At 58.5% G+C, this 113,585-nt stretch carries 106 protein-coding genes and 5 pseudogenes (2 of these 111 running past the window's edge); 42 read left to right on the forward strand and 69 right to left on the reverse strand.

Annotated features, from left to right (window positions below; translation table 11 throughout):
* The 3 genes and pseudogenes from IB252_RS30555 to IB252_RS09760 all read left to right on the forward strand — a co-directional run.
* Positions 1-35 (forward strand): annotated as a pseudogene (locus IB252_RS30555) (MCP four helix bundle domain-containing protein) (its annotated part extends 733 nt beyond the left edge of the window); the annotation flags it as partial.
* Entirely contained in the window at positions 30-893 is an 864-nt protein-coding gene (locus IB252_RS30560; RefSeq protein WP_371922171.1) for a methyl-accepting chemotaxis protein, read from the forward strand. The pseudogene IB252_RS30555 and the gene IB252_RS30560, both read left to right, overlap by 6 nt.
* A gap of 41 nt (positions 894-934) precedes the next feature.
* A complete protein-coding gene (locus tag IB252_RS09760; RefSeq protein WP_192408339.1) occupies positions 935-2,122 on the forward strand; it encodes a pyridoxal phosphate-dependent aminotransferase in 1,188 nt (395 codons plus the stop codon).
* A gap of 124 nt (positions 2,123-2,246) precedes the next feature.
* Here IB252_RS09760 and IB252_RS09765 read toward each other — a convergent pair whose 3' ends face one another.
* The 5 genes from IB252_RS09765 to IB252_RS09785 form a co-directional block, all read right to left on the reverse strand.
* Positions 2,247-3,224 carry a 2-hydroxyacid dehydrogenase gene (locus tag IB252_RS09765; protein ID WP_192408340.1) on the reverse strand — a complete coding sequence of 326 codons (978 nt, stop codon included), beginning with the start codon at positions 3,222-3,224 and terminating at the stop codon, positions 2,247-2,249.
* Between the two features lie 21 nt (positions 3,225-3,245).
* On the reverse strand, positions 3,246-4,544 hold the full coding sequence (locus IB252_RS09770; protein WP_192408341.1) for an MFS transporter: 1,299 nt from the start codon (positions 4,542-4,544) through the stop codon (positions 3,246-3,248).
* Positions 4,545-4,602: 58 nt separating this feature from the next.
* Entirely contained in the window at positions 4,603-5,628 is a 1,026-nt protein-coding gene (locus IB252_RS09775) for a sugar kinase (RefSeq protein WP_192408342.1), read from the reverse strand.
* Positions 5,621-6,403, reverse strand: a complete 783-nt coding sequence (locus IB252_RS09780; protein ID WP_192408343.1) for a sugar phosphate isomerase/epimerase family protein — start codon at positions 6,401-6,403, stop codon at positions 5,621-5,623. The genes IB252_RS09775 and IB252_RS09780 overlap by 8 nt, the downstream gene beginning before the upstream one ends.
* Positions 6,404-6,479: 76 nt before the next feature.
* Positions 6,480-7,505, reverse strand: a complete 1,026-nt coding sequence (locus IB252_RS09785; protein WP_192408344.1) for a LacI family DNA-binding transcriptional regulator — start codon at positions 7,503-7,505, stop codon at positions 6,480-6,482.
* A gap of 260 nt (positions 7,506-7,765) precedes the next feature.
* Between IB252_RS09785 and IB252_RS09790 the strand changes: the two genes are divergently transcribed.
* The 3 genes from IB252_RS09790 to IB252_RS09800 all read left to right on the forward strand — a co-directional run bounded on the left by IB252_RS09790 (position 7,766) and on the right by IB252_RS09800 (position 13,151).
* Positions 7,766-8,569 (forward strand): hypothetical protein, encoded by an 804-nt coding sequence (locus IB252_RS09790; protein WP_192408345.1) that lies wholly within the window; start codon positions 7,766-7,768, stop codon positions 8,567-8,569.
* A gap of 104 nt (positions 8,570-8,673) precedes the next feature.
* On the forward strand, positions 8,674-10,680 hold the full coding sequence (locus IB252_RS09795; RefSeq protein WP_192408346.1) for a hypothetical protein: 2,007 nt from the start codon (positions 8,674-8,676) through the stop codon (positions 10,678-10,680).
* A gap of 227 nt (positions 10,681-10,907) precedes the next feature.
* Entirely contained in the window at positions 10,908-13,151 is a 2,244-nt protein-coding gene (locus IB252_RS09800) for an autotransporter outer membrane beta-barrel domain-containing protein (RefSeq protein ID WP_412548167.1), read from the forward strand.
* 63 nt (positions 13,152-13,214) lie between these two features.
* Here the strand turns inward: IB252_RS09800 and IB252_RS09805 are convergent, their stop codons facing one another.
* The 6 genes from IB252_RS09805 to IB252_RS09830 form a co-directional block, all read right to left on the reverse strand.
* Positions 13,215-13,715 carry a hypothetical protein gene (locus IB252_RS09805; protein ID WP_192408348.1) on the reverse strand — a complete coding sequence of 167 codons (501 nt, stop codon included), beginning with the start codon at positions 13,713-13,715 and terminating at the stop codon, positions 13,215-13,217.
* A 168-nt stretch (positions 13,716-13,883) separates the two neighbouring features.
* A complete protein-coding gene (locus IB252_RS09810) occupies positions 13,884-14,501 on the reverse strand; it encodes a LysE family translocator (protein WP_192408349.1) in 618 nt (205 codons plus the stop codon).
* Between the two features lie 51 nt (positions 14,502-14,552).
* Positions 14,553-15,392, reverse strand: a complete 840-nt coding sequence (locus IB252_RS09815; RefSeq protein WP_192408350.1) for an AraC family transcriptional regulator — start codon at positions 15,390-15,392, stop codon at positions 14,553-14,555.
* Positions 15,393-15,468: 76 nt separating this feature from the next.
* Positions 15,469-16,110 (reverse strand): DUF1345 domain-containing protein, encoded by a 642-nt coding sequence (locus IB252_RS09820; RefSeq protein WP_192408351.1) that lies wholly within the window; start codon positions 16,108-16,110, stop codon positions 15,469-15,471.
* A 100-nt stretch (positions 16,111-16,210) separates the two neighbouring features.
* A complete protein-coding gene (locus tag IB252_RS09825) occupies positions 16,211-19,303 on the reverse strand; it encodes an efflux RND transporter permease subunit (RefSeq protein WP_192408352.1) in 3,093 nt (1,030 codons plus the stop codon).
* Positions 19,304-19,318: 15 nt separating this feature from the next.
* Positions 19,319-20,476 carry an efflux RND transporter periplasmic adaptor subunit gene (locus IB252_RS09830; RefSeq protein ID WP_192408353.1) on the reverse strand — a complete coding sequence of 386 codons (1,158 nt, stop codon included), beginning with the start codon at positions 20,474-20,476 and terminating at the stop codon, positions 19,319-19,321.
* Between the two features lie 276 nt (positions 20,477-20,752).
* Here IB252_RS09830 and IB252_RS09835 point away from each other — a divergent pair, with 276 nt between their 5' ends.
* Together IB252_RS09835 and IB252_RS09840 are read left to right on the forward strand one after the other, a co-directional pair.
* Positions 20,753-21,454 carry a response regulator transcription factor gene (locus IB252_RS09835; RefSeq protein ID WP_074876325.1) on the forward strand — a complete coding sequence of 234 codons (702 nt, stop codon included), beginning with the start codon at positions 20,753-20,755 and terminating at the stop codon, positions 21,452-21,454.
* 4 nt (positions 21,455-21,458) lie between these two features.
* Positions 21,459-22,760 (forward strand): ATP-binding protein, encoded by a 1,302-nt coding sequence (locus tag IB252_RS09840; protein ID WP_192408354.1) that lies wholly within the window; start codon positions 21,459-21,461, stop codon positions 22,758-22,760.
* A 180-nt stretch (positions 22,761-22,940) separates the two neighbouring features.
* Here the strand turns inward: IB252_RS09840 and IB252_RS09845 are convergent, their stop codons facing one another.
* From IB252_RS09845 to IB252_RS09855, 3 genes are read right to left on the reverse strand one after another with little or no spacing between them, the layout of a single operon-like run.
* The gene (locus IB252_RS09845; protein ID WP_192408355.1) at positions 22,941-23,717 is read right to left on the reverse strand and encodes an anti-sigma factor family protein; all 777 of its coding nucleotides are present in this window, start codon (positions 23,715-23,717) and stop codon (positions 22,941-22,943) included.
* Positions 23,714-24,211 carry a sigma-70 family RNA polymerase sigma factor gene (locus IB252_RS09850; protein WP_225607395.1) on the reverse strand — a complete coding sequence of 166 codons (498 nt, stop codon included), beginning with the start codon at positions 24,209-24,211 and terminating at the stop codon, positions 23,714-23,716. Before IB252_RS09850 ends, IB252_RS09845 begins: the two co-directional genes overlap by 4 nt.
* A 54-nt stretch (positions 24,212-24,265) precedes the next feature.
* Positions 24,266-24,802 (reverse strand): tetratricopeptide repeat protein, encoded by a 537-nt coding sequence (locus IB252_RS09855; protein ID WP_192408356.1) that lies wholly within the window; start codon positions 24,800-24,802, stop codon positions 24,266-24,268.
* A gap of 107 nt (positions 24,803-24,909) precedes the next feature.
* On the opposite strand from IB252_RS09855, the pseudogene IB252_RS30135 reads away from it, so the two are divergent.
* Positions 24,910-25,029, forward strand: a pseudogene (locus tag IB252_RS30135) (SAM-dependent methyltransferase); the annotation flags it as partial.
* Between the two features lie 120 nt (positions 25,030-25,149).
* On the opposite strand, the gene IB252_RS09860 reads toward IB252_RS30135, so the two are convergent.
* The 4 genes from IB252_RS09860 to IB252_RS09875 all read right to left on the reverse strand — a co-directional run bounded on the left by IB252_RS09860 (position 25,150) and on the right by IB252_RS09875 (position 28,102).
* Positions 25,150-26,103 (reverse strand): D-2-hydroxyacid dehydrogenase family protein, encoded by a 954-nt coding sequence (locus IB252_RS09860; RefSeq protein WP_192408357.1) that lies wholly within the window; start codon positions 26,101-26,103, stop codon positions 25,150-25,152.
* Positions 26,104-26,116: 13 nt separating this feature from the next.
* The gene (locus IB252_RS09865; protein WP_192408358.1) at positions 26,117-27,136 is read right to left on the reverse strand and encodes an alpha/beta fold hydrolase; all 1,020 of its coding nucleotides are present in this window, start codon (positions 27,134-27,136) and stop codon (positions 26,117-26,119) included.
* A gap of 85 nt (positions 27,137-27,221) precedes the next feature.
* Positions 27,222-27,656, reverse strand: coding sequence for a YqaA family protein (locus IB252_RS09870; RefSeq protein ID WP_192408359.1), 435 nt, complete (start codon positions 27,654-27,656; stop codon positions 27,222-27,224).
* Complete coding sequence (locus IB252_RS09875; protein WP_033055117.1) at positions 27,656-28,102, reverse strand: DUF411 domain-containing protein; 447 nt, start codon at positions 28,100-28,102, stop codon at positions 27,656-27,658. Before IB252_RS09875 ends, IB252_RS09870 begins: the two co-directional genes overlap by 1 nt.
* A gap of 502 nt (positions 28,103-28,604) precedes the next feature.
* On the opposite strand from IB252_RS09875, the gene IB252_RS09880 reads away from it, so the two are divergent.
* Positions 28,605-29,135: a hypothetical protein gene (locus tag IB252_RS09880; RefSeq protein WP_111450077.1), complete on the forward strand. Its 531-nt coding sequence runs from the start codon at positions 28,605-28,607 to the stop codon at positions 29,133-29,135.
* 49 nt (positions 29,136-29,184) lie between these two features.
* Here IB252_RS09880 and IB252_RS09885 read toward each other — a convergent pair whose 3' ends face one another.
* Positions 29,185-30,180, reverse strand: a complete 996-nt coding sequence (locus IB252_RS09885) for an aldo/keto reductase (protein ID WP_192408360.1) — start codon at positions 30,178-30,180, stop codon at positions 29,185-29,187.
* A 118-nt stretch (positions 30,181-30,298) separates the two neighbouring features.
* On the opposite strand from IB252_RS09885, the gene IB252_RS09890 reads away from it, so the two are divergent.
* Positions 30,299-31,225 carry a LysR family transcriptional regulator gene (locus tag IB252_RS09890; protein WP_192408361.1) on the forward strand — a complete coding sequence of 309 codons (927 nt, stop codon included), beginning with the start codon at positions 30,299-30,301 and terminating at the stop codon, positions 31,223-31,225.
* On the opposite strand, the gene IB252_RS09895 is transcribed toward IB252_RS09890, so the two are convergent.
* The 6 genes and pseudogenes from IB252_RS09895 to IB252_RS09920 form a co-directional block, all read right to left on the reverse strand.
* Positions 31,214-32,161, reverse strand: coding sequence for a GNAT family N-acetyltransferase (locus tag IB252_RS09895; RefSeq protein ID WP_192408613.1), 948 nt, complete (start codon positions 32,159-32,161; stop codon positions 31,214-31,216). The genes IB252_RS09890 and IB252_RS09895 overlap by 12 nt on opposite strands.
* A pseudogene (locus IB252_RS09900) lies at positions 32,161-33,449 on the reverse strand (AMP-binding protein). The gene IB252_RS09895 and the pseudogene IB252_RS09900 overlap by 1 nt, the downstream one beginning before the upstream one ends.
* 64 nt (positions 33,450-33,513) lie before the next feature.
* The gene (locus IB252_RS09905) at positions 33,514-35,916 is read right to left on the reverse strand and encodes an aldehyde dehydrogenase family protein (RefSeq protein WP_192408362.1); all 2,403 of its coding nucleotides are present in this window, start codon (positions 35,914-35,916) and stop codon (positions 33,514-33,516) included.
* A 1-nt stretch (position 35,917) separates the two neighbouring features.
* Positions 35,918-37,048 carry an acyl-protein synthase gene (locus IB252_RS09910; protein ID WP_111450072.1) on the reverse strand — a complete coding sequence of 377 codons (1,131 nt, stop codon included), beginning with the start codon at positions 37,046-37,048 and terminating at the stop codon, positions 35,918-35,920.
* Between the two features lie 21 nt (positions 37,049-37,069).
* On the reverse strand, positions 37,070-38,311 hold the full coding sequence (locus IB252_RS09915; RefSeq protein WP_192408363.1) for an MFS transporter: 1,242 nt from the start codon (positions 38,309-38,311) through the stop codon (positions 37,070-37,072).
* Positions 38,312-38,585: 274 nt separating this feature from the next.
* Positions 38,586-38,723, reverse strand: coding sequence for a hypothetical protein (locus IB252_RS09920; RefSeq protein WP_008155215.1), 138 nt, complete (start codon positions 38,721-38,723; stop codon positions 38,586-38,588).
* 157 nt (positions 38,724-38,880) lie between these two features.
* On the opposite strand from IB252_RS09920, the gene IB252_RS09925 reads away from it, so the two are divergent.
* Entirely contained in the window at positions 38,881-39,069 is a 189-nt protein-coding gene (locus IB252_RS09925; protein ID WP_008024801.1) for a hypothetical protein, read from the forward strand.
* Between the two features lie 19 nt (positions 39,070-39,088).
* Here IB252_RS09925 and IB252_RS09930 read toward each other — a convergent pair whose 3' ends face one another.
* The 3 genes from IB252_RS09930 to IB252_RS09940 all read right to left on the reverse strand — a co-directional run bounded on the left by IB252_RS09930 (position 39,089) and on the right by IB252_RS09940 (position 45,581).
* Positions 39,089-39,460 carry a fe2+ zn2+ uptake regulation protein gene (locus IB252_RS09930; protein WP_192408364.1) on the reverse strand — a complete coding sequence of 124 codons (372 nt, stop codon included), beginning with the start codon at positions 39,458-39,460 and terminating at the stop codon, positions 39,089-39,091.
* A gap of 215 nt (positions 39,461-39,675) precedes the next feature.
* A complete protein-coding gene (locus IB252_RS09935) occupies positions 39,676-40,677 on the reverse strand; it encodes a FecR family protein (protein WP_192408365.1) in 1,002 nt (333 codons plus the stop codon).
* A 98-nt stretch (positions 40,678-40,775) separates the two neighbouring features.
* The gene (locus IB252_RS09940; RefSeq protein ID WP_192408615.1) at positions 40,776-45,581 is read right to left on the reverse strand and encodes a dermonecrotic toxin domain-containing protein; all 4,806 of its coding nucleotides are present in this window, start codon (positions 45,579-45,581) and stop codon (positions 40,776-40,778) included.
* Positions 45,582-45,811: 230 nt separating this feature from the next.
* Here IB252_RS09940 and IB252_RS09945 point away from each other — a divergent pair, with 230 nt between their 5' ends.
* A complete protein-coding gene (locus tag IB252_RS09945) occupies positions 45,812-46,852 on the forward strand; it encodes an Ldh family oxidoreductase (protein WP_192408366.1) in 1,041 nt (346 codons plus the stop codon).
* A gap of 94 nt (positions 46,853-46,946) precedes the next feature.
* Here IB252_RS09945 and IB252_RS09950 read toward each other — a convergent pair whose 3' ends face one another.
* On the reverse strand, positions 46,947-47,264 hold the full coding sequence (locus IB252_RS09950) for a DUF883 family protein (RefSeq protein ID WP_111450066.1): 318 nt from the start codon (positions 47,262-47,264) through the stop codon (positions 46,947-46,949).
* 165 nt (positions 47,265-47,429) lie between these two features.
* Between IB252_RS09950 and IB252_RS09955 the strand changes: the two genes are divergently transcribed.
* Complete coding sequence (locus tag IB252_RS09955) at positions 47,430-47,681, forward strand: hypothetical protein (protein ID WP_008155229.1); 252 nt, start codon at positions 47,430-47,432, stop codon at positions 47,679-47,681.
* Here IB252_RS09955 and IB252_RS09960 read toward each other — a convergent pair.
* Positions 47,656-48,591 carry a LysR family transcriptional regulator gene (locus tag IB252_RS09960; protein ID WP_192408367.1) on the reverse strand — a complete coding sequence of 312 codons (936 nt, stop codon included), beginning with the start codon at positions 48,589-48,591 and terminating at the stop codon, positions 47,656-47,658. The two genes, IB252_RS09955 and IB252_RS09960, sit on opposite strands and share 26 nt — an antisense overlap.
* An 85-nt stretch (positions 48,592-48,676) precedes the next feature.
* Here IB252_RS09960 and IB252_RS09965 point away from each other — a divergent pair, with 85 nt between their 5' ends.
* Complete coding sequence (locus tag IB252_RS09965) at positions 48,677-49,600, forward strand: carbon-nitrogen hydrolase family protein (RefSeq protein ID WP_192408368.1); 924 nt, start codon at positions 48,677-48,679, stop codon at positions 49,598-49,600.
* A gap of 42 nt (positions 49,601-49,642) precedes the next feature.
* Here the strand turns inward: IB252_RS09965 and IB252_RS09970 are convergent, their stop codons facing one another.
* The 8 genes from IB252_RS09970 to IB252_RS10005 all read right to left on the reverse strand — a co-directional run bounded on the left by IB252_RS09970 (position 49,643) and on the right by IB252_RS10005 (position 55,868).
* Positions 49,643-50,188, reverse strand: coding sequence for a GNAT family N-acetyltransferase (locus IB252_RS09970; RefSeq protein ID WP_111450063.1), 546 nt, complete (start codon positions 50,186-50,188; stop codon positions 49,643-49,645).
* A 27-nt stretch (positions 50,189-50,215) separates the two neighbouring features.
* Positions 50,216-50,689, reverse strand: coding sequence for an LEA type 2 family protein (locus IB252_RS09975; RefSeq protein ID WP_192408369.1), 474 nt, complete (start codon positions 50,687-50,689; stop codon positions 50,216-50,218).
* A 227-nt stretch (positions 50,690-50,916) separates the two neighbouring features.
* Positions 50,917-52,227 carry an MFS transporter gene (locus tag IB252_RS09980; protein ID WP_192408370.1) on the reverse strand — a complete coding sequence of 437 codons (1,311 nt, stop codon included), beginning with the start codon at positions 52,225-52,227 and terminating at the stop codon, positions 50,917-50,919.
* A gap of 30 nt (positions 52,228-52,257) precedes the next feature.
* Entirely contained in the window at positions 52,258-52,425 is a 168-nt protein-coding gene (locus IB252_RS09985; RefSeq protein ID WP_192408371.1) for a hypothetical protein, read from the reverse strand.
* A gap of 75 nt (positions 52,426-52,500) precedes the next feature.
* On the reverse strand, positions 52,501-53,133 hold the full coding sequence (locus tag IB252_RS09990; RefSeq protein ID WP_192408372.1) for an N-carbamoylsarcosine amidohydrolase: 633 nt from the start codon (positions 53,131-53,133) through the stop codon (positions 52,501-52,503).
* 12 nt (positions 53,134-53,145) lie between these two features.
* Positions 53,146-53,898, reverse strand: a complete 753-nt coding sequence (locus IB252_RS09995; protein WP_192408373.1) for an Asp/Glu racemase — start codon at positions 53,896-53,898, stop codon at positions 53,146-53,148.
* Positions 53,899-53,916: 18 nt separating this feature from the next.
* Positions 53,917-54,723, reverse strand: a complete 807-nt coding sequence (locus IB252_RS10000; protein ID WP_192408374.1) for an alpha/beta fold hydrolase — start codon at positions 54,721-54,723, stop codon at positions 53,917-53,919.
* On the reverse strand, positions 54,720-55,868 hold the full coding sequence (locus IB252_RS10005) for an FAD-dependent monooxygenase (RefSeq protein ID WP_192408375.1): 1,149 nt from the start codon (positions 55,866-55,868) through the stop codon (positions 54,720-54,722). Before IB252_RS10005 ends, IB252_RS10000 begins: the two co-directional genes overlap by 4 nt.
* 311 nt (positions 55,869-56,179) lie before the next feature.
* On the opposite strand from IB252_RS10005, the gene IB252_RS10010 reads away from it, so the two are divergent.
* The 4 genes from IB252_RS10010 to IB252_RS10025 all read left to right on the forward strand — a co-directional run bounded on the left by IB252_RS10010 (position 56,180) and on the right by IB252_RS10025 (position 62,088).
* Entirely contained in the window at positions 56,180-57,232 is a 1,053-nt protein-coding gene (locus tag IB252_RS10010) for a 2,5-dihydroxypyridine 5,6-dioxygenase (protein ID WP_192408376.1), read from the forward strand.
* A 164-nt stretch (positions 57,233-57,396) separates the two neighbouring features.
* On the forward strand, positions 57,397-57,879 hold the full coding sequence (locus tag IB252_RS10015; protein ID WP_192408616.1) for a MarR family winged helix-turn-helix transcriptional regulator: 483 nt from the start codon (positions 57,397-57,399) through the stop codon (positions 57,877-57,879).
* 161 nt (positions 57,880-58,040) lie between these two features.
* The gene (locus tag IB252_RS10020; RefSeq protein WP_192408377.1) at positions 58,041-58,517 is read left to right on the forward strand and encodes a (2Fe-2S)-binding protein; all 477 of its coding nucleotides are present in this window, start codon (positions 58,041-58,043) and stop codon (positions 58,515-58,517) included.
* A 16-nt stretch (positions 58,518-58,533) separates the two neighbouring features.
* Positions 58,534-62,088, forward strand: coding sequence for a molybdopterin cofactor-binding domain-containing protein (locus IB252_RS10025; protein ID WP_192408378.1), 3,555 nt, complete (start codon positions 58,534-58,536; stop codon positions 62,086-62,088).
* Positions 62,089-62,184: 96 nt separating this feature from the next.
* Here IB252_RS10025 and IB252_RS10030 read toward each other — a convergent pair whose 3' ends face one another.
* From IB252_RS10030 to IB252_RS10040, 3 genes are all read right to left on the reverse strand, one after another.
* Positions 62,185-62,847, reverse strand: a complete 663-nt coding sequence (locus IB252_RS10030; protein ID WP_192408379.1) for a TetR/AcrR family transcriptional regulator — start codon at positions 62,845-62,847, stop codon at positions 62,185-62,187.
* Between the two features lie 53 nt (positions 62,848-62,900).
* Positions 62,901-64,349 (reverse strand): nucleobase:cation symporter-2 family protein, encoded by a 1,449-nt coding sequence (locus IB252_RS10035; RefSeq protein WP_192408380.1) that lies wholly within the window; start codon positions 64,347-64,349, stop codon positions 62,901-62,903.
* A gap of 196 nt (positions 64,350-64,545) precedes the next feature.
* A complete protein-coding gene (locus IB252_RS10040) occupies positions 64,546-65,439 on the reverse strand; it encodes a LysR family transcriptional regulator (RefSeq protein WP_192408381.1) in 894 nt (297 codons plus the stop codon).
* Positions 65,440-65,541: 102 nt separating this feature from the next.
* Here IB252_RS10040 and IB252_RS10045 point away from each other — a divergent pair, with 102 nt between their 5' ends.
* Both IB252_RS10045 and speB read left to right on the forward strand, forming a co-directional pair.
* Positions 65,542-66,633, forward strand: coding sequence for a polyamine ABC transporter substrate-binding protein (locus IB252_RS10045; RefSeq protein ID WP_192408382.1), 1,092 nt, complete (start codon positions 65,542-65,544; stop codon positions 66,631-66,633).
* Between the two features lie 13 nt (positions 66,634-66,646).
* Positions 66,647-67,606, forward strand: coding sequence for an agmatinase (gene speB / locus IB252_RS10050; RefSeq protein WP_192408383.1), 960 nt, complete (start codon positions 66,647-66,649; stop codon positions 67,604-67,606).
* Between the two features lie 118 nt (positions 67,607-67,724).
* Here speB and IB252_RS10055 read toward each other — a convergent pair whose 3' ends face one another.
* Positions 67,725-68,777, reverse strand: a complete 1,053-nt coding sequence (locus IB252_RS10055) for an aldo/keto reductase (RefSeq protein WP_192408384.1) — start codon at positions 68,775-68,777, stop codon at positions 67,725-67,727.
* Between the two features lie 203 nt (positions 68,778-68,980).
* On the opposite strand from IB252_RS10055, the gene IB252_RS10060 reads away from it, so the two are divergent.
* The 5 genes from IB252_RS10060 (at position 68,981) to IB252_RS10080 (ending at position 72,624) form a co-directional block, all read left to right on the forward strand.
* Positions 68,981-69,697, forward strand: a complete 717-nt coding sequence (locus IB252_RS10060; RefSeq protein ID WP_192408385.1) for a helix-turn-helix transcriptional regulator — start codon at positions 68,981-68,983, stop codon at positions 69,695-69,697.
* Positions 69,698-69,749: 52 nt separating this feature from the next.
* Positions 69,750-70,091, forward strand: a complete 342-nt coding sequence (locus IB252_RS10065; RefSeq protein ID WP_007897370.1) for a nuclear transport factor 2 family protein — start codon at positions 69,750-69,752, stop codon at positions 70,089-70,091.
* Between the two features lie 211 nt (positions 70,092-70,302).
* Positions 70,303-71,421 carry a cell division protein ZapE gene (gene zapE, locus IB252_RS10070; RefSeq protein ID WP_008149914.1) on the forward strand — a complete coding sequence of 373 codons (1,119 nt, stop codon included), beginning with the start codon at positions 70,303-70,305 and terminating at the stop codon, positions 71,419-71,421.
* Between the two features lie 16 nt (positions 71,422-71,437).
* Positions 71,438-72,019 (forward strand): DinB family protein, encoded by a 582-nt coding sequence (locus IB252_RS10075; RefSeq protein WP_192408386.1) that lies wholly within the window; start codon positions 71,438-71,440, stop codon positions 72,017-72,019.
* A gap of 113 nt (positions 72,020-72,132) precedes the next feature.
* Positions 72,133-72,624, forward strand: coding sequence for a GNAT family N-acetyltransferase (locus IB252_RS10080; RefSeq protein ID WP_111450052.1), 492 nt, complete (start codon positions 72,133-72,135; stop codon positions 72,622-72,624).
* Between the two features lie 48 nt (positions 72,625-72,672).
* Here the strand turns inward: IB252_RS10080 and IB252_RS10085 are convergent, their stop codons facing one another.
* From IB252_RS10085 to IB252_RS10100, 4 genes and pseudogenes are all read right to left on the reverse strand, one after another.
* Positions 72,673-72,876 carry a hypothetical protein gene (locus IB252_RS10085; RefSeq protein WP_111450051.1) on the reverse strand — a complete coding sequence of 68 codons (204 nt, stop codon included), beginning with the start codon at positions 72,874-72,876 and terminating at the stop codon, positions 72,673-72,675.
* 166 nt (positions 72,877-73,042) lie between these two features.
* Positions 73,043-73,277: pseudogene (locus IB252_RS10090) on the reverse strand (TonB-dependent siderophore receptor); the annotation flags it as partial.
* Between the two features lie 164 nt (positions 73,278-73,441).
* Positions 73,442-75,187, reverse strand: a complete 1,746-nt coding sequence (locus IB252_RS10095) for a phosphoethanolamine transferase CptA (RefSeq protein WP_192408387.1) — start codon at positions 75,185-75,187, stop codon at positions 73,442-73,444.
* Positions 75,188-75,360: 173 nt separating this feature from the next.
* Entirely contained in the window at positions 75,361-75,543 is a 183-nt protein-coding gene (locus IB252_RS10100) for a DUF6026 family protein (RefSeq protein WP_008149922.1), read from the reverse strand.
* A 272-nt stretch (positions 75,544-75,815) separates the two neighbouring features.
* On the opposite strand from IB252_RS10100, the gene gnd reads away from it, so the two are divergent.
* The 3 genes from gnd to IB252_RS10115 are packed head-to-tail and all read left to right on the forward strand — an operon-like array spanning position 75,816 to position 79,134.
* Positions 75,816-76,796: a phosphogluconate dehydrogenase (NAD(+)-dependent, decarboxylating) gene (gene gnd / locus IB252_RS10105; protein WP_046054127.1), complete on the forward strand. Its 981-nt coding sequence runs from the start codon at positions 75,816-75,818 to the stop codon at positions 76,794-76,796.
* The gene (gene zwf / locus IB252_RS10110) at positions 76,793-78,316 is read left to right on the forward strand and encodes a glucose-6-phosphate dehydrogenase (protein WP_192408388.1); all 1,524 of its coding nucleotides are present in this window, start codon (positions 76,793-76,795) and stop codon (positions 78,314-78,316) included. The genes gnd and zwf overlap by 4 nt, the downstream gene beginning before the upstream one ends.
* Positions 78,313-79,134 carry an HAD family hydrolase gene (locus IB252_RS10115; protein WP_111450047.1) on the forward strand — a complete coding sequence of 274 codons (822 nt, stop codon included), beginning with the start codon at positions 78,313-78,315 and terminating at the stop codon, positions 79,132-79,134. The genes zwf and IB252_RS10115 overlap by 4 nt, the downstream gene beginning before the upstream one ends.
* 115 nt (positions 79,135-79,249) lie before the next feature.
* Here IB252_RS10115 and nhaB read toward each other — a convergent pair whose 3' ends face one another.
* The 3 genes from nhaB to IB252_RS10130 all read right to left on the reverse strand — a co-directional run bounded on the left by nhaB (position 79,250) and on the right by IB252_RS10130 (position 82,629).
* On the reverse strand, positions 79,250-80,752 hold the full coding sequence (nhaB, locus tag IB252_RS10120) for a sodium/proton antiporter NhaB (protein WP_192408389.1): 1,503 nt from the start codon (positions 80,750-80,752) through the stop codon (positions 79,250-79,252).
* Between the two features lie 78 nt (positions 80,753-80,830).
* Positions 80,831-82,120: a hypothetical protein gene (locus IB252_RS10125; RefSeq protein ID WP_192408390.1), complete on the reverse strand. Its 1,290-nt coding sequence runs from the start codon at positions 82,118-82,120 to the stop codon at positions 80,831-80,833.
* Between the two features lie 239 nt (positions 82,121-82,359).
* A complete protein-coding gene (locus IB252_RS10130) occupies positions 82,360-82,629 on the reverse strand; it encodes a hypothetical protein (protein WP_008149930.1) in 270 nt (89 codons plus the stop codon).
* A 341-nt stretch (positions 82,630-82,970) separates the two neighbouring features.
* Here IB252_RS10130 and IB252_RS10135 point away from each other — a divergent pair, with 341 nt between their 5' ends.
* Positions 82,971-84,296, forward strand: coding sequence for a sigma-54 dependent transcriptional regulator (locus tag IB252_RS10135; protein ID WP_192408391.1), 1,326 nt, complete (start codon positions 82,971-82,973; stop codon positions 84,294-84,296).
* Positions 84,297-84,352: 56 nt separating this feature from the next.
* Here the strand turns inward: IB252_RS10135 and IB252_RS10140 are convergent, their stop codons facing one another.
* From IB252_RS10140 to IB252_RS10180, 9 genes are all read right to left on the reverse strand, one after another.
* On the reverse strand, positions 84,353-85,633 hold the full coding sequence (locus tag IB252_RS10140; protein ID WP_192408392.1) for a hypothetical protein: 1,281 nt from the start codon (positions 85,631-85,633) through the stop codon (positions 84,353-84,355).
* A gap of 47 nt (positions 85,634-85,680) precedes the next feature.
* Positions 85,681-86,421, reverse strand: coding sequence for a hypothetical protein (locus tag IB252_RS10145; RefSeq protein ID WP_111450042.1), 741 nt, complete (start codon positions 86,419-86,421; stop codon positions 85,681-85,683).
* A gap of 34 nt (positions 86,422-86,455) precedes the next feature.
* Positions 86,456-87,136, reverse strand: a complete 681-nt coding sequence (locus IB252_RS10150; protein WP_111450041.1) for a C39 family peptidase — start codon at positions 87,134-87,136, stop codon at positions 86,456-86,458.
* Positions 87,137-87,198: 62 nt separating this feature from the next.
* Positions 87,199-88,659, reverse strand: a complete 1,461-nt coding sequence (locus IB252_RS10155) for a heme utilization protein (RefSeq protein ID WP_192408393.1) — start codon at positions 88,657-88,659, stop codon at positions 87,199-87,201.
* A gap of 51 nt (positions 88,660-88,710) precedes the next feature.
* Positions 88,711-89,283, reverse strand: a complete 573-nt coding sequence (locus IB252_RS10160) for an adhesin (RefSeq protein WP_111450039.1) — start codon at positions 89,281-89,283, stop codon at positions 88,711-88,713.
* 1 nt (position 89,284) lies between these two features.
* Complete coding sequence (locus tag IB252_RS10165; protein WP_192408394.1) at positions 89,285-89,722, reverse strand: hypothetical protein; 438 nt, start codon at positions 89,720-89,722, stop codon at positions 89,285-89,287.
* 329 nt (positions 89,723-90,051) lie between these two features.
* Positions 90,052-90,576: an AAA family ATPase gene (locus tag IB252_RS10170; protein ID WP_192408617.1), complete on the reverse strand. Its 525-nt coding sequence runs from the start codon at positions 90,574-90,576 to the stop codon at positions 90,052-90,054.
* A complete protein-coding gene (gene pnuC / locus IB252_RS10175; protein ID WP_192408395.1) occupies positions 90,573-91,136 on the reverse strand; it encodes a nicotinamide riboside transporter PnuC in 564 nt (187 codons plus the stop codon). The genes IB252_RS10170 and pnuC overlap by 4 nt, the downstream gene beginning before the upstream one ends.
* Before the next feature lie 258 nt (positions 91,137-91,394).
* Positions 91,395-93,029, reverse strand: a complete 1,635-nt coding sequence (locus IB252_RS10180; protein ID WP_192408396.1) for a methyl-accepting chemotaxis protein — start codon at positions 93,027-93,029, stop codon at positions 91,395-91,397.
* 294 nt (positions 93,030-93,323) lie between these two features.
* On the opposite strand from IB252_RS10180, the gene IB252_RS10185 reads away from it, so the two are divergent.
* Positions 93,324-94,154, forward strand: a complete 831-nt coding sequence (locus IB252_RS10185; protein WP_111450034.1) for an undecaprenyl-diphosphate phosphatase — start codon at positions 93,324-93,326, stop codon at positions 94,152-94,154.
* Positions 94,151-94,579: a DUF1294 domain-containing protein gene (locus IB252_RS10190; RefSeq protein ID WP_192408397.1), complete on the forward strand. Its 429-nt coding sequence runs from the start codon at positions 94,151-94,153 to the stop codon at positions 94,577-94,579. Before IB252_RS10185 ends, IB252_RS10190 begins: the two co-directional genes overlap by 4 nt.
* Here IB252_RS10190 and IB252_RS10195 read toward each other — a convergent pair.
* Both IB252_RS10195 and IB252_RS10200 read right to left on the reverse strand, forming a co-directional pair.
* On the reverse strand, positions 94,576-94,935 hold the full coding sequence (locus IB252_RS10195; RefSeq protein ID WP_111450032.1) for an MmcQ/YjbR family DNA-binding protein: 360 nt from the start codon (positions 94,933-94,935) through the stop codon (positions 94,576-94,578). The genes IB252_RS10190 and IB252_RS10195 overlap by 4 nt on opposite strands.
* Positions 94,932-95,840, reverse strand: a complete 909-nt coding sequence (locus IB252_RS10200; protein WP_111450031.1) for a LysR substrate-binding domain-containing protein — start codon at positions 95,838-95,840, stop codon at positions 94,932-94,934. The genes IB252_RS10195 and IB252_RS10200 overlap by 4 nt, the downstream gene beginning before the upstream one ends.
* 129 nt (positions 95,841-95,969) lie before the next feature.
* Between IB252_RS10200 and IB252_RS10205 the strand changes: the two genes are divergently transcribed.
* Positions 95,970-96,581 carry an FMN-dependent NADH-azoreductase gene (locus tag IB252_RS10205; protein WP_192408398.1) on the forward strand — a complete coding sequence of 204 codons (612 nt, stop codon included), beginning with the start codon at positions 95,970-95,972 and terminating at the stop codon, positions 96,579-96,581.
* 180 nt (positions 96,582-96,761) lie between these two features.
* Positions 96,762-97,799: an alpha/beta hydrolase family protein gene (locus IB252_RS10210; RefSeq protein WP_192408399.1), complete on the forward strand. Its 1,038-nt coding sequence runs from the start codon at positions 96,762-96,764 to the stop codon at positions 97,797-97,799.
* Positions 97,800-97,912: 113 nt separating this feature from the next.
* Here the strand turns inward: IB252_RS10210 and IB252_RS10215 are convergent, their stop codons facing one another.
* A complete protein-coding gene (locus IB252_RS10215) occupies positions 97,913-99,100 on the reverse strand; it encodes an MFS transporter (RefSeq protein WP_192408400.1) in 1,188 nt (395 codons plus the stop codon).
* 260 nt (positions 99,101-99,360) lie between these two features.
* Positions 99,361-100,950, reverse strand: coding sequence for an ABC-F family ATPase (locus IB252_RS10220; protein WP_192408401.1), 1,590 nt, complete (start codon positions 100,948-100,950; stop codon positions 99,361-99,363).
* 496 nt (positions 100,951-101,446) lie between these two features.
* Between IB252_RS10220 and lpxO the strand changes: the two genes are divergently transcribed.
* A complete protein-coding gene (gene lpxO / locus IB252_RS10225) occupies positions 101,447-102,346 on the forward strand; it encodes a lipid A hydroxylase LpxO (protein WP_192408402.1) in 900 nt (299 codons plus the stop codon).
* Positions 102,347-102,466: 120 nt separating this feature from the next.
* Here the strand turns inward: lpxO and IB252_RS10230 are convergent, their stop codons facing one another.
* Positions 102,467-103,315, reverse strand: a complete 849-nt coding sequence (locus IB252_RS10230) for a Ku protein (RefSeq protein WP_192408403.1) — start codon at positions 103,313-103,315, stop codon at positions 102,467-102,469.
* 203 nt (positions 103,316-103,518) lie between these two features.
* Between IB252_RS10230 and IB252_RS10235 the strand changes: the two genes are divergently transcribed.
* Positions 103,519-103,875 carry a hypothetical protein gene (locus IB252_RS10235; RefSeq protein WP_192408404.1) on the forward strand — a complete coding sequence of 119 codons (357 nt, stop codon included), beginning with the start codon at positions 103,519-103,521 and terminating at the stop codon, positions 103,873-103,875.
* A 51-nt stretch (positions 103,876-103,926) separates the two neighbouring features.
* Entirely contained in the window at positions 103,927-105,078 is a 1,152-nt protein-coding gene (locus IB252_RS10240; protein WP_192408405.1) for a PQQ-dependent sugar dehydrogenase, read from the forward strand.
* Between the two features lie 190 nt (positions 105,079-105,268).
* Here the strand turns inward: IB252_RS10240 and rimI are convergent, their stop codons facing one another.
* Entirely contained in the window at positions 105,269-106,366 is a 1,098-nt protein-coding gene (gene rimI, locus IB252_RS10245) for a ribosomal protein S18-alanine N-acetyltransferase (protein ID WP_192408406.1), read from the reverse strand.
* Between the two features lie 92 nt (positions 106,367-106,458).
* On the opposite strand from rimI, the gene IB252_RS10250 reads away from it, so the two are divergent.
* Positions 106,459-108,033, forward strand: coding sequence for a RimK family protein (locus IB252_RS10250; protein WP_225607358.1), 1,575 nt, complete (start codon positions 106,459-106,461; stop codon positions 108,031-108,033).
* A gap of 7 nt (positions 108,034-108,040) precedes the next feature.
* Positions 108,041-108,964: a magnesium transporter CorA family protein gene (locus tag IB252_RS10255; RefSeq protein ID WP_192408407.1), complete on the forward strand. Its 924-nt coding sequence runs from the start codon at positions 108,041-108,043 to the stop codon at positions 108,962-108,964.
* A gap of 145 nt (positions 108,965-109,109) precedes the next feature.
* On the opposite strand, the gene IB252_RS10260 is transcribed toward IB252_RS10255, so the two are convergent.
* Entirely contained in the window at positions 109,110-109,445 is a 336-nt protein-coding gene (locus IB252_RS10260) for a DUF2834 domain-containing protein (protein WP_192408408.1), read from the reverse strand.
* Positions 109,446-109,693: 248 nt separating this feature from the next.
* On the opposite strand from IB252_RS10260, the pseudogene ilvA reads away from it, so the two are divergent.
* A pseudogene (ilvA, locus tag IB252_RS10265) lies at positions 109,694-110,689 on the forward strand (threonine ammonia-lyase, biosynthetic); the annotation flags it as partial.
* A 24-nt stretch (positions 110,690-110,713) separates the two neighbouring features.
* Here ilvA and IB252_RS10270 read toward each other — a convergent pair.
* Positions 110,714-111,019 carry an NIPSNAP family protein gene (locus tag IB252_RS10270; RefSeq protein ID WP_074876451.1) on the reverse strand — a complete coding sequence of 102 codons (306 nt, stop codon included), beginning with the start codon at positions 111,017-111,019 and terminating at the stop codon, positions 110,714-110,716.
* A 29-nt stretch (positions 111,020-111,048) separates the two neighbouring features.
* Entirely contained in the window at positions 111,049-111,531 is a 483-nt protein-coding gene (gene eco, locus IB252_RS10275; protein ID WP_192408410.1) for a serine protease inhibitor ecotin, read from the reverse strand.
* Positions 111,532-111,837: 306 nt separating this feature from the next.
* Between eco and IB252_RS10280 the strand changes: the two genes are divergently transcribed.
* The gene (locus IB252_RS10280) at positions 111,838-112,107 is read left to right on the forward strand and encodes a DUF1652 domain-containing protein (protein ID WP_111450020.1); all 270 of its coding nucleotides are present in this window, start codon (positions 111,838-111,840) and stop codon (positions 112,105-112,107) included.
* On the opposite strand, the gene IB252_RS10285 is transcribed toward IB252_RS10280, so the two are convergent.
* The gene (locus IB252_RS10285) at positions 112,104-112,499 is read right to left on the reverse strand and encodes a hypothetical protein (RefSeq protein ID WP_111450019.1); all 396 of its coding nucleotides are present in this window, start codon (positions 112,497-112,499) and stop codon (positions 112,104-112,106) included. The genes IB252_RS10280 and IB252_RS10285 overlap by 4 nt on opposite strands.
* Positions 112,500-112,591: 92 nt before the next feature.
* Positions 112,592-112,861 (reverse strand): DUF2790 domain-containing protein, encoded by a 270-nt coding sequence (locus IB252_RS10290; protein ID WP_008149978.1) that lies wholly within the window; start codon positions 112,859-112,861, stop codon positions 112,592-112,594.
* Between the two features lie 507 nt (positions 112,862-113,368).
* On the opposite strand from IB252_RS10290, the gene IB252_RS10295 reads away from it, so the two are divergent.
* Positions 113,369-113,585: the 5' portion of a hypothetical protein gene (locus tag IB252_RS10295; RefSeq protein ID WP_192408411.1), read on the forward strand. 80 nt of this gene lie beyond the right edge of the window; only the first 217 of its 297 coding nucleotides appear in the window; its start codon is at positions 113,369-113,371; its stop codon lies beyond the right edge, outside the window.

Genomic DNA, 113,585 nt, shown 5'->3' on the forward strand with positions numbered 1-113,585 from the left:
CGGCCCGCTTGCTCGGTGCCTTGTCCGCGATGCAGGCCAGCCTGCGCAAAACCATCGAACAGATCGCCGGTTCCGCCACCCAACTGGGGGCCGCTGCTGAAGAACTCAGCACGGTCACCCAGGAAGCGTCCCGCGGTCTGCAACAGCAGACCAACGAGATTGAACAGGCCGCCACCGCGGTCAACGAAATGACCGCCGCCGTGGAAGAAGTGGCACGCAACGCAGTGTCGACATCCGAAGCCTCGAACCAGTCGACCCAGGCCGCCCGCGAAGGTCGCGACCGTGTGGTGGAAACTGTCGGCGCGATCCAGACCATGACCCACGATGTGCAAAACACTTCGGTGATGATCGAAGGCCTGGCCGCTCAGGGGCGCGACATCGGCAAGGTGCTGGACGTGATCCGCGCCATCGCCGAGCAAACCAACCTGCTCGCACTGAACGCCGCCATCGAAGCCGCCCGTGCCGGTGAAGCCGGACGCGGTTTTGCGGTAGTGGCCGACGAGGTCCGGGCGCTGGCCCATCGCACCGCGCAATCGACCCAGGAAATCGAAAAAATGGTCGCCGGCATCCAGAACGGCACCGGCCAAGCGGTCTCCTCAATGCAACAAAGCAATCAACGCACCCAAAGCACCCTGGAAATGGCCCGCGCCGCTGGTGTGGCGTTGGAGCAGATCACTCAGTCGATCCAATTGATCAACGAGCGCAACCTGGTGATCGCCAGCGCGTCCGAAGAACAGGCCCAGGTGTCCCGCGAGGTCGATCGCAACCTGGTGAACATTCGCGACCTGGCCACCCAGTCTGCCGCCGGTGCCAACCAGACCAGCGCCGCGACGCACGAACTGTCGCGCCTGGCCGTGGATTTAAATGCCATGGTGGCGCGTTTCGTGATTTGAGATAGGGTTGTGGCTTGGAACCTGCGCGACTGGAGAATTACATGCGCTATTCAGCCTTGACCAAACGAATCGCCGGTGACGGCGCTGCGGCCTGGCAGATTCATGACCGAGCACTGGAATTAATTGAGCAGGGGGTTGATGTGCTGTTGCTATCGATCGGCGATCCCGACTTCGATACGCCGCAGCCCATCGTTCAGGCGTGCATCGATAGCTTGTTGGCCGGTGACACCCACTACCCGTCAGTACGTGGCAGTCGGGGGTTACGCGACAGCATTGCCAAGCGCCATCGACGTCGCAGTGGTCAAGCGGTGGAGGCCGATCATGTGATCGTGCTGCCGGGCGCGCAGTGTGCGGTGTATTCGGTCGCGCAGTGCCTGCTCGACCCGGGCGATGAAGTGATCGTCGCCGAGCCGATGTACGTGACCTATGAAGGCGTGTTCGGTGCCTGCGCGGCCAAGGTGGTGCCGGTGGCGGTGCGCCCAGAGAACGGCTTTCGGGTCGATCCGGCGGATGTCGCGGCGCTGATCACACCCAAGACCCGTGCCATTTTGCTCAACAGTCCGAACAATCCTTCCGGCGCCAGTTTGCCGCTGATGGTCTGGCAGGAACTGGCATCGCTGTGTGTTCGTCACGACCTGTGGCTGATCAGCGACGAGGTCTACAGCGATCTGTTGTACGAAGGCGTGCACATCAGCCCGGCGAGCCTGCCGGGCATGGCTGAGCGCACGGCGACCATCAATAGCCTGTCCAAATCCCACGCCATGAGCGGTTGGCGCGTGGGCTGGGTGATCGGGCCGAAACCTTTGGCCGAACACTTGGTGCACTTGTCGTTGTGCATGCTGTTTGGCATTCCGGATTTCATTCAGAACGCCGCGCAATTGGCGCTGGATGAGGACCTGCCGGAAGTGGCGCAGATGCGCGAGGAGTATCGCCAGCGTCGCGACCTGGTGTGCGCACGTCTGAGGGATTGCCCGGGCATCCGGCCGATCCGGCCTGATGGCGGGATGTTCGTGATGATCGATGTACGCCAGACGGGGTTGTGTGCCCAGGGTTTTGCCGAGCGGCTGCTGGAAGGTTATGGCGTGTCGGTGCTGGCGGGTGAAGCGTTCGGGCCGAGTGCGGCGGGGCATATTCGACTGGGGTTGGTGGTGGATCAGCTGAAGCTGGCGGATGCGTGCCGGCGGATTGCGTTGTGTGCGGCGGACTTGCTGGAAGCGCGTCGGGCCTGAAAGTCTGTATTGCCATTGCCGGCCTCTTCGCGAGCAAGCCCGCTCCCACAGGGATCTCTGGCGTTCACAAAACCCTGTGGGAGCGGGCTTGCCCGCGAAGACTGACTGACAAGCGCTGAATTTCTTAAGCCTTCCACGCCCCGACATTCACCAGATTCTTCGGCCGCTCACCGGCCAGCGCCGCCAGCAGATTGTCCACCGCACACGTGGCCATCGCCTCCCGCGTTTCATGCGTCGCCGAGCCAATGTGCGGCGTCGCCACCACGTTGTTCAGCTGCAACAGCGGCGAGTCAGTGTTCAGCGGTTCACGCTCGAATACATCCAGCCCCGCAGCGCGAATCTGCCCCTCACGCAAGGCCCGGATCAGCGCCGCCTCGTCCACCACCTTGCCCCGTGAAATGTTGATGAAGATGGTTTCGGGGCGCATCAAGGCAAACTGCTCGGCCCCGATCAGCCCTTCGGTTTCAGCGGTCAGCGGCAAAGTCAGACAAACGAAATCCGCCTGCTGCAACAGCTCCGACAGGCTGCGGTATTGCGCATTGAACCGCTGTTCCACCGCCGGTTTCGGCGAGTGGCTGTGGTAAATCACCGGCATGCCAAACCCGAAATGCCCACGCTGGGCCAGCGCCTCACCGATCCGTCCCATGCCAATGATGCCCAGGGTTTTACCGTGTACATCGGTACCGAACTGTGCGGGACCGACATTGCGCTTCCACTGACCGGCGCGAACCATGTTCGCCAGTTCCACCACGCGCCGGGCGGTCGCCAGGATCAGCGCGAAACCGGTATCGGCCGTGGTTTCGGTGAGCACGTCCGGGGTGTTGCTGAGCAGGATCCGTCGTTCGGTCAAGTAGTCGATGTCGTAGTTGTCGACCCCCACGGAGACGCTGGCGATGGCTTCCAGATCAGGTGCCAGATCCAATAATCCGGCATCCAGTTTCAGGCTCGCACCGAGCAACCCGTGGGCGCGGGGCAGGGCCTCGCGCAGCGCTGCCAAGCCGTCGGCATTGAGGTTGTCGATCAGCGTCACCTCGGCCTGCTCGTGAAGGCGAGCCATCAGCAGCGGCGAGAGTTTCTTGTACAGCACAACGTGCTTTTTCATCGTCATCATCTCAACTTCAATTCAGGAATGAGCGGCTGTGGACCGTTGCACAACGGCCTTGGCCACGACCCGGTCACTGGCGCCGGGCTTGAGGAAAATCGTCAGCACCACCGAGAGCATCAACGCGCCGCTCATCAACAGGTAAGAAGCACCCGGCGAGCCAGTGGAACTGTTCAGGTAACCGACCAGATACGAACCACCAAACGAACCGAGCGCGCCCATGCTGTTGATCAGCGCCATGGCGCCACCCGCGACGTTGGCCGGAAGGATTTCCGGAATAATCGCGAAGAACGGACCGTAAGGCGCGTACATACAGGCGCCAGCAATCACCAGCAGGGTGTAGGACCACCAGAAGTGTTCAGCGCCCAAGGCGTAGGAGCCATAGAAAGCAATCGAGGCGATCAGCAGCGGCGGCCAGACGAAGCGTTTGCGCTTCTGCATTTTGTCCGAGCCCCAGGACACCAGCAGCATGCCAATCACCGCGGCCAGGTACGGCAGCGCCGAGAGCCAGCCGGCTTCGATCATGTCCATCTGTGCGCCAGCCTTGAGGATCGACGGCAGCCACAATACGAAGCCATAGACGCCGATGCTCCAGCAGAAAAACTGCAAGGCCAGGATGATCACCTTGGGCGAGCGGAAAGCTTCGGCGTAGTTCTTCACCGCTTTGATGCCCACCTGTTCGGCGGCCAGGGCGCTTTGCAGATCCTGCTTCTCTTGATCGCTCAGCCACTTGGCTTGAGCGGGACGGTCATCGGCCAGATGCCACCAGATAAACGCCCAGAGCACCGCCGGTAAACCTTCGATGATGAACATCCAGCGCCAGCTGTAATGCTGCACCAAATACCCCGAGACCACCGACATCCAGAGCATGGTCACCGGGTTGCCGAGGATCAGGAAGGTGTTGGCGCGCGAGCGTTCGGCACGGGTGAACCAGTGGCACAGATAGATCAGCATCGCTGGCATCACTGCCGCTTCGACCACCCCGAGCATGAAGCGAATCACGATCAACCAATAGGCGTTGGAGACGATCCCGGTCAACGTGGCCAGGCCACCCCAGAAAATCAGGCTGACGAAAATCAGCTTCTTCACGCTGTGCTTCTGGGCGTAGATCGCGCCCGGCACCTGGAAGAAGAAGTAGCCAAGGAAGAACAGTGCGCCGAGCATCGACGACAGGCCCGGTGTGATCATTAGGTCGGCGGCCATCCCGGAGGCGGCGGCGAACCCGTAGTTGGCGCGGTCCAGGTACGCCAGGCTGTAGGTGATGAACACGATCGGCATGATGTACCACCAGCGGCGGGCGGCGAGTGTTGCGGTTTTCATAGTGGTGCTCCTGAGCTTGTTGTTTTTGTCGCAGCAGGTTCAATAAATCGATGGTCTGTCAGGGCCTCATCGCCAGCAGGCTGGCTCCCACAGGTTGCGTGATCGACACAGATCCAGTGTGGGAGCCAGCCTGCTGGCGATTGGCAGTTTCAAATTCAGTGCAGAGTTCAGCCCGGGTCGGCAACCCCTCCATATCCCCACGGCTTTGCACCGCGCGGCTGCCAATCCAGTTGGCACGCTTCACGGCGTCGGCAAAACTGTGGTTTTCCAGCAGGGCGCTGATCATGCCGACGGCAAAACCATCGCCGGCACCGACGGTGTCGACCACCGTTTCCACCGGCACGCCCGCCACGAAACCCTGGTCCAGATGAGTGCGGTAATACGCACCGTGCGGGCCCAGTTTGATCGCCACGGCTTCTACGCCTTGGTCGAGGTAGAACGCTGCGATGTCGGCCGGGTCTTCGAAACCGGTCAGCAATCGGCCTTCGCTCAACCCCGGCAGCACCCAATGGGCGAGGGTGGCGAGGCGGTTGATCTCGGTAATCATCTGTTGCTCGCTGGCCCACAGGCTCGGGCGCAGGTTCGGGTCGAAGGACACGCTGCGCCCGGCATTGCGCATGCGGGTCATCAATTCGAAAGACATTTCCCGGGCCGTTTCGGACAGCGCCGGGGGAATGCCGGTGGCGTGCAAGTGCCGGGCGTTCAGTAATTCAGGCGCGATCGACTGCCGCGACAGATGACTCGCCGCCGACCCACGGCGGAAGTACTCGACCACCGGATCGCTGCCGTCGTCGGTGCGCGACTTGAGCTGAAAACCGGTGGGGTGCGCGGTGTCGATGTCGACGTTGCTGCAATCCAGACCTTCCTTTTCCAGCGTGTCGATCACGAACCGTCCCAGCGAATCAGCGCCCACCCGGCTCAACCAGGCCACGTTAAAACCCAACCGCGACAAGCCAATCGCGACATTGCTGTCGGCGCCGGCAATGCGTTTGTGGAAACGGTCGACGTCGGCCAAATCACCGTTCTGCTCGGCGACGAACATCGCCATGGTTTCGCCGAACGACAGAATATCGATCTCAGACATGAGCGCTCTCCAACCGGGTTTGACCGAGGCGGGCGAGGGTGGCGACGTGCTCGGTGGTCAACTGCACCAGGTCGTCGCCTTGCAGCGGATATTCCGCCGCCCGCATCACGCCTTGGGCCATGTGCCGCAGCAGTTGTTCCCACAGATGCAGGTCACTGGCGGCCGGCGGCATGGCGACCAGTTTGCCGTCGGCCCGGCGCGTCACGGCTTTGCAATGCACATAGCCGACGTGGCGACCGAGCAACCGTGCGGCGCTGGCGGCGGACTGGTCTTGCCAATGCCAGTTACCGATGTCGAAGGTCATTTTGACCGGCAGCTTATGTTGCTCTATTTCAGTGAAAAAGCGCTGGAACGGTTCGATGCGGCCGCCGTGCAAGGTTTGATCGTTCTCCACCAGCAACTGCACCGCACTTTTGCCCAGTACGCGGGACAAGGCCTGGAGGTCGCTGTTGTCGGTGAAATACCCCAAGGACACTTTCAGCCATTTGGCACCGAATGCCTGGGCGCGCTGGAGCGCAGAGATCAGTTCGGGATTGGGTTTTGACTGGCCGGCCAGCCACAACTCCATCGGCGAGGAATACACGCTTTCGAGGCCTTGGGCCTGCGTGGCATCGGCCAGTTGCGCGGGGTCTTCGACGGTCAGCAGTTCTTCGCGCCATTCGATGCGCGTGGCGCCCGCGGCGGCCAATACATCGATGAAGCTGCCTTGGCCGCGTTGGCGAACAAGGTCGGCGCCGTAGCTCGACAGGCTGATGGAAACGGGTGGTTTATTCATTGTTATATACCTCTGAAACCGGTTTCATTTTGGTTCAAAAAAATATTGATGATGTTTTGTGGTGAATTTACCGGCCTCATCGAGAATGTCCATCGGTCGACCCCCGCACAATCAACCGCGCCGAAAAATCCAGGGTCCGCACCGGCCCGTCATCACCACGCAAGCGCTTGAGCAAACACTCAAACGCACTGGCGCCAATTTCAGCCGTCGGCTGGGCGAGGGCAGTGATCCCGCTACCCACCAGCGGATACCAATCCAGATCATCGAGGGCGATCAGGCCGACATCCTCGAAAAGATTGCACTTCAGTTCACGCAACGAATGGGTGGTGGCCAGCGCGGCGATTCCGTTGGCGCAGAACAGCGCTTTCGGGCCGGGGCCGGGCGTGTCGAGGAAGGTTTTCAAACGTGTGCTCAGATCGCTTCCGGTCTCGGCGATGGTCCCTTGAAGCGTCGGACGTTGCTCGATCTGCGCCTTGAAACTGCTGACCCGCTCGATCCGCGAACTGGTGCCGTCAAACGGCTCGGTCACCAACAGCACATCGCGATAACCGCGTTCTTGTAAATGGGCGAGGGCCATTTCAACGGCGGCCGGATTGTCCAGGCCGACCAGATCACTCTCCAGCTGCTCGACCTTGCGATCCACCAGCACCAGCGGCATTTCCCGGTGCAGTTCACGTAACTCGTCGCGGTGATGGCCGAGGGTGTTCACGATCAAGCCTTCGATGTTGTACGAGCGCAACAACGCCAGGTGCTGACGCTCTTGCTCGTCATCGCGATCGGTGTTGCACACCACCAGGCTATAGCCGTGCTGACGGCAGGCGGTTTCCACCCCGTGCATCACGGCAATCGAATAAGGGTTACGGATATCGGCCACCAGCATGCCGATCAGGCGGGTTCGTCCGCGCTTCAGGCCGCGGGCCATCTGGTTCGGGCGATAGCCCAGTTCGGCAATCGCCTGCTCGATGCGCAGGGCAATGGCATCGGAGAGCAGGGCACGGTCATCACCGATGAAGCGCGAGACGCTGGCCTTGGAGACCTTGGCGTGTTCGGCGACGTCGAGCATGGTCACGCGGCTGCGTTGGGCGGCGGAGAAGTCGTTCACGGTGGTGGACCTTGTTATTGGAGTTGTCAGGAGTTCAGCGGTGAAAGACTGAAACCGGTTTCATAAGGCATCAAATGCAAGGCCTGCGTCAAGTCGTCGCGGGCAGATGTATGCCTGAAATACTGCGGAAAACAGACGAACGGTCGCTTTACCTGTCAAATGTGACAGTAGCCAGCCTTCCAAACCTGGCGCTTAATTCATGTAAGCGGCAGCTTTCGGTACTAAAGAATAATCCTACGATCGCGAGAAGGATTTCCGATATGGCAGTTAATAAACCTCCGATATACGATCCACCGAAAGTCATCGGCGTACTCGATTCAAATATTGACCCGGAGGGCCATATTCCACTTCCATTGCTGCTGGCCGGTATTGAAGTAGTTGTTCCTTTATGGCCTGAACCGGCGAAGGAGCCGGAAGAGAGCGATACGCTGACGGTCTTTTTTGAACAGATTGGGCAACCCCCAGCAATAATATCTAACACCTATAAACCAGAGGATATGAGGCCCGAATTTATTATCCGAATCGGCCCGGAGCATCTGAATAATAATGGGGCGGGTGAGTTGTGGTATGAGCTTGTCAACAGCGCAGGAAATCCATCTGAATCATTTAAGCGGCGACTGACTATTGATCACACACCTGCCCCAATAGATCTTAAAGAAGCCAGGTTTCCCAATGTCAACTCGGACGGGTATCTGAATTGCTCAACGATACCTCCAATGTGGGAGGGGGTAAAAGTCGAAATCCCAGCGCTTCAGGGGTTCAGGGTCGGTGATCGTTGCGAAGTACTCTGGCGGGGTTATTCATCACTGAATGGAAGTGGCCCGGAAATCAGCAGCGCTCGGAAGAGCGTCATCCGGCCATCGTTAAGTGATCAAGACATACGTGAAGGATATTCCCTGGTCATTGAACCTTACGAAACTCATATAAAACCGATGGTGAATGATGACTCTGCCACTGTCGTTTATCTCATATATCGAGGTGCGAAACTTGTAGGTACTTCAGAGTTGGCAGTGGTGAAAATTGACAGGATTATAAGTGGAAACGAACTTCCGTGCGGGCCTTGAGTTTGGCATGGATATCAAGAGTGGCGAACAAAAGCGTACGAAGAGGCTGATTGCTTCTTGGGGTCGTGTCGCAATTAATTGTGAAGGCAATGGAGATGGCGAACATGAATGCTAAAGTTGAACAGGCGAAATTGTCCAGAATGGCAGTGCTTCAAGAAAAACTCGGTAAGGGTGGAAGTGTTCTTTCTGAAGCTCTGCCTCCTACCCTCTTGGCACAAACGTTACCCGGTGGCGACCTTCGTATCCCCATCGACAAATTACTATCGCCCTTACAGTACACCATACCCAAACCAGCCGAGGAATATGACGACGATCTACTACAGCCGCAGGCTCGAAGAAAAGGAGCCCCTGACTGGACGAATATTGTTCCCGACCCACATTTTATTGAGTTGGGTCCAGTGGCTGGCAGGGACTGGAGTGTGCCTTTCGAGATTCCATTAAGCTTCATGAAGGAGGAGGACACTCCAGAAACTCCGACCGAATATGAATTTAGGTACATCCTGTGGGCGGGCGCAACGAATGAGTCGATTTCGCCGCCTATCTCGTACGCGATTGACAGCACAGCTCCCTACAAAACAAAGAACCCCGCTTCAGACCTCACGCCAAAGGCCCCTACATGGCCAGCAGATCTGGGCCCGAACGACCCGATTGATGAGGCGTATCTCGAAGGCAAGCTTGGGATTCCAGTCAAGCCTGCCGTCTCCCCGACCTATCACCCAAGTGACATTTACCGATTCTATTGGGGGCCTGCACCTGATCCGGACCGCGACACACCGGTGTTTGAGGGTACGTTGACGGCTGGGGAAGCTTTGATCCCGGTTGACGTGTTTAAAAAGGATGAGGGTACAAACCGGCTTATATATGTCGCGACAGACCTGCCGGGTAACCGGGGGAAAAGATCAAATCCCAGTCAGCGAACGGTCGTTATACTGCCTGATCCTAACGTTATCTTGCCGCCAGTGATCCCATTGGCGAACGGTCAAAATGGCGATGGTTTGATCGACTTGGCTGACACTCAACTTGATTCCAGGGGCGTCGAAATAAAGGTAACTGTACCAACACCCAACGCAGACTCCGACACCGTTGTTGTTTATTGGGGCGGAAAGCAAATTACTCCGGAACAAAGGGTAGGGACGAATACCGAACTATCGTTCTTTGCCAGTTATGATCTTGTAAAAGAGGTGTACGGCAATACCGATGGCAGCGTGGTTACGGAAGTCAGCTATAAAATGTTCCGCTCGACTCGTGAGATAGCTACGGATAAAGCGAACGTTGATGTGGATGTTTCATTCGTGGGTCCTGATCCAATTCTTGTGGGGCTGGATGCGCCGAAGTTGAAAACGACAAAGGGCAGCATCGATGAAATTCTCGAAGCGGATCACGGCGATACCGGAATCGAGATCACGATTGATCTTTTTGCTGCCCCACCAACGGAAGAAGGTTGGCTGATCGATGTCTTTTATGATGATGTCAAGATTGGTAACACCATTGCATTGACGACAGGACAAGAAGGTACAGCCCTTCCTATTCATCTGCCTTGGGGGACGGTGCTTACACAGCAAAGCGGAACCAAGGTGCTGCGCTATACGCTGTATACGCTAACCGGGGTGAATCCAACGCCATCCAGGCTAAAAGATATTCCTGTAGAAGAATTTCCGATCGAAATGGTTGCACCTGAAGTCTTGTATCTTGGCGGGCCTCTTAGAAGGATCAGTTGCCCAACCCTGAACTTTCCTAGCAGCAATAATCCAGGTGACGGAACGACACGACGAAACCTGACTGTGCTCGTAAAAAAGAATCAGTACACGGTTGATGGAGAGACCATTACCGTGAAATGGGTGGCGTATGATAATGCAGTGCCTCCCGCTCCCATTTCAGGCACAGAAACGACAGCGACCCACGACATTAGCGGAACATATCCCGATAATGGTGCATTGATTCATATAGGCATATATGAAGATCACTTTAAACCGGCCCATCTCGGAAAAGGCCGGGTTACTTACTCCATTTCTCGGGGGGGGGGCGGTAATAATCCAACGCCGGACTCCTTGCCAGCTGAACACGGCGTATTTCTGACAGATAACGGGGGCAAATATTGCGAGGAAACGTAACCTCAAGATTGATTGTAATGACGCGGTGAGCGCGGTGCGCTCGCCGTATCTTTAATATTTAAAGTCAATAGTCAGGGCTTAATTCTGAGGACTTTTCCAGTCGCAAAACAGGACAAGTCCTACAGAGGTTTGCGAAACGCCCAGCTAACCTAGCGCCCCTCAAATAGCTGACCTGCTCAGAGTGTCGGCATTTAAGTTTTATTTAAGGCAGGTGCCCCATGCGAGGAATTGTTTTTTCAAAGGTTATAAATACGTGTGGCTCGACAGCAACGAGCTTATTGCTGCTTTCTCTCTATCACTCATACGCCAGCGCTGCGCCCATTGTAGGGGGGGATGTGACCATCAATGGCGGCACTCCAGAAAGCTGGAGCTTGAGCCAGCAAGCCACACTGACCGTCAATGGCGCGCAAACACTTCAGATCACGTCTGATAATTCGACACTCAATGTAAACACCGGTAGTACTACACAGCAGCTTTCGGCCAGAAATGGATCGATCGTCAATCTGAATGGCGCTACCGTTTCAGGCTCTGGTGGTCTTGCCGCTGTCCTGCTGACCAATAGCGATGCCACCATCAATAACAGCACTGTTACCGGCAATCGTCTGGGGCTGCAGGCGGTTCGCAATACAGCGACTCAGACTGGCTCCCACGTTGTCGTGACGGGTAAGAGCACCATTACAGGTGTTCTGGGAGGTGCCTTGGTCAGCGCTCATAGCACCCTGGATGTCAGCGATTCAATTATTCAAGGTACCGGGGCCACGAGTTACGGGCTTCGATTGAGCAGTGGACAAGCCATTGCCCGAAACAGCACTGTTATCGGTGGACAAGACGGCATACGTATCGATGTTGACGTGAATGACGCACAACCCGCTGTATTGGCGCTTGAAAACACCACTGTCCAGGGGAGCACCGGTTCGGCGATTGTGGTCGATTTCAACAACGCTTCGACTCAGGCTGCGACCCTCTCGCTGAACAATTCCCGATTGCTGGCCGGCAACGGTACTTTGCTGGATGTGAGGGGCGGTGCCAATGTCTCCATGACCGTCAATGGCAGTACCTTGAATGGGAACATCGTTTCCGAGCAAGGCAGTGCCATACAGCTGGTACTGCAAAACGATTCGGTTTTGACTGGCCGCCTGGAAAACGTTGCCAGCACCACGATCAATGACTCTTCCCGCTGGGTATTGGTGGGTGACAGCCAGGTTGACAGCCTCATCCTCAATCGCGGGGGATCCGTAGTATTTGGGGACACCAATGCTTTCTATCAATTGAATGTGACCAACCTTTCCGGTAACGGTCGATTCGTGATGGGAACGGATTTCAGCACGGGCCGAACCGACTTGCTAAATGTCACCGGAACCGCCACTGGCAATCATGAACTGCTGATCGCCAGCAGCGGCGTGGATCCTGCTGCCGGCCAGCCTATTCGCGTGGTTCAAACAGCAGGTGGCGACGCAAACTTTTCTCTGGTGAACGGAGCGGTTGAACTTGGAACCTTTTCTTACGGCCTGGCGAAAAGCGGTAATGACTGGATACTTGATCCAAGCACCCGAATAGTGAGTCCTGGTGCGCGTTCTGTACTTGCGCTCTTCAATACCGCATCGACCGTTTGGCTGGGTGAGCTGACCTCGTTGCGCACTCGCATGGGGGAACTGCGTTTCAACGGCGGCCAGAGCGGCGCGTGGGGGCGCACCTATGCCAACAAGTACAACATTGCCGATGGCTCAGGCGTCGGTTATCAACAAACCCAGCAAGGTTTCACCCTGGGCGCGGATGCGGCGCTTCCTCTTGGAGATGGCCAATGGTTAGTGGGGGTGTTGGCGGGTCAAAGCCAGTCTGATCTCAATCTCTATGCCGGCACTTCAGGCCGCGTGGAAAGTTACTACCTGGGTGCCTATGTGACCTGGTTAGACACCCAGACAGGCTATTACTTCGACGGTGTGTTGAAGGCCAACCGTTTCCGTAATAACGCGAAAGTGGGGTTGAGCGATGGAACACGGGCCAAGGGAGATTATGACAACTCGGGGCTGGGTGGTTCTGTCGAGTTTGGCAAACACATCAACTTCGACAATGGCAACTTCCTTGAACCCTTCACTGAATGGTCAGCTGTGGTCATCCAGGGCAAGGATTTTTCCCTGAGCAACGACCTGCAAGCTGAAGGGGATCGCACACGTTCGTTACTCGGCAAGGTGGGCGCTACCGCGGGCCGAAATATAGAGCTAGGACAAGGACGTGTGGTACAGCCGTACCTTCGCGCCGCATGGGCTCATGAATTCGCAAAAAATAATGAGGTGCAAGTCAACAACAACGTTTTCAACAACGACCTGTCAGGTTCCCGTGCGGAGTTGGGCGCTGGCATAGCTGTAGCAATGACAAATAACCTCAACATGCATGCGGACTTCGAGTACAGCAGAGGTCAAAACATAGAACAACCTTACGGTATCAATTTCGGTTTTCGTTATAGGTGGTAAAAGTCTGCGAAAGCAAATTAAAAAGGAAGCAACTGCTTCCTTTTTAATTTTCAGATCAAACGATTATGCCGCTAGCGTTCGACCGCGAGGTTGGTGGAACATGGCAATGGCTCCTTTTGCAGAAAAAATTACATCAATCGTCAGCTGTTTAGAGACATCATCATCTTGATTCTCGACGACAACCTTTATCAGCTTTCCGGAAAAAATTCCTGACGTCTCATCAAGTTCAAGATCGGCTGTTCCCGTGAGCTGGGTATAAATAATCGGTTTGGCGGGATCGCTGTTATCGGCGAATGTCAGGCGTACTTGATGTGAATCCGGTTTAAGTTCGTAGGACTTATTTTCCAACCCCTTGGAAAACGATAGGGTAAGTTCTTTTGTCGTGTATTCCGGGTGTGGCTCGCGTTGCCGGGCAAACATGACATAAGCCTCGCCATGAGGCAGTGGGAAAGTTCGCTCCGAGAGTTCCACCAGACCTGCGCTGAATGGTTCTCTGCCGTCTATTGTCCCGGCACAATTACCAGCACCCACGGACTGTCTGAGTTTCTGCGTGATCATGTTCATCAATACGGTCTCCATAGTCATGACAAGGTATCCCGCTATTAAAAAAATCATCCGGGATGAGGTATAAAACCGCCATTGGGCGTCGCTGTAAACTGTCAGACTTGACAGTTTACATAGCCCTGTTTATGTGATTTTTATCTGCTCGTTTGGAGCGAAAGGAAAGTTTTATCAGCCGACCCATACACTTAGCCACGTCGAACCTGCCAGCAGTAAACCCATGGACCGATTAAAGTTTCCCAAGGCTTTGGTTGAACGAAGCCATTGATTGACACTCGACCCAAGAACTGCCCAAGCAGTCATACATGGCAGGGCTATAACAAAAAACGCAAAACTCAAATAAACGATGTGATCAAAACGATCGGCACCATTGTCGGCAAACACGCTGACGACGGCCATGGCCATCATCCAGGTTTTTGGGTTTATCCATTGCAGGCCTGCGGCGGTCAAAAGCCGCGGACGTCTTTGATTGCCGGATACATCGGAATCGAAGGTATCGGTCGCAGAATGGTAAATCTGCCAGGCCAGGTAGCTCAACCAGGTAACGCCTAGCCACTGCATGGCGTATTGCAACAAGGGAATCTGTTTCAGGGATTCGCCCAAACCATAACCTACCAGCAGGACGATGACGGCAGCGCTGGCGCAGGCACCAAAGATAATCGGCAAAGTAGCCTTGAAGCCATACCGGGCACTGTTGCTCAGCACCAGAATATTGGTCGGCCCCGGCGTGATGGAGGCGACGAAAGCAAACAACATAAAAGGTAGCAAGGTCGGAAAGGTGGACAACATGGCAGCAGACTCCGTGAATGATCTCAGGAACCGATGCTCACAAAGTCCGGATCATGCGTCTGGAAGATTTGAGCAGCGCTTGCGATACAGCGCCGGCGTCAAGCCATATGCCCGGACAAACCAGCGGCCCAGATGGCTCTGATCGGCAAACCCCAGTTCCATCGCGACCGTCGCCGGTTGCTCGCCACGGGCCAGCATTCGCCGAGCGGTCGCCAGGCGCAATTGCACGAGGTAGGCGTGGGGTGCCATGCCATAAGCGGCCTTGAAGGCGCGGGTCAGGCGGAAGCGATCAACTCCGGTGACGGCGGCCAGTTGATCGAGGCCGATGTCGTATTGCGCGTTGGCGTGCAGGTACTCCCGTGCCTTCTGCGCCACCAGCGGCAGGCGCGGATCCTCATCATAGCGGGCGCGCCAGTGCAGGTGACTGGTCAGGCGTTCGAGCAAACCGTCGAGGGCGGTCTGTCGGACGATTTTCAGCTCACCGTGATGCAGGGTTTGAAACGCCAGGCTGGTGGCGTGGGCGAGTCGCGAGTCGCTGGCCAGGGTGTTGGCGAAACTCAATTGACTGTTGTCGGGGGCGTTTTCGAAGACGGTACTGAGTTCACGTTTCAGCCACTGCGGGTCGAGGTAGAGCATGCGGTAGGTGAAACCGTCTTCGTTCGGTGCTTCGCCGTCGTGGATATCGCCCGGTTCGAGCAGAAACACCTTGCCCGGCGTGCTTTGGTGCTTTGCTCGCCGACAATTAAACTGCTGAACCCCTTGTTCGGTGACGCCCACCAGATAGCTGTCATGCCAGTGCGGATCGTAGGCATGGCCTTCGAAATGCGCGCGCAGGGTCTCGATGCCGGTGTCGGCGTCCTGGGCCAGGTCGATCCAGTTGTGAGAAGTCATGCTGCACCTGCGAGACGGATTACCGACTTATTTAACGCCCGCGCCGAGGGTGATGACTAGAACGTTTGTGCAGGGATCAATTGAACAGCCCCGCTGCGATGTTGATCGAGAACCCCAGAATGGCCGTGTTGAACAGGAAACCGATCAGCGTCTGCGCCAGGACAATCTTGCGCAAATCCCGAGTCGCCACGCCGACATCAGACGTCTGGACTGCCGCGCTGATGGTGAAAGAGAAATACAGGAAATCCCAGTAGTTGGGCGTTGCCAGACCTTCAGCAAAACGTAGCGCAGGGTCTTTGCCCGTCCAGGTGTAGAACAGACGGGCGTAGTGCACGCTGAAAATCACCCCGATCAGCAGCCATGAACCGATCACGGTCAATGCAGTAAAGCCGTAGTGCAACAGTTTGCGGGTGGTTTCCAGCTCCCTGCTGCCGGCCAGTTCAAAGGCGATGGTCGCCAGGCTCGCTATCGCGGCGATGCATACAACAAACAGCACCAGCCCGGCATTTTCGTCTTCGACCTCGGCAATGCGTTTCACATCCGGCGCTTTGGCGCGCGCGGTGAGCCAGAGCATCAGGATCAGGTAAGCCCAGACGCCGGCGTTCCAGCCGAAGAGGATTTTGCTGATGATCGAGTCGGCCGGCGCCAGAATCCCCACGGCAATGCCAAGCGTGGCGGCGGAGGAGAGGCGAGGGTGGGTGCGGGCGAGGAAGGGCATGTGAACTCGATGGGGCCAGGGTATGCAAACACCTTAGCCCAGCGCGGCCGACGAAACATCCCTCTGTTGATCGTTCCCACGCAGAGCGTGGGAACGATCTTCATCCGTGGCGTTTTTTTACCAGTTTCATCACCACCACAAAAAACACCGGCACAAACACCACCGCCAGCGTCGCCGTAATCATCCCGCCAATCACCCCGGTGCCGATGGCTTGCTGGCTCGCCGAACTGGCCCCGGTGGCAATCGCTAACGGGACCACACCCAGAATGAACGCCAGCGACGTCATCACAATCGGCCGCAGTCGCAGACGCGCAGCTTGCAGCGTGGCGTCGATCAGGTCATGGCCTTCGTCGTACAGACTCTTGGCGAATTCGATGATCAGGATCGCGTTCTTCGCCGACAGCCCGATGATAGTGATCATTCCAACCTTGAAGAACACGTCGTTGGGCATCCCGCGAAAAGTCACGGCCAGTACCGCGCCGAGCACGCCAAGCGGCACCACCAGCAGCACCGAAGTCGGAATCGACCAGCTCTCATACAACGCGGCCAGACACAGGAACACGATCAGCAACGACAAACCGAGCAGGATCGGAGCCTGGCTGCCGGACAAGCGCTCCTGCAATGACAACCCGGTCCATTCCTGCCCCAACCCCGCCGGCCCTTGGGCCACCAGACGCTCGATTTCCGCCATGGCTTCGCCGGTGCTGTGACCGGGCGACGGTTCACCGGAAATGCTGATCGCCGGGTAGCCGTTGTAGCGAGTCATTTGGGCCGGGCCCTGGGTCCACTTGGCCTGGACGAAGGCCGACAACGGCACCATTTCCCCGGTGCTGTTGCGCACGTGAATCTTCAGCAGATCGGCGACCTGACTGCGATGATCGCCTTCAGCCTGCACCACCACCCGCTGCATCCGCCCTTGATTGGGGAAGTCGTTGATGTAGGCCGAGCCGACGGCGGTGGACAGCACGTTGCCAATGTCGGCAAAGGACACGCCCAGCGCGTTGGCCTGTTTGCGGTCGACTTCCAGTTGCACCTGCGGCGCTTCGGCCAGGGCGCTTTCGCGCACGTTCATCAGGATCGGACTTTTCTCGGCGGCAGCGAGCAACTCACTACGCGCCTGCATCAGCGTGGCATGGCCGAGACCGCCACGGTCCTGCAAGCGGAATTCGAAACCGCTGGAGGTACCAAGGCCATCCACCGGCGGCGGCAGTACCGCAAACGCTACGGCGTCCTTGATCTGGCTCAACGCGATGTTGGCGCGATTGGCAATGGAACTGGCCGAGTCGTCGCTGCCCCGATCAGACCAGTCCTTGAGGGTGGTAAACGCCAACGCGGCGTTCTGCCCGCTACCGGAGAAGCTGAAACCGAGAATCACCGTGCTGTCGCCGACGCCGGGTTCAGTGGCGTTGTGGGCTTCGATCTGCTCGACCACCTGCACCGTGCGGTTTTTGCTTGCACCCGGTGGCAGCTGAATGTCGGTGATGGTGTAACCCTGATCCTCCACCGGCAGGAACGAGGAGGGCAGGCGACTGAAGCACACGCCCAATCCGATCAGCAGCACGCCGTAGATCAGCAGGTAACGGCCCGTGCGTTTCAACGCATAGGCGACCCAGCCCTGATAACGCTCGGTCAGTTGTTCGAAACGCCGGTTGAACCAGCCAAAGAACCCGCGCTTCTCGTGATGCTCGCCCTTGGCAATCGGCTTGAGCAGCGTCGCGCACAACGCCGGGGTCAAGGTCAGGGCGAGGAACGCCGAGAACAGAATCGACGTCGCCATCGACAAGGAGAACTGCCGGTAAATCACCCCGACCGACCCTTGCATGAACGCCATCGGAATGAACACCGCGACCAGCACCAGCGTGATGCCGATGATCGCCCCGGTGATCTGCTTCATCGCCTTGCGCGTGGCCTCTTTGGGCGACAGGCCTTCGGTGGCCATGATTCGCTCGACGTTCTCCACCACCACAATCGCGTCATCCACCAGGATGCCGATTGCCAGCACCATGCCGAACATGGTCAGCACGTTGATCGAAAACCCCAGAGCCAACATGGTCGCGAAGGTGCCCATCAGCGCCACCGGCACCACCAGGGTCGGGATCAGCGTGTAGCGGATGTTTTGCAGGAACAGGAACATCACGGCGAACACCAGCAACATCGCCTCGCCGAGGGTGTAAACCACTTTGGTGATCGAGACTTTGACGAAGGGCGAGGTGTCGTACGGGATCTTGTATTCCACGCCAGCCGGGAAGTAGCGCGCCAGTTCGTCCATCTTCGCCCGCACCAACGTGGCGGTACTCAAGGCATTGGCGCCCGGTGCCAGTTGCACACTGACGGCGGTCGACGGTTTGCCGTTAAGGCGGGTGGAGAACTGGTATTCCTGACTGCCGATCTCGACACGCGCCACGTCTTTGATGCGCACAGTGGAGCCATCGGGATTGGCTTTCAGGACGATATCGGCGAATTCTTCCGGCGTCGACAACTGGCCTTTGACCAGAATGGTCGCGGTGATTTCCTGGGTGGTGCGGGTCGGCAAATCGCCGATGCTGCCGGCAGAGACTTGAGCGTTCTGCGCGACGATGGCGGCGTTGACGTCGGCCGGGGTCAGGTTGAAACCAATCAACTTCTGCGGGTCGATCCAGATTCGCATGGCCCGTTCGGCGCCATACAACTGCGCCTTGCCGACGCCGTCCAGACGCTTGATCTCGTTCATCACGTTGCGCGCCAGGTAATCGCTGAGCGCCACGTCGTCGAGCTTGCCGTCGCTGGAGGTGAGGGTGATCAGCAGCAGGAAGCCGGCGGAAACTTTCTCCACCTGCAAGCCCTGCTGCGTCACCGCTTGAGGCAGACGCGACTCGACCACTTTCAGGCGGTTTTGCACATCGACCTGCGCCATTTCCGGGTCAGTGCCCGGCTGGAACGTGGCGGTGATGGTGGCGCTGCCGAGGCTGCTCTGGGATTCGAAATACAGCAGATGGTCGGCGCCATTGAGTTCTTCCTCGATCAGGCTGACCACGCTTTCGTCCACGGTTTGCGCCGAAGCACCAGGGTACACGGCGTAGATTTCGACTTTCGGCGGCGCGACGTTGGGGTATTGCGCCACCGGCAACTGTGGAATGGCCAGGGCGCCGGCCAACAGGATGAACAGGGCAACCACCCAGGCGAACACCGGGCGATCGATAAAGAACTGCGGCATAAAGAAGCGTCCTGCTTACTGACCAGAAGCCTGGGCAAGTGGAAGAGGGGTGTCGTCGATCTGCACTTTTTCGCCGGGACGGGCGTGCTGCAGGCCTTCGGTGACGATGCGGTCGCCGGGCTTGAGGCCGCTGGTGACAATCCAGCGATCGTTCTGCACGGCGCCCAGTTCGACCGGTTGCTGGCCGACCCGCTGCTCGGCGTCGAGCAACAGCACTTGGGCAATACCGGCACTGTCACGCTGGATGGCCCGTTGCGGCACGCTGATGCCTTGTTGGTTGACCGCTTGCTCCAGACGCACGCGCACGAAGCTGCCCGGCAGCAAGTCGAGGTCCGGGTTGGGGAATTCGCTGCGCAGAATGATCTGACCGGTGCCGGGGTCGACGGTGATGTCGGCGAACAGCAACTTGCCGGGCAACGGATAGAGACTGCCGTCGTCCTGGATCAGCGTGGCTTTTACCTGGTCCTGACCGACCTGCTGCAAGTGGCCGGAACGGAACGCCCGGCGCAGGTCGTTGAGTTCGCGGGTCGATTGGGTGAGGTCGGCGTGAATCGGGTTCAGTTGCTGGATCAATGCCAGCGGTGTGGTTTCGTTCTGCCCGACCAGTGCGCCTTCGGTCACCAATGCGCGGCCGATGCGCCCGGAGATCGGCGCTGTGACGGTGGCGTAACCCAGGTTGAGTTTCGCCCGTTCCACGGCGGCTTTGTTCGCGGCGACGTCGGCAGCCGTTTGCCGGGCACTGGCCCGGGCGTTGTCATAGTCCTGACCGCTGATGGCATTGCCTTCGATCAACTGCGCGTAACGCTGCTCTTGCAAGCGCGCCTGGAACGCATTGGCTTCAGCTTTGCGCAGCGCCGCTTCAGCGCTGTCCAGGTCGGCCTTGAACGGCGCCGGGTCGATACGGAACAACACTTCACCTTTTTTCACATCACTGCCTTCACGGAACGCCCGTTGCAGCACCACACCGGCAACCCGGGCGCGGACTTCGGCAATGCGTGGCGCGGCAATCCGCCCGCTGAGTTCACTGGTGATCGACAGGGGGCGGGCCTGGATGGTTTCAATGCGAACCGTGGCCAGAGGTGCCTGTTCTTCGGCCGTCGAGGCCTTGTCACAAGCGCTCAGCGTCACCGCCAGTGCAATCAGGCTGAGCCTGGCAAGCAGATTCTTTGACATGTAATACCCCAATAATGACCCCCCGCATCCTACGGGGAGGCGACGAGGGTAGCGGTGAAGCTTTGTAGGCGCTGTGTGAAATTGTGTAAGGGTTTTACTCAGGCGGGCGTGAGGGCGTATATCCTTGACGGCTTGATTACGTATGCGCCTGCCAGGCCGCCTTCGCGAGCAAGCCCGCTCCCACAGGGGATTTGTGAACACCACAGATCCAATGTGGGAGCGGGCTTGCTCGCGAAGAGGCCGGACCAGGCACCACTGCACTCCCTGGAAACACCCATGCCCAACATCCTCCTGGTCGAAGACGACACCGCGCTCTCCGAATTGATTGCCAGCTACCTGGAACGCAACGGCTATAGCGTCAGCGTGATCAGCCGTGGTGACCATGTGCGCGAACGTGCGCGGGTCAATCCGCCGGACCTGGTGATCCTCGACCTGATGCTGCCGGGGCTCGATGGCCTGCAAGTCTGCCGCTTGCTGCGCGCCGATTCGGCCACGTTGCCGATTCTGATGCTCACCGCCCGCGACGACAGTCACGATCAGGTGCTGGGCCTGGAAATGGGCGCCGACGACTACGTCACCAAACCCTGCGAACCGCGCGTATTGCTGGCCCGAGTGCGAACGTTGCTGCGGCGCAGCAGCCTGATTGAACCGCAGACGGCCAACGACCGCATTCTGATGGGCAATCTGTGCATCGACCTGTCCGAGCGCACCGTGACCTGGCGCGAGCAATTGGTCGAACTGTCCAGCGGTGAATACAACCTGCTGGTGGTACTCGCCCGGCATGCCGGTGAAGTGCTCAGTCGTGACCAGATTCTGCAACGCCTGCGCGGCATCGAGTTCAATGGCACCGACCGCTCGGTAGACGTGGCGATTTCCAAGCTGCGGCGCAAGTTCGACGACCACGCCGGCGAGGCGCGCAAGATCAAGACCGTGTGGGGCAAGGGTTACCTGTTCAGCCGTTCCGAGTGGGAATGCTGAGTCGATGTTCAGAATCCTGTTTCGCCTGTATCTGGTGACCATCGTCTCGTACAGCGCGGCGATCTATCTGGTGCCTGACGTGGTGATCAAGGTCTTCCAGGAACGCTTTGTCACCTACAACCTCGACTATTCCCGCGGGCTGCAAACCCTCATCGTCAAACAGTTTCACGCCGTGCCCCCGGAGCAGTGGCCGGCCTTGGCCGCGGAGATGGACAAGGAATTCCAGCCGCTGCACATCGTCCTGACCGGTAACGACGATGCCGATTTCACCGCTGATGAGCGCAAGCGTTTGCAGCGTGGCGAGAACGTCGTGCGCATTGGCGACTGGGGCTGGCGCACCTTGGCGGTGTCGCCGCTGAACGAGCGGACGGTGGTGGAGATGGTCGTGCCGCCGGACCCGATGGACGTCAGCCTGTTGTACTGGAGCATCAACGTGCTGATCGGCGCGACCATGCTCGCCTGTCTGTTGCTGTGGTTGCGCCCGCACTGGCGCGACCTGGAACGCCTCAAAGGTACGGCTGAACGTTTCGGCAAGGGCCACTTGAGCGAGCGCACACAGATTTCCAAAAGCTCCAACATCGGTAGCCTGGCCAACGTCTTCGACACCATGGCTGGCGATATCGAGAATCTGCTCAACCAGCAGCGGGACCTGCTCAATGCCGTCTCTCACGAATTGCGCACGCCCCTGACACGACTGGATTTCGGCCTGGCGCTGGCGCTGTCCGACGATTTGCCTGCTGCCAGTCGCGAGCGTCTGCAAGGTCTGGTCGCGCACATTCGCGAACTCGATGAGCTGGTGCTGGAACTGTTGTCCTACAGCCGCCTGCAAAACCCGGCGCGGCTGCCGGAGCGGGTCGAGGTGTCGCTGGATGAGTTTATCGACAGCATCCTTGGCAGCGTCGACGAAGAACTGGAATCCCCGGACATCGTTATCGATGTGCTCCTGCACGGACAACTTGAACGCTTCATCCTCGACCCAAGGCTGACGGCTCGCGCTATTCAGAACCTGCTGCGCAATGCGATGCGCTACTGCGAAAAACGCATTCAGATTGGTGTGCAGGTGTGTGCCAAGGGGGCTGAAATCTGGGTGGACGATGACGGGATCGGTATTCCGGATGAGGAGCGGGAGCGGATTTTCGAACCGTTCTATCGGCTGGATCGCAGTCGGGATCGCGCCACGGGCGGGTTTGGTCTGGGGTTGGCAATCAGTCGGCGGGCGTTGGAAGCTCAGGGCGGCACGCTCACAGTCGAAGTGTCGCCGTTGGGTGGGGCACGGTTCCGTTTGTGGTTGCCCACCTCAGCCTGACGCGTTTTTTGTAGCAGCTGCCGAGCCTGCGAGGCTGTGGTGAGGGGATTTATCCCCGTTGGGCTGCGAAGCGGCCCCTGTTTTTCCAGCAACACCGCGTTCAATGGATTACGACGGCTTCGCCGCCGAACGGGGATAAATCCCCTCGCCACAGGAGCTCGGTGTTAGTTGCAACGTCGTTCAGACGTTGAGACGTGAGCGCAACAATTTCGCCATGTCCTCCAGTTCCGCCACCGGGTTATGCCCGATCAACATCCAGGCATGTTGCATGTCAGCCCAATAGACAATGTTCATCCCGTACCGGCGCTCCTGGGCGAAATGCCGGCTGCCGCTGTTGGAGCGGGTGACGCACAGCGCCATGGGGCCGTGCGCCGGGTCCAGATAGGTGATTTGGGCAATGGCGACCCCGTCGTACTCGAGGATTTGCGCGCGCTTGAACTCGGAGCGTGGCAAGGCCAGTTGTGCCGGCACAAGATTCAGGCCCAGACGCGCATCGATGGTCCGCAGTTGCACCCGCTGAGCGGCTTCGTCAGTGGGCAAGTGGTCCAGGGTTTGCGGCACGTAGAGCGACATGTACTCGGCCACCAGAGCGCGCCAGTTGTTCTTTTGCTGGCTCAACTGCCAACCGAGGAACAGCCGATCCGCCACCACGCCACTCGCCACCAATCCGGCGGCCGCGGCGAGAAACCAGCGCCGATTCATGGCCGGGCGTTCAGGTGAAGGCAAGGTGTCGAGCATCGATTGCAAACGGTCCACGGGCGCCTGTCGACCCAATTCATCGTAGGCCTCCTTGAATGGCAGGCTGCTGCGGGCCAGCCATTGCAGGCGCAGGTTGAGCGTTGGGTCTTCAAGGATGGCCGCGTCGATGCGGGTGCGCTGTTCGCTGTCGAGCTGGTCGTCGAGATAGGCCACCAGTTGCTCATCCGAGGGGAACGTCGGGCGGGCGTGATCGTTCATCGACGTTCTCCAGTGGAAGGGTTCGGCACGGTGTGCAATGGCGGGTACTCGGCCAGTTTCGCGCGTGCCGCAGCCAGGCGGCTCATGACGGTGCCGATGGGCACGTCGAGCACGTCGGCCACTTCGCGGTAGGACAAACCTTCGACATAGGCGAGAAACACCGTTTCCCGCTGGGATTCGGGCAGGGCATCCACGCGCCTGATCACCTGAGTCGCGAGGACATGGGTTTGTGCCGCGTATTCACCATCGAACGACAAGGCGTTGTCGGCATCCACCAGCCCCTGTCCATGACGCACTCTTCGGGAGCGAACTTCGTTGAGCCAAATCGAATGCAGAATACTCATCAACCAGCGGTCCATGCGGGTGCCCGGGACAAACTGCCCGGCACGTTCAAGCGCCCGCACGCAGGTGGCCTGCACCAGGTCTTCGGCGACATGCCGTTGCCGGGACAGCAGCAGGCCGTAGCGCCATAAACGCGCCAGGTGCTGGCCCAGTTCTGCCCGTATTGCCTGATCGCTGGCGATGGCGACCTCCGTCTGCTCGGTGTGTCAGGTTTGCGATGAATCATTGATGGCTTCGGCCAGGTCCTGGTATTCCTCGCAGGTGGTGCTGCCGCAGATGGATTTGATCTGCTGCAACTGTTCCTGAGCGAGGTCCAGCCGACCTTTGATCACATACGCTTCGCCGAGGTATTCGCGAACTTGCGCGTAGTGCGGGTCAAGTTTGACCGATTGCAGGTAATAGCTGATGCCTTCGTCGGTGCGCCCCAGTTTACGCGTGGCGTAGCCGCGATAGTTCAAAGCCTTGGCGGTGTTTGGCTGTTTGAGGGTGTCGAGCAGGGCCAGCGCTTCCTCATAGCGACCGCCCTTGGCCAGGCGATAGGCGTAATCGGTGCGGTCGGCGTCCGGGACCAGGCTGCTGGTTTGCCTGAGGCATTTTTGCGACCGGGAGTCGAAGACCTGCCCTTTGGGGCAATTGGGTTTTGCGGGGGCGTCATCGCCACCACCATTGGCGAACGCCAGCGAACTGGACAATGCGACTGCCAACAGCAACTGGACAGTTAACGCAGAGAAACGGGTGTTCATGGGCGATGCTCCACAGGTTAGTTCTCAGGGGCGATGCAAGGTGAACACCACAGGCTGAACAATTATTCATTTGTTTCTGGCGGTCTGTGCAAGGAAAGCTCAAATCGAGGGCGAAGGTTGATGCACAGTTGAGAGCGCTGATTGCCGGGGAGCCTGAACTTCGTGGAAGGGACGTAGTGACGGTTCCTTATGAGACGGTGGCGTTTGTAGCGGTGAAGGGCAGTTAAATCGGTGGGAGGCCATTCGCGAGCAAGCCCGCTCCCACATTTGATCTGTGTCGTTCACAAAATCAATGTGGGAGCGGGCTTGCTCCGGGCGGCGTTCCGACGAAGAACGATGACTCGGTATCAGCTCAGTACGCGGATCGGTTCTCCCGCAGACCAGGCCTGAATGTCCTCAATCATCTGCGAGAAAAACTGGTGATAGTTCTGCTGGCTGACATACCCGACGTGGGGCGTGGCCAGCACAGTGTCCAGGGTTCTGAACGGATGATGAGGCGGCAAGGGTTCCTGCTCGAAGACATCCAGCGCAGCACCGGCCAGTCGCCGTTTCTGCAACGCCTTGATCAACGCTGCCTCATCGACAATCGGACCGCGCGCCGTGTTGACCAGCAGCGCCGAGGGCTTCATCCAGTCCAGCGCCTGGGCGTCCACCAAGCCGCGGCTACGCTCGCTGAGCACCAGATGGACCGAGAGCACATCGGCCTGTTCGAACAGTTCCTGTTTACTGACGTAGGTCACGCCGACTTCGGCTGCGCGTTCGGCGTTCAGGTTCTCGCTCCAGGCAATCACCCGCATGCCGAATACTTGACCGAAGCGGGCAACGCGGGTGCCGATGCTGCCCAGACCCAGGATCGCCAGGGTCTTGCCGTGCAGGTCGCCACCCAGGCTTTGCTGCCATCCACCTGCGCGCAGAGCGTTGGCTTCGACCACCAGGTTGCGGGTCGCCGCCATGATCAGCGCCCAGGTCAGTTCCGGCGCGGCGTGCTTGTAGCTGTCAGTGCCACAAACCTGAATGCCCAGCGCAGCGGCGGCTTTCAGGTCCAGGGCGGCGTTGCGCATGCTGCCGGTGACCAGCAGCTTGAGTTTCGGTAAGCGCCGCAGCAGGTCCTCATCGAACCGGGTGCGCTCGCGCATCACGCAGATCACCTCGAACTCGCCCAGCCGTGCCGCCAGGGTTTCGTTGTCGGCAGGGTAGTCATGGAGGAAGCTCACTTCACCGATGTCGTCCAGCACCGACCAGTCCACCACGTCACGGGCCACGTCCTGCCAGTCATCAATCACCGCAATCTGCACTGCCATCAGCCTTACCTCATCAATGAACGGGGTTGGTTTTGTTCAGCCAGGCGAGCAGGGCCTGGTGGAATTGCGCCGGTTCTTCCATTTGCGGCGCGTGGCCCATGCCGGGGAATTCGACCAGCGTCGAGCGGGGAATCAGTTTCGCCACCTGCTTGCCGAGGACGTCATAGTGACCGAGTTTCGCCTTGACCTCGGGTGGTGCAATGTCGCTGCCGATGGCCGTGGTGTCGGATGTACCGATCAGCAGCAGGGTCGGCATCTTCAGGTCCTTGAACTCGTAGTACACCGGTTGGGTGAAGATCATGTCGTAGATCAGCGCCGAATTCCACGCCACCTGCGTATGCCCCAGTCCTTTGTTCAGCCCGGCGAGCATGTCTACCCAACGATCGAATTCCGGCTTCCAGCGGCCGCCGTAATAGGTGTTGCGTTCATAGGTGCGAATGCCGTCGGCGGTGAGTTTCAGCTCGCGCTCATACCATTGATCAACCGTGCGATAGGGCACGCCGAGGGCTTTCCAGTCTTCCAGGCCGATGGGGTTGACCAGTGCCAGTTGTTCGACTTGATCGGGGTATTGCAGCGCATAGCGAGTGGCGAGCATGCCGCCGGTGGAGTGCCCGAGAACACTGGCCTTTTGAATGCCGAGGGCCTTGAGCAATTGCTGGGTGTTGGTCGCCAGTTGCTGGAAGCTGTATTGATAATGGTCGGGTTTGCTGGAGGTGCAGAAACCGATCTGATCCGGGGCAATGACCCGGTAACCGGCCTCACTCAGGGCCTTGATCGAACTGTCCCAGGTGGCACCGCAGAAATTCTTGCCGTGCATCAACACCACGCTGCGTCCATTGGCCTTGCCGTGGGCGGCGACATCCATATAACCCATTTGCAGGGATTTTCCCTGGGACTCAAAGGCGAAATGCTTGACCGTGTAGGGATACTTGAAACCTTGCAGCTCCGGCCCGTATTCCGGGCCTTCGGCGTGGGCGATGACAGGCAATGCAGCGGTCAGCAGCAGGCCGGGCAGCCAGCGGGTGAGGGACATGGGCGAACTCCATTGGAAATCGGCCGATGCTGGATCGGCATGATTAGGGCGACATTAAACACAGGCAATCGCCGTGGATGATCGTTCAACCCATCCAGCCCACTGTGGCCATGGCCAGCACACCATAACGGGCGCCTTTGGCAAGGGTCACGATCAGCAGGAATCGCCCCAGCGGCTCGCGCATCACGCCGGCCACCAGGGTAAGCGGATCACCGATCACAGGCACCCAGCTCAGCAGCAACGACCAATGACCGTAACGCTGATAATGGACTCGGGCTTTTTCCAGATGGCGCGGGCTGACCGGAAACCAGCGCCGATCACGAAACCGCTCGATACCGCGCCCCAGCCACCAGTTCAGCAGTGACCCCAGAACATTGCCCAATGTCGCTACGGCGAGCAGCGACCAGAGCCAATACTTGCCGCTGAGCAACAGCCCCACCAATACCGCTTCGGACTGCAAGGGCAGCAGGGTGGCTGCGCCGAATGCGACGAAGAACAGCCCGATGTACGCACCGAACATCAATGGGCGGGGTAGTCCGCCACCACGACGTCAGTGCCGTCTTTTTTCAGACCAATCACTTGATACGCATCACTCATGCCGTCCATTTCCATGCCGGGTGAACCCATGGGCATGCCGGGGGCGGCAACGCCCAACAGATCGTTGCGCTTGCTCAAGGCCAGCACCTGATCGGCGGGGACATGACCTTCAACGAATTTGCCGTTGATCAAGCCGGTATGGCACGACGCCAGGCGCGGAGGCACGCCGTGCTGTTGCTTGAATTCGCTCATATTGGCTTCGACGTGATCGTCGACTTTGAAGCCGTTGGCTTCCAGATGGCTGATCCATTTTTTGCAGCAACCGCAATTGGCATCGCGGTGAACCTCGATCGGGATCAGGTCGGCGGCCTGGGCCAGGGAGGAAATGAACAGGGCGCTCAGGGCGACCAGACGCAGGTGGGTTCGCATGGGGAATCTCGTCTCGAATTGCGGCCAAAAAAATGCATTCTGACCATTTTTTTTGGCCAGGCATCCAAGGAGTGTTTCGAAGTAATACAAAGCCGGGCAGCCTTGATCATCGTAGATCAAAGCTGTCAGTCAGATGAGGCGCACATTACAAGATTGTCAGGTTGGCTGCTGAGGGCCGGGGACAGCACTCAGGGGATCGCCACGCGGTGACGGACGGTGCGCATTGAGAGGTGTCGTAATGGATACAAACTAACTAACCAATAGGTTAGTAGTACATGTTTAGTGTCTGTACCACTTTCCAAATTAATGTATAGACCAATGAAACAGGGCACTTGCCCGGTTGTATCGTAAATGTACGAGAATTGTAAAAATCGGAAATAATTGTTGGTGTGGCCAGTGGCCAGACTGATACTCGCCCGCTCTAAACCAGACTAAACAAGGAACTTTTTATGGTCGCCTCACACGGACGGCTGCATCAGTTAACGCAGTCGGGAGTTCGGTCATGACTATCGGCTATACCGGGGCCTGGACGGCCAAGGCAGGTTTGCTGGTCAAGGACACGGGCGCCGGCAAGCCTGTGACGCAAAGCGCCAGGGTCAAGCAGATGCTGGCATTGGTGGGTACCAATCCAACGTTGCTGAACACCGCGAAAATGGATGAGCAGAAACTGCACAGGAACATCAAAGGTTTCGACCCGGAAAATGTCACCGCCAAACAACTGGGCAATCTCAGCGCCTTCTTGAGAGGTAAAGGCCTGATTTCCGATATTACGTCGATGACGCTAATGAATGCCGGTGACAAGTTTGACCGGTTTGGGGTTCAGAAAGACCCGGATGCGAAATTCAACGCACTGGAGTATTTCGCCACGCAACTGGACACGATTCAGAACAACAGTATCAGGGGTGACAAGTACGCTGTCGGCCTGATCCCGGAATACAAGACGGCGATCTACGTGCTGCAAAATTTACACACTTACGGCAAGGGTAACGGAACGACGGTGCCGACCGACAAGGGCGTCAGCTCCAAGGCGTGACGCCCGATTGCCCTGGCCCACTCAACGTGTCGAATGGGCCAGGTATCGGTTACCGGTCAAGCAACTCCATGACTTCTTCCGGGTAACGTAAGCCAGCCGTGGCATTGACCGGGAATATCGCTTCCAGCGCTTGCAAGTCTTCGCCGCTGAGCTTCACATCCAGCGCGGCCACATTTTCTTCCAGGTATTTACGCTGTTTGGTTCCCGGAATCGGAATCACGTAATCGCCCTGAGCCAGTACCCATGCCAGCGCCAGTTGGCCGGCGGTCACGCCTTTTTCTGCGGCCAGGTCCTGCACTTGCCGCACCAGCAACAGGTTTTTGGCGAAATTCTCGCCTTGAAAACGCGGGCTGAAGCGCCGGTAGTCGTCTGCCGCGAAATCATCAGGGCTTTTCAGCGCGCCGGTGAGAAAGCCACGGCCCAAAGGGCTGTAGGGGACGAAGGCAACCCCCAGGCGCTGACACGCAGCCAGACAACCGTTTTCCTCCTGGTCACGGCTCCACAACGAATACTCACTTTGCAGCGCACTGATCGGATGAACCTTGTGTGCCCGCTCAAGCGTTGCGACCGAGGCCTCGCTCAACCCCAGGTACCGAACCTTACCGGCTTTCACCAGGTCGGCCATGGCACCGACGGTTTCCTCGATGGCCACCTGCGGATCGATGCGGTGCTGGTAGTACAAATCCAGGGTCTCGACACCGAGGCGCTTGAGGGTGCCGTCGATAGAGGCGCGAATGTACTCCGGTCGGCCGTTGACGCCCCGCGCTACCGGATTGCTCGGGTCGCGGACGATCCCGAATTTGCTGGCCAGAAACACCTGGTCGCGCTTGCCGACGATGGCCTTGCCGATCAGCTCCTCGTTGGTGTGCGGGCCGTACATGTCGGCGGTGTCGAGCAGGTTGATCCCCAGCTCCAGCGCGCGGTGCAGAGTGGCGGTGGCTTCGCGGATGTCCACGCCCGTCGTGTAGAAATCGGTCATGCCCATGCAGCCCAGACCCATCGCGCTGACGAGTGGACCGTTTTTGCCCAGTTGACGTGTTTGCATGAAATCAGCTCCCTGTGAATGTGGCGTCCATTGTTGACCTCGACAGAAACAAGATAAACCGGCTAAAACTGCTATCACTGTTCGTCATTTCTAAATAATCAGCCGGTAAGCAGAAGCAATGGACCGTTTTAACGCGATGCGCGTGTTCACCCGAATCGTCGAGCTGGGCGGTTTCGCCAAGGCGGCGGATAGCCTGCAATTACCCCGGGCCTCAGTGACCATTCTGATCAAGCAGCTAGAGGCGCATCTCGGTGTGCAGTTGCTGCAACGCACGACGCGGCAGATCAGCCTGACGCTCGATGGAGCGGCCTATTACCCTCGTTGCGTACGGTTGCTGGCAGACCTGGAGGAAACCGAAGCGGTGTTCAGCGCTGCACGCAATAACCCCAAGGGGCTGTTGCGCGTTGACATGCCGGCGGGCGTGGGACGCTTGATGGTGATCCCGGCATTACCGCAATTTACTGCTCGATATCCCTTGATCGAGCTGGAAATCGGCTTGAACGACCGGCCTGTCGACCTGATACGCGAAGGCGTCGATTGCGTATTGCGGGGCGGCGACTCACTGGACGATTCACTGGTGGCGCGGCCGTTGGCCATGCTGGACCAGGTCACGTGTGCCAGCCCCGACTACTTGAAGCGATTCGGGACGCCTCAGTGTCTGGCTGACCTTGAAGGCCATCAGATGGTGGAGTATTTCTCCAGCAGCAATGGCAAGCGTTTTGGGCTGGAATTCATGGTAGATGATCAGGTTCAGCTCATTAATCTGCCCAAGCAAGTCTCGGTCAACAGCGCCGATGGTTACCTGGCCGCTTGTGAGGCGGGGTATGGTCTGGTCCAGACCCCGTATTACCACGTAGCCCGCCAGCTGAGCGAAGGCCGTTTGTGTGAAGTCCTCAGGACGGTGCCGACACCGGGGATGCCACTGGCGGCGCTTTACCCGCCACACCGCCAGTTGTCCCGGCGGGTGAGGGTGTTTGTCGACTGGCTGGTGGAGCTTTGTGCGCAGCCGGGCAATGACTTTTATCGAAAAGACTCACGCGGCTGAGCGGGCTCTGTTCAGCGCTTCGGCGCTACTTTGCATGTTGGCGTTTTGCTGTAAATCGTCATGCAAGCGTTGCATGTGCGGGCAGTGCAGGTTGAGGTGACGAGACTGTACCCCTCGATGAAACAGTGCGAACCACCCATGGGTGTTTGATGCAGGCATCAGCCCGGTAAAGGTGAAGCCAAGGGCCGCCAAATTGCGAAAGTCCTGGGCAAAGTGCCGTGACAACTGAAGTTTGGTCGAGATCAGCCAGTGCCTGGGCAACTGCCGGATCTGCTCAAGCAGACGTTTGGTCAAACGCTGAATGACCATGTCGAATCTTTTATGGTGTTGCTTGAGTTGCAAGGGCAGAGAAGACGTCGTGTCCGGATGAGTCCCGAACACGGAACACAGGTGCTGCATAAACCCCCGGCAGCTGTCAGGCCATGGGATGTCGGGGAGTGGACGCGTATGTCCTTCGACGACATGACAACCCATCACGATGGTTTCCGGCAGCGGCTCAGCGAAGGGCGAAGGGACGTAGTCAGGAAGCAAACCCGTGCTGTGGAAGCCGATGTTTGCTGCCATGCGTTGCGTGTAGGGATGGTGTGTCACTTGTTTGATCGAGACGCTCTTGAACCCCATGGAACCTGACCGCGACAGCAACTCCCGTCCCAGGCGGGTCGCGATACTCTGCCCCTGAGCGGCGGGATGCACCACACTGAGGGCCAGCTCGGTGGTGTCCGCAGGTGTGTCATGGCACAACGCGGCATGCCCCAGAACGCGTACGTCGTCCACCGCCAGCATCGACTTCCAGCGCCCCTCGGCATTGTGCTGATTGATCATGTTCGGCAAGTAAACATCCGGTTGCACGTAATGATCGCCGTAGACCTCGCGAAACAACTGGCTCACGGCACGTGCATCGGATGGCCGATAGGGTCGAAAAATCAAATGCGGCATCATGCGGGCTCCGGCGACAGTGCGTCATACACGCGCAAGTCCAGGACCCGCAGTTGTTTGCCGGAGCGTGGGTGAAGCTTCAATGCGGTGACCGCACAGGACAACACTCGCAACTCCAACAGGCCTTCGCGGCACAGTTCCTCGATGGCGGGATAGTGTTCAACCAGCGCCGCGTACAACGCTTGGCACACCGGCACGGTGGCCATTGATAGCGCCGAGGGCACCCACTTCACACTCAAAATATCTTTGTAGCCGTCATGTTCGATCAGCAATTGCCATTGGTCGTTGTGGGCAATGCGCTGGACGATCTGCTGGATGTCATCGATCAGCAGCGACAGCACCCCGACGCGCACTCGCTGGCTGTGCGCGCTACGTCCCTTGAGGGCGAATTTTCGCTTCGGGGTTGAGCCGGGTTCGCGCCAGCACGCACGGTCGCCCACCGGATAACGCAGCAGTGGCATGAGCCGGCGAGTCAGATTGGTCACCACCAATAATCCGGTGCGATCGCATTCTTCGATGACTTCACCGGTGAGTTCATCGACGATCTCCAGCACGGTTTGTGGTTCAAACACCCGATGCTCGCCCAAGGCGCAGTCGCGGCCGCTGGCCCCGATAAGGCCGGCGTCTACACTGGCGTAGCCAATGGACGCAATGCGCACGTTGGGAAATACGTCGGTGAGGATTGTCACCTGCTGGGCAAACAGGCTTTCGCCGCCATACAGCAACGTATCAACCCCGCACAGTACTCGCCGATGCTGGTTCAGATAGGCAGCGAATCGCAGCAACTGTGCCGGGACGCCGACCAGCACGTTGATCTGATGCTGATCAATCGCATCGGCCAGTGCGTCCAGCTCGGCGTGTCCGGTAAACGGAAACTCGCAGATGGATCGCCTGACGTGTGCCAGGGAGTCGTGGATGAACAGAAAACTGGCGTAAAGATCTCCGGAAAAGAACAGATTGGCGACACGGTCGCCGTCATTCAGTTGAGAGGAGAAGCTTTCTCCAAATGCACTGACCAGTTCTTGCCATTCGCTATAGGTGTAAACGGACAGTTTGCCCTGGCTGGTTGTTCCGCCGGTTTGAAACAACAGCGCATCGTCGACCTTTGCGGTCAGAACCGGCCAATGACTCAAGTCATGGCTATCAGCCCAATAGTCCACCGCGTTGGTGAGCGGTATATCTTGTAACTTAATGCCCTGCGCTGGTAAGTGTTCCAGTTGCTGGCGGTAAAGTTTGAGTGTTGCCGTATATAAGACAGCAGTTGTTCGAGCGAATAAGTCGATTTCACTGGATTCTCTTTTTATCAGTCGTCTAGACGGTTAAAAACAAGTTGTGAGTAATTGGCGGTGTTTTTATTTTCGTTTATCGATAACCAACGGTGTTTTGCCGCTGTGTTTATTTCGAGTGAATGCTTGTTCCGTGCACACTTGAACTTCGACAGTGACCAGGTTGGCGTTTACGGCATTGGCCAGCGCTTCATGGCTCAGCAATGCGTTGCGAACCTGGTTGATGTCTGCATCCGTTAGAACGTTGAGTCGCTCGACGCCATCAGGGGTGTGGTCCAGAACAAGCTGAATGGGCGCGCCGACGCTATCCTGCAGAGCCGACGGCGAAATGAACTCCGTGCCCATTCGCACCAGTTTGCCGTGGCGCTGGAGCAGTTCGAAGCGAGGTGAGTCCAGCCCGCACGGACAGGCTCCGGGTATCCAGCGACCGGTGTCTCCAACGTCATACCGGCGCACGGTTTGGCCTTGCCGTGCTCGTGAAGTAAACAGCAGGCGACCGATCTCATTGGCCTGAACCGGTTCATCCTGTTCGATCTGCACGATTTCCAGATGCTGGGTATCGCACATCAAGTGAAACACCCCGTTCGCGGTGGCGGCGCACGCATGCCCCAAGGGGCCTGCATCGACGGAACCATAGATCGCCGAGCGGATCATCGAGACCCCGCAGCTTTCCATGAGGCTGAGGCTGGTTTGGCCCGGATGCTCGCCGCCAAGGAACACTTTGCTGATACCTGCATACCTGCGGAGTCGAGCCTGCTCGTTGAAGAACAGACGATGCAAGGTGCTCGGCATGCCAATCAGTACGGTGACACGCTGGTCAACGATCAGTTGGGCGATTTCGCTGAAGTCATCGTCCTGGGGCGCACCCATGGGGAAATGTGTGACGCCCATCTGTTCCAGTATTTTGGTAAAACTGAGGAACCCTCCGTACAGGCTGCCACCGTAAAACAGGTTCATGACCCGGTCCTGTGCAGGATCGAGCCCGGCGGCGAACAGGCCGTCGGCCGCTGCGCGCATCTGCCGTTGAAAGTCGCGATAGCTGAAACCGGCGAGGGCCGGAGTGCCGCTGCTGCCTCCAGAGCGAAAATACAATTGCGCTGCGGTGCCCATCGGCTGGGTTGTGAAGGCGTTTTTGTCCATGATCGGCGCATGAGTGGTGTCGGGGGCGGAGGGGACCGGGTCGAGCGTTGCACGGCCCGTCAGCACATCAGGTGCCAGACTCACCGAGAGACGGCGACTCAGACGCGTCAACGCGTAGACACCATCATGCGGCTCACCGGCATAGCCGTCATGAATCCCCGCGCAAGGCGCAATACGGGTGACCCCAGCGTTGACCAGCGTTCGCACAAGTCCTGGCGTTTCTGTCGCAGAGCAAATCAGTGCGCAGCTTTGCAGGACCGTGCGCCAGGGCAATAGTGTCTCGGTGATCAAGTGTTGCGGCACGGGTTTGAGCAGCAGCGTACGAAACAGCGGCGAAGGCGCAAGCGTCTGATGATGTTCCCAGATGATCCGCCATCCGTGGCCGGCCCAGACCTGGCCGCTCTGGTTCGCAAAACAGTAATCCAGTTGCGCGATGGCCGTGCGGGTGGTGATCTCGCACGCTTCCTGGTCCGTGGGCACCAGCGCCGGCCAGTGCGATGCACGACGCTTGAAGGCTTCGCTCAAACGTTCGCCCAGGTCCTGCAGGATGGCCGGATCATTGCTGTCCACCAGCACCCATTGCGGACTGGAACACGCTTGTTGATCCAGGCTGCACACCTCATCCACCAACGCATCCAGCGCCGAAGGGCTGGCCGCGTCAGGCGACAGATAAGCGAAACTGATCCGGTGCCCCCAATCGATCCAGCGACATCCGGCGGGGATCTGCTGACGAATAGCTTTGAGCGCCTTTTCACCGCCCCAGGCTGATACGCCATCGGCCTGAGCGCAGAGTTCGGCTATCCGGGAAGTGCCCACGGGCAGCACCGCGACGAACTCGGCAAGCCTGCCACGGGTGTCGCACTTCACCAAGGCAGCCAGCAATTGCGCAGTCAAACCCGCATCGCTGGTGCTGGGGCGTAACCAGTTGATGTTACCGGCCAGCAGGCTTTCGAGAACCGCGCAGAACGCGAGCATCGGCGCATTGCCTGGCGTCACATGCACCACCAGTCCCAAGGGGTGCCAGCTTTCAAAGTGTGGCTGCTGGTAGTCGATACGCCTCAGCGAACGGGGTTGCGAACCCAGTTCTCGCTCCAGCTTCATGTTCAGGTTGTTGCGCTGGCAGAACTCGATCAGCCCCTGACGTTGATCGTCGTCCAGAGGCAGGTTAAGGCTGCGAGTCTGTAATTGCGTGGCGAAACGAGCCGCGGCTTCGATGACGGTCTCGCTGTCGATCGGTGCAGAAAGCAACCCGTGCAATTGTTTTCGAAGCCTGTCGAGGGCGATTTGCGGGGTGACGTCGTCACGCAGTTGGCCATTGATGAGGTACATATCAAGCCCCTCCCAACAATTCGGAAGCCGCCATGGCGCAGCTGCGACTGGTGGTGGTGCCAGCGCGTCCGTGCAGCTCGAACCAATCGGTCGTCAGGCCGCATCCGCAGTGTGCGCCGGGGTGTAATGTCGCCAGATCGCCCATGACCACCGCGTGAGCAGGGCTTGACGAAATGTACGGGGAGACGAATTCCAGCAAGCCGCGCTGGCCGTATGGCTGGACCGTGAAATCGGATGGGTTGCGCACGAAAACCTTCGAGTAAATGGGGGCATGAAAATGATGGCGGGCACATTGGATATAGGGCACGGCATGCTCAACGGCACCGTAGCCATCCCGACAGCGGGACAGGTCGATACCTAATTGCCGATTGATTCGGGCGTACAGTTCAAGCAGGGGAATCTCTTGTGCTGCCTGGGTTTTCCAGCCGCCCCCCAAAAACACCAATGACTGAGCGGGAAGCTCAAGATTCGGTGCGCAGGTGTTTTCCATGTGCTGTAGCGCATGGGAAAGGAACGCCGGAAATCCAAGAATCCGCACGGGCAATCCCTCGTCGGCAAACTCCTGCAAGGCGCGAATCACGCCAAACAGGTCGAACTCGTGACTTTTACCCGTCCGGCGTAATCCGTAGACGACCCGATTGACGGGCGCATAGCTGCAGAGAAACTGGTCGGTGTAAGCGGTGCCCAAGGTGATGGCAGCCTCGGGCTCGTAGCTCAGGAGCAAATAATTGCAGGGGCTGTGCGGAGTATCCCAGCCGTAATGCCGGAAAATGTGGCTCACCATGCCTTGAGCCGCTGCCATGCTGCGAGGGTCATAGCGCATGCGACTTTTCTGGCCGCTGGTGCCCGATGAGGTCAGCTCCAGCGCGCCTTCGCCAGTGGGGCCGAACAACAAGCGACGTTTGAAATAGTTGGCGAAAATCGGTGGCAACCTGGACCAGTCATCCAGTGTCTCCAGATCCTTTGCATCGAGCCCGTTAGCGTTTAGCCAGCGTTCGTAGCCAGGCGTGTGGTGACAATGAAACAGGCTGATTTCCCCCATCGCCTGGTCAAACAGGCCCTCGGGTACGGAATCCAGGCAATAGGGTTGCGTTAACGCGCAGAGCGCATCGGTGTGGGGTAAATGGATCATCAAAAGACCTACTGTGTGGTGTCAGACGGCAAGCGCGATGTGAGAGCGCCGCAGAAACAGGCGTAGGGGTGCCAGGCTCAGAAGCCCCGCGATACCCGCCATCCAAGCGAAGGAATCGTGGCTGTCACCGGCACCGGCGGCCGCAATAAGCGAGCCGCCGCCGCCCATGACGGCGATCGAGATCATGCCGATCATGGCCGAGACCAGGCCTTTGCTGTCGTCGCTGGCGAACAGCGCTAGCCGGTACAGTGCGGCGTTACTCATGCCAAGCCCAACGGCGTACAGCGCCAGACAGCTGATCAGCACGACTGTCGAAACGCCGTAGACGCTGACGGCGACTAACGCGATGAGGCCGCTGCAAAACGGCCAAAGCGCGTATCGAATCAGTTGTGGCAGTTCAACGTTGGCAATCAGTCGGTTGAGGATCAGATTGCCGAGAATGACGGCCGCAAACACCGGGATTTGCCACAGGCCATAGTGCAGCGTTGAAAGCCCCTGGTTGTGGATCAGCAAGAGCGGCGCCAACCCGATCCAGGCAATCAAGGGCAGGCTCATCACGCCCAGCGCGACTGCGGCGCAAAGGAATGGCGGGTTAGTCAGCAACGCGACATAGCGGCACACGGTGCTGTGCCATTCAAAGCGCACTGCTTCCAGTCGCTGACCGTCGTGGCGCAAGGTGCCCACGGTTTCCGGCATGAACAAATAAAGCCCGAGCCAGACCATCACGCCGCCGAGACCCAGCAGTAAAAACAGCTCCCGCCAAGACAACCATTCCAGCAGCAGACTGCCGAGCAATGGCCCCAGCAGCGGGGAGAGCAGCGCAACGTTCCCCAACAACGCCATGATTTTGACCGCGTCGGCTTCGCAGAAAACTTCTTGCAGGGCCGGGTAGCTGACCGCGATGACAAACCCCAACCCCATGCCCTGAATCAGTCGCAAGCCGTTGAACGCATAAATGCTTTGCGCGTTGAACGCGGCGGCACAGGCCAGGGCGAATACCGCACAACCGATGAGCAACATCCGGCGGCGGCCGAAATGATCGGACAGCGGGCCGATAAGCCATTGCAGAAGAATGCCGCCGGCCAGATAAAGATTGAAGGCGTAGGGGACATGATCAGGGCTGGCATCCAGTTGTCGGGTGACGGTCAACATGGCCGGCATGATCATGTCGCTGGCCATATAGGTCAGCAGTTCGAAAAAAGTTATTGCAAGGCAAAAGCCAAACAAATGGTGAGGGCTGATATTGATTAAAGGCTTGTGCATGGCATCCCTGTTCCTGCTCGAAGTTTAATAACGGGTTTATTGCGATGCACCGAGAGTAATCATCGAATATGAATAGCTCAAATGATCGATTAAGACCGAAAGCTTCAATGGTTATCGCTATGTTTCGACGTGCACAGGGACGGAAACAAGAAGTGAATACCCATGTACGAAAAATGCCCGCGACAGGGCAGGCATTTGTTCAGTAGTTATTGGGTGGGGTATATGTCTTACGAATGAATATTCAATTATTCACGCTTTATGGCACAACCAACCATTATCGATGCTGGTAATACCCCGGCCCGCCACGGTCGTAATGGTGACCGCCGTGCCAGCCACCGTGGGGGAAAACGATGCAGCCGCTCAGGGTCAGGAGAGCGAGCAGGGGAATCAGCAGTGTGATTCGACGGAACATTTCAAAATCCTCATGGTTATCGCCGCTATGAAGCCAAAACTCTTCATCGGCTGTAACATGAGACCCCGTTTGTAGCGTCCCATCCCCGCAGAAACGTAGGGGCTTGGCATGCGTTCTGATACAAATCGGATACATTTTTCAGGTTCAGGAACTCGCAATGACTCAGTCGCAACGTTTGAAATACTCGATTCTGATCTCCCTCGTGGTGTTGGGGATCATGTTCGGCCTTTCGTATCTGCAAAACGCAGGCGTCATCAGCGAGAAGCTGTTTCAGTACATCGCCATCGGCGTGGCGGTGATCGTGGTGGTGATCAATGGTGTGATGCGCCGCAAGGTCAAACCCTGAGCGACGCATCTTGCGCGGATCACTCGCGTTGGAGCATGGCTGCAGCGTGCGGATGCAGGCTGTAGCTTTTGTCCGGATTGAGGGTGATCACGCCCTCGCTGCACAAACGTTTCAATACTTCCCGCACACTGAGAAAGGACAGGGGAATATCCAGGTCCAGCAAGTGGCTATGCACGCCGCGCACGCCAAGGCTACGGTCGCTTTCGGCGGCGGTCAGCAAGGCGTCGATGACTTTCAGGCGGATCAGACTGGTTCGCAGACCATAGCTTTTGAGCAGCAGCCTGATCCGCTCGTTGCCATTGCGCTCGTTGCGTTGACTGAAAACACCTGAGCCCATGGCAGTGCCCTTTGGCGCATTGCTACCGTCCGTTGGCAGTTGCGAGTTGTACATGCAAAAACTCCTTTTCCGAGCCGGCCAGGAAATGTGATGGGTGCTCTCACTCAATAAGACGTACGAGCAGGGCAAATAGTGAAGCCCCGAATGTAGAAAATTTGTCGCCGTCACGTCAGCGGCCTGTGAGATGCCCGTGTAAGTCGCCTTTCACAGCCTAAATTTTTGTCCTTTGTTTCGTTTCGAAGGCCGCACCCCGCAAAGGGTCGCGGCCTTCAGCTTTTCGGGGCTTGTTGCGGAATGGAATTGAGGACCGGATTACCATCTTTGTTGCGGGTCAGGTAGACCGGCAATACCTTGGGCAGGGAAGCCACCAGGTTGTTGAGCTCTTTGATGTTGTAGATGCCGCCGATGCGAATCGAGCCGGTACTGTGGTCGGCCATCATCACCGGCTTGCTCAAGTAGCGATTGATCAATGGCAATGCGTCGGTCAGCGCCAGATCATCGAGCACCAGTTTTCCGCTACGCCAGGCCAGCGAGTTGTCATTGTCGTAGGTCTGACTGATCCGGGGAGTAAAGTCGCCGCGTCTATAGCTCGCCTGCATTGCTGGCTCGAGGCGCAAACCGTCACCCGCAACGGCGTCATTACTGCTCACCAACACCGAACCTTGTATCAGGTTCACCCGTACCTGATCTTCATACATCCAGACGTTGAATTGGGTTCCGGTGACCCGAATCCTGCCTTCGGCCGCTTTGACAATGAAGGGGTGTTCAGTGTCATGGCTGACGCTGAAGAAGGCTTCGCCTTTTTTCAGCGTGATCCGACGTTGATCCTTGTAGTTGCTGAACGTCAGCTCACTGCCCAGGTTCAGTTCCACCTGACTGCCATCGCTCAGGGTGACCTGGCAGACATTGTCGTTCGCCTCGAAATGTTGGTAGGAGTTGGGTAGCCAGCCCAGGTTCCAGCCGCTATAGGCCGCCAGCGGCAACGCCATGGCGCAAACCGCGGCAGCGATACCGAAGGTGCGCCAAGGCGTAACAGGTTTGGCGCGGACCATCGGCACCACGGTGGCTGGACGGGGCAGGTCCCCCGCGACATTCCAGATCTCCAGCATGGCCTCGTACTCGAACGCGTGAAGCGGATGAGCGTCATGCCATTGCTCGAATGCCAGCCGCTCTTGAGCGGTGCAATCGTTGGCGTGCAGACGCATGCACCAATGCGCAGCAGCGTCGGTGATTGCGTCATCCTGGGCTTGCGAGAGTGAGTTGTCGGTCATTGACCCATCCTGATTTCCCGCATTCTAACCTTGAGGGGAAGTCTGCGAGAACAACCGTCATGGCAATTACCCATCAACTGAGAATTTATTGTTCTGATTCACGGGGTGCTGGTGTGCAGTTGGCGCCCCATATGGCTGATGAGCCATGCAACGCTGTCGGCGTTGCCGAGTTGCACCTTGAGTCTGACCAGTGGATCTCGCTTGAAAATCTTGCGGGCAGCGCTCAGGTTTTCTCCGCCGGTCAAGGTCAATAGATGCGCTTTTACCCGATCAGTATTTTCATATGAAGTGCTGCCCGGATCCTCCCACACACCGGTATCAGGATCCTCGGTCATGAACAGCTGGGTAAGGGGAGTCTTGATCGAGAGTGCGGTGTCCTGAAGCGTGGTCAACGCGTCCTTGAGGTCACTGGCAGTTGCGCTGGCTTGTCCAATCAGATGGGGAAATGGCCTGCTGGAATCGAGGTAAGCGATGTCTTCGGTTTTGCAGACGATATGGGAAAGCTCATGAATAAGGGTGACTGCTTGAGCATGGGTTTTGATAGGGAAGGCAGGCTCGGAAAGATGTTTGCGGTAGAACTCGAAACCGGTGTCGAAGAACTTTTCTGCCAGATAGATTTTCCGCTTCGCATCCGTTGGAACGATAAAACCGAATGTTGTTGCCGCGCCATCGAGCACCCTGCCGATTGCAAAACGATTGGTTTTCGGCTTTCTGAGTGAGGGGTCCAACAAGGCCGCAAAAATGTCAGTCATGACTTTTTCAAGCTGCTCCACATGCGTGGACTGCACTTGCGGTACGTCAATGAAATCCATGATGAGTTGATGCACGGGGGTAACGGTCTTGTCGGAAGACTTCAGCAATTGCAGGTTTTGAAAGCAGTTCCAGGCATAGGTGGTTGCCAGGTCCAGCGCTTCGTCAATCTGGCGGGCCTTTTGCGGAAACAGTCGACGGATTTCGCGCATTCCATTGGCATCGACGTTCATGCCCCCCCAAACCGAAGATACGGTGCGCCACCGATCGCTGATGCTGAAGCGGGGCGCTGGCGTTTGCCTATCCAGAACCCATTGTTTCGACACGTTCTGACTCAGCCGAGGACCGTGAACGTTGGTGTGGGCGATGCGCCAGTGTGTGCCGCGCTTTGCGACCGGATATACCTTTCCTTCAACCGGTGCGTAGGTTTTATTTGTCGTCGGATGGGTATAGAGGCCGAGACTCGAATTTAATGTGAGCGAATTCAGGTCCACATCCAGGCTTTCATGACGCTTCAACTGCGTACGTTCGGGGGCTGTAATGGCGACATCCTGCCATTTGAAGCGGGTATCGGGCGTTGCTGGCGCCGGTGCAGTTAACGTTGAAGATGGCTTCGCTTGCGATTCCAGCGACAGTCGCAACGTGGCGAGTTGTGCGATGCCGCTGATAAATTCCTTTAACGCCGCTCCCCATTTGTGCGTTTGAAGGTCTTCGGCGGACTGCTTGATGTCTCGGTAACTGCGCCACACCGTAATCGGGTAGGCAAGCTTGCCCATCACGAACGTAAATGCCCCTTGCAGATCTTCACCGAGCACATGCTTGATGGTTGCCCATTCGCTCTGCTTTTTGTCATCGGCCTGACAACCGAGCAATCGTGCCAATAAATCGGCATTGTCGTTGAACAAATGTCCGAACAGATTGCCCTTGATCGGGTTGGACGCCAGCCTCACCTCGGCGAGGCGGCTATTGGAGGTCGCCATCCTGAGTTCAAGCAGTATCCGTTCAGGCTGCGGGAGGTTCATGAGTACCCAGTCGAGCAGATCGCCGCGTGTCTTCAGTTCGGTCACCAGTTGTGTTTCATTTTTATATTCTTTCACCCCGTGACCGGGGCTATGAGGCGCGACAAGGACCTGTGGCGCGGAGCTGTCAGCCGATGAGCCAATCAGATAGACGCCTGGCACCTTGATCGCCTGTTCACGCTTGATGCCCAGGAGCTCAAGTGGGCGGATGATCGCGTGGGCACCGTCGACTGCCGCGCGGGCGATAGCGTCAGGCATGTCCATGACTTGGCGTATCAGATCAAACCCGGTCTCGCTGAGGCGCTCCTGCAATTTTTCCGTGTGGGCGTAATGCATCAGTTGCCAGGGTAATTGCGTGTAAAAACGCTTCCTGCGGTCCTTGGCATTCGCCTGGGTGTCTGCAAAGGCTTCGTTCAATGTCTTTTGTTGAAGTTCACCCAGCTTCAAGTTTCGTACCAGGTCCCTGATGTAGCTTTGGTCCATATCCTGAGGGATCGCGGTGTTATCAAGCGACACCAGTTTGAAATGGATTTTGTCCAGATCCTTGAAATGGGTCAGTGCAAAGTCAGTCAGGGTTTGGGTGCTGGCTGCAGACCTCGAGCGCTTGTCGATCTGTATCTGGACCTTATCCGGATCGATGTCGAACGTATCTGCCTTGAGTTGTTTTTCAAGTGCATCGTGCGCCGTGCGTGCCAGGGAGCTTATGCCGGTGAGGTAGTCCTGATCGTTGGTCACGTTGTTGAGGTATTGCTGAAGCAACTCCCCGTGCAATATCTGGTCTTGAATGGACGCCTTGGCCAGCCATGCCGGCAGTTTTTGCTGAGTGATCAGGGATTGGGCAATGTCCGTCGCGCGGTCTAGCCCGGTCATCGGTTGGCGCAAGGCCACCAGCTTCAGGAGACTGGCCAGGGGCGTCGCGGGAAGCTTCGTGGCCAGCGCACGGATGACGCACGCCTGGTCCAGCTGGACATAGGGCTTTTGCACGTGATCGAGAAAATGCTCATCTATTCGTTGCAGCGACGCCAGGGTGTAAGTCCGCCCAGCCACTCTCTCGCTGCGTCCAAGGTTCTCCAGAAGGGAGGGGCGATCATCGGTGTCCTTGAGGCGTCGATCGAGCTCGTTCAGCAACGGAGTCAATGCCCTGAAAGCTTCAAATCCCAAGGCCGGCGTCCACAAAATCGCCTTGCCCGAATGCTTCGGGTCCAGGCCTCCACGTTCCGTCAGCACAAAACAACTGGCCAGTTTCAACGGGGCTGTGGTCCCACTTGCCTTCAATGCCAAGGAAAATACGTCCGGCAAAAACCCGTTCAATGCCGCTCGCTGCAGGCGTGCCGGGGTATCAAGCACGGTGCTGATGATTGCCTGTTCCGTCGCACTCAGGGTGCGCATGACGCTGTGCAGCTTCAACTCGCTGCGCAATGCCGTTGACAGGGTTTGAGTGAAACGCGATTGCAGGCTCCCAAGCGAGGAATTGAAGATGCGCTGCACTTCGGCAATCGTTCGAGTTGTCGCGGGAATGGCCGGCTGGTTTTCGAGCAGTAGGTCGAGCGGCCGCTTAACGGTGGAAAGAAGGGCCTGATGCTCTTTGGCCGACTCGCCGTGAACAGTGGCAGGTTGCGCGCTAAGGCGCCGGTCTGCGTGTGTGCTCCAGCGTCCTTCGGCATCGGCAGCCAGCAGGCGATCGTCGATCAGTCCGCGGACATCGAGTGCCTTGTCGAACAAGGCTCGGGGATCCTGCGTGCCTTCGCTTTCACGGTATTCGCTCAGCGCATAGGCCAGATTCTCGCGTTGTTTGCCAAGGATGTCGGTCATCAACTGTTCAAACACCGGGCCGATGATCGGTTCACCGACAATCACTTGTTCATCCGGCTTCATTGAAAGAAACGTAGCGCGTTCGTCTAACGACATGAAGTTGAGCAGCGTGTCTTCATGCCCTTGGGTTTTCAACATCTGCGCGACGATTTTCCCGACAGCGAGCAGGTCGCTCGCAGCCTCGATGCCTCTGGAAGGGGTGTACAGAAAATCCAACGCGTCGCTGCTGCCGATCATCACAGTGGAGGCGAGCTCCACGTAATGCTTGAAGGGGGCGGTGACACGGACTTTTTCGGCACGAAGAGGATCGTCGATGTCAGGTTCAAGGCTGAGGTTCATCAGCCGCAGGTATTGCTGCGTCGTTAGAACACGTTGTTGACGCTGTAGCAAAAGCTTCAGGTGAAAGGTATCGCGCAAGCCCTCGGCAAAAACCTTCCGGCGTGATTGCCCATCGTTCATCGGTGTGTTCCAGAACGTCTTGAGCAGGTCTTGCAAGCGCGGGGTCAACGTTTGTGCGATCTCTTTGACTGCACTTTCCCAGGCCTGGTTATCGGCGGCGCTGCTCACGCTGTGCAGGGGGTTGGAAAAAACTCTGGTATCGCCAGTGGGCCACTGATGGGTCAGGTAGTAATGCAGCAGGGTATCGCTCAGTGAATGCGAGGAAAGCAATTGCTGGTCATCGCTGCCGATGACAAAGCTCTTCAGTCGGGTAAGGCGCTGGTCCAGTGTGGGGAACGGTTCATGCAGCGCGGTCTTGAGGGTCTCGTCCAGCATCGATTGCAGCGTTGGCAGCTTGAGCAACTCGCCCATCATCGTCCTGATGTTCTGAGCCTGATTGCGCTCGAGGGTGAGCTCCTGGGTCTGGAACACCGCACCTGCGATGGCTTGCGTGGCAATGTCTGGCGCGGTGGCGGCGGGTAAAGCGCTGCGTTGTTCGATGGAGAGAAAACGCAATAATTCACGCTTCCCAGTGGGCTGTGCCAACCATTCCTTGAGTTTGCTTTTGAGGCCCTTCATGTCCGCGAATTTGATCAGGCCTTTCCACGGTGTGTAGAGCGTGACTTCTCCATCGTTGGGCCGGCTCATGGCAAAAGCGCCGGCCAGGAGGATGCCAGGCGCATCAGGTACGCTTAAAAGCAGCTGGTCGACGTGCATGGGCTCGCTGTTGGCGATACGGGCTGCATGCGTCGCCAGATAAACAGCATTCAACCACTTCAGGTCATCAAGCGTGAAAGACAGTGCCTTTTCGCGTTCACCGGGCTGTTTGGCTTTAGATGCAAGTGCTGCCTCGTCGAAAAAATACGGCAGTGTGGGAGCAGACATGGTTTTTCCTCGAAGTGCTGCGATCGGCGGGTAATCGCAGGCCGTTGGATTGAGGAAAAACAGTACGGTCAATGGAAGGCTCGGGTGCGGTACATATTGCTTGATGCGAACAGGCTGGCGAGACTTGACAGGACGCCGGTAGAACAGCGCTTAATCGACAACTGTTTTGGGTTGCCCTGCAACCCGTTTCACCCTGTTGCCCGTACTCAATAATAAAACTGGAGCTTCAGATGACCGCAACGCCCGAAGTGGCCGTCAGTTCGAACACTCAAACGCTCGATTTCGACGCGCTCGTTCTTTTGCTTGAGCAGATTTTTCAGCGCCACGGCACCTCCGCCGATGTCGCCAGGACACTGGCCCTCAACTGCGCCGGCGCCGAACGCGATGGCGCCCATAGCCATGGCGTGTTCCGCATTCCCGGTTACGTGTCGACGCTCCAGAGCGGCTGGGTCAATGGCCAGGCTGTGCCGGTGGTCGAGGACGTGGCTTCGGGCTTTGTCCGGGTCGACGCCGGCAATGGTTTCGCGCAACCGGCCTTGGCGGCAGCACGCGCCTTGCTGGTGGAAAAGGCCCGCAGTGCTGGCATTGCGGTGCTGGCGATTCGTAATTCCCACCATTTCGCCGCCTTGTGGCCAGATGTCGAGCCTTTCGCCTATGAAGGCCTGGTGGCGCTGAGCGTGGTCAACAGCATGACCTGCGTGGTGCCGCACGGCGCCGATCGTCCGCTGTTCGGGACCAACCCGATTGCTTTCGCCGCTCCTCGGGCTGACGGCGATCCGATTGTCTTCGACCTGGCGACCAGCGCCATTGCCCATGGCGATGTGCAGATCGCCGCGCGCAAGGGCGAGCGTTTGCCGCCAGGCATGGGGGTGGACGGTCTCGGCCAGCCGACCCAGGACCCGAAAGCGATTCTTGAGGGCGGCGCGTTGCTGCCGTTTGGCGGCCATAAAGGTTCGGCGCTGTCGATGATGGTCGAGCTGTTGGCAGCGGCGTTGACCGGCGGCAATTTTTCCTTCGAGTTCGATTGGTCGAACCATCCGGGGGCCAAGACGCCGTGGACGGGCCAACTGCTGATCGTGATCGACCCGAGCAAGGCGGCCGGGCAGAATTTTGCCGAGCGCAGTCAGGAGCTGGTCCGGCAGATGCACGGTGTGGGGCTCAAGCGTTTGCCGGGGGATCGACGTCATCAACAACGGGCCAAGTCCAGCACTGAAGGCATTAAGCTCGATGCTCAGACGTTGGCGGATCTGCGGGAACTGGCCGGGCTCTGAGTCCTGCATACTCTCAGTCTGCATAAAAGCCGGGCATGAAAAAGGCGAGCTGCGTGCTCGCCTTTTTGCTGGGTACTGATTAAAACGGGGTCGCTTAACGCCGACCCAACAACAACCCGACTACCAGGCCGAAACCGGCAGAGATCGCCACGGTTTGCCACGGGTGACCACCGATATAGGTTTCAGTGGCTTCGACCGCCGGTTTGGTCCGGTCACGAACGCGGGTGACGGAGTCCCGAGCCTGTTGAAGTTTCTGGGCGATCTGCCCACGAAGCGTGTCCGCTTCCTCACCCACGAGCGAGGCACTGTTTTTGAGCAGTTTTTCCGATTCTTCGATCAGAGACTGAAGTTCGCTGAAGGCCTGATCCTTGATTTGATCTTCGGCGATTTGTGCGCGGGTTTTGCGGGCCATTGAGGTACTCCTTGCAGATAAATGGACAGTGAACAGTGGAGTCTGTCGTCAGCGAAAAAGTTGCAGTGGATTTTCGCGCTGCCCCCACCTTGACGAAAAATCCTGAGTCGGAGATATCCTCCTACAGTGTAAGATGTCGCCTATTTTACGCAGCAGGTAACTCCCATGAGCTTCAATCTGGCCGACAAACCCCTTGCCGAGCGCGCTGCGCTGGAAGATGAGAAATCCCGTCTGTTCGATCTATGGCAAAGCAACCTGGGCAAGTCCAAGGGCGAAGCCGCGCGGTTGTTCGGTGAACGCGCCAAGCGCAAAGGCAAATGGGCCGAGTGGGTCCGTGCCGAACTTGACGGCATGTCACCCCCGGAATTTGCGAACATGGTGCGCAGCGAAGTCAATCGCCTGATGGCTGCCAAGTAGCGTTCGCAAAACTCGCGACAATCGCTTCCCGTACTTTCAGCACCACCGGATCGAGCTGTGTACTGGTGCGCCAGCCCAGTTCGATCGGGTATCGCGGCAACGCCAGAGGGCAGGGCAGCAGTGCCAGTCCGCTGAGCGCTGCAATGCTTTGGGCTGCATGGGCCGGAATGGTCGCCACGGCCTGACTGCCCTTGAGCAAGTGCGGCAACGCGGCAAAGTGTGTGGTCGAAGCACATACCCGCCGAGTCAACCCCAGCGCCGCCAGCCCTTCATCGGTGATCCCGATAAAGCCGCCCGACGACACCAGAATGTGCTCGCGGGCGACGAACTCATCAAGGCTGAGGGTCTGCTGCCCCACGGCCAGGCTGAGCGGGTCCGCCAGGCACAGATAGCCGCCTTCTCCCAGCACCTGACGGCTGAGCAAGCGCTCGGCAAACCCACCGGCGGTAATCGCCAGATCAATGCTGCGTTCCATCAACGCTTGCGCGACGATCTGACTGTGGGTCTGACGAAAGATTAGCCGTAGCTTCGGCGCGACGCGGGCGATTTCTTCGATCAGCCGGCGGCCATAAGCGATTTCGAAATCATCGGACATACCCACGGTCACCGAGCGCCCGTCGTAATGGTGGGCGGCCGGATCGACCATCTCCAGGCTCTGCCGGCATTTGTTGAGGGCATCGCTGACCACCGGTTTCAACTGGTTGGCCTTGAGCGTGGGCGCGAGTCCGCGGCCTGTGCGCACGAACAACTGATCGCCATACACCTCGCGCAGCCTTCGCAGTGCCGCGCTGACCGCCGATTGCGTCACGCCCAGACGCAACGCGGCCCGGCTAGCGCTGGACTCCTCGTGGAGCGCTTCGAAGACTTTCAGCAGGTTGAGATCGACGGTAGCGATATTCATTTGGTTCATATCATTCAGCAGCAAACGGGGCTTTATTCATGATCCTATGGCGCCGGAGAATGAGCAACACCTCATTGTTTTCGGAGTTACTGCGATGCCCAAGTCAATCGTTGCTGCACTGCAAATCGGCGCCTTGCCCGGTGGCAAGGCCGAGACCCTGGAACAGATCCTTTCTTGGGAAAACGCGATTATCGAATCCGGCGCTGCGCTGGTGGTCATGCCCGAAGCGTTGCTCGGCGGTTACCCCAAAGGCGAGGGCTTTGGCACTCAGTTGGGTTATCGCCTGCCGGAAGGGCGTGAAGCCTTTGCCCGGTACTTTGCCAATGCGATAGACGTGCCCGGCGGGGAAACCGAAGCGTTGGCCGGGCTGTCAGCGCGCACCGGCGCCAATCTGGTGATCGGTGTCATCGAACGCGCCGGCAGCACCTTGTTCTGCACTGCGTTGTATTTCGATCCGCAGGCCGGGCTGGTCGCCAAGCACCGCAAACTGATGCCCACCGGCACCGAACGGTTGATCTGGGGCAAAGGCGATGGCTCGACGTTACCGGTGATCGACAGTCAGGTCGGGCGGATCGGTGCGGTGATTTGCTGGGAAAACATGATGCCGCTGCTGCGCACCGCGATGTACGCCAAAGGCGTGGAGGTCTGGTGCGCGCCAACCGTGGATGAGCGGGAAATGTGGCAGGTCAGCATGCGCCATATCGCCCATGAAGGACGCTGCTTTGTGGTCAGCGCCTGTCAGGTTCAGGATTCACCGCACGCCTTGGGCGTGGAGATCGCCAACTGGCCGGCGGACCGCCCATTGATTGCCGGTGGCAGTGTGATCGTCGGGCCGATGGGCGACATTCTGGCGGGGCCGCTGCGTGACAGCACCGGTTTGCTCACCGCAGAAATCGACACCGATGACCTGATCCGCGCCCGTTACGACTACGACGTGGTCGGGCACTACGCGCGCCCGGACGTGTTTGAGTTAACCGTAGATGAGCGCGCCAAGCCGGGCGTGCGTTTCACCGCATAACCTCCTGTGGGATCGCCGCACCGCCGCTCCCACATTGGATCTTCAGTGCTGCTGTAGCCACTCTTCACGGGTGATTTCCCAGAGGTCTCTGGGGAATCGCCCGCTGACAAAGTCGCCCTCATCACTGTGGATCAAGCGCATGCCGGTGCGTTCCGAGAGTTTGCGCGAGCCGAGGTTGGGCGCTGCTTTCGGTACCCGCATCACGGATCGGCCGAGGGTTTCGAACCAGTACTCGGTGACCGCCGCACTGGCTTCGGTCATCAAGCCCTGACCTTGCCATTTTGGCCCAAGCCAGAAGCCGCGGTTGTTGTCCTGCTCATCCATCAGGCTGATATTGCCAATCAGTTGCTCCGGCGCCGACTTCAAGCGAATCGACCAGTGCCACTCTTTGCCGGCGGCAATCGCCGGCAACGCGATGTCACGCAGATAGGTCAGTGCGCCGTCGGCAGGGTACGGCCAAGGTACCAAGGCGTTGAGATAACGCACCACTTCCCAGTGTGGAAACTGTTGCTGGATGGCTTCGGCATCGGCCAACTCCAGCGGACGCAGGATTAAACGTTCGGTGTAGAGCGTGGGTGTGGCTTCCATGTTCTTTGTCGCTCCTTGAGTCGTGACTTACCAGGTGCCGGTCGTCGACGTTGGCAGGCTGAGTTTTCCAGTGTCCACGAAACGCAGGGTGCCGAACACGCCGCCCGCGAGTTTGCCGCGCAGGACGTAGGGCAGGTTGTCGAGGGTTTGGGTTTTACTCAGACCCAGGGTCTGGCGCAGCACCGAGAACGCCGAAACACTCACCGGAACAGTCAGTACGGTTTCGGAAAAACGTGCAATCGAGCCCGACTGATCGCTGACACCGGAGGCAAGTGGCTGGCCGTTGACTTCCAGGTCCAGGGCGACGCCGTTGTAATTGATGGCGGTTTCGTTGGGGTTTTGCACGCGTATTTTCACGGCAAAGCGTACTTCCATGTCCTGGCTTTGCAACGGCTCGATGCCGACGACATTGATGTTCAGTGGGTCGCGATTGGGCAGCAGGGCGCAGGCGCTCAGGGAGAGCAACAGCAATGAGAGGGATAAAGCGAGGAGTCTGCGCATGAAGGGTTCTCGACAGAAAAGGGACCAAACCGCTGACGGCTCGACCCTTGAGCAACGTTCAGCGGTTCACCTGTGCGACCACGCTCACTGTGAGGGGTTCGCCGCAAGCTGTCACTTCTTCAGTGGGAGCGAGCCTGCTCGCGAAGGCGGCCCAACATTCAACATCAATGTTGACTGATCCAGCGCTTTCGCGAGCAAGCCCGCTCCCACAGGGGGGCAGTGTGGTGTCAGCGGTTGACCAGCTTGGCCGGCAAGGCGATCACCAGAAAGCTGCTGAGAATCAGGCAGCCGGCAAAGAACCACAGCGCGCCGGCGCTGCTGCCGGTGACGTCGATGGCGACCCCCATCAGCGAGTTGCTGACCAACCCGGCGATGTTTGCCAACGAGCAGGCGAGAGCGAAGCCGGTGGCCGCCGCGGTGCCTTTGAGAAAGGTCGCTGGCAGACTGAAGAACACCGGCACCGCACCGATGATCGCCGCCGACGCAATGGCGAACAGTGCCACGGTCGCCACCACGTTGTGGACGAAGAACGGCGCACTGGCCATGGCGGCGGCGCCCACCAGAAACGGCACGATGATGTGCCAGCGACGTTCGCGGTGTTTGTCGGAGCTGGCGCCGATCAACAGCATGCCCAACAACGCGGCGATGCTCGGCAGCGCCGTGAGTACGCCGATGTGGAAGGTGTCGATGATGCCGGCATTGCGGATGAAGGTCGGCATCCAGAAACCCATGGCATAGGCACTGAGCAGGATCGAGAAGTCGATCCCGCCGAGCATCCAGACCTTCAGGTTGAAGAAGCCATCGCGAAAACTGTGTTTGCTGTCCCCGCCACTGGCCTCATCGGCGCGCAGTTCTTGCTCCAGCAGGTTTTTTTCATCGTCGTTGAGCCATTTGGCCTGGCGATAGTTGTTGGGCAGGGCCCAGAAGGTCAGCACGCCGAGCATGACACTCGGTACTGCTTCGATGAGGAACAGCCACTGCCAGCCATGCAGGCCGCCATAGTTATCGAAATAACCCATGACCCAACCGGACAGCGGGCCGCCAATCACGCTGGACAGTGGCAGGCCGATCATGAACAAGGCGATGATGCGGCCGCGTCGATAGGTCGGAAACCAGGTCGTCAGGTAATACAGAACGCCTGGCAGAAAGCCTGCTTCGGCGGCGCCGAGCAAGAAGCGCAGGATGTAGAACTGAGTGGTGGACGTCACGAGCATGGTGCAGGCCGACAGCAGGCCCCAGGTGATCATGATGCGGGCGATCCAGATCTTGGCACCGACTTTCTCCAGCACCAGGTTGCTCGGCACCTCGAACAGGATGTAGCCGACAAAAAACAGGCCGGCTCCGAGGCCGAAGGCGGTTTCGCTAAAGTGCAGTTGATCGAGCATCTGCAGTTTGGCGAAGCCGATATTGATCCGGTCGAGGTACGCGGCCAGGTAGCAGAAGCACAGGAAAGGGATCAGCTTCCAGGTGATCTTGTGGTAAAGCGCTTGAATCGGGTCGGCGACCGTGGTCGCGGGTGCTGCATTCGCAATGGGCATTGGGTGTCTCCTGGCGGTGACTTATGGTTTTTATACAGCCGCTTTTTTCCAGCGCTCTGGCGCGCTGAAAGCGGCGTCCAAAGGCAGTGTCAGAAGACTGAGGGCGTACCCGTAGGAGCAAAGCTTGCTCGCGATGAACCAGAGAACGCCGCGTTCAATCCTGATGAGCGCGTTATCGTTGACGTTGATCGCGAGCAAGCTTTGCTCCTACTGGGCTCGCTCCTCAGTTTTTACCAAGACCTGCGCTCTATGGCGCGGTTCTTGTGGTACGCATCAGCATTTCTCGAAGTGGGCGATGACCTCCTGCTTGCTGACGACATCGCCGTACTTGCTGTCGATGTCGAACAGGTTGGCTTCATGGGGCGCCGGATGCCGGTCGCCGACGCATTCGCGCACGACGATGGTGCGAAAACCGTGTTGCACGGCGTCCACCGCGGTCGCCCGAATGCAGCCGCTGGTGGAGCAACCGGCCAGCACCACGGTGTCGATGCCTTGGGCGTGCAGCATCGAGGCCAGGCTGCTGCCGAAAAAGGCACTGGCGTATTGCTTGCTGATCACCACTTCATCTTCCAGGGGTATTACCTCCTCGCAAAACGCCGCCAAGGGGTTGCCCTCGACCATATCTTTCATCACCGGGGCTTTTTTAACCCAGATGCCACCGTCGGCGAAATGGCCGGGATGGTAGCGAATATTGGTGTGCACCACCGGGATGCCCTGACGGCGGGCGCTGGCCAACAGTTCAACGCTTTCGGCCACGGCACTGACCACGCCGGGTGCGAACAGCGGCGCCCCTTCAGTGGTGTAGCCGCGCATGAAATCGATCATCAGCAACGCGGCTTTTTGGCCGAAACCGATGCGCTGGCCCCACACGCCCTGATAGTTGTCGTTGGCGGTTTGTTCGCTCATGTCGCTCACCTCTTAATAGGCGCCGGAGAGCAGGGCGCCTGCACCGGGAACAATCGGTTCCAGGTCCAGGGCCTTGAGCATGGCGTAGGTGGTGGCAATGGCGGCGGTGAGCACCGGTTTTCCGGTTTGCGCTTCGACTTGCGCCACCACCGGCAATGACTGCATCTGCACGCAGGCCGAGAGCACAATCACGTCGACGCCTTCCAGGTTCATGCCAGCCACGATGCCCGGCAGATTCGCCGGGTCGTGACGGGCCACGGCGAGGTTGTCGGGAATTTCCAGTGCGCGCCAGTCCACGACTTCGAAACCTTCTGCGCGGATGTAATCCACCACCAGTTCGGTCAGCGGTTTCATGTACGGCGCGACGATAGCGATGCGTTTGGCGCCCAGCACTTTCAGGCCTTCGATCAAGGCGCCGGCGCTGGTAATGACCGGCGCGTTGCCGTCGTTATCGGCGGTGGCCCTGCGCAGCCGCTGCTCGGATTTGCGGTGATAACCCAGCCCCATGGCCATGATCGCGACCAGGCACGCATAACCCAATACGTCGACTTTGGCGTCGGACAACTCCACGGCGCAACGGTCGGATTCGCCGTCCATCGCCGCCAGCTCTTCCTTGCGCACTTGCTTCATGCGCATGCGGCTGGAGTGAAAGGTGAAGCGTTCCGGGCGGATCAACTGACGCGCGGTGAGCATCGCCGGGATCTCGGTTTCCATCGTAGTGTTGGAGCTCGGCACGATCTGGCCGATGCGGTAAGGCGTGAGCATAAAAGTCTCCGGACTCGATTAGTTCAGGCGTGGGCCAAGGAAATCACCGAAGGCGCTGAAGAAGCCTTCGAGGTCATCCCAGGGAATCATGTGTCCGGCGTTTTCGACGTGGACACTGCGAATGTTCGGTTGCAGGTCGAGGATTTCCGCTTCGTCCTCGGGCTGAATAACACCACCACGGCCGGCGATCATCAGTAACGCCGGGGCCTGGAGTTTCGGCAGATCCTGATGGAAATCCACGTCGTGGAAATCGTTGAAGGCCCGCACGATTGCTGGTTCGTAGCAGGTGTGCAGCCATTCGGCGCGCAGTTGCAATTGTTCCTCGGACCAGGTGGCGCAGAAGGCGCGCATCGCATCAACGTCCATCCCGATCAAGGACTGGCGAATCGAATCGACATACCACGGCAGTTTGCTCGGATACTCGCGCCGGCCAGGGCCGGACACCGGTGGATCGATCAGCACCAAACGGCTCACCCCGGCCGGATGCAGCACAGCACTGCGCACCGCAAACCGCGCACCCATGGAGTGGCCGACCAGGTTGTAGTTGTTCAGCTTCATGGCTTTGGCGAAAGCGCCGATGTCGTCGGCGCAGGCGTCAGCGCTGTAGTCCAGTTCCGGGCCGGTTGAGGAGAGGCCGCGACCGCGAACGTCCAGCACGTAAGTGTCGAAATGATCGCCTAAGCGCTCCGCGACAAACCCCCAGGTAATCGCAGGGCTGGTGATGCCGGGAATCAGAATCAGCGCCGGACCTTTACCGCCATAGCGCAGGTAGTGCTGGCGAATGCCGTTGGCCTGGACGTTGCCGCCATGGATGAACGTACTCACGCGGCTACCCCCGATTTCAACGGCTGGGCGTACAGGTCATAGCCGTAAACCCAGGCCGGATCTTCCTGGGTGCGCAGCCAGGTGTTGGCGTTGGACACGGACTGCACGCGGGAGGCGCGTTCCTTGCGATTGGCTTCATAGAGTTCGAACGCGGTGCGGTAATCGCCGAGCCCGGTTTCCTGCAGGCAGCGCGTCAGCATCGCGGCGTCTTCGATGGCCATGCCGGCACCTTGTGCCATGTGCGGCTTCATCGGGTGGCACGCGTCACCCAGCAATACCAGTCGCCCACGGCTCCACAGCGGCAACGGGTTGCGGTTGCGCAACGGCCATTTGGTGACGCTTTCGGTGGATTCGATCAGCGCCTGGACCGTCGGGTGATAACCCTGGAACGCCTCAAACATTTCTTCGCGGCTGCTGTCGACGAACGCGCCCTGGAAATCCCATTCCGGATGCGGCACGCCGGTGACGTAGTAGTACTCGTCGCGCTTGCCGGTGGTGTAGTAGACCATCATGTGCCGATCCTCGGTCCACCACTTGATGCAGTCTTCGAACTTCAAATCGTATTTGGCCAGTTGATCGCCACGGATCAGCGCGCGATGCGCCACCCACCCGCTGTACAGCGGTTTTTCCGCGCCGAGCAACTCTTCACGGATCTTCGAATTGATGCCATCGGCGCCGATGACGATGTCGGCGTAGGTCACTTCGCCGTCACTGAAGGTCAGGCGTACCTGGTTGTCGGTTTCTTCCAGGGTTTCCAGGCGTTTGTTGAAGTGCACGGTGCCGGGTTTGATGGTCGACATCTGCAGCGCGTGCAGGTCGCCGCGGTGCACGGTGATGTAGGACGCACCGTATTCCTTGCGAGCGAAATCTCCCAATGGGATGCGTGACAGGTAATCGCCACTCAAGCCGTCACGGCTGAACCAGTGATCCGGATGTGAGCCCATCAGATCGAGCTGTTGCTCGATGCCCATGCGCCGGAAGATTTTCATGATGTTGGGACCCATGTGAATCCCGGCGCCGAGGCGGGAGAACTCGGGTGCCTGTTCATAGATGTCCACCTCGAACCCTGCTTGTTGCAGCAGCGTGGCAGCGGCGGCACCGCCCAGACCTGCACCGACGATGGCGATTTTTTGTGTTCTTGCCATGGGGCTTGTTCCTCTTCTTCGAATGGTCGCTGGCGGTGTCGCCGCAAGGTTTTTAAAGTGTATACGCTATAAAATTTAAAAAGAAAGGGCCGTTTGGAAAAAATAATTTTCAGGGTTATTTGTCTGTAGTCACCATATGTAACCAGTAAATATTAGATTTGTGTGGGTTTGTAACGTTGTGGTCTGACGCTTGCAGTCAGTCTTCTTTTAGGGTCTTATCACTTATAAATGGCGTATACACTGTAAAAACGCACTGGAGTGAGGCGGGGCGCTTCGACTTGGTGCACAACAGACGATCGAGGAGACACGAAATGCCGGTAAGCGATTGCGAATTGACCCAGATGTTCGAACACGTGTTGAAGCTGTCGAAGGTCGACCCGACCCAGAGCGTCGCCGTGCTCAAGAGCCATTATTCGAACCCGCGCACCGTGCGCGCCGCGATGGAGGCGGCGCAGCGTCTGGGGGCCAAGGTCTACGCGGTGGAGTTGCCTTCGTTCAACCATCCGACGGCCATGGGCAATGACATGACGGCCTACTGTGGCGATACCGCGCTGACCGGCAATATCGCGGCGCAGCGGGCGCTGGAAGCGGCGGACTTGATCGTCGACACGATGATGCTGCTGCACTCACCGGAGCAGGAGCAGATCCTCAAGACTGGCACGCGAATTCTATTGGCCGTCGAACCGCCGGAAGTCCTGGCGCGAATGCTCCCGACTGAGGCTGACAAGGTGCGGGTAATGGCGGCGGAGCAACTGCTCAAACAGGCCAAATCAATCCACGTCACCTCCCGCGCCGGCAGCAATTTCCACGCCGCGCTGGGGCAATATCCTTCAGTCACCGAATACGGTTTCGCTGATGAGCCGGGGCGCTGGGATCACTGGCCCAGCGGCTTTCTGTTCTCCTGGCCCAACGAAGAAACGGCTGAGGGCGTGCTGGTGCTGGATGTCGGCGACATTGTGCTGCCGTTCAAGAACTACACACGGGAGAAAATCACCCTGGAAATCGAGAAGGGTTTCATCACCTCGATCCACGGCGGTTTCGAGGCCGAATACCTGCGTGACTACATGAAGTATTTCAATGATCCCGAGGTTTACGGCATCTCCCACATTGGCTGGGGCTTGCAGCCACGGGCGCAGTGGACTGCCATGGGGTTGCACGACAAAAACGATGGCATGTGCATGGATGCCCGGGCGTTCTACGGCAACTTCCTGTTCTCCACCGGACCGAATACTGAAGTCGGTGGCACCCGCAAAACCCCGTGCCACCTGGATATCCCACTGCGCCATTGCGATGTGTACCTGGATGACCAGGCGGTGGTGATCGGCGGAGATGTGGTGGCGCCTGAGGCCTCCCGGGTTCGCTGAAATCAACTGTGTATGTGTTTGCTGAAACGCTGAAACCTGTAGGAGCAAGGCTTGCCCGCGATGGCGATCTCAAGTGCGCTATCGCGGGCAAGCCTTGCTCCTACGAAAAGCGGTTAAGGTGTTTGCCCAAACCGCTCTTGAGTCCACCCGCCAACCTGTCCATCATGCCTTCCCACTACACATCGTCTTTCGAGTCTGCCGTGCCTGAAACTCCTGATTCTTCCTACGTTTTCTCCGAACAAGTCGGGCATTTGCTGCGCAAGGCCTATCAACGGCACATGGCGATTTTTCAGCAGAACGTCGGCGACTCCCAGCTCACCGCGGTGCAGTTCGTCACCCTGTGCGCCGTGCGTGATCACGGCCCCAGTTCGCTGACTGAACTGGTCAAAGCCACAGCCGTGGACCAGGCAACCATTCGCGGCATCGTCGAGCGGCTCAAGGCCCGGGAACTGATCACCCTTGAACCCGACCCGCAGGACCGACGAAAAGTCATTGTCGGCTTGTCCGAAGCCGGTGATCGACTGGTGCAGCAAACCGTGCCTTGTGCCGGGAAAATCACTGAGCTGACCCTGAGTAACCTCAACCCCGCAGAGCGGGTGGCCGTGTTGTTTTTGCTGCGCAAAATGATCGACGACCCACAGGACTGATCACGGGTTCAAGTCTCTGGCATCGTTTTTGCTCTCTTTTCATGTAGTAACCACTTCACCACTCGAGTGTGTCGCGACGCCACAAACTGATGCTGGCCCGCGACCTTTTCTTCGATCTTTTGGTGTAGTGGATACTTCATCAACTGAATCGGGCGAAGCGAATGACAAGCCAGGAAATCACGGTAGCGCTTGAGGTCAACGGCCAAACCAGCACCGTCACCGCGATGGCGGATACGCCGTTATTGCTGATCCTGCGCAATGACCTGCAACTCAATGGCCCCAAGTACGGCTGCGGCTTGGGCGAGTGCGGCGCGTGCACGGTGATCATCGATGGCGTGGCGGCGCGCTCTTGCGTGTTTCCGCTGGCCGGCGCCGTGGACCGGCAGATCGTCACTCTCGAAGGGCTCGGCACCCGAGCCGATCCGCACCCGGTGCAGCAAGCCTTTATCGACGAACAGGCGGCGCAATGCGGCTACTGCCTCAACGGCATGATCATGACCGCAAAGGCCTTGCTCGACCGCATCCCGCACCCCAGCGAAACCCAGATCCGCAATGAACTCTCGGCCAACCTTTGCCGATGCGGCACCCATATCGAAATCCTCCGCGCGGTGCTGCGTGCCGCCCGTCAAACGCCTTGAACGTGGATCGATGACCATGACTGACGCAATCCCCTCCCGCGACCAATGGCTGGCCAAGACCGGCGTTCTGCTGATCGTCGACGACATCCTGCCGCCATCAGGCCCAGTGGCCAAAGGCGGTACGCCGCTGATCAAACCCAAGGAACTGGGGCTGTTCATCGCCATCAGCGATGACGGACGGGTGTATGCCTTCAACGGGCATGTCGACCTCGGTACCGGTATCCGCACTTCGCTGGCGCAGATCGTCGCCGAAGAACTGGACTTGCAACTGGAGCAAGTGTGCATGGTGCTGGGCGACACCGAGCGTGTGCCCAATCAGGGCGCGACCATTGCCAGCGCCACGCTGCAGATTTCCGCGATCCCGTTGCGCAATGCGGCTGCCGAGGCCCGGCGTTTTCTGCTGGCGCGGGCGGCAGAACGCTGGTCGGTGGAGGCGGGCAGTCTGAAGGTCGAGGCCGGGATAATTGTCGCGGCGGACGGACGCACCACGTCCTTCGCCGATCTGGTGCGCGGTGACCACGTTGAACTGCGCATCTCAGGCACTGCGCCACTCAAGTCTGCCGAAGACTATCAGCTGGTCGGCAAGGGCGCCGCGCGGGTGGATATTCCAGCCAAAGCCACCGGTGAACTGACATACGTCCACGACATGCGGGTGCCGGACATGCTCCACGGCCGGGTGATCCGCCCACCCTATGCTGGGCTCGATTGCGGTGACTTCGTCGGCAACAGCTTGCTGGATGTCGACGAGTCTTCCATCGCGCATCTTCCCGGAATCGTGGCGGTGGTGGTGATTCGTGATTTCGTCGGGGTGGTGGCGCTGCGCGAAGAACAGGCGATCAAGGCTGCCCAGGCGTTGAAAATCACATGGAAAGCCTGGAACCATAAATTGCCGGACATGAGTAATGTCGAGCAGGCCATCCGCGATAACCCGCGTGTGCAACGCGTCGTTCTCAATCAGGGCAATGTCGACGACGCCTTGGCCGGGGCCCATCAGCGTATGCCGCGAACGTATTTGTGGCCGTATCAGATGCACGGCTCCATCGGTCCCTCCTGTGGGTTGGCGGACTATCGGCCGTCGGGCACTCGCGTGTGGTCCGGTAGCCAGAATCCGCATTTGCTGCGGGCTGACCTGGCCTGGTTGCTGGAGTGCGCAGAAGAATCGATCGAGATTATTCGCATGGAAGCGTCGGGCTGTTATGGGCGTAACTGTGCCGACGATGTCTGCGCCGATGCCTTGCTGTTGTCCCGCGCCGTGGGCAAACCGGTGCGGGTGCAATTGACCCGGGAGCAGGAGCACCTGTGGGAACCCAAGGGCACCGCGCAACTGATGGACGTCGACGGCGGCTTGAACGCCGATGGCAGTGTGGCTGCTTACGATTTCCAGACCAGCTACCCGTCCAACGGCGCGCCGACCCTGGCCTTGCTATTGACCGGACGGGTCGAACCGGTGGCGGCGATGTTCGAAATGGGCGATCGCACGTCGATCCCGCCGTATGACTTCGAACACATGCGCGTGACCATCAATGACATGGCGCCGATTGTCCGGGCTTCATGGATGCGCGGAGTGTCGGCGCTGCCCAATACCTTCGCCCACGAGTCGTACATCGATGAACTCGCGTTCGCAGCGGGCGTCGATCCGGTGGAATACCGGCTGCGCTATCTGCACGATGAGCGCGCCATTGACTTGGTGAAGTCCACCGCCGAGCGCGCCGCCTGGACCCCGCGCACCGCGCCGATGCAAACCCCGAACGACGATCAGTTTCTGCGCGGTCGCGGCTTTGCCTACGCGCGCTACATCCACAGCAAGTTCCCCGGTTTTGGTGCGGCGTGGGCTGCGTGGGTGGCGGACGTGGCGGTGGATCGCCAGACCGGTGATGTGTCCGTCACGCGGGTGGTGATCGGTCATGACTCGGGGATGATGATCAACCCGGCGGGTGTGCAGCATCAGATCCACGGCAATGTCATTCAATCCACCAGTCGGGTGCTCAAGGAACGGGTGACTTTCGAGGAATCCACGGTGGCGAGCAAGGAGTGGGGCGGTTATCCGATCCTGACCTTCCCTGAAGTGCCGCAGATCGACGTATTGATGATGCCGCGTCAGGACCAGCCGCCCATGGGCGCTGGTGAGTCCGCCTCGGTGCCGAGCGCGGCGGCGATTGCCAACGCCATTTATGACGCCACCGGGATCCGGTTTCGCGAGCTGCCGATTACCCCGGAACGGGTGCTGGCGGCGCTGAACGCTGGTACTTGTGACGAGCCACCGACGTCACCGACCAAGCGCTCTAAGTGGCTGTTCGGTTCGCTGTTTGCGGCGTTCGGCGCGGTACTCGGTATGGCCGCCACCGCGTGGCCGTTTCACGGTGAAATCGCGCCGATTGCTCCGCCAAGTGCTGGCACCTGGTCGGCGGCTACCCTGGAACGCGGGCGTTTGTTGGCGGCGGTCGGCGATTGCGCGGTGTGCCATACCGCGCCGGGTGGCGCAACCAATGCCGGAGGCCTGGCGATGCAAACGCCGTTCGGCACGCTCTATAGCAGCAACATCACGCCCGACGTGAAGACCGGCATCGGCAGCTGGTCGTACCCGGCGTTCGAACGTGCGATGCGCGACGGCATCGGACGCGACGGGCGCAATCTGTACCCGGCGTTTCCCTACACCGCGTTTCGCAATATCAACGATGCCGACATGCAGGCGCTGTATGCGTACTTGATGTCGCAAGCGCCAGTCAGCCAGCCGGCGACAGCCAACGACATGCGTTTTCCATTCAATCTGCGGCCGTTGATGGCGGGGTGGAAAGCGTTGTTTCTGCGTAAAGGTGAAATCAGCGTGCAGCCAGAACGTAGCGAGCAATGGAATCGCGGCGCCTACCTGGTCAACGGTTTGGGTCACTGTGCCGCCTGCCATTCGCCACGCAATTTGATGGGGGCGGAGAAGGGCGGGGCGTCTTTCCTGGCCGGAGGCATGGTCGATGGCTGGGAAGCGCCGGCGCTGAACGGCTTGTCGAAAGCGCCAACCCCGTGGACGGAGAATCAGCTGTTCGACTACCTCGGCACCGGCTATTCCGACGCCCATGGCGTGGCGACCGGACCCATGGGGCCGGTGGTCAGTGAGCTGGCGAAATTGCCCAAGACGGATATCCGGGCGATGGCGGTGTACCTGGCGTCACTCAACGGCGCGCAGGCTGAAACGCAAGTGGTGGAGAAAGCCACTCAGCCGTCGCCGGTCGCGAGCCTGTCATTGAGCAACGGTCAGCGGGTGTTCGAAGGTTCGTGCAAGGCCTGTCACGCGGATGGCCTGGGGCCGAAACTGTTTGGTGTGAGTCCGTCTCTGGCGAGCAATACCAATGTGCACAGCGATCAACCGGACAACCTGATCAAGGTCATCCTGCAAGGCATCGATGCACCGGCCACCAAGGACCTGGGCTACATGCCCGGTTTCAAGGACAGCCTGTCCAATACGCAGGTGGCGGAACTGGCGGCGTATTTGCGTAATCGGTTTGCGACCGCTGCGCCGCAGTGGCAAGGGTTGGAACAAAAGGTTGCACACCTGCGGGCTAATCCAGGGAGCCATTAAAAGCTTCGCGAGCAAGTCAGATCGCCGCACCGCCGCTCCCACAGGTACAGCGCAACCCTTGTGGGAGCGGGCTTGCTCGCGAAGGGGCCGGCGCTGTTAACGCTGATCCTGATCCTGTTCGGGCAGTTTCATCACCCCCCGCACCACCAGATCCTTGATAAACCCCAACCAATCCTGCTGCTGCCCCTTGTCCGCCAGATCCTCCCCAAGGAAGGAACTGAGCGTATGCCGGTTGGAGTTATAGAAGTAGCAAAGCGAGGCGATCATCAGATACACATGCTTGATGTCCAGATCCTGACGAAACAATCCCTGAACCTGACCCGCCTCAATGATCGGCCGCAATACGCCGACCGCCTCTCCCGACAACCTGCGCAGCTCGCTGGACTGTTGGGCGTGTTTGCCGTTGTGCAGGTTCTCGTTGCTGAGGATGGCGACGAATTCCGGGTGTTCGACGTAGTAGTTCCAGACGAACGCCACCAGATCCTGCAGGGCCACTAGCGGTGTGCCCAAGTCCAGCTTGAGCTGGCTTTCGGCTTTATTGAATTGCTCGTAGGTGTGTTCCAGCACGCAAATGAACAGCTGCTCTTTGCTGCCGAAGTAGTAATAGAGCATGCGGTCGTTGGAATCGGCCTCGCGGGAAATACTCTCCACCCGGCCCCCGGAGTAGCCGTCGCGGGTGAATACTTTCACGGCCGCTTCGAGAATCCGGGTTCGGGTTTGATGGGCCTGAGCGGCCCGGATGCCGGTTTTCTTGTTCAACGTGCGGTCAACCTTCTACCAAGCGGAGTCGCAATGAATGTAGCACGGTCCCTTCAGCGGTTCAGTCTGGCGGCTGTTTCAGCGGCCGGCGGATTTTCCATGACTTGCAGGATCGAGGCTTCCGGATCGAAGTCATCTTCTTCCAGCTCGATGAATTCCTCGGGCAGGAAGATATTCAGCACGATTGCGCACAAAGCGCCGACGGTGATCGGCGATTCGAAGATGTTGTGCAGCGCCTTCGGCAACTCGCGCAGCACTTCCGGCACCGCCGCGACACCCAGGCCCATGCCGAGGGAAATCGACACGATCAGCATGTTGCGTCGATGCAGGCCGGCTTCGGCGAGGATCTTGATCCCGGCGACGGCGACGGTGCCGAACATCACCAGTTCAGCGCCACCGAGTACCGGTTTGGGCATCAGTTGCAGCACCGCGCCGATCATCGGGAACAACCCCAGCACCACCAACAAACCGGCAATGAAGAACGCCACGTAGCGGCTGGCCACGCCGGTGAGCTGAATCACACCGTTGTTCTGGGCGAAGGTCACCATCGGCATGCTGTTGAACACGGCGGCCATGGCCGAGTTGAGGCCGTCGGCGAGTAGGCCGGACTTGATCCGGCGGATGTAGATCGGGCCTTTGACGGGCTGCAGGGAAATCATCGAGTTGGCGGTCAAGTCACCGGCGGCTTCCAGCGGCGACACCAGGAAAATCACCGCCACTGGCACAAACGCCACCCAATCGAAGTTAAAGCCGTATTTGAACGGCACCGGCACGCTCATCAGGGGGACTTCGGGCAGGCTGGCGAAATTGACGTCACCCATCAGCCAGGCCACGAGATAGCCGAGGGTCAGGCCGATGACAATCGCACCGAGGCGCAGGAACGGCACATCGACCCGGTTCAACACCACAATCGTTCCGAGCACCAGGGCTGCCAGGGCCAGGTGACTGGCCGCGCCGAGGTCCGCCGCACCGAAGCCGCCGGCGATGTCGGTCATGGCGACTTTGATCAGCGACAGGCCCATCAGCGTGATGATCGTGCCGGTCACCACCGGGGTGATCAGCATCCGTAATTTACCGATGAACTGGCTCAACACCACTTCGATGAAGGCAGCGAAAAAGCACACACCGAAGATGGTCGACAGGATCTCATCGGTACCGCCACCCCGGGCCTTGACCATGAAACCGGCACTGAGAATCACGCTGATGAATGAGAAGCTGGTGCCTTGCAGACACAGCAGGCCGGAACCGATCGGACCGAAACGTCGTGCCTGAACAAACGTGCCCAGCCCCGAAACGAACAGCGCCATGCTGATCAGGTATGGCACTTCGCTTTGCAGGCCGAGGGCGCCGCCCATGATCAGGGTCGGGGTGATGATACCGACGAAACTGGCGAGCACGTGTTGCAGGGCGGCGAAGACGGTGGCGGTCAGGTGCGGGCGATCGTCGAGGCCGTAGATCAGGTCGTTATTGCGCGGGGCAGGGGCTTTTTCAGAGGCGGTCATGGTGGTGTGCATGCCAGAAGGCGGGCCGGGTCAAAAATGGAGGCGCAGGATGCCAGCAGCGAGCATCAAGGGCAACGCGCAACGCACTGATCGTTCCCACGCTCTGCGTGGGAATGTCTCACCGGACGCTCTGCGTCCGCTCTTGGGACGCGGAGCGTCCCTGGCTGCATTCCCACGCAGAGCGTGGGAACGATCATCAGGCGAACGCGGCCAGTAGATCTTCCTCAAAGGCCTTTTGTGCATCCCCCGGCACCTGGGCGCGATGGCGGGCCAGATGAAACGCCACGTCGAAACTCATATCGGCACGGAGTACGGCGCGCAGCAATCCTTTGTCTTCCCAGGTGCGGGCAAAGTGTTCGGGTAAATAACCGACATGCTTGCCAGAGAGAATGAAGGCGAGGGTGCCTTCGACTTGCTCCGAGCGCGCCGAACACCTCTTCCCCTGGAAGGGTTCGTCGCTGCGCAGGAAGCGGTAAGGGTGGTCGACCCGATCGCAAGCCTGTAGCGCTTGATCGTCAGGCGCATCATGGGTGAACAACGGATGGCCGGCGGCGCAATACAGGTGCTGGGTTTCGGTAAACAGTTCGCGGTAGTCAAAAGCGCTTTGCACTTGAGAGAAATAGCCGATCGCCAGGTCCAGTCGTTGTTGCAGCAGCAACCGTTCCATTTCGCCGGGCATGGCGCTGATCAATTCAATGCGGACTGATTCGTCCCGTTCACGAAAGCGTCGGATCGCATCGGCCACCCGTTGCAACACGGATTGATCGAGCGCTTCGGACAACCCCAGACGCACCTCGCCGATCAAGCGCCCGGCCACACCATTGGATTGATGGCGGAAGGTTTCGATGGACTCGAACAGGCTGCGAGTCGCACTCAGCAGTTGTTCGCCCTTGGGCGTGATCTTGAAACCACCCTTGCCGCGACTGCACAGACGATAGCCGAGTCGGGTTTCCAGTTTGGCCATTTGCTGGCTGATGCTCGACTGGCTCAAGCCCAACTCCCCCTGAGCCGCGCTGAAACCTCCGCACTCCACCACGTTGACGAACAGGCGCAGCAGTTGCAGATCGAGATCGTGGAGTTGGCTGAGCATCAAACATTACTCTTGGATAAAGTCAGGATAACTAACTTGGTATTTTTCCAATGTATCCGACGACGCATTCTGCATCCACTTCATCTGGTCAGGTGTTCCGTCATGGCTCCCACGTTCAAGCTGTGTTTACCCGCGCTGTTCCTCGCCATGGCTGTATCGGCCCAGGCCGAGGAAAAAGTCCTGAATCTCTACAGTTGGTCCGATTATGTAGCGCCTGAAACCTTGCAGCGGTTCGAGCAGGAAACCGGCATCCACGTGCGTTATGACACCTTCGATTCCTCGGAGGTGCTCGAAACCAAGTTGCTCACCGGGGGCAGCGGTTATGACGTGGTCGTGCCGTCGTCCAGTGTGCTGGCCCGTGGACTGGCCGCCGGTGCGTTGAAAGAGATTCCCCACGAAGGCCTCAAGGGTTACGCCAACCTCGATCCGGATTTGCTGGAAAAACTCGCCGCCGTCGACCCCGGCAACCGCTATGGCGTGCCCTACACCTGGGGCACCCTGGGCCTGGGGATGAATGTCGAAGCGGTGAACCAGCGCTTGCCGAATGTGCCGCTCAATAGCCTCGATTTGCTGTTCAAGCCTGAGTACGCCAGCAAACTGAAGGACTGCGGCATTGCCATTCTCGATTCGCCCCAGGAAGTAGTCGGACTGGCGCTGCATTACCTGGGTAAAAATCCCTACAGCACCGACAAGGCTGATCTGTCAGCTGCCGATGCGTTGTTGCATCAGCTGCAACCCAATGTGCTGTACGTCGCGACCGGTCGGCAGATCAGCGATCTGGCCAATGGCAGTGTATGCCTGGCGTTGACCTACAACGGTGACGCCAGCATGGCCGCCGATCAGGCACGCAAGGCCAACAAGCCGTTCGAAGTGGCGTACCGGATTCCGAAAGAGGGCACGCTGGTCTGGCAGGACAACCTGGCGATCCCCAAGGACGCGCCTCACCCCGAAGCAGCCCGCGCTTTTATCGAGTTCATGTTGCGCCCGGACTCCGTCGCGGCGCTGACCAACACACTGTTCTTTGCCACGGCCAACCAGGCTGCAACGCCACTGGTGGATGAGTCGGTGCGCACCGACCCGGACATTTACCCACCCGCCGACGTTCGCGGTTTGCTGTACGCCGACCGCAGCATGAGCCTCAAGGACCTGCGCCAACGCACTCGCTTGTGGACCACTTTCCGTAGCCGCCAATAATAAGGAACCTTAGATGGACGTCCCGATGCAAAACGATCAGGCCATGACCCGCGACAGCCTCTACGGCACTGCCGCCGAAAGTACCTACGCCGGTATCACCAGTTTCATGCGTCGTCGCTACAGCCGCGACTTGCGCGGCGTCGACGTAGCGGTCAGCGGGGTCCCGTTCGACACCGCCACCAGCAACCGCCCCGGTGCGCGTTTCGGACCACGGGGCATTCGTGCCGCGTCCACCGGGATTGCCTGGGAACGCCATTGGCCGTGGGCCTTCGACCCGTTCGACCATCTGGCGGTCATCGACTACGGCGATTGCGACTTCGATTACGGCACACCGCAGTCGGTGCCGGAAAGCATCGAAGCTCATGCCGAACACATTCTCAACGCCGGTAGCGCGATGCTGACGTTTGGCGGGGATCACTTCATCACGTATCCGCTGCTCAAGGCCCATGCGCGTAAACATGGTCCGCTGTCATTGATCCACTTCGACGCCCACAGCGACACCTGGCCGGACGAAGACGGCAAGCGCGTCGATCACGGCACGATGTTCTGGCACGCGGCCAAGGAAGGGTTGGTGGATCCTTCGCGTTCGGTGCAGATCGGTTTGCGCACCACCAATGACGATCACCAGGGCTTTCAAGTGCTGGATGCGCGGCAAGTGCATCGACGCGGTGTTGATGCGATTGTCGAGGCCATTCGGGCGCGGGTCGGTGATCACCCGGTGTACCTGACGTTCGACATTGATTGCCTCGATCCAGCCTTCGCTCCAGGCACCGGAACGCCGGTGTGCGGCGGCCTGAGCACGGTGCAGGCGCTGGAAATCCTGGGTGGCTTGCGCGGGATCAATCTGGTGGGAATGGACGTCGTGGAAGTGGCGCCGGCCTACGACAGTGCGGACATTACCTCACTGGCGGCGGCGACGTTGGCGATGGAAATGCTGTGCCTCTATGCAGCTAAACATAAGGTTGACCGGTAATACGCGGTCAAAACTGTGGGAGCGAGCCTGCTCGCGAAGGCGGTCAGACATTCAACATTAATGTTGACTGAAAGGGCCCCTTCGCGAGCAGGCTCGCTCCCACATTATTTGATCTGTGTCAGGCCACTGGGACGATCGGCAGATCCAGGGTTTCCGTCCCGGTAAATCGCGCCGTCGACCCGGCAATGGATTCATGGGGCACGCCCATCGCCACACCACTGACCCCATCAAGCCGCGACAACTGTTCAGCACTCAATTGCACATTCAACGCCCCCAGCGTCGCATCCAATTGTTCACGGGTGCGCGAGCCGAGAATCGGAATCAGCGCCGTAGTCGAACGCTTGGCTTTTTCCCGCAGCCAGGCAATGGCCACGTGCGTCGGGCTGGCGCCCAGTTCTGCCGAGACGGCTAGCAAAGTGTCGAGGAGGGCGGTTTCACGGGCGCTTTTTTCGGCGTGGATCAGCATGCCGAGTTTGGCGGCGCGGTTGTCGCCATCGTTGGTGCGGTACTTGCCGGTGAGGAACCCGCCACCCAATGGCGACCATAATGTAGCGGCCAGGCCCAAGGCTTCGGCCATCGGCAGTTGTTCACGTTCGGCGGTGCGTTCGGCGAGGCTGTATTCCACCTGAATCGCCGCAATCGGTGAGAACCCGCGAATCTCGGCCAGCAAATCGGCCCGGGCGATGCGCCACGCCGGGAAGTTCGACAGCCCGGCGTAATGAATCTTGCCGGCGCGCACCAGATCGTCGAAACCGCGCAGGATTTCTTCCATGGGCGTCACGCCATCGCTCATGTGGGCCCAGAACAGGTCGATGTGGTCGGTGTTGAGTCGTTTCAGGCTTTCTTCCACGGCGCGAACCATGTTCTTGCGGTTGTTGCCGGTGTGGGAAATGCCCGCGGCTGGCGTGGTCCCTAGGGTGTATTTGGTGGCGATGACCAGGCGATCCCGTTCCGTTGCGATGAACTCGCCGAGCATGGCTTCCGACTGGCCCGCCTGATAGCCGTTGGCGGTGTCGATGAAATTGCCGCCGGCTTCCAGGTAGCCATCAAAGATGCGTTTGGCTTCGTCGCGCTCGGCACCATGACCCCAACCGGTGCCGAAGTTACCGGCACCCAGCGCCAGTTCCGAGACCCGCAAGCCGGTTTTGCGGCCGAAGACTTTGTAATGCATGGGATGACTCCTGAAGGAAAAGACGTGGGGTCGAATATAAATGTCTGTCGACATGTATTTAATATGATGCGAGTAATATTTACCGTCAAGGCGCTTTTCCATTCACAAGAGAAAGGCCGACCACCGGCCTCATTGCTACTGCCACTTTCTGACAGGGTCCTCTGCTAAGCTCCGACAACTTTTACGGACAGAGCCTGCCGATCGTGTCGCGTACCACTCGTTTACTGACCCTGTTGCAAGTGCTGCGTGGAAAAAGTCGTCCGGTGACTGCGGCGACACTTGCCGGCGAATTGGAGATTTCCGAACGCACGCTGTACCGCGACATCGCCGAACTCACCGCCCTTGGCGCGCCAATCTATGGCGAAGCGGGGGTCGGTTACGTGCTGCGCAGCGGTTTGTTTCTGCCGCCGTTGATGCTCAACGCCGATGAAACCGAAGCCATCGTGCTGGGGTTGCGTTATGTGGATCAGCGTGGGGATGAGATGTTGAGCAAGGCTGCGGCGGATGCGCTGGCCAAGATAGCGGCGGTATTGGCGCCTGAAGCGCTGGACGCGTTGCACAACCCGACGGTGTTGCCGGGACCGCCCGGCTATGGCTTTGCGCCCAACGCCGTGCCACTGAATGTCTTTCGCCAGGCCATCCGCGACCAGGCCAAGCTGCACATCGATTACGCGGACGCCAACCAGGTGCCGAGTCAGCGGCTGATCTGGCCGCTGGCCCTGGGGTTTCTGAACGAGGTGCGAATCATCGTCGCCTGGTGTGAATTACGCAGCGCCTATCGCACCTTTCGCACCGACCGGATCTCGGCAGCGAACGAGCAGGGCGAGCGTTATCCGGGGCGGCGCAGCGACCTGTTGCGCACCTGGCGCACACAGATGCAACTGGACGAAGCAGGGCGCTTCACTCCTGACAAGAACTGACACAGGCTTGTTTTAGCATGGCTCCAGAATCAACAAACAAGGAGCCGTAACCATGTCCAATCCCGCCTCTTCACTGGCACCCGCCATCGCCGCCTACATTGCAGCCGCCAATGCCCGCGATACCTCACGGGTGGCCAGTTTTTTCGCTGAGGATGCCAACGTGTTCGATGAAGGGCAGCACCAGGTCGGCACTCAGGCCATCGCGCAATGGATGCAAGACACCGCCCAGCGTTACCAGCCACGGGTTGAAGTGCTCGACGTGCAACTGCGCACCGGCAAGGTGCTGGTGCATAACCTGATCTCCGGAACGTTTCCCGGCAGCCCTCTGGAATTGCGCTACATGTTCCGCCTGAATGAACAGGGCAAGATCGCCCGGCTAGACATCTCCCTCTAATCGACAGCGAGATCCCCTGTAGCTGCTGCATTGTGGCGAGGGGATTTAGCGAAACGTCGCACCGCCCCGTTCGGCTGCGAAGCAGTCGTGAATTCAAACAACGCGTTGCATCAGATAGATTGTGCGTTCAGGTTTTACGACTGCTTCGCAGCCGGACGGGGATAAATCCCCTCGCCACAACGCACTGCTACATGGACGTATACTGCCGCGCATGAATGTCGACTCCCCCTTAAGCGCCTGGCAACAGGCCATCGAACAGAAGGGCTTCGTCCAGGACGAAGCCCAGGAACATGCCGTGTGGGCGCTGCAGAAGTGCTATGAAGCGCTGCATGAAGGGCGCACGCCGATCACTGGCGTGTACCTCTGGGGTCCGGTCGGGCGCGGCAAGACCTGGTTGATGGACCAGTTTTATCAAAGCCTGAAGGTCCCGGCCCGCCGCCAACATTTCCACCACTTTATGGGCTGGGTGCATCAGCGTTCGTTTCAACTGACCGGCACCGCCGACCCGTTGAAGGCGCTGGCTCGCGAACTGAGTGAGGAAGTGCGGGTCCTGTGCTTTGACGAATTGTTCGTCAACGACATTGGCGACGCGATCATTCTCGGGCGTTTGTTTCAGGTGATGTTCGAGCAGGGCGTGGTGGTGGTCTGCACCTCCAATCAGCCACCGGACCAGCTGTACGCCGATGGCTTCAACCGCGACCGGTTCGTGCCCGCCATCGAGGCCATCAAGAAACATATGCAGGTGATTGCGGTGGATGGCGGTGAAGATCATCGCCTGCACCCAGGCAAAGGTTTGCAACGTTACTGGGTGGCGGCCCCGGGGCAACCCAGCGCTCTGGGTGAAGTGTTCAAGGCACTGACCGTCGGCCAGTCGGTGTCCAGTGACCCGATCAAGGTGGGTTACCGCTCACTCAATGTCGTGCAGGCCAGTCCAACCGTACTCTGGACTCGTTACGCCGACCTCTGTGAACAGCCGTTTGCCGCCATGGATTTCATCGCCCTGTGCGACACCTTCAGCGCTATTCTGTTGAGTGACGTGCCCAACCTCAGCGCGCAAAAGCGTGAAGGGCGCATCGCCCGAGGCACTGAAGACGGCGTCGAGCGGGTGGTGGCGGGCGATCGCGAGCTGCCGCAATTGTCGGTGCATGACGACGGTGTACGGCGTTTCATCGCCCTGGTGGACGAGTGCTACGACCGCAAAGTGCCGCTGTGCCTCGAAGCGCAGGTGCCCATGGAATCGTTGTACACCGAGGGTTATCTGGAGTTTCCGTTCCGCCGCACCCTCAGCCGTTTACAGGAAATGCAGCTGCAACGTTTCGCCGAAGCTTGAACAAGGAGCCGCGAACATGAATCAGCCTCTGTCGCACCATTTGCTGACCATGGCCTATCAAAACGCCTGGGCCAATCATCGCCTCGCCAAGGCCTGGAGCCAGTTGAGCCCGACCGATCTGGCGGCACCGCGGGTCAGCTTCTTTCCCAGTCTGCGCGCGACCCTCAATCACATCCTGACCTGCGACTGGTTTTACGTGGATGCGCTGGAGCGGGAGTTGCGCGGCGATGACCCGCATCCCGAGTGCTACGTGTTTTTCAATCTGGATGAGCCGTTTACACAAGCGGTAGACCTCAAGCGCGAACAAGCGCTGGTGGACCTTCGACTGATCGCCTACTGCGAGCAAATGCGCGATGCAGACCTGGGGAAGATCGTGACCATCGCCCGGGACACGCCGCAACATGACAGCCGCTTGCGCCTGCTGTCCCATTTGTTCGAGCACCAGATTCATCATCGCGGGCAGGTTCACGCCATGCTCAGCGGCACCTCGGTCAAACCACCGCAACTGGACGAGTTTTTCTGTGCTGGCGAGTCAGGCCTGAGGGCCGAGGATTTTGCCGAGCTGGGGTGGACCGAGGCGCTGATCTGGGGCGCTTGAGCGAAAAATTACATCAGGACCCGGTTGTCGACACGACTGTGCTCGCGATATTGTCGGGCGGCCTTTCAGTGCGAGATGCACTGGGGCAACTTAATGTGTGAACGAGGGTGGAAATGGAATCCGCAGAAATTCTTGTGCTTCAGGCCAGTTACACCAATCCGGTGCATGCCGAGGCGATTGGGCTGGTGTTGAATGCTTACGCCGAAGACCCGATGGGTGGCGGCCACTCGTTGCCCGCCGACTTATTGAAGCAACTGCCGGCGGAACTGGCCAAGCGTCCCCACGCGTTCAGCGTTCTGGCGTTTGTCGGTGGCGAGCCGGCCGGGTTGGTCAATTGCTTTGAAGGTTTCTCGACTTTCGCCTGTCGGCCGTTGGTCAATGTGCACGATGTGGCGGTGGTGAAGAAGTTTCGCGGCTTGGGGTTGAGCCAGAAGATGCTGCAAAAGGTCGAGGACATCGCTCGCCAGCGCGGCTGCTGCAAAATCACGCTAGAGGTACTGGAAGGTAATGCAATCGCCCAGGCTTCCTATGGCAAGTTCGGTTTTGCTGCCGGCATGTTCGACCCGGCGCACGGTCGGATGCTGTTCTGGACCAAGGCGCTTTAAGGTCATACGAGCAATGAAAAAGGGCGTCCATCAGGACGCCCTTTGTCGTTACGGTTTGTAGTGCTCTGTCACTTGCGCGGTTTGATCACTCGGAACCCTGAGTTCAGCGGTGCTGGCGTGACTTTGATTCGCCGCTTGGCTGAGCCGCAGGCTCTCAAAGTAGTACCGCATGCGTTCGGCGCCACCTTCGGCGAATGCAGCGGTTGAACTGATCAGCATCAGGCCGGCGAGGATCATGGTTGTACGTTTCATGGTGTGCCCCACTACGAGTTGTCGGGTCCTTTCGTCCATGAAGCAATGTCGAAAAGACATTATCCGCCGATTCCGTCAAATGGGAATGACCTGCGCCTAGCGCTTCCAGTCCAGGCTCAGGGTCATCGTGCGCGGGTCACCCCAAAACACCGGCCGTCATGTTTCAGCCGGTCATGACCTCGCCCGAGACCTCGGCTTCGAAGCCCTGAACCTTGTTGCCTTTACCGCCTGACTTGAAGAACTCCTCACCGGTGACCGGGTCCGGTGGCACCGAATCATCGAGTTCAGCTAGGGCGTCCCCTGCTGGCATCGACGCTGCTCAGTTGCAGGTTGTTGTCGTATTTGTTGGTCTTGCTCGACACCTTCCAGCTGCCATAACGACTGCCGAGTACGGCGTGCAGGTAACCCACGGCCAACACGGTGAAAATTTCCGTTTGTTCAAAGACGAAGAGGGGAGGAGGGATTTAGTAGTTAACGAGAATTATTGTTATTTGTAAATATTCCGGAGAACGCAATCGCGCCATTGGCGCAGTAAAAAAGGGGCCGGAACCGGCCCCTGAAAGGATTACTTCTGAACGACTGCCGGGGTGCCTGGCGCCGCTTTGGGTTTCATCAAGCTGAAATCGATCAATGCCTTTTGCTCGCGCTCGTAAGGATTGCCGATCATCAATGGCCGTGGCTTGAAACTGTCGCTGACCACGCTCTTGCTGCGATCCAGTTCATCGAAGCTCAGACCCGCCAGATCAGCCCAGGTGTGGATCAGGTGCGAGCTGCTGTACGGCCGCCCCAGATCACCGGTAAAGCTCCAGTCATGGTGTTCGCGCCATTTCGGCGAGGCCCAGGCCATGAACGGAATGGTGTACATCGGCGCCGTCGGTTTGCTTTCGTTGCGCCCAAGGGTGCTGTGGCCAGGCGAGTCGAAAACGTCTTCACCGTGGTCGGAGAGGTACAGCAGGAAGCCGTTCGGATCTGACTTGGCGTAGTCCTTGATCAGGCTCGAGACCACGAAGTCGTTGTACAGCACCGCGTTGTCATAGCTGTTGTACGTCGGCACCTGTTCATCGCGCACACCCTCCGGAACGCCTTTGCGGTCCTTGAACTTATCGAAAGACGACGGATAACGGTATTGATAGCTCATGTGCGTGCCAAGCAAATGCACGACGATCAGCTTGCGCGGTGCAGCGTCGGCCAAGACCTTGTTGAACGGCTCGATCACGTCGCCATCGTACTGGGCGGCATTCTGATTGCGGTTGTTGTTCAGGTACACCTGCTCGTCGGCCTGCTCGGAGAAGGTCGTCAGCATGGTGTTGCGCTTGGTCATGGTCTGCTGGTTGGTGATCCAGAAGGTCTTGTAGCCGGCCTGTTTCATCATGCTGGCCAGCGACGGCGTCGACAGATACAGGTCCGGGTTTTCTTCGTCGGCGAAGGTCAGGACCTGCTGCAACGCCTCGATGGTGTAAGGGCGCGGGGTGATGACGTTATCGAAGACCGCCAGTTGATCCTTGAGCTTGTCCAGCTCCGGGGTGGTTTCCCGAGGGTAGCCGTAGAGGCTCATGCGCTGACGGTTGGTGGACTCGCCGATCACCAGCACCAGGGTCGCCGGCTGATTGGTCGTCGAATCTTTGAGATTGTGTAGCGGTGGAATCTTGCTGGCGCTATTGAGCATGTCTTGCATGCCGGCCAGGGTTTCGAGGTAGCGGTGATAGGCCACGGCCATCTGCCAAGGCACCGCGGGCTCGATGCGGGATTCGAATTTATCGAAACCGCCGGCAAGGTTGCCGATACGCGCGGTTTGCTTGATCAGAGGGTAACCGACGACAGCGACCAGAATGGCTGTTGCGGCTACCAGCGCCCGACCGCGAGGCATGTACACCGGGCGCAAGCGAGTCCAGAGGAAGTAAGCGAAAGCGGTGTGAGCGAGGAACGCCGCCACCATCCACCAGGCAAAGTACTGAGTCATGTACTCGCCCGCTTCAGAGACGTTCGACTCGAACATAATGAAGATGACGCTTTGGGAAAACTCCTGCTGATAGATGAAGAAGTAACCCAGACTGGCCATTGAGCAGGCCCACAGCACCACACCGATCAATGCAGCCATGACGCGTGTTTGTTTGGGGAACAACAGCATCGGCGCAAGCCAGATGGCGCTCATCACAAAAGCCTGGCGGAACCCGGTGAAGCCGGAGGTGCCTGTCAGTTGGATCAGCAGTTGGGTAATGCCGGAAAAATACCAGAAGAACAGGAACAGCCAGAGAAATCCTGTCCAGTCGAAACCATTCGCAGACGTATTGCTGCGTTTAAACAAAGCCATTCAGCGCTCCAGCCAAAAATCACTTCCCCGTCGGGACACCAATATCACCGACAAACGAGGGCGGCGGAGTATCAGGAAAGAAATGTGAAAACTTCGTGAGTGCAGGATTTGTCAAAAAGGGGGGATGGCAGGTCGGAAACAGCACTGGGCTGCTTCCGAAGCAAGCGAGGGGATCAGGCGTGAGGCACACGGTGGGTGACGGGCAAAGGCTGGGCCTGATTGCTTTGTGTCAACAAGCGCAATTGCGCGAGCTCCTGCTTCAACTGGTCACGCTCGTCTTTCAACTGGCGCAATTCATCACGACGAATCGTGACGTAAAGGGTTTGTGCTGGCCGTGCTGCTTGTACTGTGCCCATTGCTCACCTCGCAAATGGCTGCCTCAACTGTAAACCTGCCCCCGCCATCGGGTGCTGACTTACTATCGGCGGTGATTTTGATTTCTTTTGCCCCGGAAGGGAACTTTTTTATTTTTAATGGTCGTTGTGTCTTCGGCGCGATTACCGACGTTATCAATCTGGATCGGGCACAATGCCCGGAAACTATGTGCCAGCGCTCTGGACTAACCCTCATTAGTCGCGTTGGGCTATAACCTTTGACACACATTATTTGTAGTAGGGAGCATCAGAACATGCAACTCGGGATTATTGGACTGGGCCGCATGGGCGGAAATATTGCGCGGCGCCTGATGCTCAACGGGCATACCACCGTTGTTTACGACCGCAATACCGCCTTTGTCGACACCCTGGCCGCAGAAGGCGCCTCTGGCGTCATCGACCTGCCGGCGCTGGTCGCTGGCCTGGCCAAGCCACGTGCGGTGTGGGTCATGCTGCCAGCCGGCGCACCGACCGAAGACACCATCGACACCCTGAGCACCTTGCTCGAAGCGGGCGATACCATCATCGACGGCGGCAACACCTTCTATAAAGACGACATCCGCCGGGCGAAAACCCTCTCGGAGAAAGGCCTGCACTACGTCGACGTCGGCACCTCCGGCGGCGTCTGGGGCCTGGAGCGTGGTTACTGCATGATGATCGGTGGCGAAGCCGAGGTGGTTAAACGCCTTGATCCGCTGTTCGACAGCCTTGCACCAGGGCTGGGCGACATCCCTCGCACCAAGGACCGCAAGTCCGAAGACGATCGCGCCGAGCGCGGTTATATCCACGCAGGCCCGGCGGGTTCGGGCCATTTCGTGAAAATGATCCACAACGGCATCGAATACGGAATGATGCAGGCCTTCGCCGAAGGCTTCGACATCCTCAAGACCAAGGCCAGCACCAACCTGCCGGAAGACCAGCGTTTCGACCTGAACGTAGGCGACATCGCCGAAGTCTGGCGTCGTGGCAGCGTCGTGTCGTCCTGGTTGCTCGACCTGACCGCCGACGCGCTGGCCAGCGATCCGAAACTCGACGGTTACTCCGGGTCGGTCGCTGACAGTGGTGAAGGTCGCTGGACCATCGAAGCCGCCATGGAGCAATCGGTGCCTGTGCCGGTGCTGTCGAACTCGCTGTTCTCCCGCTACCGTTCGCGCGGGCAAGGCACCTTTGGCGACAAGATTCTCTCGGCCCAGCGCTTCGGCTTCGGCGGCCACGTGGAGACTTCGAAAAAATGACCCGCTTGATCCGCAATAAATCCAAGGCAGAACCCGCACCACCGACCACGCTGTTTCTGTTCGGTGCCCATGGTGACCTGGTCAAGCGTCTGCTGATGCCGGCGCTGTACAACCTGAGTCGTGACGGTCTGCTCGGGGATGGACTGCGGATCATCGGCGTTGACCATAACGCCATCACCGATGAAGCCTTTGCGAAAAAACTCGAAGACTTCATTCGGGCCGAAGTGGCCGCCAAGGTCGGCAAGGGCGATCAAGCCCTTGATCCGGACTTGTGGGCCAAGTTGGCCAAAGGCATCAGCTACGTCCAGGGCGACTTCCTGGACGACAGCACCTATCAAGCCCTGGCGGCGAAAATCGCCGCCAGCGGCACTGGCAACGCCGTCTTCTACCTGGCCACCGCGCCACGTTTCTTCAGCGAAGTGGTGCGCCGTCTCGGCGCCGCCGGCTTGCTGCAAGAGGCGCCGGAAGCGTTCAGAAGGGTAGTGATCGAAAAACCCTTCGGTTCCGATCTGCCAACGGCCGAAGCCTTGAACGCTTGTTTGCTCAAGGTGATGACGGAAAACCAGATCTACCGGATCGATCACTATCTGGGCAAGGAAACCGTGCAGAACATTTTGATCAGCCGGTTTTCAAACAGCCTGTTCGAAGCGTTCTGGAACAACCACTACATCGACCACGTACAAATCACCGCCGCCGAAACCGTAGGCGTGGAAACCCGTGGCAGTTTTTATGAACACACCGGCGCCTTGCGGGACATGGTGCCCAATCACCTGTTCCAGTTGCTGGCGATGGTGGCAATGGAGCCGCCGGCCGCCTTTGGCGCCGATGCGGTGCGCGGCGAGAAAGCCAAGGTGGTCGGCGCGATTCGCCCCTGGTCGGTGGAGGAAGCGCTGGTCAATTCGGTACGCGGCCAATACGCGCCCGGCGAAATCGACGGCAAGCCAATGCCGGGTTATCGCCAGGAAAACAACGTGGCGCCCGACAGCAATACCGAAACCTACGTCGCGCTAAAAGTTATGATCGACAACTGGCGCTGGGTCGGCGTGCCGTTTTACCTGCGCACCGGCAAGCGCATGAGCGTGCGCGATACCGAGATTGTCATCTGCTTCAAACCAGCGCCGTATGCACAGTTCCGCGATACCGAGGTCGATGAACTGCAACCGACCTATCTGCGCATCCAGATTCAACCCAACGAAGGCATGTGGTTCGACCTGCTGGCCAAACGGCCCGGTCCCGCCTTGAAAATGGCCAATATCGAACTGGGCTTTGCCTACAAGGATTTCTTTGAAATGCAGCCGTCCACCGGCTATGAAACCCTGATCTACGATTGCCTGACCGGCGATCAGACGCTGTTCCAGCGCGCCGACAACATCGAGAATGGCTGGCGCGCCGTACAGCCATTCCTCGACGCCTGGCAGCAGGACACGAGCGTGCAGAGCTATGCCGCTGGCGAAGACGGCCCACAGGCTGCAGACGATCTGCTGACTCGCGATGGTCGCGTCTGGCACGGCCTCGGATGAGTGATACAACGTCGCAACCCATCCGTTTTCTGCTCAGTGACATGGACGGCACCTTGTTGCTGCCCGATCACAGTCTCAGCCAACGCACTATCGAAGCGGTCCGTTCCTTGCGCGAGGCGGGCGTGTTGTTCAGCCTGGCCACCGGCCGTCCACCCAAAGCCATGTTGCAGCAAATTGAAGCCCTGGGCGTCGACTTGCCAACGGCAGCCTTCAATGGCGGCACCATCGTCAATCCGGACGGCAGTTTGCTGGTCGCACATTACCTGCCGGCCACGGCTGCGCTGACGGCATTGGCGCTGTTTGCCGACCGGCCGGACATTGAAATCTGGGTGTTCAGTGGTGGCGACTGGTTGCTGAAAGATCCGAACGGCCCAATGGTGCCTCGTGAACAGCACGGTCTGGGTTATCCGCCAGTGGTGGTCGAGAGTTTTGAGCCGTACCTGGAGCGCATCGACAAGATCGTCGCCACCAGCAACAACACGCAATTGTTGATTGAGCTGGAAGCGCTCCTGCTGCCCAAAGTGGAAGGCCAGGCACAGGTCTCCCGTTCACAGCCGATTTATCTGGACGTGACCGCGATGCAAGCCAACAAGGGGGCGGCGCTGGCGACACTGGCTGAATTTCTCGGTGTACCGCTGGAGCAGACTGCGGCGCTGGGCGATGGCGGCAACGACCCGGCGATGTTTCACCGCGCAGGCTTGTCGATCGCGATGGGGCAGTCAGAAGAGGCGGTGAAGCGCCAGGCGGACGTGGTGACGGGCGCCAACACCGAGGACGGTGCGGCCCAGGCAATCGAGCGCTACATCCTCCCTCGATAACCACACAAAACCCTGTAGGAGCAAAGCTTGCTCGCGATGACGGCATTACAGTCAACATCAGTGTTGAACATGACGGCCTCATCGCGAGCAAGCTTTGCTCCTACAACAGGTGGGTTTACAGCCAGAAACTCACTGCATACCAGCCAAGAACACCCATCACCACGGTGTACGGCAACGCCATCCACACCATCCGCCCGTACGACAGGCGAATCAGCGGTGCAATCGCCGAGGTCAGCAGAAACAGAAACGCAGCCTGACCATTGGGCGTCGCCACGCTCGGCAGGTTGGTGCCGGTGTTGATCGCAATCGCCAGCGTCTCGAAATGCTCACGGCTCATGTGGCCGGAGATGAAGGCCTGTTTGACTTCGGTGATGTAAATGGTCGCGACGAACACGTTATCGCTGATGGCCGACAGCAAGCCGTTGGCGATAAACAGCATGCCCGGCTGTTGATCCGCTGGTAGCGCCAGCACCCATTGAATCAGTGGCGTGAACAGTTGCTGATCGTGAATCACCGCCACCACCGCGAAAAACACCACCAGCAGCGCTGTGAATGGCATGGCGTCCTTGAACGCGTTGCCGATACGGTGCTCGTCGGTGATGCCAGTGAAGGCGGTGATCAGCACGATCACCATCAAGCCGATCAGGCCGACCTCAGCAATGTGGAACGCCAACCCCGCAATCAGAATCAGCGCTGCCAATCCCTGCACGATGAGCGCTGCACGTTGACGCGAGGTGCGTTCGGCATTGTCTTCGGCGGCGTAATTGGCCAGAACCGCACGCACGTTGTCCGGCAACAGCGTGCCGTAACCGAACCAGCGAAGTTTCTCCAGCAGGACGCAGGTCACCAGGCCTGCCACCAGGACCGGCAATGACACCGGGGCGACTTTCAGAAAGAACTCAGAGAAGTGCCAGCCCATCTCGTGGCCGATCAGCAGGTTCTGTGGCTCACCGACCAATGTGCAAACTCCGCCCAGCGCGGTACCCACGGCACCGTGCATCAGCAGACTGCGCAGAAAGGCGCGGAATTGTTCGAGGTCGGCGTGATGGAGTGTGGGCAGGTGCTGGTCATCGCCAAACTCGCTGTCTTGACGCGGATCGTTGCCCGAGGCGACGCGGTGATACACCGAGTAAAAGCCGACGGCTGCACTGATGATCACAGCGGTCACGGTCAAGGCATCGAGAAACGCCGACAGAAACGCCGACAGGAAGCAGAACAGCAACGCCAGCAGCGCCTTGGAGCGAATCCCGAGCAACAGCCGTGAGAACAGAAACAGCAGCAGGTCTTTCATGAAATAGATGCCGGCCACCATGAACATCAGCAGCAGGATCACCGGGAAGTTGTGCACCAGCTCGTCGTAGAGTGCCTGGGGCGTGGTCATCTTCAACAACAGTGCTTCGATTAGCAGCAGGCCACCGGGCATCAACGGATAACACTTGAGCGCCATGGCCAGGGTGAAGATGAACTCCAGCACCAGCAGCCAGCCGGCCACCACCGGGCCTACAGTCCACAGCGCCACTGCATTGAGAATCAGGAAGCCGACAATGCTTGCCTTGTACCAGCGGGGTGAATGCCCGAGAAAATTGTGCGCGAACGCCTGAGCCATTGAACCGGGCATCGGCTACTCCTTGTATTAAGAAGCGCGCAACTTGCCGTAAGCAGAAGGGAAGATCAAGTGTAGGAAAACTATGCGGGCCTACCCGAGATAGCGTGCGACGACCGCTCGATAGTTGCCGTCCAGTGAATAACCTCCGACGACGATGTTTCCATCGGCCTGCATGGCCACTGAAGTCGCGGTATCCAGGCTGCGGCCAAGGCGGGTGCGAACCCAGCCGATGCCATTGCCGAAGTTGCGATCGAGTTTTCCGTTGGGCAGATGCCGCGCCAGAATAAAATCCGCTTCGACGCCGCCGATCGTGGCTCCGACTGTGACCACGCTGCCGTCCGGCAGTGCTTTTGCGTCGGTCCACTGGCAGCCACTGTGACCGATTTCCAGCAATCGGGCCTGGCCTCCATTGCAATGAATGTCCGGGCGGCCGTTGCTGTGTACTTTCAGTGCCAGGCAATGCATCGGGTCGCGGCTGCTGCCAAAACACTGCACATCGCCATTTTCGTGTTGGACGATCTGGCTGACCTGAGCGCTATACCCCCGTGCCTTGAAGGTCATGAAACCGTCCACGGCGAAACAATCGTCGAGCCTGCCGTCGATGTGATAGCGGGCCAGCAGGCCTTCTTCAGGGAAGTTGATCGACCCGCCCACCAGGATCCGGCCGTCTCGTTGCACCATCAGGCTGCTGAGCCAGGTGTTCATCAACAAGTGCCTGACAATCACGAAGCCACGACCGTTGAAGGTGTTGTCCAAAGAGCCGTCGGTGTTGAGCCGAATCAGCATGCCGACATGATCGGACAGCTCGAAGTGATGATTGGCCTGCAGCAGGATTCGACCATCCTCCTGGACGCAGACATCACAGGCTTCAGCGCCCGGTATGCCGGGGGGGAGCCAGGTGTCACGCACGCCTTGGGAAAGATCGCCCGGCAGGCGCACGACGCAACGGCCATTGTCGCCAAACCATTGAGCCGGCCGACCCTGCTGATCAAACAGGGCGAGGGCGGGCAGTGTCCGGTGAGCATTTTCGTAGTGCAGCCCGGCCACCAGAATGTGCCCGTCGGGCAGTACGTGGACTTTGCCGGCCATGGCCTCGAAGCCGTGTTGAAATTGCCCGATGACGCTGCCTTGATTGCCGAACGCCAGATCCGCCGAGCCGTCCTCGAGCAAGCGAGCCAGGCCGAAGCGACTGCCGCCTGGCGTTCCGACCTTGGCCGCGACTAACAGCCTGCCACGTGAATCAATCGCGACCCCGTTGGCCATGCTTGAGAGGCTGCCAGCGAAATACACCTGGGTTTTGCCCGACGAGGCAAAGGTTGTATCGAGTTTCCCGGCGTCACTCAGGGTTGCCGGTATTGCAAACGCGGTCTGGATTGACATGCACGCAGCTCCTTGCGAGTCGTCCTGAACCGAGAGTTTGGGTGGCGACTGTATAAGGAAACATTCAATCCCTGAACGACTGAATGCACAACTGTCATAACTAACAGGCGGAGGGTCGCTGTGTGCCAGAACAGTGTCTTTTCGATCCACTGACAAGCCTGCCAAGTAGTTAGGCGTGTGCAGTTTCGAATAATTATCGGGGGAGGGCGCGGGTTACCGTTGGGTAACCCGCAAAATGTTTAGTGTGGCATCGACCACGATTGGAGTTTGTAACCCTCCTCGCTCAATTCCGCACGCGCCGCTTCAAGCAGGCATTCAAGTTGCGCAGGATCGGTATAGGCACTGCTTGGGATCTGCTTGCGGCCGATGCTGCGGGTGTTGGTGCGATCGATAACGGTCAGGCTGAGTTCGCCATTGCCGTCTTGTGGGGCCCAGGCCACGCATTGGAACGGTTGGAATGCGCGGTCGGCAATCAAAAGAGCTTCGTTGATGCGGAGCGGGGCGTTCATGGGTTTTTCTCTCTGTATGCCCAATCAAGTGATGTGCCGTCGGTTGGGCTTACCGATCGGCTGGTTACTTGTACTGATGCCCGCAACCGGGGGGCGGGTCACATACAATTAAAAGAAATATCAACTTTCTTTCATTGGCTCAAGGTTCGGACAGGATTTGAAAGCTGAATGAAAGGAAGGACTCATTAGGTAACTGACTAAACGCTTCTTATAACTAATAACGCAACCGTTCTATAGTCAAACGGTACAAGGCCGCGTCAAATTATTGCTAACGTTACATCCAGATCCGCCAAACGACTGTTTTTAATAATATTTCATAAATTTGGCGCCAAGGAACAGTCATGATCGAAGTGCCTGCCTTACGACGTCTGTTAGTAGTGGACCCTTGCGACGACTGTTACCGTCTGCTGCCGGGTTTGCGCTCTGCGGGTTGGGACGTTGAGAGCTGCACCCTGGAAAACGTTGCCAACAAAACCTGCGATGTCGGCCTATTGCGTTTGCAGCCTTTTCAACTCGAACACCCGGAAGCCGTCAAAGAGCTGATCAGCCGTAGCGGTACCGAGTGGATCGCCGTACTCAACCAGGAAGTCCTGCGATTGCAAAATGTCGGGGACTTTGTCTGCGAATGGTTCTTCGATTTCCATACCTTGCCATTCGATGTGTCCCGGGTTCAGGTGACGCTGGGCCGCGCGTTCGGAATGGCCCGCCTGCGTGGGCAGGGCACGGTTCACATTGATCAGCCTGAACACGAGCTGCTTGGCGACAGCAAACCGATTCGCGAACTGCGCAAGTTGCTGAGCAAGCTGGCGCCCACCGAGTCTCCGGTATTGATCCGTGGTGAAAGCGGTACCGGTAAAGAACTGGTCGCCCGCACGCTCCATCGACAATCCCAACGTCACAGCAAACCCTTTGTCGCGATCAATTGCGGCGCAATTCCCGAACACTTGATCCAGTCCGAACTGTTTGGCCACGAGAAGGGTGCTTTTACGGGCGCCCATCAACGCAAGATCGGGCGGATCGAAGCGGCTAACGGCGGCACGCTGTTTCTCGACGAAATCGGTGATCTGCCCCTGGAACTGCAGGCCAACCTGCTGCGTTTCCTCCAGGAAAAGCACATCGAGCGGGTGGGCGGCAGCCAGCCGATTCCCGTGGATGTGCGGGTGTTGGCCGCGACCCATGTCGACCTTGAGGCCGCGATCGAGAAAAAACGCTTTCGTGAAGATCTTTATTACCGCCTGAACGTGTTGCAGGTCGCGACCGCGCCCCTGCGTGAGCGCAATGGTGATCTGTCGATGCTGGCCAGCCACTTTTCCCATTTCTACAGCCATGAAACCGGCCGACGTCCGCGCAGCTTCAGTGAAGACGCCTTGATTGCCATGGGTAAGCATGACTGGCCGGGCAATGTGCGCGAGCTGGCCAACCGGGTACGTCGCGGGCTGGTACTGGCCGAAGGCCGGCAGATCGAAGCGCGAGACCTGGGGCTGATTAGACCGCAGGCCATTGCCGCGCCGATAGGCACACTGGAAGACTACAAGCACCGGGCAGAGCGTCAGGCTTTGTACGATGTACTTAACCGCCACAGCGATAATTTGAGTATCGCCGCCAAGGTGCTGGGGATATCCAGACCTACCTTCTACCGTTTGTTGCACAAGCATCAGATACGTTGAGCGATTGCAGGATCAAAAAAACCCGCCGAAAAAGCGGGTTTTTTGTGGGTGGCGGATTAGAAGTAGTACGGGAATTTCAGGCTGAAGGAAAAGTCTGGCGAGTCGTCGGTCAGGCCGATGGCCAGGTTGGGAACGATCGTCAGGTTATTGGTTGCTGCCAGGGTCATGCCGATGTTGAAGTTGGCCGAGTTGTAATCGCTGTTGGTAATCGACTGCCAATCGCCACCGTCCGGCTTGATTTTGCTCTTGCGGGCGAACTGGTCGGTGAACGAGAACGACATACTCATCTTCTCGTTCAAGGCGAATGCAATGCCGCCGCCGACCTGCCAGGAATTGCCCAGTTTCACGTCCCCGGGCACCTTGGAGTTGACCTGAGGGCTGATGTCGCTGAAAGAGTCTTCAAGGTTGTAGGTGTAGGCCAGGCTGCCGAACAGCACGGCCGGGTCGAAGGTCTTGACCAGCGAGATACCCGGGGTGATCGACCAGACACCGTTGCCGGTTGGCAAGTCCTCAGGTACCGAGAGGTTATCGTTGTCCGATTCCTGGACCAGCTTGATGCCGTATGGATCCTTACCGGTCGGCGCCTTGACGCGCAGTGTAACGACCGCATCGGGCAGGTTGACCGACTCATCCAGAAACTTGTAAGCAACACCAAAGTTCACATCGCCGATGGTCGGGTCGCGGGTAACGGTGGCGTCCGACGTCACCGGTCCTGCGCCACCGGCGCCACCGGAGGAATACGTTGATTCGCGATAAACCACAGGAACGTTAATGTCGAACTGCCAGCGTTGTCCTGTGTTGTAGCGGGCGGTCAGGTCCAGGGTCCAGTTATCAGCCTTGATGCGGTCGATATCAATGTTGCCAAGAAAAATCGAGTCCAGTGCCAGAAAGCCATTGAGCGTCAGCGCACGGGTATCGTAGTGCGTGTAGGTCACGCCGGTTTCGAAGCTGAACTTGCCGCCACCGAAGAAGCCGCTGGCTTCGTCATACAGGTTGGAAACGCTTTGTGCAGGCTCCGAGTCATCCTTGAGCGATTGGCCATATGAACTGCCTGTGGTTCCCGGCGCACCGGCGGCCAACGACTGGCCACCCTTGGGCGTTTCGGCGGGGGATTTGGTCAGGCGTTTGGGAGGCGGTGTCGCAGGTGTTTCTTCGACTTGGCGAACGCGTTGCTCGAGTACCATCAGCGCGTTCTGTTGTGCTTCGTAACGCTGTTTCAACTCCATGAGTTCTTGTTTTAGTAACTCGACCTGGGGGTCCGGTGCTGCGTATAGCAGTGTCGCCGGGGCCAGGCTACTCAAACAAACGATGGTTCTGAACGTCAACGATCGGTGCATGGGTTAGCCGTCCCTTTCTGACTTCATCTGATGAAACTGAGCGTAGATCAGAATCCTTGGGTGCGAAGACCTTTGAGCTGGTCCAGATTGCCGTTCAGCGAACCGCCTGTCGCCACGTTGTCACGCAGCACGACATTGAGGGACGTCAGGTTGCGGACCTGGTTGCCACCGCCGAGCAAAGTTGTGTTTTGCATCAGTCCACCCTGGGCGAGACGTTGTACGGTACTGCCCTGATTGTTGTTGGCCACGATGTTGAGTTGCACACCGTTACGGGTCGAGGTGATGCTCAGCGCGCCCGCGCCATTAGCGTCGGCCAACGTCGAACCTGCGGTCAATGCCTGGCCCTGCTGTTGCGTTGTTGGTGCCTGGTCAGCCCGTGTAACGTTGATATCAACGTTGTTGTAGGCAGTGTTATGGTCGCCGGCAGCACGCACGACTTGAGTGACGCCTTCGGTGCTGTTGAGGCCGCTGCCGCCAGTGACGGTGCCGGTGCCTTGCGAACTCGCTGAGCCATTACCTTTTTCATTGATGATCGACACATAAAACTGTGGCTGGATGGTCGATTGTTGAATTTGCATCGAGGAAGTCGCCCCGATCACTTCACCGTTGGCGTTTTGCCAAGTGCTGGTCATGACAATGCCAAAACTGATGATCCGTCCCGGCATGACATAGCGGCCTCGCAGGGTTGCCAGTTCGTGATCGTTAAGTTCAATGGGTTTGAACATCTGTGCCTGGGTCGGCAGGCTGGCGGCCAGGCAAACCACGGCCAGCCAGATTGGAGTCTTCATTGGAATGCTCCCGGAGCGTCGTGCTCCCTTGTTATTAGAAGAAGTCACTCTGGATGAATCCGAAATCCATCAACTCTGCGTCTTGCACCGGGCTGAAGGTGTTGATGCGGTTCTTGGCGGTCAGCGGCAGGGGCGGGTCGAGCAACGCGTTGGCTTTGTCGTAGCCCTGGCCGATGACGGCAAAGATGATGCCGTTCCAGCCTTTTACAAAGTCTTCGACTTTGTAACGTTTATGACCGAGTACCGGATCTCCGATATATACCCAGCCGTTATGAACTCGTTGCATGACCACAAAGTGTTTGTAGCCACGGATATCCATGAGTACCACAACCGGAATTCTGATCTCGCTCAACGTTTGCGTCGCTACCCGGTAACCACGGGCGCGCATGCCGAGACTTTCCACGTAGCGCTTCATGTCGAGCATGGAAAAGCCCTGGACGCGGACAAGATCCTGATCGGAGTGTGCCAGCATGCCTTCGATGATTTGTTCTTCGTTCACGTCCAGCCAATAGGCTTGGCGCAATATCGTCGCCAGCGCAGCTGCGCCGCAACTGAAGTCGGTTTTCTGTTGCACCAGGTCGGCAAATTTACGCTCGCGTATGCTCTGGATCGGCTTATATACCAACGCGCCGCCCGGCAGGACGGCAAGCGGCAGTTGTGCAGCCTCGATCACACTGGCCACGCAAAGCAAAATTGCCAAGGCGATAATGCGCATAGTGGGATGCCTTCTGGTGTGTTGAAAAAAGGCCCCCGTAAGGGGGCCTCAAGAGACAACAATTAGAACGACTGGTTGGCAATGGACAGCGAGTTGCTTTGTTGGTTACCCACACCGGCAGCCACGTTGACGCCCAGGTTGCCACTGCCACCATTCACCGAACCACTCAGGGTTGCAGTGTTGGTCACAGGGTTAGCCCAGCCAGTTGGAGTCAGCACTTGATAGGAGTAGGTGTTGCTCAAATCAAATGAGCTGCTTTCACTGAAGCTTCCCGCTTTTGCGAACTCGGATTCGGACGATTTACTGCCCGATTTTTCGAACGAGGAGGCGTTCGATTTCTCGAACGACTTATCGAACGATTTTGCGAACGAGGAATCGCGCGATTTGTCGTACGAGGATTCGTGAGATCTGTCGTACGAGGAGTCGCGAGATCTGTCGAACGAGGAATCGCGCGATTTGTCGAACGATTTATCTACCGATACGCTAAGCGTTGCGTCAAGCGATGCGGTAAGCGATGCGTCGGAACTCCTGCTGCGGGTGCGATCGCCATTGCCATTATTGACGGTAGTGGAATGGGAAGCCGCCGCAGCAGCGTCCAAAGTAGCGCTCAAGGAAGCATCCAAGGATGCACTCGAAGAACCGCTTGCACTGCTGCTGTTGGAACCGCTCGCAGAACTGCTGTTAGAACCGCTCGCAGAACTGCTGTTGGAACCGCTCGCATTGCTGCTCTTCGAACCGCTTATATCGACGCTAAGAGAACCGCTGGAATTAGAGCTCTTGGCACCGGCCGCGGCCCAGCTCGAAGAAGCGCTTTGACTGCCGCTAACATCGAATGACTTATCTTTAGAGAAACTACCGCTGGCGGTTTTGGTCACCGTAAGCGTATCGACGCGGTAGGTACGATCAGCGTTGTTATTCACTGTCAGGCCAGGACTGCTTTGATCGGCAGAGGCGCTGGCTGATGCGTTACCCAACGGAGCATTGGAGTTGGCAATTGCCATGGTGTTTTTCTGTTGGTTGAGGTCGCCGCCAGCAATGTTGATCCCCATATTGCCGCTGCTGCCATCGCCCGATCCACTCATCACGGCAGAGTTTGTGACGCCGTAGTTCCAGACCTTGTTGTTGTTGCTGTATTGAGTGACTCGAGAACTGGCGTCGGCATTGCCGAACACGAAGCTGTTATCGAGGCTGGAGGTGGAGCCAGCGTTTGCGATGGCGGCCGCGTTGTCTTGTTGGTTGCCGGCGCCTGCTGCCACGTTGACGCCGACGTTGCCGCTCGCGCCTGAGGCAGAGCTGCTCATCTCGGCGGAGTTCTCAGTCCCTTCGTTGTAGATGCGGTTGCCGGTATTGGTCTGCTTGTCGTGCGCAGTGGCCGTCGCGTCGGTATGGATCCATGTTGGAGGAGGAGTGTGGTGACCGTTGTGATGGTGACCACGCCGATCGTTCTGTCCAGCTTGTGCAGCAACAGCCAAGACCGCAGCGATTGCAAAAACCAGAGGTTTTATTGCCATCGAAGGTTTCATGGTGGTTCTCCGTACTTATTTTAGGTTAAGTGTTGTACCTACCTGTTTGGGTCAGTCCGTGACCCGTACGCTCAGGGTATTGGCCGTTCGGTTTCCCACCCCGGCGCTCTGATTCAACTGGATCACCCCACGGCTACCGGTGAAGGCCTGATCGCTGGTAGCGACCTGGCGATAGCCTGGTGCAGAGTCAGTTGGATCGGAGTTGGTGATCAGCGTCACGTTCTGTTGCCTGAGGACGCTGTCGTCGATGCTTTGCGGCTGTGTGCCAATGCTTATCCGCAGGGCATTGGCTTGCTGGTTGCTGGCGCCCGCGCTCTGGTTGACACCCAGGACGCCGTTACCGTGGCTGAAGGAGTTGCCTTGAATGCTGGACCGGGCATCGATCCTGGGGTCGACCACCGTACGCAGCCGTTGGCGAATCTGTGTGGTCGCGCTGGCTCCATGGCCAACGGCGATGGCCCGGGCGTTCGCCTGCTGCTGCAGGTCGCCGGCAGCCTGATTGACCCCGAGGTTGCCCTGGTACTGGGCGCCCGAACCGTCGATGTTGGCGTTATCGATGACGGGGGATTGGGCGAAGGTCGATGCACTGCAAAACATGGCGATAATCAGCAGGGTACGATTCATCTTAACGGTCTCCCGTTATGACTTTCAGAGCACCCAGGCCTTGCTGGACGCTTGAATTGACCATGTTGGCAATACCGCCGCCAGCATTTCCCGAACGTCCAGCGGGGAGGTTGGAAAGCTGGCTCTGGTTGCTGATATTGCCGCCCAGGTTGTTGGTGTTTTGAGTGACCAGGCGGGAGATGCCTGCACCACTGGCGACACCGGCAAAGTCGCCGTCGCTCAATTCGTTCGTTTGACTGATGATCTGTTTGGACGGGTTGGCATTGGCGGTCGTGGGGCTAGGATCGGGCATCACCGGCGCACGCGTTGCCATGCGCGGCTGGACATCCCTTTTGATAATAATGATGCCGTTGTCAGCCTGTACCGGCATGCAGACAATCGAGCCCAGTGCACATCCGATCAGCAGGAGGCTAAAAAAGTTGTTATCAGGTTTCCCCACGGCGGCAATTCCTTCTGTGAGTGGAGCGCTGGCCCTTATCAGCGTTGCGAGGAAGAGAGCAGAAGGTGTGCCGGTTTTTGTTTTTCTTTTGAAAACAGGTGGTTGGATTTAATTGTCGAGGTAGTCAAAAAATTGTGTAACGCCACTGAGACAGGGCCACGCAAAAACGCCGTCGAGGGTGGCGGTATTGCTCGCTAAGGGCGCTGAAGGCAGGTTGTATCAGAGGCGTAACATTTTCTTGCAGGAGTGCTTGAGCCGCTTTAGCTCGGGAGTTTGCGCAGGGGTAGATGTTTCAGGAATGGACATTTTCGGCAGGGCGCGGGGGGCTGTCAGGTCGTGAGCAAGTGCGTCACAGCGTCGAATGCCGCGTCCTTGCGTTGTTGCCAATCACCTTGCAGCACCTGGCAAGGCCTGTGGTGCAGGTCAAGCCATTGGCGGCTGGCCTGGAAAAATGCCTGGCGTTCTGCCAGTTGCGGTTGGCAACGCTGCCCGTCGTCATGCCAGGCCACGGTTTCAGGGCTCAGCAGCAAATGCAGGTCGTAGTGCCGTGCCAGCAATGCTTGCTCGATCCATGTCGGACAAGCGCCAAACAAGGTCTGGCTCCAGAGGATGTTACTCAGCAAGTGAGTGTCGAGAATCAGCAAATGCGGTTGCCGGGCGCGTGCCTCGTCCTCCCATCTCAGCTGGCCATGTGCTATTGATGCAATGTCATCGTAGCAGGTTTCGCGGGCTTCGCTTTCGATGAAGTGCCTAACGTACTCACCGACCAATATGCCGCCAAAATTGGCGTGAATCTCACTCGAAAGCCAGCTTTTGCCGCTGGATTCCGGCCCTGCCAGCACCAGCACCTTCATGTACGCAACGCCGGATCGGCCCGCCATTCTCGCCAGCCTTGCACGGCAATCAGGGCGAACAGCGCGTAGAGCCCGGCGGTCAGGTACAGACCTTTGTAGATAAACAGCCCGACGAAGATCACATCCAGGGTGATCCACAGCGGCCAGCATTGAACGCGTTTTTGCGCCATCCATAACTGCGCCACCAGGCTGAAGCCAGTGAGTGCCGCATCGAGCCAGGGTTGTGCGGCATCGGTCCAGTTCGCCATTGCAGCGCCCAGCAACAGACTGCCGACCGCGCCAATGATCAGACCGATAGCAACCGATTTACCGTCGAGCAGGCTGACCTGCCGACCTTGGTGTGCGTCACCCGCATGCGTCCACTGCCACCAGCCATAGAGCTGCAATGCGGCGTAGATCACCTGCAGGAGCATGTCCGAGTAGAGCTTCACCTCAAAAAAGATCCAGCTATAAAGCAGCACCATGACCAGACCGATCGGCCAGCACCAGGGGTTCTGTTTGACCGTCAACCAGACGGCAATGACACCGAGGGCGGCGGCAAACAGTTCAAGCCCGGACATGGAGGTACCTTGGGAAAATCGAAGAGGGGGCGGATTGTAACGGCAGGCGCTGCCAAGTAGAACCGGCGTACACACACTGTGTAGTAGCTGCCAAGCCTGTGGCGAGGGGATTTAGCGAAACGTCGCACCGCCCCGTTCGGCGGCGAAGCCGTCGTAATCCATTGGACGCGGTGTGGCTGGAAAAACAGGGGCCGCTTCGCAGCCCAACGGGGATAAATCCCCTCGCCACAGGCTTGGCAGCTGCTACAGGGACTGTCGTTACACCCGGAACTGCTTGAGCAGCCCGTTCAACTGCTCACTCAATTCCTTCAGGTGAACGCTGGCCACGCTCGACTGTTCAGCCGCCAGCGCCGTGCTGTGGGACAAACCGGCGGCCTGGGTGACGTTCTGGTTGATGTCCTCGACCACATGCGCCTGTTGCAAGGTCGCGCTGGCGATGGAGGCGTTCAAGCCGTTGAGGTTGCGCAGCGCCTGGGCAATGGCATTCAGGCTTGCGCCGGCCAGGCCGGCCTGCTCGATGGTCAACTGCGATGCACGGCTGCTGTCGCCGATCACTTTGACCGCTGCTTCGGAGTGGCTTTGCAGGCGTTCGATCATCGACTGGATCTCGGCCGTGGACTTCTGGGTGCGCTGGGCCAGCAGTCGCACTTCATCGGCCACCACCGCAAAACCGCGACCTTGCTCGCCGGCCCGGGCAGCTTCGATGGCCGCGTTGAGGGCCAGCAGGTTGGTTTGCTCGGCGATGGAACGGATGACTTCGAGAACGCTGCCGATCTGCGTGCTTTCGGCGGCCAGGGTACGAATGACTTCCACCGCTTGATCGATGGTGGAGGACAGCTTGTCGATCTGTTGCAGGCTGCCATCGATGTTGACCTGACCTTGCTGCGCCTGAGACTCGGCATCGCGCATTTCGCTGGCGGCGTGCTCGGCGTTTTTCGCGACGTCGTGTACGCCATACGTCACTTCATTGATTGCCGTGGCCACCAGTTCCATTTGCTGGGATTGTTGCTGACTGCGTTGCTGGGCCTGGGCGGCGTCGTTGCCCAGTTCACTGGAAGACTGGCCCAGGGCACTGGCGGACACTTGCAGTTCTTTGATCACCAATCGCAGCTTGGCGGTGAAGGCGTTGAAGTGGCGTGCCAGTTGCGTGACTTCATCCTGGCCATGGGTATCGAGGCTGTGAGTCAGGTCGCTTTCGCCGCTGGCGATGTTGGCCATGGCGTTCACGGTTTCCTGCAGTGGACGCACGATACTGCGGGCAATCAGGATGACCAGCAGCGCCATGATCAGGGCAATCACCAGCCCCACGAACGAGGCCTTCCACACCTGGCCATAGAACTCGGCCTGCATGTCATCGATGTACACGCCCGAACCGATCACCCAACCCCAGGGCTCGAAGAGTTTGATGTAGGAGGTTTTCTCTACCGGCGCGCTGGCGCCCGGTTTCGGCCAGCGATAGTCGACGGTGCCGGCACCCTTGGTCTTGGCGACGGCGACCATTTCGTTAAACAGGGCAAAACCGTCGGGGTCGCGGATCGCCGAGAGGTTCTGGCCATCGAGTTTCGGGTTGGCCGGGTGCATGATCATCACCGGCGTCAGGTCATTGATCCAGAAGTAGTCATTCTGGTCATAGCGCAGGCCACGAACGGCGCTCAGTGCCTGCTTCTGTGCGGCGTCGCGGGTGAGGGTGCCGGCAGTTTCGAGGTCGTGGTAATAGGTCAGAATACCGCTGGCGGTTTGCACCACATGCTGGGTTTTCTGAGCCTTGGCGTGGTACAGGTCATCGTGAATCTGCTTGAGCATCAAGACGCCCAACGTCAATAGCATCAGGACGGCCACGATCAAGATGAGCCACAAACGTCGGCTGATCGACATACTGCGCAAGCTGTTCATAACGCTGTCACTCCGGTTTCTTTTTCTTGTAATAAATGATCGCCAGCATCCAACCACACTTTGCCAATCGGTCATATCCGACCCAAGTCCAATTACGCGGCAGCGTTAATCAGACTTGTCTGATAGGATTTCGGCCCCGCATGGAAAAACCTGAATCCCAGTCGATTTTTCACGGAATTTTTATGGTTCCGTCTGGATTCTATGCGCGCGGCGCAGCAGCGACGCTGACCGCAATCAACGTTCTGAAAAAATATTTACGGGGCATGCCTTGGCGCAATGCTTCTTGGGGGATTGATGGATCTTTGGACTGCCTTTTCGGCATTGATTCTTGGGGTTGTAGAAGGGCTGACGGAGTTTTTGCCGATTTCCAGTACCGGCCACCAGATCATCGTGGCTGACCTGCTCAACTTCGGTGGCGAGCGGGCCATCGCTTTCAACATTATTATTCAGCTGGGGGCGATTCTGGCGGTGGTGTGGGAGTTCCGCCGCAAGATCATCGATGTGGTGACCGGTTTGCCAACGCAGCCCGGCGCTCGCCGCTTTACTGCAAACCTGTTGATTGCTTTCATGCCGGCCGTGGTATTGGGGGTGATTTTTTCCGATTTGATCCACGAGTACCTGTTCAACCCGATCACCGTTGCGACGGCGTTGGTTGTGGGCGGGATCATCATGTTGTGGGCCGAAAAGCGTCAGCATGAAGTGCATGCCGAAACCGTTGATGAGATCACGTGGAAAGACGCCCTGAAAGTCGGCTTCGCCCAGTGCCTGGCGATGATTCCCGGGACCTCACGCTCCGGCTCGACGATCATTGGTGGCTTGTTGTTCGGGCTGTCGCGCAAGACCGCTACCGAGTTCTCGTTCTTTCTGGCGATGCCGACCATGGTCGCTGCGGCGGTTTATTCGGGCTTCAAATACCGCCACCTGTTCGTCCCGTCGGATTTTCCGGTGTTCGCGATCGGCTTCGTCACGGCGTTCATCTTCGCGATGATTGCCGTCAGAGCCTTGCTCGTGTTCATCGGCAGCCACAGCTATGCGGCGTTTGCCTGGTATCGCATCGCGTTTGGCCTGGTCATCCTGGCCACCTGGCAGTTCGGCTGGGTTGACTGGACTGCGGTCAAGCCATGAATGACGCCAGTGCGCGCAACAACCCTGGGCGCAAGCCCGCAGGAGAGGTTCGCAATCTCCAGCTGAAACTGTTGCTGTTTGCGGTCCTGTGCGCGCTGCCGTTGTTTGGCTCGATGTCGTTGTGGCTGCGCGGGGTTTCCGTGATTCCCCTGGCGGCTTACGGGGTCGTCAGCCTGCTGGCGTTCTTGCTGTACTGGAGCGACAAGCGCAAGGCGCGCGCCGACCATTGGCGCATACCGGAGAACGTGTTGCATGCGGTGGAACTCGCCGGAGGCTGGCCGGGCGCTTTACTGGCCCAGCAGCTGTTTCGGCACAAGACGCGCAAGCTCTCGTTTCAGTTGGTGTTCTGGATCATCGTGCTGATGCATCAGGTGTTCTGGATCGACCAGCTGTTTCTCGGCGCCCATCTGTTCGCGCTGCTTTAAAGCAGCAGTCCGACCTGGGTGCGCTTGGGCAACTTGCTCACCACCAATTGATGGGAACGCTGCAACAAGCCTTGCAGCTCTTCAGGGCCCAACGGGTAGGGCGTTTCCATGATGATCCACTGAGCCCGCGCCAGATACGGCGCCGGGCGGATTCCCGGGCGGTCGCAATGACCGAGAAACACGTCCTTGTCGACCTTGAAGGCCAGGGATTCGCCCCGCAGATTCTGCAAGGCAAACATCTTGTTCCCGGCAATCGAAAACACCCGCACGCCACCCCACTTGTAGTCTTCCCGCGCGCCCGGCAGCGCGAGACAGAATTGCGCGACATCCTCTTCGCTCATACGTCCAGCCTTCATATCAGTCGGTCCCCGCAGGCATTGAATGATTCGATCAAATGGTCGAGCCAGGCGCGTACGGCCGGCATCACCCCGCGCCGATGAGGGTAGACCGCTTGCAGCCAGCCGCCAGGCAACGACCAGTCGGGCAGCAGCTGCACCAGCGTGCCGTTTTCCAGTTCCTGCTCGCAATACATCATCGGCAGCATGGTAAAACCCTGGCCGGCGAGGGTGCAGGCCTTGCGCACGATAAAGTCATCGATGCCCAATCGCGCCTCGAGAGTGAGATCGCAGCTTTTGCCCTGTTGGTCGAGCATGCGGATATGCACCAGGCGATCGGCTTCCAGGGCGCCGAGCACGGGCAGGTTTTTCAAGTCTTCGGGGTGGTTGATTTCACGGCCGTGCAAAAATCCGGGGCTGGCGACCATCGCCATCTGCGCCTGGCGCAAACGTCGGGTGACCAGCAGCGGATCCTCATCGCCCAACTCACGCACCCGCAGCGCCACATCGACGCCCTCGGTCACCAGGTCGACGCGGCGGTTGAGTAACATGACCTCCAGTTGAACATGAGGATATTTCTCAAGGAAATCGCTGATCACTGTCGGCAGAATTTCGTGGGCCAGCCCGACGGGGCAAGACACGCGCAAACGCCCGCGAGGTTCACTCGACATGCTGGCGACGGCTTCATCGGCCATCTCGGCTTCCAGCAGCATTGCCTGACAGTGCCGCAAGTAACGCTCACCCACGGCGGTCAGCTTCAGTTGTCGGGTGGTGCGTTGCAGCAGGCGCGCGCCAAGGCGTTCTTCCAGTTCGGCAATGCGCCGCGACAACCGCGACTTGGGAATTCCGAGCAAACGCCCGGCTGCGGCAAAGCCATCGGCTTCAACCACCTTGGCGAAGTAGTAGAGATCATTGAGGTCTTGCATGGTGGACGCTCGATTGTTCTATCAGTGGGACGAACTATCGCATTGTTGCCGACTAATCAGCTATTAGTTTCGTCTGTAGGATTCTCCCCATCAGATCGCCTCGTGGCGATCCTCACCTGGAGATCCCACATGAAACTGCTGCATATCGATTCGAGCATTCTTGGTGACAACTCGGCTTCCCGTCAGCTGAGTAGCGAAGTCGTTAAAGCCTGGCAAACCGCCGAGCCGACTGCCGTGGTGACCTACCGCGACCTGGCCGCCGATGCCATCAGCCATTTCTCCGCCACGACCCTGGTTGCCGCCGGCACCGCCGCTGAACTGCGCAACGCCGCGCAGCAACACGAAGCCGAGCTGAGTGCCTCCACCCTGGCCGAATTCCTCGCCGCCGATGCCGTGGTGATTGCAGCTCCGATGTACAACTTCACCATCCCGACCCAACTCAAGGCCTGGATCGACCGCATCGCCGTTGCCGGTCAGACCTTCCGTTACACCGAAGCCGGTCCTGAAGGCCTGTGCGGTGGCAAGAAAGTCGTCATCGTTTCGACTTCCGGCGGTCTGCATGCGGGTCAGGCGACTGGCGTTGCTCACGAAGAGTACTTGAAGGTGCTGTTCGGCTTCATCGGTATCACCGACATCGAGTTCGTCCGCGCCCATGGCCTTGCCTATGGTGACGAAGTCCGCACCAAAGCCATGAGCGACGCTCACACGCAAATCAGCGAGCAGTTGTTCGCCGCCGCGTAAGGTGCGTGTAAAGAAAATCAAACAGCTCGGGCAATACCCAAAAAACTCTGTATTCTGATCACGCAAGTGTCAGAGACGGAGTTTTTTGTTTCTGGCTATTTCGGAATTTCATTAAATAGTGGCCCGAGTTATGCAGTCGAGGGTTACCGTCTCCGGTCCAGTAACAAGGTGGGGCATCCCATGGTGCGTCTTTGTGCAATTTTACTGATTTGCCTGCTCAGCAGCCTGAACTCAGTGCACGCCGCGCCTGCGCCGCATCCTCACTGGAGCGTCGGCTTCCATGAGATGAGTTTTCTTGACCCTCTGGACTTGCAGCCGATGCGCGCCATCGCCTTCTACCCCTCCAGCGAGAAGGAACACTCCAGCATCCTCGAGGGCTACACGGTCGAAGCGGGCGAAGACACCCGAGTTGCCATCGGTCGTTTCCCGATGCTGATGCTGTCCCACGGCAACATCGGAACGCCGCTGGCCTTGCATGACCTCGCCACGTCGCTGGCACGCAAAGGGTTTGTGGTGGTGGCGGTGATCCATCCCGGTGACAACTCCAAAGACCACAGCCGCCTCGGTACGTTGAGTAACCTTTACGGTCGGCCCATCCAGATTTCCGAAGCCATTACCGCGACGCTGGGCGACCGAATGCTCGCGCCCTTCGTCAATGCCGATCAGGTCGGTGTGATCGGTTATTCGGCGGGCGGGGAGACGGCGCTGATTCTGTCCGGCGCGACACCCGACCTGGACCGTCTGCGCCGCTATTGTCAGGAACGCCCGGATGACCGCGATGCCTGCAACACCCAAGGCGAATTGATTGCTGACCGTGATGACTTGCAGCCGGTGGCTGACCCGCGGGTTCGCGCCTTGCTGCTCATGGCGCCACTGAGCCTGAAGTTTGGCCGTCATACCCTGGCCGATGTGCATGTGCCGGTGCTGCTCTACAGCGGCGACGGCGACAAACTGGTAGCGTTCGACAAGAATGCCGCCGCCCTGGCACGCAAACTGCCGATCGCACCGGACTTCAAGTTGCTGGTCGGGGCAGGGCACTTTGTGTTCCTGGCGCCTTGCAACGAAGAGCAGATCATCGCCATGCCGGCGCTGTGTACCGATGCCGATGGCGTCGATCGCAAAGACATTCATCGCAACATGGTTTCCGAAGCCGGGCGTTTCTTCTCTCATGCGCTGGGCAAACCGACCCGGGCCGGAATGCAGACCGCCGATCAATAACAAATCTTTGTAGGAGCTGAGCTTGCTCGCGATGGCGGTCTGTCAGCCAACATCCATGTTGAATCTGACGCCGCCATCGCGAGCAAGCTCAGCTCCTACAAGGGGGGGCGGTGTCAGGCCATTGCGCGGCGTTTCAGTAACAAGGTCAGTCCGAGGCCAGTCACCGACAACAACGCCGCGCTGAAGAATATCCACGTGTACCCCAGGTTCAACGCCACGGCGCCCATCAACGGCCCGGCAATCGCCAAGGCCAGATCGAAAAACACTGCGTAAGCACTCAATCCCGCCCCGCGACTGGAATTGGGCACTTGCTTGATCGCTTCGACCCCCAACGCCGGATAGACCAGTGACAGACCGAATCCGGTCAGGCCTGCGCCAATCAGCGCATAACCGGTCGAAGGCGCGAGCCACAGCAACACCAGGCCCGCCGTCTCAATGCTCATACAGGCAATGGCCGAGGTGAACCCACCGAAACGGCTGATGCTGGAGATGAACAACAATCGCGCCAGGATGAAACACACGCCGAACACCGTCAGGCAGTAAGCCGCGCCGGCCCAGCCACGGCTGACGTAATACAGGGTAATAAAGGTGGTCAGCGTGCCGTAACCGATGGAGGCGAGGCTCAGGCTCGCGCCGAACGGCACAATGCGCCCGAACACCGCCCAGAACGGCAGGCGCTCGCCGCGAATCACCGGCACCGAGGGTTTGTTTCGGATCAGCAACAACGCCGCCAGCGCCAGCACCGACAGCGCGATCCCAAGACTGGCGAACCCCAGCTCGCCAACCATCACCACGCCCAGCGGTGCACCAATGGCGATGGCGCCGTAGGAGGCGATACCGTTCCAGGAGATCGATCGTGCGGTATGTTCCGCGCCCACCTGACCCATGCACCAACTGATGGTGCCGACCCCGATCAAGCCCTGGGCAATCCCCAGCAACAAGCGACCGGCAATCAGGATCAACAGGCTCAGCAACGGAAGACTTTGCAGCAGCGTTGAAATCAACGTCAGCACGCCGCTCAACACAATCCCCGATAACCCGTAAACAATCGCCCGCTTGGTGCCGATGCTGTCCGACAGGCGCCCGGCCATCGGGCGGCTGAGCAGGGTGGCCAGGTACTGCGAGCCGATGGTCAGCCCCGCGATGATCGCGCTGAAACCCAGCTGTTCATGGACATACCCCGGCAACACCGCAATCGGCAGGCCAATGCAGAGGAAGGCAATAAAGGTATAAAAGACGATGGAGACGATCTGCAGGGTGATCGCCATGGAGCTTTGTGGTGGCAGTTGCTGCACAGACATGAGGGCTCGTTCGCGGGCGGCGGTAGGAGAACTGCATCATGGCGCGAGCGCAAAATAAAAGAAAGCAGGCTAACTACTTTCTCCTGAACCGATCATTCCCACGCTCTGCGTGGGAATGCAGCCCGGGACGCTCCGCGTCCCTTCTGGAGCCGAACGCGGAGCGTCCGTTGAGGCATTCCCACGCAGAGCATGGGAACGATCGACTCTGAAATGCAAAAAGCCCCGTCACATGGACAGGGCTTTCCATTTTCAGCCGGTGCTTAGAACACAACGCCCTGGCTACGCAGGTAGTCGTCATAGGTGCCGCTGAAGTCGATCACGCCACTAGGGCTCAACTCGATAATGCGGGTGGCCAGAGACGATACGAACTCACGGTCGTGGCTGACGAAGATCAGCGTGCCCGGGTAGTTCTCCAGCGCCAGGTTCAGCGCCTCGATGGATTCCATGTCCAAGTGGTTGGTCGGTTCGTCCATGATCAGCACGTTCGGCTTTTGCAGGATCAGCTTGCCGAACAGCATGCGACCTTGCTCACCACCGGAGATGACCTTGACCGACTTGAGGATCTCGTCGTTGGAGAACAGCATGCGGCCGAGGGTACCGCGAACGATTTGCTCGCCGCCCTGAGTCCATTGGCCCATCCAGTCGAACAGGTTGCAGTCTTCTTCGAAGTCGTGAGCGTGGTCCTGGGCGTAGTAACCCAGTTCCGCGGCGTCGGTCCACTTCACAGTACCGGCATCCGGGGTCAGTTCGTTGACCAGGGTGCGCAGCAGGGTGGTTTTACCGATACCGTTCGGGCCGATGATCGCCACGCGTTCGCCGGCTTCAACCTGGAAGCTGAAGTCCTTGAACAGTGTCTTGCCGTCGAAGCCTTTGGCCATGCGCTCGACGATAACGGCCTGACGGTGCAGCTTCTTGGTTTGTTCGAAACGGATGAACGGGCTCACACGGCTCGAAGGCTTGACCTCGGCCAGCTGGATCTTGTCGATCGCCTTGGCGCGGGAGGTTGCTTGCTTGGCTTTCGAGGCGTTGGCCGAGAAGCGGCTGACAAACGATTGCAGTTCGGAGATCTGCGCTTTCTTCTTGGCGTTGTCCGACAGCAGTTGCTCGCGGGACTGGGTCGCCACGGTCATGTACTCGTCGTAGTTGCCCGGGAACAGGCGCAACTCGCCGTAATCCAGGTCAGCCATGTGGGTGCACACGCTGTTCAGGAAGTGACGGTCGTGAGAGATGATGATCATCAGGCTGGAGCGCTGGGTCAGGATGTTTTCCAGCCAGCGGATGGTGTTGATGTCCAGGTGGTTGGTCGGTTCGTCGAGCAACAACACTTCAGGATCGGAGAACAGCGCCTGGGCCAGCAATACGCGCAGTTTCCAGCCTGGGGACACTTCGCTCATCGGGCCGAAGTGCTGCTCGATGCCGATACCCAGGCCCAGCAACAGTTCGCCGGCACGGGATTCGGCGGTGTAGCCGTCCATTTCGGCGAATTCGGTTTCCAGTTCTGCAACGGCCATGCCGTCTTCTTCGGTCATTTCCGGCAGCGAGTAGATGCGGTCGCGCTCGGCCTTGACCTTCCACAGCTCTTCGTGACCCATGATCACGGTATCGATCACGGTGAATTCTTCGTAGGCGAACTGGTCCTGGCGCAATTTACCCAGACGCACGTTCGGCTCGAGCATGACCTGGCCGCCGGACGGCTCGAGGTCGTCGCCGAGGATTTTCATGAAAGTCGACTTGCCGCAACCGTTGGCGCCGATCAGGCCGTAGCGGTTGCCCGCGGCGAATTTGACCGAAACGTTTTCGAATAGCGGCTTGGCGCCGAACTGCATCGTGATGTTAGCTGTAGAGATCAAAGGTTTTTCCTGCGAAGCATTCAGAGTAGCTAGGGTTGCGGCAGTACCGATTCAGTACCCGTTTCCGTTATTCGAACCACAGGAAATGCATCCCGGTCAGAAGCGGAAGGTCCATCTGGCAATAAGTGGACAGCAGCATATGGAGCGCTTGGCCCGAGTCGAAGTGCGCTGAGACGGGGTTCATTCCCGTCGTCAACCAAGGGGGGCGCGTAATGTTTGGCGGCGATTGTACTGGTCTGGCTCTTTAAACGATAGGGCGTTAAGGCCGCACGGCCACTTTGGCAGCACCAGTGGACATATTTTCACCGTTGAAGGTTAACTATTGGTTACAAACTGTGGCTAAAATGCCATCTATCACCTGATGCCGACAGGCGGCATAGGCTCAAGAACGCGCCATTCGGGACCGCTGTTCTTAATTCAGACGCTGCACAAGACCCTTGGGCCGATTGGCCGGCAAGGGACGCAGCTTGTTCATTTCTGACGTGTGACGATTGTTGTGAAATTGATCATTGTTGCTGTTTACGTTGTCTCCATTGCATACGTCCACCTGCGCGGACGCGTGCGCCACAAAATGGGCCGTCAACTGAGCGACCACTCGACATTTCTGGCGCCGATCAACTGCTTCCTTTATCTGTTCTCGAAAATCCCCAACAAGCCTTACCTCAACCCGGCCGAGTTTCCTGATCTGAGTCCGTTGCAGGACCATTGGGAAGAAATTCGCGCCGAGGGCCAGAACCTGCTCAGGGCCGGGGAGATCAAGCGCTCGAATCAATACGACGACGTCGGCTTCAACTCGTTCTTCAAGACGGGCTGGAAGCGTTTCTACCTGAAGTGGTACGGCGACAGCCATCCTTCGGCCATGAAACTTTGTCCGCGCACAACGGAATTGGTGCAAAGCATCGGCTCGATCAAGGCGGCGATGTTCGCCGAGTTGCCACCGGGTTCGAAACTGGTCCGTCACCGCGATCCGTATGCCGGTTCCTACCGCTATCACCTGGGCCTGGAAACCCCGAACGATGCCGGTTGCTACATCAACGTCGATGGCGAGAACTACCACTGGCGCGACGGTGAAGCGGTCATGTTCGACGAGACCTTCATTCATTACGCTGAAAACACCACCGGGCAGAACCGCATCATTCTGTTCTGCGACGTTGAGCGGCCGATGAAGTATCGCTGGGCGGCGGCGTTCAACAGCTGGTTCAGCCGTCATGTGATGTCGGCGGCGGGCGCACCGAACGAAGCGGGTGACAAGATCGGCGGTATCAACCGCTTGTTCGCCAAAATCTACAAAATTCGCCTTCGCGGCAAAGCGCTGAAGAAGCGCAACCGCAAGCGTTACTACCTCGAAAAGTGGGCGATTTTTGGAGGGGTGGTGGCGATTTTTGTACTGATCTGAATGTTCTGTTGCGGCGTATAAAGCCATCGCGAGCAGGCTCGCTCCCACAGTTATTCGCGATCACCTGTGGGAGCGAGCCTGCTCGCGATGGGGCCATAACATTCACCGCACAACCTTCAATCAGCCACGAGAAGTCTTCGTGGCTTTTTTCTGCGCGGCCGGTTTCGTTTTACCCGTGTTCTTGCCTCCCAGGCTACGTTTAAGCAGCTCAGTCAGATCGATAACGTCTGCGGTTTTACGCTCCTCTTCGCCAGTCGCCGTTTCCACATCCTCGATCTTTCCTTCATTAGCCTTCTTCTCCACCAAGGCCATGATCTTGTCTTCAAAACTGTCGCGATAATCCTCGGGATTCCAGTCTGCGCTCATGTCCTGAACCAATCGTTTGGCCATATCGAGTTCACCTTTGGCCAGTTCGGGCTTGGTGACGTCACTGCCCAACTCAAGCGTATCCAGACTTCGTACTTCGGCGGGCCAGCGCAGCATCACCAATACCATCGCCGACTCCAGCGGCATCAGCGCGGCGAGGTGCTGACGCGTGTGCAGCACAACATGAGCCAGGGCGACTTTATTGGTTTTGCTTAACGTTTCGCGTAACAGCGCATAGACCTTGCCACCGCGTTTATCCGGCGCGAGGTAGTAGGGCGTATCAATGTTTTGCAGGGGGATCTGCTCGCTGTCGACAAAGGAAAAGATGTCGATGGTCTGAGTGGACAGCGGGTGTGCCGACTTGATTTCCTCTTCGCTGAGGACCACATACCGACCCTTTTCATACTGCACACCTTTAACGATGTGTTCCTTGGTCACTTCCTTGCCGGTGACCTTGTTGATGCGCTTGTAGCCCACCGGGTCCATGCTGCGGCTGTCGAGCCAGTCGAAATCCACCCCCTGCGAGGACGTCGCCGAGACCAGCGCCACAGGGATATGCACCAGACCGAAACTGATCGCGCCTTTCCAGATTGCCCGTGCCATGGTCGTCTTCTCGCGAGTGATGTTCAGGTGACCTGTGACGCTGCGCAAAAGTTTCAGCGGGCTGCGACCCTGTCCTGCGGGCGTATCGGTGGTCCGGTCAACTCGTGTTACATCTTGTGAAGGAGGTTTTAGTTAACAAATCCGAACCCCGGGCGTAGCGTGATAACGAAGTTTCTATCCACGCTGATGTCGAGAGGCTCCCCATGAACAGATTTGTGCTCGGCTGCACCGCGTTGGCGTTGAGTGGCATGCTGAGCAATCTGGCCCAGGCCGACACTGCGCCGTCTCCTTCTTCACTGCTGTTGGCCCAGAGCCCGGCAGGCAATGCCAGCAACCCTTACAACAGTCCGATTCGCCGGGCCAATCCCAACAGCATGCAAGGCACGCAACCCAGCGCGCCGGCCATCCGTGGGCCGAACACAGTGCCCGTGCCGCGCCCTCCGACGCTTGACAATGGTGGCGTCGGCAACCGCTATCCCCAGGATCGCTCGCCTCCCGCCACCCCACCCAAATTCATTCCCAACCCACCTCATCGAGACGCAGACACCAGCAACCGTTGAACGGCACGACAGCGTTCTTGCCAGCCATTCGAACGACAAAAGGAATCGTGCATGTTGCGTAAAACCCTTCTGGCCACACTGTGTGCCAGCGCACTGATCACCGTCACGGCGCCCGTTTTCGCTGCGCCAACCCAGAATTTCAAAAGCGAACAGGGCACCCTTGAGGTGACGACCATGACCAAGGGGCTCGAACATCCCTGGGCCCTGGCGTTTCTTCCCGATCACCAAGGGATGCTGGTGACCGAGCGGCCCGGCAACCTGCGGGTGGTCAGCGCCGACGGCAAACTGTCCGCTCCGCTCAGTGGCGTGCCAAAGGTTTGGGCCAAGGGGCAGGGCGGCTTGCTGGATGTAGCGTTGTCGCCCGACTTCAAGCAAGACCGCACGGTCTACTTGTCATATGCCGAAGGTGGCGGTGAGGGCGACAAGGCCGGGACGGCGGTTGGTCGCGGACGTCTGTCGGACGACCTGACGGCCATCAAGGATTTCAAAGTGATCTTCCGCCAGGAACCCAAGCTTTCGGTCGGCAACCACTTTGGTTCGAGGTTGGTGTTCGACCGTGACGGCTATCTGTTCATCACCCTGGGCGAGAACAACGACCGGCCGACCGCTCAAGACCTCGACAAGCTGCAAGGCAAGGTCGTGCGGATCTACCCGGACGGCCAGGTGCCGGATGACAACCCCTTTGTCGGCCAGGCCGGCGTACGCCCGGAAATCTGGTCCTACGGCCAGCGCAATCCGCAAGGCGCGGCGCTCAACCCTTGGACCGGCACCCTTTGGGAAAACGAACACGGTCCCCAGGGTGGCGACGAAATCAACATCATCGAGCGAGGCAAGAACTACGGCTGGCCGATAGCAACCCATGGCATCAACTATTCCGGCCAGCCGATCCCGGAAGCCAAAGGCAAGACCGCCGAAGGCACCGTCGCCCCGCACCATGTCTGGGAGAAGTCCCCCGGCGTCAGTGGCATGGCGTTCTACGACGCTGACCGCTTCAAGGCCTGGCAGCACAACGTGTTTATCGGCGCGCTGGTGAGCCAGGAGTTGATCCGCTTGCAGCTCGATGGCGACAAGGTCGTTCACGAAGAGCGATTGCTGGGCGAACTCAACAAGCGCATTCGCGATGTGCGGCAGGGGCCCGACGGGTACTTATATGTACTGACCGATGAGGACGACGGAGCCCTGTACAGGATTGGCCTGAAGTAACGCATCCCTTGTAGCAGCTGGCGAACTGTGGCGAGGGGATTTATCCCCGTTGGGCTGCGAAGCGGCCCCCGTTTTTCCAGCCACACCGCGTCCAATGATTTACGACGGCTTCGCCGCCGAACGGGGCGGTGCGACGTTTCGCTAAATCCCCTCGCCACAGGTTCGCCAGCTGTTACATGGGTTGTGAAGCTCATGATCGGGCGTACAGGACCACTGCCGCCCGCAACTTGCCTCGACCGAAGCTGCTCATCTTGTCGAACTCCCCATGGCTGACCGGCAAATGCTGGCAGTCCATGGGTTGGCGATGCTGGCTGTGATCGACATCCGGGTCATGCAGGTAGACGAACTCTTCATCGCAATCGGTGACGATCACCCAATGCGGCGATTTGGAGCGGGTCAGTCGATAGCTGCTGATGAGCACCAGCGGTTGTCCGCCACTGTCCAGTAACCGTGGAAGGTTCAGTGGTCCGCCGATCACTCGTTCCACATCAGTCTCTTGTAGCTGCGTGGTGAACTCCTCGTGTACTAACCGCATTACCTCTTTTTTATGCGCATCGCGTACGCCATCGAGAAACAGTGGCCCGGCCATGCTCAGTTGAAGACGCACTCCAAAACCCCGTCGCCATGCCGCCAGCGCCAGGCCTTGAGGGCTGCAGCCACCATGGCCCGAGGTCATGAACACGGTGGTCGCTTCGCGCCAGATCTGCAGTTCTTCGCGTCGCTCCAGCACGCGATCCGCTTGCAGCGCGCCCATGGCCATCAGCAGACAGGCCGGGCCGCAGGTGAAATCGGTGGTCTGCGAATACCAGGGCACCTTGATGTTGCGCGAGTCGCGGTGCTGGAGGATGCGCTTTTCCAGCCGCAGCGCGTCGGCATGGTCCTGGTAATAGTCGTGAATCAGGGCAAAGCGTCGGTAACCGTTGCTTTCGTACAGGGCAATCGCTGCCGGGTTGTCGATGCGTACTTCCAGCCGCAGGTAGGCGCAGTCGTGTTCAAGGGCGCAGGCCTCGATGCGTTGGAGCAATTGCTTGCCCAGTCCGCTGCCGCGAGCTTCGGTGGCGATCGCAATCGAGTAAAGGCGCGCCAGCGAAGTGCCCCGGTGGAACAGCACCACGGCGTAACCGACCAGGTGCTCGCCACGCTGGGCCACCAGCAATTGCCCATGGGCCCGGGTGATCATCCATTGAAAACTGCGACGGTTAAGCCGATCCGTGGTGAAACAGTGTTGTTCGAGTTCCAGCAGTGCCGGCAAATCTTCAACCACCGCCAAGCGAAAAACCAGATTCATATGACCACCGTAAAAGTTGCGTAACGAAACGGGACTTTCTAAAAAGTTCGTGCTTAATAGGAAAGGTCTTGTTCTCCAACGGATCAATCACTATGTCAGCGGTACAGGGTCATTGGCGCGAAGTATCCGAGCAAACTTTGCCGGCAGCAACTTATTTAAATGACGGTGCCAGAACTTCCAGCCAGTTGATTATCATCGTCGAACGCAAGGAAGACTGGGCCTCCTACTTCCCCAGTGAAGACATCGTGACGGCTCAGGAATACCTCGAACAAACCCGTGACGACGAGCGAGGCAAGCGGGTCCAGGTGATCAACCTGTGCCGCAGCTACAAGTACCTGGGCCACGGCTACTACTGCTCGCTGCTGGCCGAAGCCCGTGGGCACAAGGTGATTCCGTCGGTGCGGACCATCAGCGAACTGACTCGAAAATCCTTGTACGGCCTGGCCCTGGATGATCTGGATAAAACCCTGGAAAAAGCGCTCAGTCATCATCTTTACAGCGATACCGAAGGCTTTACCCTGACGCTGTATTTTGGCAAGACTCATATCGAGCCGTTACAGGAACTGGCGCGACAGTTGTTTGAAGTCTTTCCGTGCCCGATATTGTTAGTTGAGTTTCGTCGAACTAACGGCTGGCACATTGAAGGGATAAAGTCCGGTGCCTTACATAAGTTGCGCGAAGATCAGGAAGATCAGTTCGCCCACTCACTCGACAGTTTCAGTCGCAAGATATGGCGCGTGCCACGTTCCCGGCGTTTGGCCCGTTATGACCTGGCCATCCTGCACGATCCTCAGGAAGCGTTACCGCCGTCGAATGCCAAGGCGCTGGACAACTTCGTCAGGGTTGGCAAGACGTTGGGCATCGACGTCGAGCTGATCGAACGCAAGGACTACGCACGTATCGCCGAATACGACGGGCTGCTGATCCGCGAGACGACCAGCGTCGACAACCACACCTACCGGTTTGCCAAGAAAGCCGAGAGCGAAGGGCTGGTGGTGATGGACGACCCGGCGTCGATTCTGCGTTGCACCAACAAGGTCTATCTGACCGATCTGCTCAAGAGCCATCAACTGGGCATGCCCGCCACCGAGATTCTCTACAAAGAGCGACCGGAAGACTTTGAGCGGGTCGGCGAGCGTCTCGGTTTCCCGTTGGTATTGAAGATCCCCGACGGTTGTTTCTCTCGGGGCGTGATCAAGGTCGAAAGCCAGCAAGCCTTGCTCGACGCCACGGCCGAGCTGTTCGAGCATTCGGTGCTGTTGCTGGCTCAGGAATTCTTCTACACCGAATACGACTGGCGCATCGGTGTGCTCAACCGCAAACCCATCTTTGCCTGCCAGTACTTCATGTCCAAGGGCCATTGGCAGATCTACAACCACAAAGCCAAGGGTCAGGACATCAACGGCGAATGCCGTACCCTGGCGGTTCACGAAGCACCGCGGGCGGTGGTGGAACTGGCGGTGAAGACCGCGAACCTGATCGGCGATGGCCTCTACGGTGTCGACCTCAAGCAGTCCGGCGACAAAGTGGTGGTGATCGAGGTCAACGACAACCCGAACATGGACGCCGGCATCGAAGACGCTTACTTGCAGGACGATCTGTATTCACTGGTGCTGGAGGAGTTTGTCCGTCGCCTGGAACTCAAGCGCCGCGGCCAGGCCTGGTGAACGGCCGATGATCAAGAGCTTTCAACTGATCCACGGCGCCCTGCACAAAGTTGAACGGCTGGACGCCGAAGTGATGCTCTTCAGCAACCCCGACGCCGCCGAGCGGGACCTGCTGCACAGCCATTTCAAGCTCGATGAACACGCCCTGGCCTCGGCCCTGGACCCCGACGAGGTGTCGCGTATCGAGTTTCACCCCGACAACCTGTTCCTGATCTGGAAACGCCCGGAAAACTATTCTGGTGGCGGGAGCCTGGTCTTCGAGGTGTCGTCCTGCGGCTTGCTGTTCTCGCCGGGCCGTTTGCTGGTGATCGCCACCGACGACTCGCCGCTCCACGGGCTCGGCACTCGGCAGCGGCTGAACACGCCGCTGGATGTGTTGCTGGACTTGTTGTTCAACAACATCCATCACTACCTGGGCCACTTGAAGGTGATCAAACTGGTTGCCCGGGAGTTGCAGCAAAAATTCAATGCGTCGATGGAAAACCAGCACCTGATCCAGATGTTCAACCTCAGCGAGAGCCTGATCTATTACATAAATGCCATCCACAGCAACGGCGCGGTGCTGACCCGGCTGCGCAACCACGCGGAAAAGGAACACTTCAGCGCTGAAGCCATTGGCCTGATCGACGACCTGATCATCGAAAACAACCAGTGCTACAAACAGGCGGAAATCTACTCCACGGTGTTCTCCGGGCTGATCGACGCCCGGGGCAACCTGATGAACAACAGCATGAACAACCTGCTGCGCAAGCTGACGTTGATCAATGTGGTGTTTCTGCCGCTGAACCTGATTGCAAGTATCGGCGGCATGTCGGAGTTCAGCATGATGACGGCGGGCGTGCCCTGGTGGGTTTCGTATCCGCTGTTTCTGACCGCGATGGCGTTAGGTGCGGGGGGGATGGTGCTTGGGCTGAGGCGCTTGGCTAAGTAACTTCGGTGGCTGTGAGATTGCCATCGCGAGCAGGCTCGCTCCCACCTTTAATCTCCGGCAATCACAAATTATGTGTTCACAGAAGATCTAATGTGGGAGCGAGCCTGCTCGCGATGGCGATCTCAACGGCACAACAACTCCTGGATCAAACCTGTTGAGTCGCAGCATCAGATTTCCTGCGGCTTTGAAATCCCCGCGCGACCAAATACAACAACGGCCCGATGGATACAAAAATCGCGGTAATCAGCAGGTAAGGAATCACCGACAACCGAGACCGCCCGCGCTTGCGCGCATCCGTGTACATCCAGATGCCCGCAAGCGTCGCCAGCAGGTACAAATCAATCACCACCTGCGCCGTGTCGGGGCGCGACATCAGGCTGATGCCGAAGTCGATCAATGACTGTTCGGCCTGCAGCATCACCGAAACGGTGTAGCCGGCGAACGCAATCAGGGCAATGAGGGGCAGGGCGACAGACTTCATGGTTTCCTTCCTTGGGACAATAAGCAGAGTCGTCAGCCTACAGAGGCCGAGTAAAATTGGCCATTGACTTGCCATCAGCGCCCGGCTAATTTCCGGGCATGACTTCCACTGTATTGCGCTGCCAGCCAAGCATTATTACCGCCATTCCTTATTTGGCGGGCTAGCTCACGACTGCAGCACCCAACCCGCCCTAGAGGCGGGTTTTTACTTTCTGCCTCCTGGGTTCTGATCAACGTCAGGAGACGACCATGAGCAGCACCACCGCCCAGCAGACCTTGCTTGAGCATTACGTGAAAAAGATCCTCGCCGCGCCCGTGTATGAGCTCGCGGTGCGTACGCCGCTGCAACCGGCGCCAGCGTTGTCCGAGGCGCTCGGCAATCAGATCCTGCTCAAGCGCGAAGACCTGCAACCGACCTTTTCCTTCAAGATCCGCGGCGCCTACAACAAACTCGTGCAGTTGAGCGATGAGCAGAAGGCTCGTGGTGTGATCACCGCTTCGGCGGGCAATCATGCACAGGGCGTGGCGCTGGCGGCGCGTGAATTGGGGATCGCCGCGACCATTGTGATGCCGTGCACGACGCCGGAACTGAAGGTGCTCGGTGTACGCAGCCGGGGCGCCGACGCCGTGCTGCACGGTGAGAGTTTTCCGTTTGCCCTGGACTACGCGCTGAACCTGGCTCGGCAAACCGGTCGCACCTTTGTCTCGCCCTTCGACGACCCGGATGTGATCGCCGGGCAGGGTACCGTCGCCATGGAAATCCTGCGTCAGCATCAAGGTCCATTGGACGCGATCTTCGTCCCGGTGGGTGGTGGCGGCCTGATCGCCGGCATCGCGGCGTACGTCAAATACTTGCGACCTGAAGTCCGCATCATCGGCGTCGAGTCGGAGCATTCCGCGTGTTTGTTCGCGGCATTACAGGCCGGCGAGCGCGTTGTCCTGCCGAGCGTAGGCACTTTCGCCGACGGTGTGGCCGTCGCCCAGATCGGTGCTTATGGTTTCGAAGTTTGTCGGTTCTGTGTCGATGAGGTGTTGACGGTCAGCAACGACGAACTCTGCGCGGCCATCAAGAATATCTACGACGATACCCGCTCGATCACCGAACCTTCCGGTGCCTTGGCTGTGGCCGGAATCAAGAAGTACGTGGCGCAAACCGGTGCCCGTGGTCAGACCCTGGTTGCGATCGACTCAGGCGCCAATATCAATTTCGACAGTTTGCGCCATGTGGCCGAGCGCGCCGCAATGAGCTGCGCCCCGGCGTGAGCGGTGTCAGGCCAGCAGTGGGCGCAGAAAGGTCCGTTCGTAACTGACGATAAACTTCTTCTCGACCAGCGAAGCCACCAGTGCGGCGCTTTCGGCGTCAGTCATCGCGATATGCCGGTAGCTTTCGTAGTCCGCTAGTGACGGAAAGCTGAACAGGCAGTAGGCGATATTGCTCGCGCCTTCGGAAGGCAGGAAGTACCCGTGGTGCGTACCGCCCAAACGCTCGACGATACCGAGCCAGGCTTTGGCATAGGCTTCGAATTCGCTGAGTTGGTACGGATCGATCACATATTTGACGTGGCAGGTAATCAAAATGGCGCTCCTGTAACGGGACAGAACGGTTACTCCTGGACGGCTTTCTCGACCTTGCTCGACGCTGACCAGATCCGGTAGCGGACTTCGACGTCTTTGGGCACGTAGAGCACGATCGGCAGTTTGCTGTTGTAGCGCAGCATGAAACCGTCACCGACCACCGGCACGAAGTCCTTTTTGCTCTTGCCATCCGGGCAGGCCATCTGTGTACTCATCGGACCGATGACTTTTTCCAGTCGGTAGAACGGGTAGCCCCAGCCTTCGAGATTTTTCTCCTCGAGAATGCCGCCCAGGCGTTGGCGATTGCAGTCAACGGTCAGGGTTTTGCCAGCGAGGATTTCGACCTGGTAGCCGTCTTCCTGAGTCTGTGGGGCAAGGTGAATGACCTGGCGGGTGAAACCGCTCTCGGGTTTGGGGAACGGCGCGACTTCTTCGAGTTTCGCGGCGTGCGCAGCGCACGACAGCCCAGCAACTATTAGCCCAACGGTATTGATTTGGATCAACGAACCCATGATGCCTCCTTGCGTGCGAGTGGGGTCAGCGGATACTGAATTGATTGGCCGCATTCTCACTGGCGTCGTCGGCCAATGCAAACTTGTCGCGAGATGTATGCGGATTGCAGGGGCACAGCAACGCCTTTCTTGCAGATTGCATGAGGCCATTTAGCAGTCGTTTGGCTAAATCGTTGATTTGCCGATGAGCTGCAGGGCGAAATCCCAGGCATGTTTTATGCTCTAGCTGGTCTTGAGCTGACCGGGGATGTCATTGCGTCAGTATCGATCGTTGATTGGCAGTCTCACAATAAGGAGAGGGTCGCCATGTTTCTTTCTGCCTTGGAACTTCGCAACATCATTGAAAGCAGTTTTTTGCCGAAACGTTGTCAATGCACGCTGTCGCCGGACCTGTCTATGACCGTCAAGGTGTATTCCGATCGTGAAACCGATCACCTCGATCTAATAAAAACAGGAATAAATGCCAAACGGCTAAATGGTTGTCGAGAAATCAATGACCTGATCGCTGGACTGCGCTCTGACATGCAGCACCAAACCATTGCCCAGACGCTGCACCCAGACCGCAAAGCGCTTTAACCCACGGTTTCGAGCTCCATCGACACGCGCCTGGTCTGGAGAAACGCCAGACCCAGCGCCAGTTCGACCATCACCGCAAGCAATATGCCCGGACCGGCATGGCCATTGAGCCATTCACCGAAGCCCAATGCTGCCAGCCCCCAGCAGCCGACCATGAAACCGTTGCTCAGCGCATGGCGGGTGGTCGAAGGCGACTCGTTTCGAACCAGATAAAACATCACACCCAATGCCGCAAACAGCATTGCACTGCGCCGCGCGACAACGCCCACCGCCAACGAGTATTCAAGACCCCAGATTGACAGTAACCAGTCGGGCATCAAACCCCAGATCAGGGCCAGCAGAAAACACAGCGCGGCGGTAAAAGTCGACAAGGCACGAAACGATAACTGCATGGCGAATCCTTGCGGCAGTGAGGGGAGGCGCTAGAGCATAGCGCCAGAACCCCTCACCGGAATACCGCAAAGTGTTGAATCAGACCTTTCCGTCAGTTCTGATAACTGCAGGCGTCGGAAAGTTTACGGTAGGAGATTTCCGCAGGCTTGCCCGAGGCGCTATCGATGTACTTCATGTCCGCTGTGACCACTTTACAGTCCAGCGTCGACGGTTCGGTCAAGGTAATGACCTTGCCCACGTGCAGCGGCATACCGTAGTGGTACGGCACCGCCTGGGAGCTCGAAGTGTCATTGGCCTGGGCCAGACCGGCAAACGCGGTGCAGGCGAGGGCGGTGGTGATCAGCAAGGTGCGCATGTTCATGAACGATCTCCGGTGCGGGAGGGAAGTCAGCTCGACGTATTGGCGTCGAACCTGCCGCACTGGGCGTCAGAGAACTCTGAGGGCGTGCGGTCCAGTAAAGTTTTGGACCGCGGGGTTAAGCGATGGTTAACCCGACTGAATGCCGCCTGTCGTGAGGAGGTTTCTGACAGAGGTTTCATGTAGGTAAAAAAACTGAGGGAGGTTCGGCTTGGTCCTACACACTCGGACTCTTTGTCGTCTTTCGTCGGCGAGGTGCCAGCGTTTACTGTTTGACCTCGCTGCAAAATCAGCGAACAGGTTTGGTCACCTGATTAACACTGCGCATATATGTGCCATCATTCGCGCTGCGGACTTCTATGTCTCGTAGTGCGTTGCAATGGTGGCTGTGTGCAGGACGCTTTCGGGCGAGCCGTTTTGAGTGTTAGCGGTTGACCAAGCCTGTACACAGCCGCCTCCATCGTTTGGTCACGGTGCTGGCGATTACTAATTAATGCTCGAGTAATTACTATGCCAACGCTAAATGCATTCCCCGATCGCTACCGCTCAATCAAAAGCAGCGTTACCGAGACAAGCCCATTGGTTATCGACACCGAGGCCAATCCCCAAGACATACTCGAAGCCGCTTTACAGCGCGTCCGAGCCGCCAGCCAGTTGCTTGAAACGCTCCATTGCCAATGCTTCAAGAACGGTGATGTTCAAGATATTCCACACATTACTCACGCGC

It is taken from the genome of Pseudomonas sp. PDM10, from assembly GCF_014852295.1.
GTDB lineage: Bacteria > Pseudomonadota > Gammaproteobacteria > Pseudomonadales > Pseudomonadaceae > Aquipseudomonas.

Bases quoted from the DNA above. Each gene is read 5' to 3' on its own strand.
- IB252_RS10160 (WP_111450039.1), bottom strand. From the start codon at position 89,283: ATGAATCGTACCCTGCTGATTATCGCCATGTTTTGCAGTGCATCGACC.
- zapE (WP_008149914.1), top strand. From the start codon at position 70,303: ATGAATGTCGACTCCCCCTTAAGCGCCTGGCAACAGGCCATCGAACAG.
- IB252_RS09880 (WP_111450077.1), top strand. From the start codon at position 28,605: ATGACTATCGGCTATACCGGGGCCTGGACGGCCAAGGCAGGTTTGCTG.
- IB252_RS10170 (WP_192408617.1), bottom strand. From the start codon at position 90,576: ATGAAGGTGCTGGTGCTGGCAGGGCCGGAATCCAGCGGCAAAAGCTGG.
- IB252_RS09905 (WP_192408362.1), bottom strand. From the start codon at position 35,916: ATGTACCTCATCAATGGCCAACTGCGTGACGACGTCACCCCGCAAATC.
- IB252_RS09960 (WP_192408367.1), bottom strand. From the start codon at position 48,591: ATGAACCAAATGAATATCGCTACCGTCGATCTCAACCTGCTGAAAGTC.
- IB252_RS09855 (WP_192408356.1), bottom strand. From the start codon at position 24,802: ATGAACACCCGTTTCTCTGCGTTAACTGTCCAGTTGCTGTTGGCAGTC.
- IB252_RS10045 (WP_192408382.1), top strand. From the start codon at position 65,542: ATGGCTCCCACGTTCAAGCTGTGTTTACCCGCGCTGTTCCTCGCCATG.
- IB252_RS10140 (WP_192408392.1), bottom strand. From the start codon at position 85,633: ATGCACCGATCGTTGACGTTCAGAACCATCGTTTGTTTGAGTAGCCTG.
- IB252_RS10010 (WP_192408376.1), top strand. From the start codon at position 56,180: ATGCCGGTAAGCGATTGCGAATTGACCCAGATGTTCGAACACGTGTTG.
- IB252_RS10185 (WP_111450034.1), top strand. From the start codon at position 93,324: ATGGATCTTTGGACTGCCTTTTCGGCATTGATTCTTGGGGTTGTAGAA.
- IB252_RS10095 (WP_192408387.1), bottom strand. From the start codon at position 75,187: ATGGCTTTGTTTAAACGCAGCAATACGTCTGCGAATGGTTTCGACTGG.
- IB252_RS10290 (WP_008149978.1), bottom strand. From the start codon at position 112,861: ATGAACATGCGCACCTTGCTGATCACCACCGCCCTCGCCTGCACCGCG.
- IB252_RS09910 (WP_111450072.1), bottom strand. From the start codon at position 37,048: ATGATCCATTTACCCCACACCGATGCGCTCTGCGCGTTAACGCAACCC.
- IB252_RS10240 (WP_192408405.1), top strand. From the start codon at position 103,927: ATGTTGCGTAAAACCCTTCTGGCCACACTGTGTGCCAGCGCACTGATC.
- IB252_RS09825 (WP_192408352.1), bottom strand. From the start codon at position 19,303: ATGCCGCAGTTCTTTATCGATCGCCCGGTGTTCGCCTGGGTGGTTGCC.
- IB252_RS10230 (WP_192408403.1), bottom strand. From the start codon at position 103,315: ATGGCACGGGCAATCTGGAAAGGCGCGATCAGTTTCGGTCTGGTGCAT.
- IB252_RS09925 (WP_008024801.1), top strand. From the start codon at position 38,881: ATGACTCAGTCGCAACGTTTGAAATACTCGATTCTGATCTCCCTCGTG.
- IB252_RS09920 (WP_008155215.1), bottom strand. From the start codon at position 38,723: ATGTTCCGTCGAATCACACTGCTGATTCCCCTGCTCGCTCTCCTGACC.
- IB252_RS09950 (WP_111450066.1), bottom strand. From the start codon at position 47,264: ATGGCCCGCAAAACCCGCGCACAAATCGCCGAAGATCAAATCAAGGAT.
- IB252_RS10250 (WP_225607358.1), top strand. From the start codon at position 106,459: ATGTCAGCGGTACAGGGTCATTGGCGCGAAGTATCCGAGCAAACTTTG.
- IB252_RS09970 (WP_111450063.1), bottom strand. From the start codon at position 50,188: ATGGAAGCCACACCCACGCTCTACACCGAACGTTTAATCCTGCGTCCG.
- IB252_RS09870 (WP_192408359.1), bottom strand. From the start codon at position 27,656: ATGTTCGGTGCGTACATCGGGCTGTTCTTCGTCGCATTCGGCGCAGCC.
- IB252_RS10145 (WP_111450042.1), bottom strand. From the start codon at position 86,421: ATGAAGACTCCAATCTGGCTGGCCGTGGTTTGCCTGGCCGCCAGCCTG.
- IB252_RS09875 (WP_033055117.1), bottom strand. From the start codon at position 28,102: ATGCGAACCCACCTGCGTCTGGTCGCCCTGAGCGCCCTGTTCATTTCC.
- IB252_RS10205 (WP_192408398.1), top strand. From the start codon at position 95,970: ATGAAACTGCTGCATATCGATTCGAGCATTCTTGGTGACAACTCGGCT.
- IB252_RS10005 (WP_192408375.1), bottom strand. From the start codon at position 55,868: ATGGCAAGAACACAAAAAATCGCCATCGTCGGTGCAGGTCTGGGCGGT.
- IB252_RS09770 (WP_192408341.1), bottom strand. From the start codon at position 4,544: ATGAAAACCGCAACACTCGCCGCCCGCCGCTGGTGGTACATCATGCCG.
- IB252_RS09990 (WP_192408372.1), bottom strand. From the start codon at position 53,133: ATGAGCGAACAAACCGCCAACGACAACTATCAGGGCGTGTGGGGCCAG.
- IB252_RS10285 (WP_111450019.1), bottom strand. From the start codon at position 112,499: ATGCAGTTATCGTTTCGTGCCTTGTCGACTTTTACCGCCGCGCTGTGT.
- IB252_RS10055 (WP_192408384.1), bottom strand. From the start codon at position 68,777: ATGCATTACAAAGTCTTCGGCCGCAAAACCGGCTTGCGGGTCTCGGAA.
- IB252_RS09820 (WP_192408351.1), bottom strand. From the start codon at position 16,110: ATGCCCTTCCTCGCCCGCACCCACCCTCGCCTCTCCTCCGCCGCCACG.
- IB252_RS10085 (WP_111450051.1), bottom strand. From the start codon at position 72,876: ATGAAACGTACAACCATGATCCTCGCCGGCCTGATGCTGATCAGTTCA.
- IB252_RS10235 (WP_192408404.1), top strand. From the start codon at position 103,519: ATGAACAGATTTGTGCTCGGCTGCACCGCGTTGGCGTTGAGTGGCATG.
- pnuC (WP_192408395.1), bottom strand. From the start codon at position 91,136: ATGTCCGGGCTTGAACTGTTTGCCGCCGCCCTCGGTGTCATTGCCGTC.
- IB252_RS09995 (WP_192408373.1), bottom strand. From the start codon at position 53,898: ATGCTCACGCCTTACCGCATCGGCCAGATCGTGCCGAGCTCCAACACT.
- IB252_RS10255 (WP_192408407.1), top strand. From the start codon at position 108,041: ATGATCAAGAGCTTTCAACTGATCCACGGCGCCCTGCACAAAGTTGAA.
- IB252_RS10020 (WP_192408377.1), top strand. From the start codon at position 58,041: ATGACAAGCCAGGAAATCACGGTAGCGCTTGAGGTCAACGGCCAAACC.
- IB252_RS10125 (WP_192408390.1), bottom strand. From the start codon at position 82,120: ATGTCAATCCAGACCGCGTTTGCAATACCGGCAACCCTGAGTGACGCC.
- IB252_RS09940 (WP_192408615.1), bottom strand. From the start codon at position 45,581: ATGTCTGCTCCCACACTGCCGTATTTTTTCGACGAGGCAGCACTTGCA.
- IB252_RS09815 (WP_192408350.1), bottom strand. From the start codon at position 15,392: ATGACTTCTCACAACTGGATCGACCTGGCCCAGGACGCCGACACCGGC.
- IB252_RS09945 (WP_192408366.1), top strand. From the start codon at position 45,812: ATGACCGCAACGCCCGAAGTGGCCGTCAGTTCGAACACTCAAACGCTC.
- rimI (WP_192408406.1), bottom strand. From the start codon at position 106,366: ATGAATCTGGTTTTTCGCTTGGCGGTGGTTGAAGATTTGCCGGCACTG.
- IB252_RS09795 (WP_192408346.1), top strand. From the start codon at position 8,674: ATGAATGCTAAAGTTGAACAGGCGAAATTGTCCAGAATGGCAGTGCTT.
- IB252_RS09810 (WP_192408349.1), bottom strand. From the start codon at position 14,501: ATGTTGTCCACCTTTCCGACCTTGCTACCTTTTATGTTGTTTGCTTTC.
- IB252_RS10195 (WP_111450032.1), bottom strand. From the start codon at position 94,935: ATGAAGGCTGGACGTATGAGCGAAGAGGATGTCGCGCAATTCTGTCTC.
- IB252_RS09805 (WP_192408348.1), bottom strand. From the start codon at position 13,715: ATGAACATGATCACGCAGAAACTCAGACAGTCCGTGGGTGCTGGTAAT.
- IB252_RS09790 (WP_192408345.1), top strand. From the start codon at position 7,766: ATGGCAGTTAATAAACCTCCGATATACGATCCACCGAAAGTCATCGGC.
- IB252_RS09835 (WP_074876325.1), top strand. From the start codon at position 20,753: ATGCCCAACATCCTCCTGGTCGAAGACGACACCGCGCTCTCCGAATTG.
- IB252_RS10015 (WP_192408616.1), top strand. From the start codon at position 57,397: ATGCCTTCCCACTACACATCGTCTTTCGAGTCTGCCGTGCCTGAAACT.
- IB252_RS09845 (WP_192408355.1), bottom strand. From the start codon at position 23,717: ATGAACGATCACGCCCGCCCGACGTTCCCCTCGGATGAGCAACTGGTG.
- IB252_RS09930 (WP_192408364.1), bottom strand. From the start codon at position 39,460: ATGTACAACTCGCAACTGCCAACGGACGGTAGCAATGCGCCAAAGGGC.
- IB252_RS09865 (WP_192408358.1), bottom strand. From the start codon at position 27,136: ATGTCCCTCACCCGCTGGCTGCCCGGCCTGCTGCTGACCGCTGCATTG.
- IB252_RS10280 (WP_111450020.1), top strand. From the start codon at position 111,838: ATGTTTCTTTCTGCCTTGGAACTTCGCAACATCATTGAAAGCAGTTTT.
- IB252_RS10260 (WP_192408408.1), bottom strand. From the start codon at position 109,445: ATGAAGTCTGTCGCCCTGCCCCTCATTGCCCTGATTGCGTTCGCCGGC.
- IB252_RS10040 (WP_192408381.1), bottom strand. From the start codon at position 65,439: ATGCTCAGCCAACTCCACGATCTCGATCTGCAACTGCTGCGCCTGTTC.
- IB252_RS10130 (WP_008149930.1), bottom strand. From the start codon at position 82,629: ATGAACGCCCCGCTCCGCATCAACGAAGCTCTTTTGATTGCCGACCGC.
- IB252_RS10210 (WP_192408399.1), top strand. From the start codon at position 96,762: ATGGTGCGTCTTTGTGCAATTTTACTGATTTGCCTGCTCAGCAGCCTG.
- IB252_RS09885 (WP_192408360.1), bottom strand. From the start codon at position 30,180: ATGCAAACACGTCAACTGGGCAAAAACGGTCCACTCGTCAGCGCGATG.
- IB252_RS10200 (WP_111450031.1), bottom strand. From the start codon at position 95,840: ATGCAAGACCTCAATGATCTCTACTACTTCGCCAAGGTGGTTGAAGCC.
- IB252_RS09780 (WP_192408343.1), bottom strand. From the start codon at position 6,403: ATGAATAAACCACCCGTTTCCATCAGCCTGTCGAGCTACGGCGCCGAC.
- IB252_RS09980 (WP_192408370.1), bottom strand. From the start codon at position 52,227: ATGCCCATTGCGAATGCAGCACCCGCGACCACGGTCGCCGACCCGATT.
- nhaB (WP_192408389.1), bottom strand. From the start codon at position 80,752: ATGCCCGGTTCAATGGCTCAGGCGTTCGCGCACAATTTTCTCGGGCAT.
- IB252_RS10075 (WP_192408386.1), top strand. From the start codon at position 71,438: ATGAATCAGCCTCTGTCGCACCATTTGCTGACCATGGCCTATCAAAAC.
- IB252_RS09765 (WP_192408340.1), bottom strand. From the start codon at position 3,224: ATGAAAAAGCACGTTGTGCTGTACAAGAAACTCTCGCCGCTGCTGATG.
- IB252_RS09860 (WP_192408357.1), bottom strand. From the start codon at position 26,103: ATGGCAGTGCAGATTGCGGTGATTGATGACTGGCAGGACGTGGCCCGT.
- IB252_RS09975 (WP_192408369.1), bottom strand. From the start codon at position 50,689: ATGCGCAGACTCCTCGCTTTATCCCTCTCATTGCTGTTGCTCTCCCTG.
- gnd (WP_046054127.1), top strand. From the start codon at position 75,816: ATGCAACTCGGGATTATTGGACTGGGCCGCATGGGCGGAAATATTGCG.
- IB252_RS10150 (WP_111450041.1), bottom strand. From the start codon at position 87,136: ATGCGCATTATCGCCTTGGCAATTTTGCTTTGCGTGGCCAGTGTGATC.
- IB252_RS10180 (WP_192408396.1), bottom strand. From the start codon at position 93,029: ATGAACAGCTTGCGCAGTATGTCGATCAGCCGACGTTTGTGGCTCATC.
- IB252_RS09890 (WP_192408361.1), top strand. From the start codon at position 30,299: ATGGACCGTTTTAACGCGATGCGCGTGTTCACCCGAATCGTCGAGCTG.
- IB252_RS09895 (WP_192408613.1), bottom strand. From the start codon at position 32,161: ATGCCGCATTTGATTTTTCGACCCTATCGGCCATCCGATGCACGTGCC.
- IB252_RS10215 (WP_192408400.1), bottom strand. From the start codon at position 99,100: ATGTCTGTGCAGCAACTGCCACCACAAAGCTCCATGGCGATCACCCTG.
- IB252_RS09935 (WP_192408365.1), bottom strand. From the start codon at position 40,677: ATGACCGACAACTCACTCTCGCAAGCCCAGGATGACGCAATCACCGAC.
- IB252_RS10115 (WP_111450047.1), top strand. From the start codon at position 78,313: ATGAGTGATACAACGTCGCAACCCATCCGTTTTCTGCTCAGTGACATG.
- IB252_RS10190 (WP_192408397.1), top strand. From the start codon at position 94,151: ATGAATGACGCCAGTGCGCGCAACAACCCTGGGCGCAAGCCCGCAGGA.
- IB252_RS09955 (WP_008155229.1), top strand. From the start codon at position 47,430: ATGAGCTTCAATCTGGCCGACAAACCCCTTGCCGAGCGCGCTGCGCTG.
- IB252_RS10100 (WP_008149922.1), bottom strand. From the start codon at position 75,543: ATGGGCACAGTACAAGCAGCACGGCCAGCACAAACCCTTTACGTCACG.
- IB252_RS10035 (WP_192408380.1), bottom strand. From the start codon at position 64,349: ATGACCGCCTCTGAAAAAGCCCCTGCCCCGCGCAATAACGACCTGATC.
- IB252_RS10135 (WP_192408391.1), top strand. From the start codon at position 82,971: ATGATCGAAGTGCCTGCCTTACGACGTCTGTTAGTAGTGGACCCTTGC.
- IB252_RS09840 (WP_192408354.1), top strand. From the start codon at position 21,459: ATGTTCAGAATCCTGTTTCGCCTGTATCTGGTGACCATCGTCTCGTAC.
- IB252_RS09760 (WP_192408339.1), top strand. From the start codon at position 935: ATGCGCTATTCAGCCTTGACCAAACGAATCGCCGGTGACGGCGCTGCG.
- IB252_RS09830 (WP_192408353.1), bottom strand. From the start codon at position 20,476: ATGTCAAAGAATCTGCTTGCCAGGCTCAGCCTGATTGCACTGGCGGTG.
- IB252_RS09915 (WP_192408363.1), bottom strand. From the start codon at position 38,311: ATGCACAAGCCTTTAATCAATATCAGCCCTCACCATTTGTTTGGCTTT.
- IB252_RS30560 (WP_371922171.1), top strand. From the start codon at position 30: ATGCAGGCCAGCCTGCGCAAAACCATCGAACAGATCGCCGGTTCCGCC.
- speB (WP_192408383.1), top strand. From the start codon at position 66,647: ATGGACGTCCCGATGCAAAACGATCAGGCCATGACCCGCGACAGCCTC.
- IB252_RS10080 (WP_111450052.1), top strand. From the start codon at position 72,133: ATGGAATCCGCAGAAATTCTTGTGCTTCAGGCCAGTTACACCAATCCG.
- IB252_RS09775 (WP_192408342.1), bottom strand. From the start codon at position 5,628: ATGTCTGAGATCGATATTCTGTCGTTCGGCGAAACCATGGCGATGTTC.
- IB252_RS09965 (WP_192408368.1), top strand. From the start codon at position 48,677: ATGCCCAAGTCAATCGTTGCTGCACTGCAAATCGGCGCCTTGCCCGGT.
- IB252_RS10025 (WP_192408378.1), top strand. From the start codon at position 58,534: ATGACTGACGCAATCCCCTCCCGCGACCAATGGCTGGCCAAGACCGGC.
- eco (WP_192408410.1), bottom strand. From the start codon at position 111,531: ATGGGTTCGTTGATCCAAATCAATACCGTTGGGCTAATAGTTGCTGGG.
- zwf (WP_192408388.1), top strand. From the start codon at position 76,793: ATGACCCGCTTGATCCGCAATAAATCCAAGGCAGAACCCGCACCACCG.
- IB252_RS10155 (WP_192408393.1), bottom strand. From the start codon at position 88,659: ATGAAACCTTCGATGGCAATAAAACCTCTGGTTTTTGCAATCGCTGCG.
- IB252_RS10065 (WP_007897370.1), top strand. From the start codon at position 69,750: ATGTCCAATCCCGCCTCTTCACTGGCACCCGCCATCGCCGCCTACATT.